This is a genomic window from Dankookia sp. GCM10030260 (assembly GCF_042666655.1).
Classification (GTDB): Bacteria; Pseudomonadota; Alphaproteobacteria; order Acetobacterales; family Acetobacteraceae; genus Paracraurococcus.
Genome location: NZ_JBHTDE010000007.1, coordinates 109620 through 219835, shown reverse-complemented (window position 1 = coordinate 219835; position 110216 = coordinate 109620). Strand labels below are relative to the sequence as shown.

The 110216-nt window shown below is 71.3% G+C and carries 103 protein-coding genes and 1 tRNA gene (1 of these 104 only partly in view); 29 read left to right on the top strand and 75 right to left on the bottom strand.

Going from position 1 to position 110216, the window contains the following annotated elements:
• The 11 genes in view from ACFQS7_RS21420 to ACFQS7_RS21370 are tightly spaced (at most 22 nt apart) and all read right to left on the bottom strand, a layout consistent with a single transcriptional unit that may run on beyond the window.
• Nucleotides 1–42 carry the beginning of an acetyl/propionyl/methylcrotonyl-CoA carboxylase subunit alpha gene (locus ACFQS7_RS21420; RefSeq protein ID WP_380069171.1) on the bottom strand. Its footprint begins 1920 nt before the window's first position, so 42 of the gene's 1962 nt are visible here — the first part of the coding sequence; the start codon lies at nt 40–42; its stop codon lies off the left edge, out of view.
• Between the two features lie 5 nt (nt 43–47).
• On the bottom strand, nt 48–1655 hold the full coding sequence (locus ACFQS7_RS21415; protein ID WP_380069170.1) for a carboxyl transferase domain-containing protein: 1608 nt from the start codon (nt 1653–1655) through the stop codon (nt 48–50).
• Nucleotides 1652–2827: an isovaleryl-CoA dehydrogenase gene (locus ACFQS7_RS21410; protein WP_380069169.1), complete on the bottom strand. Its 1176-nt coding sequence runs from the start codon at nt 2825–2827 to the stop codon at nt 1652–1654. Before ACFQS7_RS21410 ends, ACFQS7_RS21415 begins: the two co-directional genes overlap by 4 nt.
• Nucleotides 2827–4452, bottom strand: coding sequence for an acyl-CoA synthetase (locus tag ACFQS7_RS21405; protein WP_380069168.1), 1626 nt, complete (start codon nt 4450–4452; stop codon nt 2827–2829). Before ACFQS7_RS21405 ends, ACFQS7_RS21410 begins: the two co-directional genes overlap by 1 nt.
• A complete protein-coding gene (locus ACFQS7_RS21400; protein ID WP_380069186.1) occupies nt 4452–5675 on the bottom strand; it encodes a phenylacetate--CoA ligase family protein in 1224 nt (407 codons plus the stop codon). The genes ACFQS7_RS21405 and ACFQS7_RS21400 overlap by 1 nt, the downstream gene beginning before the upstream one ends.
• Nucleotides 5672–6490: an ABC transporter ATP-binding protein gene (locus ACFQS7_RS21395; protein ID WP_380069167.1), complete on the bottom strand. Its 819-nt coding sequence runs from the start codon at nt 6488–6490 to the stop codon at nt 5672–5674. The genes ACFQS7_RS21400 and ACFQS7_RS21395 overlap by 4 nt, the downstream gene beginning before the upstream one ends.
• 4 nt (nt 6491–6494) lie before the next feature.
• A complete protein-coding gene (locus ACFQS7_RS21390; RefSeq protein ID WP_380069166.1) occupies nt 6495–7787 on the bottom strand; it encodes an ABC transporter substrate-binding protein in 1293 nt (430 codons plus the stop codon).
• A 22-nt stretch (nt 7788–7809) separates the two neighbouring features.
• Entirely contained in the window at nt 7810–8877 is a 1068-nt protein-coding gene (locus ACFQS7_RS21385) for a branched-chain amino acid ABC transporter permease (RefSeq protein ID WP_380069165.1), read from the bottom strand.
• The gene (locus ACFQS7_RS21380) at nt 8877–9770 is read right to left on the bottom strand and encodes a branched-chain amino acid ABC transporter permease (RefSeq protein ID WP_380069164.1); all 894 of its coding nucleotides are present in this window, start codon (nt 9768–9770) and stop codon (nt 8877–8879) included. Before ACFQS7_RS21380 ends, ACFQS7_RS21385 begins: the two co-directional genes overlap by 1 nt.
• Before the next feature lie 5 nt (nt 9771–9775).
• Nucleotides 9776–11674: a long-chain fatty acid--CoA ligase gene (locus ACFQS7_RS21375; RefSeq protein WP_380069163.1), complete on the bottom strand. Its 1899-nt coding sequence runs from the start codon at nt 11672–11674 to the stop codon at nt 9776–9778.
• Nucleotides 11671–12501 carry an ABC transporter ATP-binding protein gene (locus ACFQS7_RS21370; RefSeq protein WP_380069162.1) on the bottom strand — a complete coding sequence of 277 codons (831 nt, stop codon included), beginning with the start codon at nt 12499–12501 and terminating at the stop codon, nt 11671–11673. Before ACFQS7_RS21370 ends, ACFQS7_RS21375 begins: the two co-directional genes overlap by 4 nt.
• 206 nt (nt 12502–12707) lie before the next feature.
• Here ACFQS7_RS21370 and ACFQS7_RS21365 point away from each other — a divergent pair, with 206 nt between their 5' ends.
• A complete protein-coding gene (locus tag ACFQS7_RS21365; RefSeq protein WP_380069161.1) occupies nt 12708–13304 on the top strand; it encodes a TetR/AcrR family transcriptional regulator in 597 nt (198 codons plus the stop codon).
• Here ACFQS7_RS21365 and ACFQS7_RS21360 read toward each other — a convergent pair.
• The 17 genes from ACFQS7_RS21360 to ltnD all read right to left on the bottom strand — a co-directional run bounded on the left by ACFQS7_RS21360 (nt 13301) and on the right by ltnD (nt 32747).
• Nucleotides 13301–14170: an NAD-dependent epimerase/dehydratase family protein gene (locus ACFQS7_RS21360; RefSeq protein WP_380069160.1), complete on the bottom strand. Its 870-nt coding sequence runs from the start codon at nt 14168–14170 to the stop codon at nt 13301–13303. The genes ACFQS7_RS21365 and ACFQS7_RS21360 overlap by 4 nt on opposite strands.
• Nucleotides 14163–14690 carry a dTDP-4-dehydrorhamnose 3,5-epimerase family protein gene (locus tag ACFQS7_RS21355; RefSeq protein WP_380069159.1) on the bottom strand — a complete coding sequence of 176 codons (528 nt, stop codon included), beginning with the start codon at nt 14688–14690 and terminating at the stop codon, nt 14163–14165. Before ACFQS7_RS21355 ends, ACFQS7_RS21360 begins: the two co-directional genes overlap by 8 nt.
• Complete coding sequence (locus ACFQS7_RS21350) at nt 14687–15955, bottom strand: methyltransferase domain-containing protein (protein WP_380069158.1); 1269 nt, start codon at nt 15953–15955, stop codon at nt 14687–14689. Before ACFQS7_RS21350 ends, ACFQS7_RS21355 begins: the two co-directional genes overlap by 4 nt.
• On the bottom strand, nt 15952–16989 hold the full coding sequence (gene rfbG, locus ACFQS7_RS21345) for a CDP-glucose 4,6-dehydratase (RefSeq protein ID WP_380069157.1): 1038 nt from the start codon (nt 16987–16989) through the stop codon (nt 15952–15954). The genes ACFQS7_RS21350 and rfbG overlap by 4 nt, the downstream gene beginning before the upstream one ends.
• The gene (gene rfbF / locus ACFQS7_RS21340; RefSeq protein WP_380069156.1) at nt 16986–17756 is read right to left on the bottom strand and encodes a glucose-1-phosphate cytidylyltransferase; all 771 of its coding nucleotides are present in this window, start codon (nt 17754–17756) and stop codon (nt 16986–16988) included. The genes rfbG and rfbF overlap by 4 nt, the downstream gene beginning before the upstream one ends.
• A complete protein-coding gene (locus tag ACFQS7_RS21335) occupies nt 17753–20110 on the bottom strand; it encodes a tetratricopeptide repeat protein (protein ID WP_380069155.1) in 2358 nt (785 codons plus the stop codon). Before ACFQS7_RS21335 ends, rfbF begins: the two co-directional genes overlap by 4 nt.
• A 351-nt stretch (nt 20111–20461) precedes the next feature.
• Complete coding sequence (locus ACFQS7_RS21330; protein ID WP_380069154.1) at nt 20462–21196, bottom strand: glycerophosphodiester phosphodiesterase; 735 nt, start codon at nt 21194–21196, stop codon at nt 20462–20464.
• Nucleotides 21197–21241: 45 nt separating this feature from the next.
• Nucleotides 21242–22198, bottom strand: coding sequence for an L-histidine N(alpha)-methyltransferase (gene egtD / locus ACFQS7_RS21325; RefSeq protein WP_380069153.1), 957 nt, complete (start codon nt 22196–22198; stop codon nt 21242–21244).
• A complete protein-coding gene (gene egtB, locus ACFQS7_RS21320) occupies nt 22195–23400 on the bottom strand; it encodes an ergothioneine biosynthesis protein EgtB (protein WP_380069152.1) in 1206 nt (401 codons plus the stop codon). The genes egtD and egtB overlap by 4 nt, the downstream gene beginning before the upstream one ends.
• A 167-nt stretch (nt 23401–23567) precedes the next feature.
• Nucleotides 23568–24713, bottom strand: coding sequence for a hypothetical protein (locus ACFQS7_RS21315; protein WP_380069151.1), 1146 nt, complete (start codon nt 24711–24713; stop codon nt 23568–23570).
• A gap of 62 nt (nt 24714–24775) precedes the next feature.
• Nucleotides 24776–27058, bottom strand: coding sequence for a tetratricopeptide repeat protein (locus ACFQS7_RS21310; protein WP_380069150.1), 2283 nt, complete (start codon nt 27056–27058; stop codon nt 24776–24778).
• Nucleotides 27042–28442 (bottom strand): tetratricopeptide repeat protein, encoded by a 1401-nt coding sequence (locus ACFQS7_RS21305; RefSeq protein WP_380069149.1) that lies wholly within the window; start codon nt 28440–28442, stop codon nt 27042–27044. The genes ACFQS7_RS21310 and ACFQS7_RS21305 overlap by 17 nt, the downstream gene beginning before the upstream one ends.
• The gene (locus ACFQS7_RS21300; RefSeq protein ID WP_380069148.1) at nt 28439–28807 is read right to left on the bottom strand and encodes a flagellar biosynthesis regulator FlaF; all 369 of its coding nucleotides are present in this window, start codon (nt 28805–28807) and stop codon (nt 28439–28441) included. Before ACFQS7_RS21300 ends, ACFQS7_RS21305 begins: the two co-directional genes overlap by 4 nt.
• Nucleotides 28808–28988: 181 nt before the next feature.
• Nucleotides 28989–29825: a flagellin gene (locus ACFQS7_RS21295; RefSeq protein WP_380069147.1), complete on the bottom strand. Its 837-nt coding sequence runs from the start codon at nt 29823–29825 to the stop codon at nt 28989–28991.
• A 143-nt stretch (nt 29826–29968) separates the two neighbouring features.
• Nucleotides 29969–31360 carry a hypothetical protein gene (locus ACFQS7_RS21290; RefSeq protein ID WP_380069146.1) on the bottom strand — a complete coding sequence of 464 codons (1392 nt, stop codon included), beginning with the start codon at nt 31358–31360 and terminating at the stop codon, nt 29969–29971.
• Nucleotides 31361–31514: 154 nt separating this feature from the next.
• Nucleotides 31515–31742 carry a hypothetical protein gene (locus tag ACFQS7_RS21285; protein WP_380069145.1) on the bottom strand — a complete coding sequence of 76 codons (228 nt, stop codon included), beginning with the start codon at nt 31740–31742 and terminating at the stop codon, nt 31515–31517.
• Nucleotides 31743–31850: 108 nt separating this feature from the next.
• On the bottom strand, nt 31851–32747 hold the full coding sequence (gene ltnD / locus ACFQS7_RS21280; RefSeq protein WP_380069144.1) for an L-threonate dehydrogenase: 897 nt from the start codon (nt 32745–32747) through the stop codon (nt 31851–31853).
• 146 nt (nt 32748–32893) lie between these two features.
• On the opposite strand from ltnD, the gene ACFQS7_RS21275 reads away from it, so the two are divergent.
• The gene (locus tag ACFQS7_RS21275; RefSeq protein ID WP_380069143.1) at nt 32894–34225 is read left to right on the top strand and encodes an NAD(P)H-dependent oxidoreductase; all 1332 of its coding nucleotides are present in this window, start codon (nt 32894–32896) and stop codon (nt 34223–34225) included.
• Between the two features lie 66 nt (nt 34226–34291).
• Here ACFQS7_RS21275 and ACFQS7_RS21270 read toward each other — a convergent pair whose 3' ends face one another.
• The 5 genes from ACFQS7_RS21270 to ACFQS7_RS21250 form a co-directional block, all read right to left on the bottom strand.
• A complete protein-coding gene (locus tag ACFQS7_RS21270) occupies nt 34292–35569 on the bottom strand; it encodes an MmgE/PrpD family protein (protein WP_380069142.1) in 1278 nt (425 codons plus the stop codon).
• Between the two features lie 85 nt (nt 35570–35654).
• A complete protein-coding gene (locus tag ACFQS7_RS21265; protein ID WP_380069141.1) occupies nt 35655–37514 on the bottom strand; it encodes a bifunctional sugar phosphate isomerase/epimerase/4-hydroxyphenylpyruvate dioxygenase family protein in 1860 nt (619 codons plus the stop codon).
• Between the two features lie 20 nt (nt 37515–37534).
• Entirely contained in the window at nt 37535–38056 is a 522-nt protein-coding gene (gene pcaG, locus ACFQS7_RS21260) for a protocatechuate 3,4-dioxygenase subunit alpha (RefSeq protein WP_380069140.1), read from the bottom strand.
• Nucleotides 38056–38787 (bottom strand): protocatechuate 3,4-dioxygenase subunit beta, encoded by a 732-nt coding sequence (gene pcaH, locus ACFQS7_RS21255; protein WP_380069139.1) that lies wholly within the window; start codon nt 38785–38787, stop codon nt 38056–38058. The genes pcaG and pcaH overlap by 1 nt, the downstream gene beginning before the upstream one ends.
• Before the next feature lie 82 nt (nt 38788–38869).
• Nucleotides 38870–39850 (bottom strand): Bug family tripartite tricarboxylate transporter substrate binding protein, encoded by a 981-nt coding sequence (locus ACFQS7_RS21250; RefSeq protein WP_380069138.1) that lies wholly within the window; start codon nt 39848–39850, stop codon nt 38870–38872.
• Between the two features lie 113 nt (nt 39851–39963).
• On the opposite strand from ACFQS7_RS21250, the gene ACFQS7_RS21245 reads away from it, so the two are divergent.
• Nucleotides 39964–40833 (top strand): shikimate dehydrogenase, encoded by an 870-nt coding sequence (locus tag ACFQS7_RS21245; protein ID WP_380069137.1) that lies wholly within the window; start codon nt 39964–39966, stop codon nt 40831–40833.
• Nucleotides 40834–40837: 4 nt separating this feature from the next.
• Here the strand turns inward: ACFQS7_RS21245 and ACFQS7_RS21240 are convergent, their stop codons facing one another.
• Nucleotides 40838–41482: a TetR family transcriptional regulator gene (locus ACFQS7_RS21240; protein WP_380069136.1), complete on the bottom strand. Its 645-nt coding sequence runs from the start codon at nt 41480–41482 to the stop codon at nt 40838–40840.
• 68 nt (nt 41483–41550) lie between these two features.
• Between ACFQS7_RS21240 and mdlC the strand changes: the two genes are divergently transcribed.
• Nucleotides 41551–43200 (top strand): benzoylformate decarboxylase, encoded by a 1650-nt coding sequence (gene mdlC, locus ACFQS7_RS21235; RefSeq protein WP_380069135.1) that lies wholly within the window; start codon nt 41551–41553, stop codon nt 43198–43200.
• Between the two features lie 13 nt (nt 43201–43213).
• A complete protein-coding gene (locus ACFQS7_RS21230; protein WP_380069134.1) occupies nt 43214–44197 on the top strand; it encodes a Bug family tripartite tricarboxylate transporter substrate binding protein in 984 nt (327 codons plus the stop codon).
• A 174-nt stretch (nt 44198–44371) separates the two neighbouring features.
• Here the strand turns inward: ACFQS7_RS21230 and ACFQS7_RS21225 are convergent, their stop codons facing one another.
• Complete coding sequence (locus ACFQS7_RS21225) at nt 44372–45403, bottom strand: L-idonate 5-dehydrogenase (RefSeq protein ID WP_380069133.1); 1032 nt, start codon at nt 45401–45403, stop codon at nt 44372–44374.
• Entirely contained in the window at nt 45403–46347 is a 945-nt protein-coding gene (locus ACFQS7_RS21220; protein ID WP_380069132.1) for a 2-hydroxyacid dehydrogenase, read from the bottom strand. The genes ACFQS7_RS21225 and ACFQS7_RS21220 overlap by 1 nt, the downstream gene beginning before the upstream one ends.
• 45 nt (nt 46348–46392) lie before the next feature.
• Between ACFQS7_RS21220 and ACFQS7_RS21215 the strand changes: the two genes are divergently transcribed.
• From ACFQS7_RS21215 to ACFQS7_RS21165, 11 genes are all read left to right on the top strand, one after another.
• Nucleotides 46393–47163 carry an SDR family oxidoreductase gene (locus tag ACFQS7_RS21215; RefSeq protein ID WP_380069131.1) on the top strand — a complete coding sequence of 257 codons (771 nt, stop codon included), beginning with the start codon at nt 46393–46395 and terminating at the stop codon, nt 47161–47163.
• A gap of 29 nt (nt 47164–47192) precedes the next feature.
• The gene (locus ACFQS7_RS21210; protein WP_380069130.1) at nt 47193–48002 is read left to right on the top strand and encodes a transporter substrate-binding domain-containing protein; all 810 of its coding nucleotides are present in this window, start codon (nt 47193–47195) and stop codon (nt 48000–48002) included.
• Complete coding sequence (locus ACFQS7_RS21205) at nt 48003–48701, top strand: amino acid ABC transporter permease (RefSeq protein WP_380069129.1); 699 nt, start codon at nt 48003–48005, stop codon at nt 48699–48701.
• Nucleotides 48698–49354 (top strand): amino acid ABC transporter permease, encoded by a 657-nt coding sequence (locus ACFQS7_RS21200; RefSeq protein WP_380069128.1) that lies wholly within the window; start codon nt 48698–48700, stop codon nt 49352–49354. The genes ACFQS7_RS21205 and ACFQS7_RS21200 overlap by 4 nt, the downstream gene beginning before the upstream one ends.
• Entirely contained in the window at nt 49335–50066 is a 732-nt protein-coding gene (locus ACFQS7_RS21195) for an amino acid ABC transporter ATP-binding protein (protein WP_380069127.1), read from the top strand. The genes ACFQS7_RS21200 and ACFQS7_RS21195 overlap by 20 nt, the downstream gene beginning before the upstream one ends.
• 91 nt (nt 50067–50157) lie before the next feature.
• Nucleotides 50158–51330, top strand: a complete 1173-nt coding sequence (locus ACFQS7_RS21190; RefSeq protein WP_380069126.1) for a thiolase domain-containing protein — start codon at nt 50158–50160, stop codon at nt 51328–51330.
• A 5-nt stretch (nt 51331–51335) separates the two neighbouring features.
• Nucleotides 51336–51734 (top strand): Zn-ribbon domain-containing OB-fold protein, encoded by a 399-nt coding sequence (locus tag ACFQS7_RS21185; protein WP_380069125.1) that lies wholly within the window; start codon nt 51336–51338, stop codon nt 51732–51734.
• A 109-nt stretch (nt 51735–51843) separates the two neighbouring features.
• The gene (locus ACFQS7_RS21180) at nt 51844–53031 is read left to right on the top strand and encodes a serine hydrolase domain-containing protein (RefSeq protein ID WP_380069124.1); all 1188 of its coding nucleotides are present in this window, start codon (nt 51844–51846) and stop codon (nt 53029–53031) included.
• Between the two features lie 67 nt (nt 53032–53098).
• Nucleotides 53099–53920: an enoyl-CoA hydratase gene (locus tag ACFQS7_RS21175; protein ID WP_380069123.1), complete on the top strand. Its 822-nt coding sequence runs from the start codon at nt 53099–53101 to the stop codon at nt 53918–53920.
• Nucleotides 53921–53930: 10 nt separating this feature from the next.
• A complete protein-coding gene (locus ACFQS7_RS21170; protein WP_380069122.1) occupies nt 53931–55565 on the top strand; it encodes an acyl-CoA synthetase in 1635 nt (544 codons plus the stop codon).
• A gap of 60 nt (nt 55566–55625) precedes the next feature.
• Nucleotides 55626–55702, top strand: a tRNA-Pro gene (locus tag ACFQS7_RS21165).
• A gap of 8 nt (nt 55703–55710) precedes the next feature.
• Here the strand turns inward: ACFQS7_RS21165 and ACFQS7_RS21160 are convergent.
• The 3 genes from ACFQS7_RS21160 to ACFQS7_RS21150 are packed head-to-tail and all read right to left on the bottom strand — an operon-like array spanning nt 55711 to nt 58203.
• Entirely contained in the window at nt 55711–56163 is a 453-nt protein-coding gene (locus ACFQS7_RS21160; protein ID WP_380069121.1) for a hypothetical protein, read from the bottom strand.
• Nucleotides 56160–57539: a sensor histidine kinase gene (locus ACFQS7_RS21155; protein WP_380069120.1), complete on the bottom strand. Its 1380-nt coding sequence runs from the start codon at nt 57537–57539 to the stop codon at nt 56160–56162. Before ACFQS7_RS21155 ends, ACFQS7_RS21160 begins: the two co-directional genes overlap by 4 nt.
• Nucleotides 57526–58203 carry a winged helix-turn-helix domain-containing protein gene (locus tag ACFQS7_RS21150; protein ID WP_380069119.1) on the bottom strand — a complete coding sequence of 226 codons (678 nt, stop codon included), beginning with the start codon at nt 58201–58203 and terminating at the stop codon, nt 57526–57528. The genes ACFQS7_RS21155 and ACFQS7_RS21150 overlap by 14 nt, the downstream gene beginning before the upstream one ends.
• 157 nt (nt 58204–58360) lie before the next feature.
• On the opposite strand from ACFQS7_RS21150, the gene ACFQS7_RS21145 reads away from it, so the two are divergent.
• Nucleotides 58361–59812, top strand: a complete 1452-nt coding sequence (locus ACFQS7_RS21145; protein ID WP_380069118.1) for a Do family serine endopeptidase — start codon at nt 58361–58363, stop codon at nt 59810–59812.
• A 73-nt stretch (nt 59813–59885) separates the two neighbouring features.
• Here the strand turns inward: ACFQS7_RS21145 and ACFQS7_RS21140 are convergent, their stop codons facing one another.
• Nucleotides 59886–60467, bottom strand: a complete 582-nt coding sequence (locus ACFQS7_RS21140) for a malonic semialdehyde reductase (RefSeq protein WP_380069117.1) — start codon at nt 60465–60467, stop codon at nt 59886–59888.
• 67 nt (nt 60468–60534) lie between these two features.
• On the bottom strand, nt 60535–62097 hold the full coding sequence (locus ACFQS7_RS21135; RefSeq protein WP_380069116.1) for a hypothetical protein: 1563 nt from the start codon (nt 62095–62097) through the stop codon (nt 60535–60537).
• A 918-nt stretch (nt 62098–63015) separates the two neighbouring features.
• On the opposite strand from ACFQS7_RS21135, the gene ACFQS7_RS21130 reads away from it, so the two are divergent.
• Both ACFQS7_RS21130 and ACFQS7_RS21125 read left to right on the top strand, forming a co-directional pair.
• Entirely contained in the window at nt 63016–64590 is a 1575-nt protein-coding gene (locus tag ACFQS7_RS21130; protein ID WP_380069115.1) for an acyl-CoA synthetase, read from the top strand.
• 44 nt (nt 64591–64634) lie between these two features.
• Nucleotides 64635–65807, top strand: coding sequence for a Bcr/CflA family multidrug efflux MFS transporter (locus ACFQS7_RS21125; protein ID WP_380069114.1), 1173 nt, complete (start codon nt 64635–64637; stop codon nt 65805–65807).
• A 58-nt stretch (nt 65808–65865) separates the two neighbouring features.
• On the opposite strand, the gene speE is transcribed toward ACFQS7_RS21125, so the two are convergent.
• From speE to ACFQS7_RS21080, 9 genes are all read right to left on the bottom strand, one after another.
• Nucleotides 65866–66729, bottom strand: a complete 864-nt coding sequence (speE, locus tag ACFQS7_RS21120; protein WP_380069113.1) for a polyamine aminopropyltransferase — start codon at nt 66727–66729, stop codon at nt 65866–65868.
• Between the two features lie 75 nt (nt 66730–66804).
• Complete coding sequence (gene speD / locus ACFQS7_RS21115; RefSeq protein ID WP_380069112.1) at nt 66805–67260, bottom strand: adenosylmethionine decarboxylase; 456 nt, start codon at nt 67258–67260, stop codon at nt 66805–66807.
• Between the two features lie 157 nt (nt 67261–67417).
• The gene (locus tag ACFQS7_RS21110) at nt 67418–70228 is read right to left on the bottom strand and encodes a hypothetical protein (RefSeq protein ID WP_380069111.1); all 2811 of its coding nucleotides are present in this window, start codon (nt 70226–70228) and stop codon (nt 67418–67420) included.
• A complete protein-coding gene (locus tag ACFQS7_RS21105; protein WP_380069110.1) occupies nt 70228–70839 on the bottom strand; it encodes a protein phosphatase CheZ in 612 nt (203 codons plus the stop codon). The genes ACFQS7_RS21110 and ACFQS7_RS21105 overlap by 1 nt, the downstream gene beginning before the upstream one ends.
• Nucleotides 70832–71212 (bottom strand): chemotaxis response regulator CheY, encoded by a 381-nt coding sequence (locus ACFQS7_RS21100; RefSeq protein WP_380069109.1) that lies wholly within the window; start codon nt 71210–71212, stop codon nt 70832–70834. Before ACFQS7_RS21100 ends, ACFQS7_RS21105 begins: the two co-directional genes overlap by 8 nt.
• A gap of 42 nt (nt 71213–71254) precedes the next feature.
• Nucleotides 71255–71887: a MotE family protein gene (locus ACFQS7_RS21095; RefSeq protein ID WP_380069108.1), complete on the bottom strand. Its 633-nt coding sequence runs from the start codon at nt 71885–71887 to the stop codon at nt 71255–71257.
• Nucleotides 71887–72306 carry a DUF6468 domain-containing protein gene (locus tag ACFQS7_RS21090; protein WP_380069107.1) on the bottom strand — a complete coding sequence of 140 codons (420 nt, stop codon included), beginning with the start codon at nt 72304–72306 and terminating at the stop codon, nt 71887–71889. The genes ACFQS7_RS21095 and ACFQS7_RS21090 overlap by 1 nt, the downstream gene beginning before the upstream one ends.
• Before the next feature lie 4 nt (nt 72307–72310).
• Nucleotides 72311–73369, bottom strand: coding sequence for a flagellar motor switch protein FliM (gene fliM / locus ACFQS7_RS21085; protein ID WP_380069106.1), 1059 nt, complete (start codon nt 73367–73369; stop codon nt 72311–72313).
• Nucleotides 73366–73863 carry a flagellar basal body-associated FliL family protein gene (locus ACFQS7_RS21080; RefSeq protein ID WP_380069105.1) on the bottom strand — a complete coding sequence of 166 codons (498 nt, stop codon included), beginning with the start codon at nt 73861–73863 and terminating at the stop codon, nt 73366–73368. Before ACFQS7_RS21080 ends, fliM begins: the two co-directional genes overlap by 4 nt.
• Before the next feature lie 207 nt (nt 73864–74070).
• Between ACFQS7_RS21080 and flgF the strand changes: the two genes are divergently transcribed.
• The 4 genes from flgF to flgH are packed head-to-tail and all read left to right on the top strand — an operon-like array spanning nt 74071 to nt 77277.
• Entirely contained in the window at nt 74071–74805 is a 735-nt protein-coding gene (gene flgF / locus ACFQS7_RS21075; RefSeq protein ID WP_380069104.1) for a flagellar basal-body rod protein FlgF, read from the top strand.
• Between the two features lie 17 nt (nt 74806–74822).
• Entirely contained in the window at nt 74823–75608 is a 786-nt protein-coding gene (gene flgG / locus ACFQS7_RS21070) for a flagellar basal-body rod protein FlgG (RefSeq protein WP_380069103.1), read from the top strand.
• Nucleotides 75609–75616: 8 nt separating this feature from the next.
• Entirely contained in the window at nt 75617–76555 is a 939-nt protein-coding gene (gene flgA / locus ACFQS7_RS21065; protein WP_380069102.1) for a flagellar basal body P-ring formation chaperone FlgA, read from the top strand.
• Nucleotides 76555–77277: a flagellar basal body L-ring protein FlgH gene (gene flgH, locus ACFQS7_RS21060; RefSeq protein WP_380069101.1), complete on the top strand. Its 723-nt coding sequence runs from the start codon at nt 76555–76557 to the stop codon at nt 77275–77277. The genes flgA and flgH overlap by 1 nt, the downstream gene beginning before the upstream one ends.
• Nucleotides 77278–77357: 80 nt before the next feature.
• Here the strand turns inward: flgH and ACFQS7_RS21055 are convergent, their stop codons facing one another.
• Nucleotides 77358–78272: a polysaccharide deacetylase gene (locus tag ACFQS7_RS21055; RefSeq protein ID WP_380069100.1), complete on the bottom strand. Its 915-nt coding sequence runs from the start codon at nt 78270–78272 to the stop codon at nt 77358–77360.
• Between the two features lie 91 nt (nt 78273–78363).
• On the opposite strand from ACFQS7_RS21055, the gene rutA reads away from it, so the two are divergent.
• A complete protein-coding gene (gene rutA / locus ACFQS7_RS21050) occupies nt 78364–79443 on the top strand; it encodes a pyrimidine utilization protein A (RefSeq protein WP_380069099.1) in 1080 nt (359 codons plus the stop codon).
• Between the two features lie 31 nt (nt 79444–79474).
• On the opposite strand, the gene ACFQS7_RS21045 is transcribed toward rutA, so the two are convergent.
• The 7 genes from ACFQS7_RS21045 to ACFQS7_RS21015 form a co-directional block, all read right to left on the bottom strand.
• Nucleotides 79475–80170, bottom strand: coding sequence for a Crp/Fnr family transcriptional regulator (locus ACFQS7_RS21045; protein ID WP_380069098.1), 696 nt, complete (start codon nt 80168–80170; stop codon nt 79475–79477).
• Nucleotides 80171–80272: 102 nt separating this feature from the next.
• Nucleotides 80273–81370 (bottom strand): LLM class flavin-dependent oxidoreductase, encoded by a 1098-nt coding sequence (locus ACFQS7_RS21040; RefSeq protein WP_380069097.1) that lies wholly within the window; start codon nt 81368–81370, stop codon nt 80273–80275.
• Nucleotides 81371–81616: 246 nt separating this feature from the next.
• The gene (locus ACFQS7_RS21035) at nt 81617–81829 is read right to left on the bottom strand and encodes a hypothetical protein (RefSeq protein WP_380069096.1); all 213 of its coding nucleotides are present in this window, start codon (nt 81827–81829) and stop codon (nt 81617–81619) included.
• A 103-nt stretch (nt 81830–81932) separates the two neighbouring features.
• Entirely contained in the window at nt 81933–83120 is a 1188-nt protein-coding gene (locus tag ACFQS7_RS21030; RefSeq protein WP_380069095.1) for a M20 family metallopeptidase, read from the bottom strand.
• A 59-nt stretch (nt 83121–83179) separates the two neighbouring features.
• A complete protein-coding gene (locus ACFQS7_RS21025) occupies nt 83180–84169 on the bottom strand; it encodes a Bug family tripartite tricarboxylate transporter substrate binding protein (protein ID WP_380069094.1) in 990 nt (329 codons plus the stop codon).
• Between the two features lie 40 nt (nt 84170–84209).
• Nucleotides 84210–85094: a fumarylacetoacetate hydrolase family protein gene (locus ACFQS7_RS21020; protein WP_380069093.1), complete on the bottom strand. Its 885-nt coding sequence runs from the start codon at nt 85092–85094 to the stop codon at nt 84210–84212.
• A gap of 40 nt (nt 85095–85134) precedes the next feature.
• Complete coding sequence (locus ACFQS7_RS21015; RefSeq protein ID WP_380069092.1) at nt 85135–86529, bottom strand: amidase; 1395 nt, start codon at nt 86527–86529, stop codon at nt 85135–85137.
• A 153-nt stretch (nt 86530–86682) separates the two neighbouring features.
• Here ACFQS7_RS21015 and ACFQS7_RS21010 point away from each other — a divergent pair, with 153 nt between their 5' ends.
• A complete protein-coding gene (locus ACFQS7_RS21010) occupies nt 86683–88848 on the top strand; it encodes a malate synthase G (RefSeq protein ID WP_380069091.1) in 2166 nt (721 codons plus the stop codon).
• 23 nt (nt 88849–88871) lie between these two features.
• On the opposite strand, the gene ACFQS7_RS21005 is transcribed toward ACFQS7_RS21010, so the two are convergent.
• The 5 genes from ACFQS7_RS21005 to ACFQS7_RS20985 are packed head-to-tail and all read right to left on the bottom strand — an operon-like array spanning nt 88872 to nt 93766.
• Nucleotides 88872–89315, bottom strand: a complete 444-nt coding sequence (locus ACFQS7_RS21005; protein WP_380069090.1) for a DUF3237 domain-containing protein — start codon at nt 89313–89315, stop codon at nt 88872–88874.
• Nucleotides 89312–90190 (bottom strand): DMT family transporter, encoded by an 879-nt coding sequence (locus ACFQS7_RS21000; protein WP_380069089.1) that lies wholly within the window; start codon nt 90188–90190, stop codon nt 89312–89314. The genes ACFQS7_RS21005 and ACFQS7_RS21000 overlap by 4 nt, the downstream gene beginning before the upstream one ends.
• Nucleotides 90187–91431 (bottom strand): M20/M25/M40 family metallo-hydrolase, encoded by a 1245-nt coding sequence (locus ACFQS7_RS20995; protein WP_380069088.1) that lies wholly within the window; start codon nt 91429–91431, stop codon nt 90187–90189. The genes ACFQS7_RS21000 and ACFQS7_RS20995 overlap by 4 nt, the downstream gene beginning before the upstream one ends.
• A 32-nt stretch (nt 91432–91463) precedes the next feature.
• The gene (locus ACFQS7_RS20990) at nt 91464–92735 is read right to left on the bottom strand and encodes a flavin monoamine oxidase family protein (protein WP_380069087.1); all 1272 of its coding nucleotides are present in this window, start codon (nt 92733–92735) and stop codon (nt 91464–91466) included.
• On the bottom strand, nt 92732–93766 hold the full coding sequence (locus tag ACFQS7_RS20985; protein WP_380069086.1) for an MBL fold metallo-hydrolase: 1035 nt from the start codon (nt 93764–93766) through the stop codon (nt 92732–92734). Before ACFQS7_RS20985 ends, ACFQS7_RS20990 begins: the two co-directional genes overlap by 4 nt.
• Before the next feature lie 356 nt (nt 93767–94122).
• Here ACFQS7_RS20985 and ACFQS7_RS20980 point away from each other — a divergent pair, with 356 nt between their 5' ends.
• Entirely contained in the window at nt 94123–95610 is a 1488-nt protein-coding gene (locus ACFQS7_RS20980) for an HWE histidine kinase domain-containing protein (RefSeq protein ID WP_380069085.1), read from the top strand.
• A gap of 135 nt (nt 95611–95745) precedes the next feature.
• Here the strand turns inward: ACFQS7_RS20980 and rfbA are convergent, their stop codons facing one another.
• The 4 genes from rfbA to rfbC are packed head-to-tail and all read right to left on the bottom strand — an operon-like array spanning nt 95746 to nt 99165.
• On the bottom strand, nt 95746–96618 hold the full coding sequence (rfbA, locus tag ACFQS7_RS20975; protein WP_380069084.1) for a glucose-1-phosphate thymidylyltransferase RfbA: 873 nt from the start codon (nt 96616–96618) through the stop codon (nt 95746–95748).
• A complete protein-coding gene (gene rfbD, locus ACFQS7_RS20970; RefSeq protein WP_380069083.1) occupies nt 96615–97508 on the bottom strand; it encodes a dTDP-4-dehydrorhamnose reductase in 894 nt (297 codons plus the stop codon). The genes rfbA and rfbD overlap by 4 nt, the downstream gene beginning before the upstream one ends.
• Entirely contained in the window at nt 97508–98569 is a 1062-nt protein-coding gene (gene rfbB, locus ACFQS7_RS20965) for a dTDP-glucose 4,6-dehydratase (RefSeq protein ID WP_380069082.1), read from the bottom strand. The genes rfbD and rfbB overlap by 1 nt, the downstream gene beginning before the upstream one ends.
• 11 nt (nt 98570–98580) lie before the next feature.
• Nucleotides 98581–99165 (bottom strand): dTDP-4-dehydrorhamnose 3,5-epimerase, encoded by a 585-nt coding sequence (gene rfbC, locus ACFQS7_RS20960; RefSeq protein ID WP_380069081.1) that lies wholly within the window; start codon nt 99163–99165, stop codon nt 98581–98583.
• Between the two features lie 276 nt (nt 99166–99441).
• Between rfbC and ACFQS7_RS20955 the strand changes: the two genes are divergently transcribed.
• Entirely contained in the window at nt 99442–100278 is an 837-nt protein-coding gene (locus ACFQS7_RS20955) for a flagellin (RefSeq protein ID WP_380069080.1), read from the top strand.
• A gap of 20 nt (nt 100279–100298) precedes the next feature.
• Here the strand turns inward: ACFQS7_RS20955 and ACFQS7_RS20950 are convergent, their stop codons facing one another.
• Nucleotides 100299–101045 carry a hypothetical protein gene (locus tag ACFQS7_RS20950; protein ID WP_380069079.1) on the bottom strand — a complete coding sequence of 249 codons (747 nt, stop codon included), beginning with the start codon at nt 101043–101045 and terminating at the stop codon, nt 100299–100301.
• Nucleotides 101046–101122: 77 nt separating this feature from the next.
• On the opposite strand from ACFQS7_RS20950, the gene ACFQS7_RS20945 reads away from it, so the two are divergent.
• Entirely contained in the window at nt 101123–102097 is a 975-nt protein-coding gene (locus ACFQS7_RS20945) for a Bug family tripartite tricarboxylate transporter substrate binding protein (protein ID WP_380069078.1), read from the top strand.
• Nucleotides 102098–102128: 31 nt separating this feature from the next.
• On the opposite strand, the gene tcuA is transcribed toward ACFQS7_RS20945, so the two are convergent.
• Nucleotides 102129–103649: an FAD-dependent tricarballylate dehydrogenase TcuA gene (gene tcuA, locus ACFQS7_RS20940; protein ID WP_380069077.1), complete on the bottom strand. Its 1521-nt coding sequence runs from the start codon at nt 103647–103649 to the stop codon at nt 102129–102131.
• Nucleotides 103650–103712: 63 nt separating this feature from the next.
• The gene (locus ACFQS7_RS20935) at nt 103713–104402 is read right to left on the bottom strand and encodes a GntR family transcriptional regulator (protein WP_380069076.1); all 690 of its coding nucleotides are present in this window, start codon (nt 104400–104402) and stop codon (nt 103713–103715) included.
• Between the two features lie 54 nt (nt 104403–104456).
• On the opposite strand from ACFQS7_RS20935, the gene ACFQS7_RS20930 reads away from it, so the two are divergent.
• Nucleotides 104457–105320: an HpcH/HpaI aldolase/citrate lyase family protein gene (locus ACFQS7_RS20930; RefSeq protein WP_380069075.1), complete on the top strand. Its 864-nt coding sequence runs from the start codon at nt 104457–104459 to the stop codon at nt 105318–105320.
• A gap of 43 nt (nt 105321–105363) precedes the next feature.
• Here ACFQS7_RS20930 and ACFQS7_RS20925 read toward each other — a convergent pair whose 3' ends face one another.
• From ACFQS7_RS20925 to ACFQS7_RS20905, 5 genes are all read right to left on the bottom strand, one after another.
• On the bottom strand, nt 105364–106470 hold the full coding sequence (locus tag ACFQS7_RS20925; protein WP_380069074.1) for a general stress protein: 1107 nt from the start codon (nt 106468–106470) through the stop codon (nt 105364–105366).
• A 26-nt stretch (nt 106471–106496) separates the two neighbouring features.
• Nucleotides 106497–106928, bottom strand: a complete 432-nt coding sequence (locus ACFQS7_RS20920) for a hypothetical protein (protein ID WP_380069073.1) — start codon at nt 106926–106928, stop codon at nt 106497–106499.
• An 81-nt stretch (nt 106929–107009) separates the two neighbouring features.
• Nucleotides 107010–107891: a neutral zinc metallopeptidase gene (locus tag ACFQS7_RS20915; RefSeq protein WP_380069072.1), complete on the bottom strand. Its 882-nt coding sequence runs from the start codon at nt 107889–107891 to the stop codon at nt 107010–107012.
• 75 nt (nt 107892–107966) lie between these two features.
• On the bottom strand, nt 107967–109202 hold the full coding sequence (locus ACFQS7_RS20910; protein ID WP_380069071.1) for a CaiB/BaiF CoA transferase family protein: 1236 nt from the start codon (nt 109200–109202) through the stop codon (nt 107967–107969).
• Nucleotides 109199–110161, bottom strand: coding sequence for a Bug family tripartite tricarboxylate transporter substrate binding protein (locus tag ACFQS7_RS20905; protein ID WP_380069070.1), 963 nt, complete (start codon nt 110159–110161; stop codon nt 109199–109201). The genes ACFQS7_RS20910 and ACFQS7_RS20905 overlap by 4 nt, the downstream gene beginning before the upstream one ends.
• Between the last annotated feature and the right edge of the window lie 55 nt (nt 110162–110216).

The following is a 110216-nucleotide window of genomic DNA, read 5'->3' as shown; positions in this document are numbered from 1 at the left end:
GGCGATCTCGCCGCGATTGGCGATGAGGATGGTGCGGAACATGGCCATCACATCCGGAAGACGCCGAAGCGCGTCGGCGCGATCGGCGCATTGGCCGCGGCGGCAAGGCCGAGGCCCAGCACGTCCCGCGTCAGCGCGGGGTCGATGATGCCGTCGTCCCAGAGCCGGGCGGTGGCATAGTAGGGGTCGCCCTGCACCTCGTACTGCGCGCGGATCGGCGCCTTGAAGGCTTCCTCCTCCTCGGCCGGCCAGGTCTTGCCGGCGGCTTCCAGGTTGTCGCGCCGGACGGTGGCCAGCACGCTGGCGGCCTGCTCGCCACCCATGACGGAGATGCGGCTGTTCGGCCAGGTGAAGAGCAGCCGCGGCGAATAGGCGCGGCCGCACATGCCGTAATTGCCCGCCCCGAAGCTGCCACCGATGATGACGGTGAACTTCGGCACGCTGGTGGTGGCGACCGCCGTCACCAGCTTGGCGCCGTCCTTGGCGATGCCGCCGGTCTCGTATTTCCGCCCGACCATGAAGCCGGAAATGTTCTGCAGGAAGACCAGCGGGATGTTGCGCTGGCTGCAGAGCTCGACGAAATGCGCGCCCTTCTGGGCGGATTCGCTGAACAGGATGCCGTTGTTGGCGAGGATGCCGACCGGCCGGCCCCAGATGCGGGCGAAGCCGCAGACCAGGGTCGCGCCGTAACGCGCCTTGAACTCGTCGAGCTCCGAGCCATCGACGATGCGGGCGATCACCTCCCGCACGTCGTAGGGCTGGCGGACATCCTGCGGGACGATGCCGTGCAGCTCGGCCGGGTCGTAGCGCGGCGGCACCGGCACCGTCAGGTCGCTGCCCGGCGGCCGGGTCGGTGCCAGATGACCGACGATGCGGCGCGCCAGGCTCAACGCATGCATGTCGTCCGCGGCGAAATGGTCGGCGACGCCGGACAGCCGAGTGTGCACGTCGGCGCCGCCGAGATCCTCGGCGCTGACGATCTCCCCCGTCGCCGCCTTCACCAGCGGCGGGCCGGCGAGGAAGATGGTGCCCTGGTTGCGGACGATGATCGCCTCGTCGCACATCGCCGGCACATAGGCGCCGCCGGCGGTGCAACTGCCCATGACCACCGCGACCTGCGGGATGCCGAGCGAGGACATGGTCGCCTGGTTGAAGAATATCCGGCCGAAATGGTCGCGGTCCGGGAAGAGCTCATCCTGGTTCGGCAGGTTGGCGCCGCCGCTATCGACCAGATAGAGGCAGGGCAGCCGGTTCTGCTGCGCGACCTCCTGCGCCCGCAGGTGCTTCTTGACGGTGATCGGGTAGTAGGTGCCGCCCTTCACCGTGGCGTCGTTGGCGACGATGACGCATTCGCGGCCGGCGACCCGGCCGATGCCGGTGATCATGCCGCCCGCCGGCACTTCCCCGCCATGCATCCCATGCGCCGCCAGCGGCGAGAGCTCGAGGAAGGGCGTGCCGGGATCGAGCAGCCGCTCCACCCGCTCCCGCGGCAGCAGCTTGCCCCGCGAGAGGTGCCGGGCACGCGAGGCTTCGGACCCACCCAGCGCGGCGGCCGCGGTGCGTTCGGCGAGCTGCGCCAACAGGCCACGCATATGCGCCGCATTGGCGCGGAATTCGGCGCCGCGGGTGTCGAGGGCGGAGGTGAGCGCGCTCATGCGGTTTCCCGGAACAGTTCGCGGCCGATCAGCATGCGGCGGATCTCGCTGGTGCCGGCGCCGATCTCGTACAGCTTGGCGTCGCGCAGCAGGCGGCCGGTCGGGCTGTCGTTGATGTAGCCCATGCCGCCGAGGATCTGGATGGCATCGAGCGCGATCTTCGTCGCCGCCTCGGCCGCGTAGAGGATGGCGCCGGCGGCATCCTTCCGCGTCGTCTGGCCACGGTCGCAGGACCGCGCGACGGCATAGACATAGGCGCGGCAGGCGTTCAGCGCCGTGTACATGTCGGCGACCTTGCCCTGGATGAGCTGGAACTCGCCGATCGCCTGGCCGAACTGGCGGCGTTCGTGGATGTAGGGCACCACCACGTCGAGCGCCGCCTGCATGATGCCGAGCGGCCCGGCCGCGAGCACCGCGCGTTCGTAGTCGAGCCCCGACATCAGCACGCGCACGCCGTCATTGACCTTGCCGAGGACATTCTCCGCCGGCACCTCGCAATCCTCGAAGACCAGCTCCGAGGTCGGGCTGCCGCGCATGCCGAGCTTGTCCAGCTTCTGCGCCGGACGGAAGCCCTTGAAATCCTTCTCGATCAGGAAGGCGGTGATGCCGCGCGGCCCGGCCTCCGGGTCGGTCTTCGCGTAGACCACCAGCGTCTCGGCGTAATGCGCGTTGGTGATCCAGAGCTTGGTGCCGTTCAGCACGTAGCGGTCGCCGCGCCTCTCCGCCCGCAGCTTCATCGAGACGACGTCTGACCCCGCCCCCGGCTCGCTCATCGCCAGGGCGCCGAGATGCTCGCCGGTGATCAGCTTCGGCAGGTAGCGGCGCTTCTGCTCCTCGGTGCCGTTGCGGCTGATCTGGTTGACGCAGAGATTGGAATGCGCACCGTAGGACAGACCGACCGAGGCCGATGCGCGGCTGACCTCCTCCATCGCCACGCAATGCGCGAGATAGCCCATGCTGGCGCCGCCCCATTCCTCGGCGACGGTGATGCCGTGCAGGCCGAGCGCGCCCATCTCCGGCCAAAGGTAGCGGGGGAATTCATCGGTGCGGTCGATCTCGGCGGCGATCGGCGCGACCCGGGCGTCGGCGAAGCCGCGCACGCTGTCGCGCAGCATATCGATCTCCTCGCCGAGGCCGAAATCGAGGCCGGGGATGGTGACGTTGCCGGGCATCAGTCGGTTTCCTGCGTCATGCGCCTGCGGAGTTCGCCCCGCATCACCTTGCCGGTGGCGGTCAGCGGCAGCGCGTCCTGGAAGATGACCTGCCGCGGATAGCTATGCGCGGCGAGGCGGGTTTTCACATGCGCCTGCAATTCGGCGGCCAGCGCAGCGTCGGCGACGACGCCCGGGGCGGCCACGACGATGGCGGTCACCGCTTCGGTCCGCAGCGCATCGGGCAGACCGATGACCGCGGCCATGGCGACGGCCGGGTGGCGCAGCAGGCAATCCTCGATCTCGCCGGGGCCGATGCGGTAGCCGGCTGAGGTGATGACATCGTCGTCACGGCCGACGAAGCGGAACCAGCCGGTCTCGTCCTGGATGCCCTGGTCGCCGGTCAGCATCCAGTCGCCGACGAATTTGGCGGCCGTAGCCTCCGGGCTATTCCAATAGCCGAGGAACATCACCGGATCGGGCCGGCGCACCGCGATGGTGCCGATGGCGCCGGGCGGCAGCGGAATGCCGGCGGCATCCACCACCGCGACGTCATGCCCCGGCACCGCGCGCCCCATCCAGCCGGGCCGCGCCGGCATGATCGTGCCGCAGGAGGAGACGACCAGGTTGCATTCGGTCTGGCCGTAGAATTCATTGATCGTCACGCCGAAGGTGGCGCGGCCCCAGTCCAGCAATTCAGCCCCCAGCGTCTCCCCGCCGCTGCCGATGCTGCGCGGGCGGGCGCCGAGCCCCGCGGCACCCGGCACCGCACGCATCATCTTCAGCGCGGTCGGCGGCAGGAAGGCGTTGCGCACGTCGTGCTTCGCCATCAGGCGCAGGGCGAATTCCGGATCGAATTTCGCCATGCGATGGGCAAGGACGGGCACGCCGTGGTGCAGGCTCGGCAGCAACACATCGAACAGCCCGCCGACCCAGGCCCAGTCCGCCGGCGTCCAGAACAGATCGCCCGGCTGCGGGAACAGGTCCTGCGGCATCTCCACGCCCGGCAGATGGCCAAGCAGCACGCGATGCGCATGCAAGGCGCCCTTCGGCGCACCAGTGGTGCCGGAGGTATAGATGATGATCGCCGGATCATCCGCGGCGGTATCCACCGGCGCGAAGGCGTCGGCAGCCCGCGCCATCTCGTGCCGCAGATCGAGCGCCGCGTCACCGGCACCATCCGTATCCAGCACCAGCCGCAGCGCGGGCAGTGCCGCACGGATGCCGTCGAGCTTCGCCAGCCCGACCGTGTCCGTCACCAGGGCCGCGGCACCGCTGTCCCGCAGCCGGAATTCCAGCGCCTGTTCCTGGAACAGCTGGAACAGCGGCACGGCAATGGCGCCGAGCTTGTAGATGGCGAGATGCGCGATCGCGGCTTCCGGCACCTGTGGCAGCAGCACGCCGACGCGGTCGCCCCGGGCGATGCCATGCGCCCGCAGCACATTCGCCAGCCGGTTGCTTTCCGCCTTCAACGCATCGAAGCTGATCCGGTCCAGCCGTCCGTCGGCATGCAGGTGCAGCAGCGCCGGGCGGCCACTGCCATCCGCCCAGCGGTCGCAGCAATCGACGCCCATGTTGTAGCGGTCCGGGATACGCCACCGGAAGGCGTCGCGGATCGCCTCGTAGCTTGTGCCGCGCGGCAGCATCAGGCCGGCGCCGGGCGGGTGTCGTCGATGATCTTGCCGTCGTTCGGCAGGGTGCCGGGCGGCACCAACTCCACCAGGCCGCGCAGCTTGGTCGCCGATTGCAGCGCGACGCCAAGCTGCGCCAAGAGCGCCTCATCCGCGGTCGCGGCTTCGGCGCGCAGCAGCATGACGTCGCGATCGCCATCGAGCGAGACGACCAGCCGCGCCTTCGCCACCGCCGTCACAGCGCGCAGCACTTCCGCCACCTGTTCCGGCCGGACGAACATGCCGCGCACCTTGGCCGCCTGGTCGGCGCGGCCCATCCAGCCCCTGATGCGGCGATTGGTCCGGCCGCAGGGCGACGGGCCCGGCATGATCGCCGAAAGGTCGCCGGTGGCGAAGCGGATCAGCGGATGGTGCGGGTTCAGCGTGGTGACGACCACCTCCCCCACCTCGCCATCTGGCAGCGGGTCGCCGGTGCCGGGGCGGACGATCTCGAGGATGACGCCCTCGTCGAGGATCATGCCCTCCCGCGCCTCGCTTTCATAGGCGACGAGGCCGAGATCGGCGGTGCCGTAGCTCTGCAGCACGGTCAGGCCGCGATCGGCATACCAGCCACGCAGCGATGGCAGGTAGGCACCACCCGTGACATGTCCGAGCCGCAATGACGAAAGATTCAGGCCGAGTTCGTCGGCCTTCTCCAGGATCGTCTTCAGGAAGTCCGGCGTACCGCTATAGCAGCGTGGGCGAAGCTGCGCCGCGGCGCGGACCTGCATCTCGGTATTGCCGATACCCGCCGGGAAAACTGGGCAGCCGAGGGCGCGGGCACCGCCTTCCAGCATGCTGCCGGCCGGGGTGAAGTGGTAGGAGAAGCAGTTGTGCAGCAACGCGCCGGCGCGCAGCCCGGTCGCGTGCAGGGCGCGGCCATAGCGCCAGTAATCGGCGGTCGCCGCCTCCGGCTCCGCGAGCGGACCGGGGGAGACGAAGACGCGGGCGAGCGCAGCGAAGGGCGTGGCGACCACGCCGCCGAAGGGCGGGTCTTCCGCCTGCTGCGCGATCAGCGCCGACTTGCGGGTGACGGGCAGCGCCGCGAGCGGGACGGCGGCGGGATCGACATCCGCCAGCAGCCGCGCATAGTGCGGCGCCTGCGCCTTGGCATGGGCGATCTGCCGCGGCAGCGCCCGCGCAAGCGCGGCTTCGCGCGCGTCGGCGCTGCGCGTCTCGAGATCGTCGTAATGGGTCAGAGCCACCGCTTCCTCCGCTTGTAGCTCTTCAGGTTGCGGAAGCTCTTCCGCTCGGCACCATGGCCACCGAGGTAGAACTCCTTGACGTCCTCGTTGTTTGCCAGCGCCTCGGCGGTGCCGTCCAGCACCACCTTGCCCTGTTCCATGACATAGCCGTAGGAGGCGACGGAGAGCGCCATGCGGGCATTCTGCTCCACCAGAAGAATGGTGATGCCCAGATCCTCGTTCAGCTTCTTGATGATGCCGAAGACCTCCTTCACCAGCAGCGGGCTGAGGCCCATGGACGGTTCGTCCATCAGGATCAGCTTCGGCCGCGCCATCAAGGCGCGGCCGATCGCCAGCATCTGCTGCTCCCCGCCCGAGAGATAGCCGGCCAGGCCGGTACGCTCCTTCAACCGCGGGAAGTAGTCGTAGACCATCTCGATGTCGCGCTTCACCTCGTTGTCCGAGCGGATGAAGGCGCCGAGGCGGAGATTCTCGAGGCAGGTCATGTCGGAGATGATCCGCCGCCCCTCCATCACCTGGAAGATGCCCCGCCGGACGATCATGTGCGGATCGATGCCGTCGATGCGGTCGCCGCCGAAACGGATCTCGCCGCGGGTGACCTCGCCCTCCTCGGTCTTGAGCAGGCCCGAGATCGCCTTCAGCGTCGTCGACTTGCCGGCCCCGTTGGCGCCGAGCAGGGCAACGATCTGGCCCTGCGGCACCGCAAGCGACAGGCCGCGCAGCACCAGGATGACGTCGTTGTAGACGACCTCGATGTTGTTCACCTCGAGGAGTGGCGCGGTCGCCGTCACCTGCAGTGCTGCGCTCATCGGCCTACCAGCCCAGCCATTCTGCCTTGCGGGGCAGCGTCACCGTCGTCACCGGCTCCAGCTTGATCGTACCGGCGGCGACAAGGTCCTGCACGCCGCCCTGGCTGGTGTCGCCGCTGACGCGCGAGCGGTAGAGCGCAACGCCGAGTTGCCCGCGATGGTCCTCAGCGGTGAAGGTCGAGGGCGAGCAGACACCCTCGAAGCCCTTCGGCACCCAGTCCTTGCGGGCATAGAAGCCCTCGCGGATTCGCTCGCCGGTGACCTGGCCGCCCTTCGCCGCGGCGGACTCCATGGCCTCGACCATCAACATCGCACTGCAGACCCCGGCGACGTAGTGCACCGGGCGATAGGCCGTGCCGGCGGCATCCGACATCCGGCTGATCGCCTGGACATTTGCCATGCCCGGCGCCTGGGCGCCCCAGACGGCCGCGGTGCGCACCGGGAAGACCACGCCGTTCGCCGCGGCGCCGGCCGCCTTCATCGCATTCTCGTCCATCCCCCAGACATTGCCGAGGAACTGCACGTCGACGCCCGCCGTCTGGCAGGCGCGCAGCACCGAGATGTTCGACCCCGCGGTGTTGCCGAGATAGGCGTAATTGGCGCCCTGGTTCTTCAGGGTCAGGCATTGCGCGGTATAGTCGCCCGGCGTCAGCGCGAAGGTGACCGCAGGCAATACCTCAAAGCCCAGTTCCTGCGCCAGCGCCTCACCCGCTGCCTTGGGCGAATTCGGGTAGGGGTGGTTGGCACCCATATGGACGTATTTCGGCTTGCCCGGCTTGCCCTTCGCCTTCCAGTCGTCGGCCGACCATTGCAGCATGGCGCGCAGCGCATCCGAATAGGACGGGCCGTAGAAGAAATTGTACGGCGTCGCCTCCACGCCCTGGCGGCCCGACTTGCCGCCGGCATCGGTCAGCGCGGCGGAGTAGGAGCCGGAGACATAGGGAATCTTGTCGCGGGTGACGAAGCGCACCAGCGCCTCGGTATCCGCGGTGCCCCAGCCCATGACGCCGACGACGCGATCGCGGCTCCAGGACTGGTACTGGCTTACGGCGCGGGGAGCCTGGTAGCCGTAGTCGTTGGCGAGGACGTTCACCGGGCGGCCGGCGACGCCGTTGCGGGTCTTGTTGACCCAGGCGAAGGTGTCGTTGACGCCTTGGGAGAAAGGCGTGCCGACATCGCTGGTGCCACCGGACAGGTCCATCAGGTGACCGAGCGGGATCGGCTGCGCGCCGGCCGCGATCGGCAGCGTGACCGTGGCGGCTGCCGCCCATCCCAGCATGTGCTTGCGCATCGTCATGTCTTGTTTCCTCCCGTGTAGGTCAGTGCGAATAGGGATAGAGCTTCCAGTACGCCTTGATCATCCGCCAGCGGTGGGCGATGCCGTTCGGCTCGAAGATCAGGAACAGGATGATGGCGGCGCCCACGGCCATCTCCCGCAGGAAGGAGATGGAACTGCCGATCCTGAGCGCGCGGTCGATCGCGCCGCCCGCCAGCGCGTCGGCGCCGGACTGCACGACCTCCGGCAGCAGCACCATGAAGGCCGCGCCCATCAGGCTGCCCATGATGGAGCCCAGCCCACCGATGATGACCATCCCGAGGAACTGGATGGAGAAGAGGATATTGAAGGCCTCGACGCTGACGAAGAGCAGGTAGTGGGCATAGAGCGCGCCGGCGACGCCGGCGTAGAAGGACGCGATGCCGAAGGAGAGCGTGCGGTAATAGGCCAGGTTGATGCCCATGACCTCGGCCGAGAGATAGTGGTCGCGTACCGCGACCAGCGCGCGGCCGTCGCGGGTCCGCATCAGGTTGGCGGCGAAGACATACATGATGATGACGGCGGCGAGGACGACGTAGAGGTAGCTCTCCTCCCGGTCGGCCCGCCAGCCGAACAGCTCGAAGGGCTCGGTGATGCGGCCGGCGACGCCGCCGGTGAACCACTGGGCGCGAGCGAAGAAGTCCTCCAGGATGAACTGCGCCGCGAGCGTGGCGATCGCCAGGTACAGCCCCTTCAATCGTGCCGCCGGGGCGCCGAAGACCAGGCCGACCAGTGCCGTCGCCACGCCGGCCAGCGGGATGCAGAGCACCACGGGGATATGCCAGCGCTCGTGCAGCCAGGCGCTCATGAAGGCGCCGAAGCCGAAGAAGGCGGCGTGGCCGATGCTGATCTGCCCGGTGAAGCCGACCAGGATGTTCAGCCCGAGCGCGGCGATGCCGAGGAAGCCGATGTTGATCAGCAGGCCGAGCTCGTAGCGGCCGAAGACCAGCGGCGCGCAGGCGACCAGGACGATGCCGACCCACAGCGCGATGCGGCTGTTGCGGGTCGGGAAGATGGTGGTGTCTTCCTGGTAGCTGCTGCGATAGTCGCCCGCCGGCGCCAGACCCGACATCAAACGCGCTCGATATTCTTGGTGCCGAACAGGCCGTAGGGCTTGATCAGCAGGATGAGGATGAGGGCGTAGAAGGGCGCGATGCTGTACATGTTGCCCCAGTTGAGCCAACCGGCATCGATGTACTGCGCCCAATTCTCCAGCACGCCGACGATCAGCCCGCCGAGCACCGCGCCGACGACGCTGTCGAGCCCGCCGAGGATCACCGCCGGGAAGACCTTGATGCCGTAGAAGGACAGCGAGGAGGAGACGCCGTTCACCACGCCGACGACGACGCCGGCGACCGCCGAGACCACCGCCGAGATCGCCCAGGACATGGCGAAGACCTTGGGGACGGAGACGCCGAGCGATTGCGCCACCTGCTGGTCGAAGGCCGTCGCCCGCATCGCCAGCCCGTGCTTGCTGGCGGTGAAGAACCAGGCGAAGCCGACCATGATGAGCACGGAGATGCCGAGGCTGAGCAGGTAGACCGTCTGCACCTCCAGCCCCAGCAGATTCACCCGTTCCGTCGTGAAGATCGGCGGGAAAGGCTTGGCGAAGACGCCGAAGATCCACTTCATCAGCGCCTGGAAGAAGATGCCGAGGCCGATCGTCGCCATGATGACGCTGATCACCGGCTCCCCGATCAGCGGCCGCAGCACCACCACCTGCAGGATGATGCCGAACAGCGTCATGAAGGCCAGGGTGAACAGGAAGCCGGCCCAGAAGGGCAGCTGCCATTCCGTCAGCATCCACCAGCAGACCCAGGCGCCGACCAGCAGGAACTCCCCTTGGGCGAAATTCACCACCTGGGAGGCCTTGTAGATCAGCACGAAGCTCATCGCCACGACACCGTACAAGGCGCCGACGATCAGGCCGTTCAGGGTAAGCTGCAGCAGCAGCGACCAGTCCATCCGTCCTACTCCGCTGCCATGGCGAGCTTCGGCCGCATCGAGATCACCGTGAGGGTGGTGCGGATGCGCTGCTTGGTGCCGTCCTGGAAGGCGATGGTGGTATCCACCGGAATCGCCGCGTCGCCGCGGTACATCGCCTCGATGATCGTGCCGTATTTCTCGTTGATCACGCCGCGGCGGACCTTGCGGGTGCGGGTCAGCTCGTCGTCGTCTGCGTCCAGTTCCTTGTACAGCAGCAGGAAATCCTGGATGCGCTGCGGCTCAGGCAAGGTGGCGTTGACCTTGGCCACCTCGGCCTGCAGCAGCGCCGTCACCTCCGGCCGCGACGACAGGTCGGTATAGGTGGTGAAGGCGATCCGGCTGCGCTCCGCCCATTTGGAGACGATGGGGAAGCGGATGCAGATCATCGCCGCCAGATGCGGCTTGCCGTCGCCCAGCACCACGGCCTCGGCCACGTAGGGGCTGAATTTCAGCTTGTTCTCGATATACTGGGGCGAGAAGCGGTCGCCGCGGCTGGTGGTAGCGATGTCCTTGATGCGGTCGATCACCACCAGGTGGCCGGCCTTGTCGAAATAGCCGGCATCGCCGGTATGCAGCCAGCCGTCGCGCAGGTCCGGATTCTCCGCCATGCCGAAATAGCCGGAGAACATATTGGGGTGGCGGGTCACGATCTCGCCGAGCCCGTTGTGGTCGGGATTGTCGATGCGGGTCTCGATGTCTCTGGTGAAGGCAACGCCGACGGTGTCCTGATTCACCTCGCCTGGGCGATGCACGGTATAGGCGCCCAGCGTCTCGGTCTGGCCGTAGATCTGCCGCAGCGGCACGCCCATGGCCTGGAAGAAGCGGAAGGTGTCGGGGCCGAGCGCGGCGCCGCCGGTCGCGGCCGAGGTCAGCCTGGTGAAGCCCAGCCGGTCGCGCAGCGCGCGGAACAGCAATTGGTCGGCGGCGAAGGAACGCGTCCCCTTGTCCAGCGCCTGCAGACCCAGCTTCGCGCCCATCTCATACATCCGGCGCTTGAAGGGCGAGGCGTCCATCACCTTGGCCCGCACCTCGGCGGCGATCGATTCCCAGACGCGGGGTGCGAAGAGCACGAAGGTCGGCCCGATCTCGCGGAAATCGGCCATCATGGTTTCCGGCTCCTCGACAAAGTTGACCTTCATCCGGGCCAGCAGGCCCCAGCCGACGCAATAGATCTGCTCCATGATCCAGGGCAGCGGCAGGACGGAGACATATTCGTCCTGCGGTCCCTTGGGGTCGGCCTGCAGATAGGCCGCGCAATGCCGCACCATCGCGCCGCTGGTCAGCATCGCCAGCTTCGGCCGCGCCGTGGTGCCCGAAGTGGTGCAGAGGATGGCGATGTCGTCGGCGCGGGTGCCGGCGACCATCGCCGTCCAGGCATCGGGCCGGTCCTGGTGCACCGCCTCGCCCGACGCGACCAAATCCGCCACCGGCAGCAGGCGCGGATCCGCGTGCTTCCGCATGCCGCGCGGGTCGCAATAGATGATGTGCCGCAGGCTCGGCACGCGGTCGCTGATGCCAAGCAGCTTGTCGACCTGCTCCTCGTCCTCGGCGATCACCGCCTTGGCACCGGCGAAGGCCAGCAGGTAGGCGACCTCGTCCTCCAGCGCATCGCGGTAGACGCCGAGCGATTGCGCCCCGATCGCATGCGCGGCGATCTCGCCCATGATCCAGTCGGGGCGGTTGTCGCCGATCAGCCCGATGACGTCACCGGCACCGAGCCCCAGCTTGCGCAGCCCGAGCGCGATGGCGCGGGTGCGCGACTCGTACTCCGCCCAGGTGATGCTGCGCCAGATGCCGAATTCCTTCTCGCGCAACGCCGTGTCGCGCGGGAAGCCGCGCGCATTCCGCAGCAGCAGCTTGGGCAGGGTATCCGCGTCGCTCATGCCGTCACCGGCTCGTCGATGTCGCGCACCACCTCGTCGGCCTCGCCCAGATAGGCGCGCCGCACATGCGGGTCGGCCAGCACGGCCTCGGGCGTGCCCTCGGCGATCTTGCGGCCGAAGTCGAGCACCATGACCCGGTGGGAGATATCCATCACCACGCCCATGTCGTGCTCGATCATCAGCACGGTCATGCCCCATTCCTCGTTGAGGTCGAGGATGAAGCGAGCCATGTCCTCCTTCTCCTCGAGGTTCATGCCCGCCATGGGTTCGTCCAGCAGGATCAGCTTCGGCTTGAGCGCCACCGCGCGGGCCAGTTCCACCCGCTTGCGCAGGCCGTAGGACAGCGTCCCCGCGGTCGCCTTCCGCACATGCTGGATCTCAAGGAAGTCGATGATCTCCTCGACCTCCCGCCGGTGGCGGATCTCCTCCTGCTGCGCGCCGCCGAGCCAGTAGGGCATGCCGGTCCAGAAGCCGTGCCTCAGCAGATGGTGGCGGCCGACCATGATGTTGTCGAGCACGGTCATGTGGCCGAACAGCGCGAGGTTCTGGAAGGTGCGGCCGATTCCCACCGCGGCGCGCTTCCGCGTCGGCACGCGGGTGATGTCGGCGCCGTCGAAGTGGATCCTCCCCTCGGTCGGGCGGTAGCGGCCGGAGATGCAATTCACCATCGAGGTCTTGCCGGCACCGTTCGGGCCGATGATGGAGAAAACCTCGCCGCGGCGCACCCCGAAGGAGACGTCGGTCAGCGCCCGCACGCCGCCGAAACGCAGCGAGACATGCTCGGCGGCGAGGATCGGCGGTTCGGTCGGGGTGGGGTCAGCCGCCATGCGCGGCACTCCGGATGGGCAGCCGGCGGTGCTGCGATGCAGCGCCGAAGCGGCGGACATGGCTGTCCTGCTGTCGCATCCTCCGTAACCTCCCGCCAGGGACTTGGCCGCCCCGCTGGAAACGAAGGTACGTTAGTTTCCGGATTGACCGCAAGCGTCTTTGTGGCGGACTCTGCGACGTCCGGAAGAACGGCGGGGGACTGGCAATGGCCCGCATCACGGGCTCCAACGGCGCGCGCACCGCGGCCACGATCCGGCGCGTGGCGCTGCGGCTGATCTATCGTCAGGGTTTCGCGGCTATGAACCTGCGTGACCTGGCGGCGGAGGTCGGCATCCAGCCGAGTTCGCTCTACAACCACATCGCCAGCAAGCAGGCGCTGCTCGCCGATCTGATGCAGGACCACATGGAAGCGCTGCTGGCCGCGACGGACGAGGCCGTCGCGGCCGCCGGGCCGGCGCTGATGGACCGGCTGCGTGCGTTCATCGGCCACCATGTTCTCTACCACACCGAGAAGCGGCACGAGGTCTACATCGCCAACTTCGAGTTGCGCGCGCTGGACCCCGCCAACCATGCCCGGATCGTGGCGATGCGCGCGGGCTACGAGGTGCGGCTGATGGCACTGCTGCGCGAAGGCGTCGAGGCCGGCGAGTTGGCCGTTGCCGACATCCCCGTCACCGCCTTCGCCATGCTGGCGATGCTGACCGGCATCTGTACCTGGTACCGGCCGAGCGGACGGCTCGGCAAGACGGAGCTCGTCGCGCTGCACACCGAGCTGGCGCTGAACGGCATCCGCCGGCGCTAAGCCAGCGCCGCCAGGTCACCCTCCAGGTCGGCGCATTCGGTGAAGCCGATTTCGCGTCGAAGCCGCATGGTGTCGGCGACGATCCAGGCGGGCTCGGCCCGGTCCGGCAGCGCGCCCAGCCGCAGCAGGTCGGCGCGGCCGGCGATGCGGCCGATCGCCTCCACCACCGCGCGGATCGCCACCGGCTGGCCGGAAGCGACGTTCACCGGCCCCACCACGTCGCTGCCGGCCAGCGCCGCCAGAGCGCGGCCAAGAAACCCGGTGGAGGCGAAGTCGCGGATCGGCCGGCCGGACCCGGTTGCCGCCTCCCGTCCCGCCCGCAAGGCGCGCAGCACCGCCGGCACCAGCCGGTCCGGGTGCTCGCCCGGGCCAAAAAGATGGAACAGCCGCGCCCAGGCGACGGCGATGCCGCGCCGCTCACCCAGCGCCATCCAGCGCCGGCACAGCTCGGCCTTGGCCACGCCATAGGGCGTCGCCGGCGCGATGCGGCGGGTCTCCGGCCAGGGTGCCGCGTCCTCCCCCGCCCAGTCGTATTCGGCGCAGCTGCCGAGCCCCACCAGCCGCCGCCCGGCGAAGGCGTCGGCCAGCGCGGTCGAGGCCTCGACCCAGGCGGCATTCTCCGGCGCGGTCCAGAACTTCCCGTGCGTCACATCCCAGGCGGCGTGCACCAGCACCGCTGGCCGCACGTCGCGCAACAGCGCGCGCATCGCGCCTTCGTCCAGCAGATCCGCCGCATGCCAGGTCGCCGCCCCCTCGCCCGGCCGCCGCGCCACCGCATGCAGCTCGAAGCCCCACGCCGCCAGCGGCGCCAGCATCGCCCGGCCGACGAAGCCGCTGGCGCCCGTCAGCAGAAGGCGTTCAGGCATGGTCGGGCCAGTTCGCGTCGCGGTCGGAGATCACCGCCGGCGCCGCCGGCCAGGCGATGCCGAAGGCCGGGTCATCCCAGCGCGCCCCGCGCCCCGCGCCGGCGACGTAGGGCGCGTCGATCATGTATTCCAGCCAGGCGTCGTCTGTCAGCGTCAGGAAGCCATGCGCGCAGCCGGCAGGGATCAGCAGGGCGTTGTGCTGCCCGGCCCACAGCTCGACGCCCACCCAATGCAGGTAGGCGGGAGAATCCGTCCGCAGATCCACCGCCACGTCGAAGACCCCACCGCGCAGGCAGCGCACCAGCTTGCGCTCCTCGGCCGGCGCCGCCTGCCAATGCATCCCGCGCAGCGTGTGCCGGACGCGGTTCTCCGAGATGCTGGTCTGGTGCGGCTTGAAGTCGAGCCCGGCGGCGGCGAATTCCTCGGCGCACCAGGTGCGCAGGAAACGGCCGCGGATATCGCCGAACGGCGCGGTCAGCACCTCGATCAACCCCGGCACCTTGGTCTCGTGGAACCTCATCCCGGCGCGTCCCGCAGGGCCGGCGCGTCCCGCAGGGTCAGCCGCGGCACCGCCACGGCCAGCCTGCCGCCGAAGCCGGCGGCGCGAAGCTGGCCGGCGACCTCGGCCTCGATGTTCCAGGGCAGGATGAGGACGTCGTCCGGCCGCAGGGCCAGCATCGCCTCGGGCGAGACCACGGGGATGTGGCTGCCCGGCAGCAGCCGGCCCTGCTTGGCGCTGCTGCGGTCGGCGACCGCGACGATCTCGGCCGCGGTCACCCCGGCGGCGTTGAGCAGCGTATTGCCCTTGGCCGCGGCGCCATAGGCGCAGATCCGGCGGCCTTCGGCGGCGGCTTCGTCCAGCCAGGCGCGCAGCCCGTCGAGCACGGCACGCACGCGCGCGCCGAAGCCGCTGTAGAAGGCATCGCCGGCCACGCCGCGCGCGGCTTCCTCCGCCCGCAGCGCCCGCAGGGTCGCGGAGGGCGCGCGATCCGCCGCGGCGGAGAGGACGCGCAGCGAGCCACCATGCGTCGCCAGCCGCTCCACCTCGAAGACCCGCAAGCCCTGCCGCGCCAGGGCCGCCTCCATCGAAAGCAGCGACCAATAGGCGTAGTGCTCGTGGTAGATGGTGTCGAACTGCACGCCATCGACCAGTGCGACCAGATGCGGCGCTTCGATCGAGACCACGCCCGCCGTCCCTGCCAGCAGCGCCAGACCGCCGATGAAATCGTCGAGGTCGGGGACATGCGCGAGGACGTTGTTGGCAACGACGAGGTCGGCCGGCTTGCCGCCGCGCGCCCCCACGATGTCGCGCGCCGCGTCGCGGCCGAAGAAGCGGGCCTCGGTCGGCACCCCGGCGGCGCGGGCGAGCTCGGCGACATTGGCCGCCGGCTCGATGCCCAGGCAGGGGATACCGGCGGCGACGAAATTGCGCAGCAGGTAGCCGTCGTTGCTGGCCACCTCGACCACGAAGCTGTCGGCGCCTAGCCCCAGCCGCTGCGTCATCGCCGCGCAGAACCGCGCCGCGTGGTCGAGCCAGGTCGAGGACATCGAGGAAAAGTAGGCGTAGTCGGTGAAGATGCCCCGCTCGTCCACCACGGTGTCGAGCTGGACCAGCCGGCAGTCGTCGCACACCACGGCGCGAAGCGGGAAGGCCGGCTCCGGGTCTGCGGCCCGTTCGGGCGGGACATAGGCATTGGCGACCGGCTGGCGGCCGAGATCGCAGAAGGTCAGGCCCAGCCGGCCGCCGCAAGCGCGGCAGGCATTGACGGGGCGGGCGCCGCTCATGCCGGCACCAGCCGGTCGATGGTCGCCAGGGCCAGGGCCTGGACATCCTCGCCCCGCCGCCAGGCGGCATACCAGCGCGACGTCTCGGCGATCGCCTCCGGCGTCGAGAGCAGCGGGCGCCAGCCCAGCACCTCACCCGCCAGGCTGGAATCGAGGCCCAGACGCGGTGCCTCCGCCATGACCGGGCCATTATCCTGTCGCCAGTCCACCGGCGCGCCCCAGCTGGCGATCAGGTCGCGCACCCGGATCTCGCCATCCGCCGGGCCGAAATTGAACGCCGGCGCCAGCGTGCCGGTCGCCAGCCGTTCGGCCAGCAAAAGGTAGCCGCGCAGCACGTCCAGCACATGCTGGAAGGGCCGCGTCGCATCCGGACGGCGCAACAGCAGCGGCGCCCCCGCCATGGCGGCGCGGACCAGGTCGGGGATCAGCCGCTGCGCGCCGAAATCGCCGCCGCCGATGACGTTGCCGGCCCGCGCCGTGGCGACGGGCGGCAGCGCGGTGGCGAAGGAGGCGCGCCACGACGCGACCGCGATCTCCGCCGCCGCCTTCGACGCGCTGTAGGGATCGGCGCCGCCCAGCGCATCGCCCTCGCGGAAGGCCCGGCCGGCGCCGTCGTTGCGGTAGACCTTGTCGGAGGTGACCATCACCGCGGCTAGCACGCCGGGCAGGCCGCGCAGCGCCTCCAGCAGATGGATCGTGCCGTCGACATTGGCGGCGAAGGTCGCCGCCGGCGCGGCATAGCCGCGGCCGACGAAGGCCTGCGCCGCGAGGTGCAGCACCACCTCGGGCCGCACCGTGCGCAGCCGCGCCGCCAGGGCCTCGCCGTCGCGGATATCGGCATGGTGGTCGGCCGTCAGCAGCGGCCGGACCCTCAGCAGGTCGAAGGCATTCGGCCCCGGCTCCGCCGGCAGCGCGATGCCGGTCACCTGCGCGCCCAGCCGGTGCAGCAGCAGCGCCAGCCAGGCGCCCTTGAAGCCGGTATGGCCGGTGACCAGCACCCGCCGGCCGGACCAGAAGCCGCGCGACGGGTTCACCACCGCCTCCAGGGCGCCTGGCCGCTCGCCCAGAGCCGCTCCAGCAGGTCGCGGTCGCGCAGCGTGTCCATCGCCTGCCAGAAGCCCTTGTGGTCATAGGCCATCAGCTCGCCGTCGCGGGCGAGCGATTGCAGCGGCTCAGCCTCCCAGGTCGTCGCATCGCCGGCTATGCGCCGCAGCACCTTGGGCGACAGCACGAAGAAGCCGCCGTTGATGGTGCCGCCGTCGCCGGCCGGCTTCTCGATGAAGGCATTCACCGCGGCGCCCTCGCGCGCCAGGGCGCCGAAGCGGCCGGGCGGCGTCACCGCGGTGACGGTCGCCTGCCGGCCATGCGCCCGGTGGAAGGCGATCAGCCCGCCGATATCGACGTCGCTCACCCCATCGCCATAGGTCATGCAGAATTCCGGCTCGTCCACCACATAGGGCGCGATCCGCTTCAGCCGGCCGCCGGTCATGCTGTCCTCCCCGGTATCGACCAGGGCGATGCGCCAGGGCTCGGCCGAGGGCCGCAGCACCTCCACCGTGCCCGATGCAAGGTCGATCGACAGGTCCGAGGCATGCAGCCGGTAGTTCAGGAAATACTCCTTGATCTGCCAGCCCTTGTAGCCGAGGCAGACGACGAAGTCGGTCACCCCATGCGCGGCATAGATCTTCATGATGTGCCAGAGGATCGGCCAGCCGCCGATCTCCACCATCGGCTTGGGCCGGACCGAGGTCTCCTCCGAGAGCCGCGTGCCGCGGCCGCCGGCCAGGATGACCGCCTTCATGCGCGCGCCACCTCCTCGGCCTTGGCGTAGAAGGCACGGACGAAGCGATCGGGCTGGCCCAGCGGGTGGCGGCGGATCATGTCGCGCAGCCCATGCCGCAGCAGGCGCCGCCGGCTGCGGTCGGCGGCCAGCGCCGCCGCCGTCCCGACGTAGTCCTCGACCGTGAACACCGCCAGGTCGCCGAGGCCGGCATTGGTCAGGTTGGAATAGCTCAGCCGCTCGGGGAAGCCGGGCCCGACCAGGGAGACGCAGGGCACGCCCATCCACAGCGTCTCGCAGGTCGTGGTGCCGCCCACATGCGGCAGGCTGTCGAGCGCGATGTCGATCGAATTGTAGTGCGGCATGTGCACGCCGCGCACCCCGACATAGTCGATCCGGTCGGGATCGACGTCGCGCGCGGCGAAGCCGGCGCGCACATTGGCGACGAAGGCCGGCGTCCGCGCCTCCGGCCGGACGAACAGGAAGCGTGAATCCGGCACCGCCCGCAGCACCGCGGCCCAGGCATCCAGGCAGGCGCGGGTGAATTTGTAGGGGTTGTTCATGGTGCCGAACGTCACCACGCCGCGGCGCTCCTCCGGCAGGTCCGGCTCGATCGGCACGTCGCGGAAACCCAGCGGGCCCATCGCCACCCAGCTTTCCGCCAGTTCGAAGGGCCGTTCGATCAACAGCCGCGGGTCGGACGGCATGACGTAGGGATCGACCAGGATGGTGTCGATCGCCTCCAGCCCGGCCGAATGCGGGTAACCGAGCCAGCTCGCGCCGATCCGCGCCGGGCGATGGGCCATCACGTCCAGCTTGTTCATCGCCGTGGTGCCGCCCAGCTCGAACAGCATGTCGAGCCCATCCTCGGCGATCCCGGCGGCGACCTCGGCCGAGGGCCTGCGCGGCCACCAGCGGAAGCCGGTGACCTGCCGCTCGATATGCGCCTGCACATTGTCTCGCTCGCGCTCGTAGAACGAATAGCAGAAGACCTCGACCCGGTCGCGGTCGTACTGCTCCAGCAGCGGCATGGCGAAATAGGTCACCGGATGGTCGCGCAGGTCGCTCGACATGAAGCCGATGCGCAGCTTGCGCCCGGTCGCCAGGGCCGGCGACGCCGGCATGATCGAGGACGCCGGCGACGCCGGCATGATCGAGGACGCCGGCGCCGCCGACATGATCGAGGACGCCGGCGCCGCCGACATGATCGAAGACGCCGGCGCCGCCGGCAAGCGCAGCGGGGTGACCGCCCGCGCCTCGCGCCGGCCCCAGGCGCGGTGCCACTCGACGATGTCCAGCCGGTCCTGCATGCTCCGGACATTGCCGAGCTCGTAGTGCAGGCCGGCAATCTCGCCATCGGCGATCCAGCGCGGCGCAAGGTCCGCCAGCCGGCCCGAGGCATCCAGCCGGTCATGGTCCAGGCAGCGCAGGAAGGCAGTGCGCAGCGGCTTGGCATGGGCCTGGACGCTGCCGGGGTGGGTCTGCAGCAGCCGGCAGGACAGCTCATAGGCTTCCTGCAGGTGCTGCGCCTCGTCGCCATAGCGGCTGCGCGTCAGGTTCTCGATCAACCGGGTCGCCAGGATGACGGAGCCGGGATTGGCGGCGAGCCCCTGGCGGAGCGCCATGTTGGCCGCTTCCAGATCGGCCTCGCCATGCAGCCGCGCCAGCAGGATGCTGCCCTCCGCATCGCCCGGTAGCGCGGCCAGGGCCTTCTCGACCAGTGCCTGCGCCGCCTCCCGCCGGCCGAGCCGGAAGGCCAGGCGGGCCTCCAGGATATCGAGCTGCGGATCGCCGTCGCGCAACCGGCGGCCGCGTTCGATCACGCCGAAGGCGCGGTCATCCTCGCCGAGATCGGCCAGGGTGCCGACCAGGTCGGTGAGCAGGTCCAGCCGCGGCTGGCCGAGCGACAGCGCCCGCTCGAAGGCCGCGACCGCCGCCTTCTGGTCGCCGCCCATGCGCAGGGCGCGGCCCAGCAGCCGGAGCAGATCGGCATTGCGTGGCTCGATCTTCAGCCCGGCCTGGTAGGCCGCCGCGGCCTCCTTGAAGCGGCCCAGCTGGTCATGCAGGTTGCCGAGGTTCTGGCAGGCCGACACGGCCCGGGGATCGAGCTTCCGCGCCGCCTCGAAGGCCGCCTGGGCCTCCGGCAGCCGGCCGGCGCGCTTCTGCATGACGCCGAGCAGGTTGGTCAGCACGAAATCCTTGGGCCGCCTGGCCTGTGCCGCGACCGCCACTGCCAGGGCCTCCTCCGCCCGGCCGGCGCCGCTCAGGGCCATGGCATGCGGCACGGCGAGGGCGAAAGCCGAGGCGCCGGCGGCGGTCGCCCGGGCGAAGGCCTCCGCCGCCTCGGCCAGCCGACCGCTTCCGGCACAGAGCAAACCAAGTTGGTGCCAGTCGCCGGCTGCCCCTGGCGCACCGGGCGGCGCCAAAGCCAGGCGCCGGCGCAACTCGGCCTCGGACGGCCCGGGCGCCGCGGGGGCAGGACGGCCGGGCGCGAGTCTTTGTGGCGGTCTCATCGAAGGATCTCACGGCGCGACGGGCGCGGGGACGAAGGTGCCGGTCCGACGGGTTCTCCGGCGCAGGGCCAGGAGGGTCTGGACCAGCGAGGTTGCCGGAGGTTTACGCGGTTCCCTGCGCGGGTGCATTCAACCGATGAACCAATAGGCTAAAATTTCCCGGATTCAAATCGCCCAGATCGTCGTGCCACACGAAATGCCGACCCCTCGGCCTCAGCCGCGCAGTCGCAGCGCCAGCAGTGGGTCGTCCGAGGTGATCGCGTCCAGCCCGAGCGACAGGCCATGGCGGATCGCCGGGGCATCGTTCGCTCCCCAGGCGCCGATGCCGAAGCCGGCGGCGCGGAACCCGGCGACCGCCGCCGCATCCAACTCCCCGATCGCCAGTCCGATCTCCGTTGCGCCGCTGCTGCGCGCCAGGGCGACGGCGCCGGCCGGGCCCATGCCGCGCCAGGGCCTGGCTTCCAGCAGCAGCACCGTCCGCAACAGGCCGCCGGCCGCGGCGAGTTCGGAGACCGTCAGCGGCTGGAAGCTCATCGCCACGCAGCGGCCGCGCATCCCGGCCGCTTCCAGCGCCGCGAGGCAGGCCGGGACGATGCCGGGATAGGGGCGGCCCGCGGCATCCGCCTTGACCTCCAGCCGCAGGATGCGGCCGGCGTCGCGGGTCATTGCGGCCGCCTCGGCCAAGGTGGGCGGCGGCTCCCCGCCGGTGCCGCGCACCCGGACTTGGCGCAGCGCAGCCAGGCTCAGGGCGCGGACCGGGCCGGTCGCGTCGGTGGTGCGGTCGAGCGTCGCATCGTGCATCACCACGACGGCGCCATCGGCCGAGAGGTGGACATCGAGCTCGAGCTGCTCGGCCGGTAAGGCAAGCGCCTGGCGGAATGCCAGGGTACTGTTCTCAGGCCAGAGGAAGGCGCCGCCGCGATGGCTGGCGATGTCGGGTCGGGGCATGCGGCGGAGCCTAGCAGGGCAGAGCCACCCCGCCACCGCCTGCGGTTAGCCCTGCAGCAGCCAGACCGAGAAAAGCCGCTGCGGGTCGCTCCACATCGCCGTGGCCCGCCAGCCGGCGGCGGCGGCCAGCGCGCCCAGCGCCTCGGGCCGGTATTTATGGCTGCTCTCGGTATGGATGGTCTCGCCCTCGGCGAAGCGGAAGACCCGCCCGGCCAAGTGCACCACCTGCGGCCGCAGCGCGGCCAAGTGCATCTCCACCCGCTCCAGCGCCGGGTTCCAGATGGCGCGGTGGGCGAAGCCGGCGACGTCGAAATCCGCCCCCGCCTCGCGGTTCAGCCGGTGGAGCAGGTTGAGGTCGAAGGCCGCGGTGACGCCGGCGGCGTCGTCATAGGCCGCCTCCAGCACTGGAACCGCCTTCACCAGGTCGGCACCCAGCAGCATGCGCGACCCGGCGCCGAGCGTCGCACGCGCCCGGCGCAGGAAGGCAGCCGCCTCGGCCGGTTCGAAATTGCCGATGGTCGAGCCGGGGAAGAAGCCCAGCCGGGGCGCTGCGCCGATCCGCTTCGGCAGGGCGAAGCCCTGGGTGAAGTCGGCCACCACCGGCAGCACCGGCAGGCCGGGCCGCGCCGAGGCGACGCGGGATGCCGCGGCCTCCAGCCATTCCGGGGCGATGTCGACCGGGACATAGGCGGCCGGGGATTGCAGCCCGGCGAGCAGCAATTCCCCCTTGGCGCCGTCGCCGGGGCCGAATTCCACCACCGCCGCGCCGGGGCCGATGGCGGCGGCGATGGCCGTGGCCTGCTCGGTCAGGATCTTGGTCTCGGTCCGCGTCGGGTAGTATTCGGGCAGCCGGGTGATGGCCTCGAACAGCCGGGCACCCTCGGCGTCGTACAGCCACTTGCAGGGCAAGGTCTTGCGGGGGGCGGACAGGCCGGCCAGCGCATCGGCGACCAGCGCGGCGCGCTGCGCCTCGGCCGCGTCGCGGGCGAGCGCGCCGCTCACGCCGCATCCTCCGCCAGCCGCAGGCCGCTGAACTGCCAGCGCGCCCCGGGGGGGAAGAAATTGCGGTAGCTCGGGCGGGTATGGCCGGGCGGGGTGGCGAGCGAGCCGCCGCGCAGGATCATCTGGTTGATCATGAACTTGCCGTTGTACTCGCCGACCGCGCCCTCCCAGGGGCGGAAGCCGGGATAGGGGAGATAGGCGCTGGCGGTCCACTGCCAGCCGACCCCGGCGGCATCGTGGAAGCCGGGCAGCGCCGCGGCCACCTCCCACTCCGCCTCGGTCGGCAACCGCTTGCCGGACCAGCGGGCGAAGGCCTCGGCCTCGTACCAGGAGACATGGCGGACCGGCGCGGCGGGATCGACCGGACGCAGCCCGGCGGGCGTGTACTGCGCCCAGTCGCCGTCGCGGCGCTGCCAGTACATCGGCGCCTCCCAGCCCTCCGCGGCGCAGGCGGCCCAGCCGTCGCTCATCCAGAGGGTCGGCGTGCGGTAGGCGGCATCGGCCATGAAGCCGAGCCAATCGGCATTGGTCACCAGCCGGTCGGCGATGCGGCAGGCGGGGATCCAGGTGTTGTGGCGCGGCGACTCGTTGTCGAAGCCAAAGCCGGTGCCGGCATGGCCGATCCGGGCGACACCCTCCGGCAGGTCCAGCCAGGCCGCCGCGCCGGTCGCGGCGCGCGGCTCCCGCCAATCCGCGTCGTAGGCCGGCAGCAGCGGGTTCTGCGACAAGGCGTGCAGGATGTCGGTCAGCAGCAATTCCTGGTGCTGCTCCTCGTGCTGCAGGCCGAGCTCGATCAGGACCAGCGCCTCCGGCGGCGGGTCGCGCAGCAACGCCGCCATGCCGGCATCGACATGCGCACGATAGGCCGTCACCTCATCAGCCGAGGGCCGGGTCAGCATGCCGCGCCGCGGCCGGGCATGCCGCGGGCCTGCGGCCTCGTAGTAGGAATTGAACAGGAAGCCGAAGCGCTCATCGAACCGGCGATAGCCGGAAAGATGCGGGATCAGCAGGAAGGTCTCGAAGAACCAGGTGGTATGCGCCCGATGCCACTTGGCCGGGCTGGCGTCGGGCATCGACTGGATGCACTGGTCCTCGGCCGAAAGCGGCGCCGCCAGCGCCTCGGTCCGCTCGCGGACGGCGGCGAAGCGCAGCTCGACCGGAATGGGGCTGCCCGCCGGGCCGCGGGTCTGGATCAGGTTCATGCGCGCTCCTGGTTTTTCCGGCCGCAGGTGGTGGACCCTGGAGGCCGGGCGCCTGGCGGGGTGCAAAAGCCGCCGGACGCTCTTGGTTCCGGTCCCGCCGTCGTGGCTTCGTCTCCTGAGGGTGGAACGTTACCGCGCGCTGTCCAGAAGGGCGCAGATGAAATCGTTCAGGCGATGCTGAGTCCGGGCAGCGGCAGGGCCAGCCGGCCCTGCCAGTGGCAATGCCGGGCCAGAGCCGCCCGCACCGCCGCCGCCGGGGTGCCGTCCAGCACCAGCAGCAGGTCGGGCGGCGCCTGGTCGAGCGCGGCCGGCGGCAGGATGGGCAGTTGGCTGCCCGGCAATTCCAGCCCGCTTTGCCCGACCTCCGGGTGCACGGTGAAGCCAAGCAGGCCGGGCCCGAGCCCCACCGCCGCGGCCAGGGTGGCTGCCGCCGTCCCGGCACCAAAGCCGGCCACGCGGCGCCCGTCCCGCCGGGCGCCGACCAGCAGGTCGAGCACCGCGAGCTTCGCCTCCGCCACCGCGACCGCGGCCCGCTGGTAGGCGGCGGGGCCTTCCAGCCCGGCCTCCCGCTCGGCCTCCCGCCGCGCCAGCACGGTCTCGGCGACCGGCTTGGTGCCGTCTTCCTCATGCCGCACCAGCAGGCGCAGCCAGGGGCCGGGGCCGGGGACGGCTTCGAGTTCGAAGGGCACGAGGCCGTGCTGCCAGAACAGCATCTCGGCCACCAGCAGGGAGGGCAGCGCCGGCACCGCATGGCTCAGCAGGTCGAAGCGGTTGCCGGCCAGCCGCGCCAGCAGGTCAGGCATGTCGAAGACCGCGACGCCGCCGGGCGCGAGCAGTGCCCGCACCCCGGCCAGGGCATCCGCCAGGCCAGAGGCAGTGGCCAGCAACGGGCCGGCCAGCAGCAGCACCGGGGGCGGCAAGGCCTCGCGCAGCCGCAGGGCGCTGAAGGCACCGGTGGGGACGGCCCGGGCAGGGATGTCGCGGTCGCGGAATGGCGCCAGCACCGCGGCATCGAAGGCGGCGACCGGGGTGCCGGGGCCGAGCCGCAGCCGCGCGGCGATGACGCCGGCAAAGCCATCGGCCGGACGCGGCGCCGGGTCCCGCGCCGTGATGCCGGCGCCGGCCACCTGCACCAGCCGGCAATCGCCGCAGACCAAGGCGCGGAGCGGCGCGCAGGCGATGGCCCGAACGCCGCCGCCGGCCCGCACGGGGTCGACGGAAAGCGGCACCAGGCCAAGATCGGCGACCTCCTCGGTCAGCGTCGCGCCGCAGGCCCGGCAGGCCAATCCCTGCCCAGGCTGGAACGGGTCCAAGCCGGCTGCCTCCCGATCGATGTCCCGCTGCAGTGAAGTCCCGGGGACCGGGCGGCGTTGCATCACAGCGGCGTCGCTGTGCCGCACCAGTCGCGCCAGGCATGTCGCAACGCAGCGGCGAGCGAGCGGCCGAAGCGCGGCGCATCGCAGAGCGGCGAGGCCGCGACCCGCGCGCGCAACCCGGTGCGCAGCGCGGCGAGCCGCGGCAAGTCGCGGGCGCGCGCGATCGCCAGGGTGACATAGTCCGCCTCGGACGCCGCGACCCAGTCGGCCAGGCCGATATTGGCCAGGTGGCTCAGCGCATGTCGGGCGCAGAAGCTGTCCCCGGCCAGGGCCACCACCGGCACGCCCATCCAGAGCGCCTCGCAGACCGTCAGCCCACCGGCATAGGGGAAGGGGTCGAGTGCGATGTCGATCCCGCCATAGGCTGCGAGCAGCGCCTGGTGCGGCACCCCGCCCTGCAGCACCACGCGGTCCGCCGGCAGGCCATGGTCCGGCAGGCGCGCGCGGAGCCGGTCGCGCGTCGCCGCCTCGCCCAGCGCATGGGTGCGGAGGACGAGGCGGGAGTGCGGCACCGCGGCGATGATGCGGCCCCAGGCGCGCAGCACCGCCGGCGTCACCTTGGCCAGGTTGTTGAAGCAGCCGAAGCTGACCTGGCCGCTGGCGAGCGCCGGCAGCGGCGCGACCGGCGGCGCGCCCGGCGGCGGCGCGTAGCAGACATAGCCGTCCGGCAGCCGCAGCAGGCGCTCGGCATAGTGGCGGTCGAAGCCGGCCGGCGTCTCCCAATGGTCGGTCAGCATCCAGTCGAGCCCGTCGAGACCCATGCTGCCGGTCTGCATCCCGACCCATTTGACCTGCACCGGCGCCGGCTTGCGCTGCAGCAGCCCGGGCCGGCCACCATCGCCGTAGCCGCCGAGGTCGAGCAGGATGTCGATGCCGTCCGCCGCCATCATCGCGGCGAGCGCCGCATCGTCCAGGTGCCCGGCGTCGCGCCAGGCCGCACAGCGGGCGCGGAAACGCCCGGCCATCGCGTCGCCGCGCGGCTTGAGGCTGTAGGCGACAAGCTCGAACTCCGCCTCCGGCAGGGCCTCCAGCCCCGCCAGCGTCAGCCAGCCGACCGGATGCTGGCCGAGCCCGCCCGAGAGCAGGCCGACCCGCAGCCGCCGGTCCGGGTCGCGCGGCCGGGCCGGCGGCGGCGCAGCGGGGCCAAGCCTGGCGGCGACGGCGCGACCGGCCGCCAGCAGCGCCGCGGCATGGCCCCGCTCCGGGTGGTAGGGCAGCACCGCCATGCGGTTCATCAGCGCCTGGGTGCCGCCGGCGGGATGCGCCACCGCCGCCTCGGCCGCCACAAGCGCCGCCTGCTGCTCGCCGAGCGCATTCAGCGCCAGGGCCTGGTTCATCAGCAGGATCGGCTGCGGGCCGAAGGCGCGGATCGCCTCCTCCAGCAATTCGAGCATCGCCGAGACCCGGTGCGACTTCCACAGCACCGTCGCCAGGCGGTTGCGCAGGTCGAGGTCGCCGGGGCAGGCGGCGACGGCGGCGCGCAGCAGTGGCTCGGCCTCCTGCCCCCGCCCGGCATCGGCCAAGGCGAGGCCCAGCGCCGCCTGGATCTCCGCCGCATCGGGCGCCAGCATGGCGGCGACGCGCAATTCGGCCAGCGCCGCGGCGTTGCGCCCGGCCGCGCCGTGCAGCTCGGCCGCGGCCACCGCCAGCCCGGCGGCGGAGGGATCGACCGCGGCCCGGGTGGCGACATCGAGCAGCGCCGCCTCCGGCCCATCGCGCCGCAGCAGCGCCCGGGCCAGCAGCCGCGCCGCCCCGGCATGCGCCGGGCGCTGCGCCAGGACCGCGCCGGCGCTCTCGATCGCCGCCGCAAGGTCGTCCCGCCGCAGCGCCAGGCGGGCCGCGGCGACCTCCAATTCCGGCTCGGCCGGGTCGAGCCGCCGGGCGCAGGCGATGCGGGCGGCGGCGGACTCGATCCGGCCCGATTCCTCTTCGATCGAGGCCAGCGCCGCCAGCGCCGGGACATGCCGCGGGTCGCGCGCCAGGGCGGCGTGGAAGCAGGCCTCGGCCCGCGTCGCGTCGCCGCGCAGGCCGGCGATGGTGCCAAGGCGGAAGGGCGGCTCGGCATGGCCGGGCAGGGCGTCCGCCGCCGCCTCCAGCGCCGGCACCGCCTCGGCCAGTCGGCCGAGCTGCATCAAGGCGAGGCCGAGATTGAGCGGGGCGAGCCCACCCCCCTCCCCGGCCGCTGCGGCTTCCTCGAGCAACGGCACCGCCGCCGCCGGCGCGCCGCCGGCCAAGGCGGCGAGGCCGGCAGGCCACAGGCTGCCGTCAGTGGGCGGCCGCATGCGCCGCCACCAGCAGGCCGGGAACGGTCGCCCCGCCATCGCGGCGAAGCGCCTCGTCCCGGCATTCGAGCGCCTGCAGGCCGGCCCCGGCGAGGCAGGCGGCGAGGTAGTCCGGCGCATGGGCGTAGCGGCCCGATGCCCCCAGCCGCCAGCCCGTCCCCGGCGCGCCGCGTTCCAGGCTGAAGACCAGCAGCCCGCCGGGCGCCAGGCGCTGCCGGCAGAGCGAGAACGTCTCCCGCAGGTCGCCGAGGTAGCAGAAGACATCCGCGGCGGTGATCAGCGCATAGGCCTCACCGGCCTCCCGCAGCACCGCCGCCAGATCGGCCTGGCGCAGCACGGCGTAGATTCCCTTGGCCGCGGCTTGGTCCAGCATCCGGCGCGAGAGGTCGATGCCGGTCATCGGCCCATGCAGCAGATCCGACAGCGCGACGCCGGCGAGGCCGGTGCCGCAGCCGAGATCGAGCACCGGGCCGAGCGGCGCCTGCCCCGCCGCGACGGCGGGCAGCAGCCGTTCCACCGCGCGGCGGATCAGCCCGGGGACGCGGTAGCCGAGGCCGAGCAGCGACGCCTCGAAATGCGGCGCGTAGCCATCGAAGAGGGCCGCGACATAGCCTTCCGGCGCACGGTCCTGCGCGGCACCGCCCGATGCGGCGGCCAGATGCGCGAGATAGGCGCTATCGGGTGCGAGCCGGGCCGCGGCGGCGAAATGCGGCCCGGCCTCGGCCAGCCGGTCCTGGCTGACCAGGGCATGCGCCAGCACGCTGTGCAGCGCGCCCTCGACCAGGCCGCGGGCGATTGCCGCGCGGGCCAGCCGCTCGGCCTCCGGCGCGTCATCCGCCAGCAGCGCCGCCTGGGCACGGAGCGCCGCGATCCCCGGGGTCCAGGGCGCCTGCTGCTCGCAATGCGCCAGCATCTCGGCCGCCGCTTCGTGCCGCCCGGCCCGCATGAAGGCCTGGCCGAGCCGCGCCTGCAGCAGCGGGTTGCCGGGATCGGCACGCCAGGCCTCGCCGAGGAACCAGATGGCCTCGTCGTGCCGGCCTTCCTCAAGCAAGGCGGCGGCCAGCAGAAGCCGGCCAGCGGTATCGCCGGGGGCGGCCATGACCGCGGCGGCGGCATCCTCGGCGGCGGCGGCGTGATGGCCGCGGGCAAGGCGGATGCGGGCGCGCAGGCGGCGCAGCGGCGCATCCTCGGTCGCTTCGGCCAGGGCAAGGTCGGCGGCCGCCTCCGCCTCCGGCAGGCGATGGAGCTGCAGCATGGCCTCGGCCCGCAGCGGGGCCTGCGCCGCGCCGAGCCGGTCGAGCATCGGCAGCGCTTCCTCCGCCCGGCCGTCGCGCAGCAGGGCGCGCGCCTGGGCGGCGAGGCGGTCGGCGAGCAGCGGGGTCACCGCCAGAGCCCGCCGGCGAACAGCTCGTTCATCTCGGCGACGAAGCCGAGATCGGGCGCGGGCCGGTCGCATTCGCGCAGCACCGCCAGGGCAACGCCGGCGATCTGCGCGCGCAACGGCGGCGGCAGGGCATTGGTCGGGTCCATCACGGACGCATGCACCGCATCCCAGAGCCGGCGGTTGTCGGCGACGGCGCGGGCCCGGGCGAGCGGCTCGGCCTGCTCGGCGGCGCGGATGGCGCGGGTCGCGCGGGCGAAGACCTCGGCTTCCATCTGCTTGGCGGTCAGGCGGCGGCGATAGGCCGCGGCACCGGCGGCGGAGGCGGGCTGCGGCATGGCCTCGGCCGCGGAAATCTGTTCGGACATGCGCAGCAATCCTTGCTGGGTCGCCGTCGGGCAGCTGGCTCGGCGCACCGCGCCGCGGCGGGACTGGCCTGTCGCTCGGGTGCTGGCGCGACGGGATCATGGAAGGCGTCGGCCGGCGTCCTGCCGGCGAGAGATCGGGCCCCGCGCGGTGCGAGGCGGGCGACGCGATGGGCGTGAGGGGTTAGCGGAACAGGCTCAGCAGGGTCTGCGGCGCTTGGTTGGCGATCGACAGCGCCTGGGTGCCGAGCTGCTGGCGGATCTGCAGCGACTGCAGCTTGGCGGATTCCTTGGCGAGGTCGGCATCGACCAGCGCGCCGAGGCCGCCTTCCTGGGCGTCCATCTTGGCCTTGTTGTAGGTGATCTGGCTGTCGATGTAGTTCGAGTAGGAGCCGAAATTGTTGAGCTGGGTGAGCGTGTTGCTGATCGCGGTGGTGAGCGCGCCGCCGCTGGTCAGCGCTGCCGCGGCGGAGCCCGCGGTCCAGGCATTCGCCGCCGAGACGCCGTTGAAGACGTTGGTCAGCGCCGAGTAGCCGTTGAAGCTGTAGGTCACGCCTGCGCCGTTGCGCACCACGGTGTTCGCCAGCGTGCTGACGCTCTCGTCCAGGATGTTCTTGCCGTTGTAGCCGGCGTCCTGGATGAAGGACTGGATGTTGTTGGTCAGCTCCTTGGCCTGGGCCTGGTACTGCGACTGCTGGTCGGCCGTGATGGTCTGGTCGGCCAGCTTGACGACGATGGTCTTCAGCTTCTTCAGCGTCTCGCCGACATTGGTGAGGCTGGCATTGGTGACGTCGAGCAGACCCTTGACGCCGCCAAGCTGTTCGTTGGCCGAGGCGGTGGCGGCGATCTCGCCGCGCACCCGTTCGGCCACCGCATAGGCGGCGCCGTCATCCTTGGCGTCGGCGACGCGGAAGCCGGTCGAGATCCGCTTCTGGGTCGAGGTCAGCTCGTCCGACGTCCTGTTCAGCGACTGCAGCGCCACCATGGCGCCGGCATTGGTGTTCACCGAGTTCAACGGCATGCGGGTTTTCCCTCCGGTTGCCGGGCCCCGGGTCGTCCGGGACCACGGCGACACAATCCCGCGGCGCGGGTGAAGGGCGGGTTAACGCCGGCGATCTAATTTCCGCCGGTCGTCAGCCTGGCGGCAGGTGCCCGGCGAAGGGCTCAGGCGATCAGGATATGGCTGTCGGGCAGCGCGGTGACGCCGGGCAGGATGACCTCCCCGCCATCGAGGTTCCAGGCGATGCCGAGCCCGGGCGTGGCGCTGGTCTGCCAGGTGATCAGGCTGGCGCGGTCGATGCCGCTGAAGGTCAGGGTATCCACCGCCGCGTCGAAGCCTTCGATCACCGCACGGCCGGAGCCGGGCTGGACCACCCAATTCTCCACTGCCGCGGTCGCGGCGAAGCTGCCACCCGCAGCCCCGACCGCGGTGCTGCCGCCAGCCGTCACCGACGCGGCGGCCACTGCGGCGGTGGCGCCGATGGCCAGGCCATGCGCGTCCACCCAAATCGGCAGGCTGGCATTGTCGTAGACCGCATGGCCCTGGCCCGTGCCGTCCCGCGCCTCCAGCCGGCCATTGCCCCAGCCGTAGAACAGCTTGCCGCCGGCGGGGATCAGCCCGTTGAAGGAGACGAACATGGTGTCCGGCACGCCGATGGCCAGCGCCGCGGCGCCGCCGTCGATCGCCTTGCCGTCCGGACCGAAGATGGTCCAGCCGACGCCCTGCGCCGCGGTGGGGTCGAGTGGCGCCAGGCTGCTGGCGGCATCGAACTGCACCTTGAGCATCAGCTGATTCGGCGCGGACACGCTGGCGGCGATCACCTGTGGGCCAAGGTTGTCGATATTGCCGCCAGCCAGCGCCACCGGGGAGCCGGGCTTGGCATAGGCCGCCCATTCCTCCGCCAGCGAGGCGGCGATGCGGATCGAGGCGACCCGTTGATCCTCGAAGGACATGTGGGAGCCACCCAGGATCGCCGGGTTGTCCCAGTTCATGTTGACGTCCTGAATGCGGGCGGCGATGCCGGCGTTGAAGGCCGGGTCGGCGGCCAGTTCCTCCATGCCCGTGCGGATGGCCTGATGGCCGGTGCCGGTCCCCCAGTTGAACGGGAGCGCGCTGACGAACAGGTAGGGTACCGTCGCGGCAGACTGGCCGAGGGCGGCACGCACCAGTGCGGCGTCGTAGCGCACCGCGCTTTCCCAGTAGGCCGGGGTCAGGTTGCCCTGGATGCTGTCGTATTCGCTGTGCAGCCAGACCACGGCGGTGGGCTGCGCCTTCTGCGCCGCCGGGATGCTGGCCACGTAGTTCAGCAGTCCCTGTTCCAGTTCCCCCACCTGCCAACCGCCCGTGGGCGCCGGGTTCACCCATTGGGTCAGGAAGGAGGTACCGCTGTAGACCGTGTTCCCGGTTGCGGAATCATGCGCGAATTCCAAGGTGACCGTGTCGTTGACCCCGTCGAAGCCCAGCAGGGACTCCACGCGGTTTGCCATGGCCTCGCCGTTGAATAGGCCGAGCAAGAAGGCATTCGACTGGCCGCGCAGCAGGACGTTCAGATTCACCGGGGACCTCAGGATTGGGAACAGGCGGAAAAGCCGACCTGTGGCCGCAATGCTGAGGTATCCTAAGGATCACGCCCAGACGCGAGCGTGTGATCTCCTGCTCGTTGCTTAAATCTGGAATTATTCGCGCATTTGGCTGTGATCAACGGCTGCATCAGAAGCCCTGCAGCGACAACACCAGTTCCGCCAGGACCCAGAAGACCAGCAGGCCGACGATGCCGACGAGGCTCGCCTCCTGCACCGGGCCGAGGCCGCGGATCCAGCGCCCGGTGGCCCGCGCATGCCGGCGGGCGGCAAGCCGCGCCTCGGCCGTGATGGAACCGGCCCGGGCGGGGCGCGGCGGGATGGCGAAGCCGGCATCGGCGAAGGCATGGGTCTGCATGACGAATATAGGAACAAAGAGAGAACTTAAGCGCAAGAGAAAAAGTTCACCCTCTGTTCACTCGATGCTGCCTGTGCCCCGGGAGGAACGCAAGCCGGACAGCTGGCCCTATCCCTCGGTCGGCAGCTTGATGCTGGTCAGCGCCTGGTAAGCGCGGATGACGAAGGCGTCGTCCTTGCCGCCATGCCCCTGGGCGCGGGCCGAGACGAAAAGCTGGTGCGCCATGGCCGCCAGCGGCGCCGGGAAGGCCACGTCCCGCGCCATGTCGCCGACCAGGCCAAGATCCTTGACGAAGATGTCCACCGCCGAGCGCGGCGTCTCGTCGCCGTCCAGCACATGCGGCATGCGGTTCTCGAACATCCAGGAGTTGCCGGCGGCGCCTGTCACCACCTCGAACAGGGTGCGCGGCTCGATGCCGGCCTTGATGCCGAGCGCCATGGCCTCGGCCGCCACGGCGATATGCACGCCGGCGAGGAGCTGGTGCACCACCTTCATGGTGGCGCCCATCCCCGACGCCTCGCCCAGGTACCAGACCTTCTTGGCGACCACGTCGAGCACCGGCCTGGCCTTGGCCATCGCCGCGGCGGAGCCCGAGGCCATCACCGTGAGCGCCCCGGCCCGGGCGCCGACCGCGCCGCCGGAGACCGGCGCGTCGACGTACAGGAAGCCCGCGGCTTCGGCCTGCGCCGCCAGCGCCCGTGCATCGGTCGGCGCCATGGTGGCGGAGACGATGATCGCGGCTCCCGGCGCCAGGCGCGGCGCGGCGCCCTCGGGCCCGAACAGCGCCGCTTCCGCCTGGGCGCGGTTGACCACGAGGACCACCACCGCCTCCGTCCCCGCCGGCAGGTCGGCGGCGCGCGCCACGGCGATGCCGCCGGCGGCGGCGAACTCGGCCCGCGCGCTCTCACGCGGGTCGCACCCCGCCGCTTCCAGCCCTGGTGCCTGCACCAGGTTGAGCGCCGCGCCCATGCCCATGCTGCCGAGCCCGATCACCGCGACGCGCATCCTCGCCTCCCCTGTCTGCCGGGGCAACCTCCGGCGGGGGGGCGGGGACGTCAAGCCGGCCGGCCGGGCCGGCGATTTCGAGCATCCGCCGGCTTCTTCCCGGCCGCGCATGCGGTAGTCTGGCGCGACGAGGGGAAGGAACGGACATGAACCTGCACAGGATGCTCCGGGCGCGCGCCGCTTCCGGCAAGCCGGTCACGGTCGGGCTGATCGGGGCGGGCAAATTCGGCTCGATGTTCCTCGCCGCCTCGCAGCGCACGGTGGGGATGCAGATCGCCGGCATCGCCGACCTGGCCCTGCCGCGCGCCCGGGCGGCGCTGGCCCGCATCGGCTGGCCCGAGGCGAAATATGCGGCACCCGATATCGACACGGCGCTGCGCAGCGGCGCGACGACGCTGACCGAGGACGCGATGGCGCTGATCGCCGATCCGCGCATCGAGGTCATCATCGAATGCACCGGCCACCCGGCCGCCGGCATCCGCCACGCGCTCGCCGCCATCGCGCATGGCAAGCATATCGTCATGGTGAACGTGGAGGCCGATGTCCTGGCCGGCCCGCTGCTGGCGGAGAAGGCGCGGGCGGCGGGCACCGTCTATTCCATGGCCTACGGCGACCAGCCGGCGCTGGTCTGCGAGATCGTCGATACCCTCCGCGCCGAGGGGTTCGATGTCGTCGCCGCCGGCAAGGGGACAAAATACCTGCCGGCCTACCATGCCAGCACGCCGGCCACGGTCTGGGGGCATTACGGGCTGAGTGAGGAGCAGGCGAAGCTCGGCGGGATGAACCCGCAGATGTTCAACTCCTTCCTCGACGGCACCAAGTCCGGCATCGAGATGGCGGCGATCGCCAATGCGACCGGGCTGCAGCCACCGGAGGACGGGCTCGCCTTCCCGCCCTGCGGCACGCACGACCTGCCGCAGGTCTTTGCCGGATCGACCGGGCGGGTGGAGGTGATCTCCTCGCTCGAACGCGACGGGCGGCAGGTGCAGGGCGACCTGCGCTGGGGCGTCTATGCGGTGTTCGAGGGCGAGACGGACTACATCCGCCGCTGCTTCTCCGAATACGGCGTGGCGACCGACCCGAGCGGGCGCTACGCGGCGCTGTGGCGGCCCTACCACTTCATCGGCCTGGAACTCGGCATCTCGGTGGCCAGCGCGGCACTGCGGCGGGAGCCGACCGGGTCGTCCGAGGCCTGGCGCGGCGACGTCGCCTCGACCGCCAAGCGCGACCTGGCCGCCGGCGAGGTGCTGGACGGCGAGGGCGGCGCCATGGTCTGGGGCAAATGCATCCCGGCGGAACGGTCCCTGGCGGTCGGCGCGTTGCCGATCGGCTTGGCGCATGGCGTGCCGCTGAAGCGCGCGGTGAAGGCAGGCGGGATCGTCACCTATGCCGATGTGGCACTGGACGAGACATCCGAGGCGGTGCGGATTCGGCGAGCGATGGAACAGGCGGCGCGGCCGGCCAAGGCGGCGGAATAGCAAAGGCGGCTTTGCCCCCTCCGCACGCCCCCACCAGGGCGCGGCGCGCCCTGGACCCGGCAGGGGTCAGGGGCGGAAGGCCTGGAACAGCGTGGCGGCGGAGGCCAGGCGATCGGGGTGGCGGGCCATGTCCCACAATTCCGTCCAACGGGCGCCGAAGCCGGGCTCGACGCAGCGGCGGAACTTCTCGCGCAGCGCGGCTTCAGGGTGCGGGCGGTCGGGGTCGCCGGGAGTGCCGATGACCTCGCACCGGCGGGTCGTGCCATCGGCGAGGCGCAGCGCCACGCGGCAGACGCGTTCGGCGGGCTGGCGGGCGGTCAGCGCCATGTTCTCGCGCACCGCCACCTTCGCGGCCAGGGCGCGGGTCGCGGGGTCGGCGATGGCGGCCGGCGAGAAGGCCTCGATCCAGGCGCCGCCCGAGACGATGCGCGTCGCCACGGTGAAGGGGATGGAGAAGCGGCCGGCGATCGGCGCCACGGCCGCGCGTTCCGACAGCAGCGAGGCGGAGGCGAAGGTCTCGACTTCGATGGCCGCGACCGCATCCGGCGCGACCGGCGCTTCGGCCAAGAGCCGCTCGATTGCCTCCAGCGCGCCCTGGGTCTCGCGGCAACAGGCATGCAGCTTGAGGAAGCTCTCCAGGATGAACCAGCGGCTGGCGGATGCCGCATAGGCGGCCTGGTCCCAGGCCTCGCCGATCACTTGGCCGAAGATCACGGGGATGCCGCCCGGCTCGCCGGTGATGCCGGCCTCCGCCAGGTCCACCGCCAGCAGTCCGTTCTGCGCCGCGGCGCCGGCATAGACGTTGCGGACGGAGCCGCCGCGGAGCGAGGCGGTGGCACTGGTGGCAAGGCCGAGGCTGGCGGCGAGGTCGAGGGCGCCCTGGGTCCGGGCGGCATCCTGGCCGCGCAGGCTGGCGACCGCGGCGGCGGCGCCGACCACGCCCCAGGTGCCGTGCGGATGCGCCGCGGCGCGGAGCCGCATGGCATGGCCGACGCGGGACCCCGCCTCGTAGCCGGCGATGCAGGCCGTCAGCAGCGCTTCGCCGGTGCAGCCGCGCGTGGCGGCCTCGGCCAGGGCCGGGGCGATGGCGTGGATCGCCGGGTGGCCGCCGGCGGGGTAGTTGCCCTCGTCCAGTTCGGCGGCGGTGCCGGCCAGCCCGGTGAGGAAGGCGGCCATGGGCGGTGGCGCGGCCGCGGCGGCGCCCAGCAGCGGCACGCCGCCGGTCGCCTGGCGCGCCACCATGGCGGCGACTTCGGCCTCGCGGTGTCCGGCGACGATGGCACCGATGGTATCGGCGAGGATGAGACCCGCATGGTCGCGGACGTGCGGAGGAATCGGCTTCATGGCCATGAGGCTCGCGGCTGGAACCCGCGCATGCAAGACTCGGAACGATAGAAGGGGGTTCGGGGGGATACTTCCCCCCAAATTCCTACTTCCTTTGCTGCCTGGCCTGCGCCGCCATCCGCACCGCGGCGTTCGGCGCGCCGTACTGCTCGTACCCGCCCCGCCGCTCGACCAGCTCGAAGAAGAAGCGGTCCTGGAAGGCGTGGGTATAGGCGTGCACGAAGCTGCCGCCCTGCGCGTCGCGGTCGTACAGCAGGTGACGCTGTTGCAGGCCCGCGAGCTCGGCGTCGCCGAGGTCGAAGCGCGCCGCCAGGTCGTCGTAGTAGTTCTCCGGGATGTCCAGCATCGGTGCGTCCCGCGTCGCCGCCGCGGCCACATCCGGCGCGGCGAAGGCGATGTGGTGCACGCCGGCGCCGGCATAGGCGGAGACGAAGCGTCCCGTGGTGGTCTGCCGGCTTTCCGAGACATTCAGCGGCAGCCGGAGGCTGCGGTTGGCCGAGGAGAGCGTGCGGCTGCGGACGATGCCGAAGGGGTCGGGCAGTTCCCAGACCGGGTCGGCCTGCAGGCCGAAGACCGCGCGCCAGAACAGCACGAAGCCATCGAGATGCCCGGGCGCGAGCGCCTGCACGACGTGGTCGATGCCGGCGAGCGGCGGCAGGCTGAGCACTGGCGGCGGGGCCAGGGTGAAGTCGTCCGGCCAGATGTCGGCCCCGCTCCGCACCAGGTAGATCAGCGTGCCGTCCGGCGCACGGATGGCGGGGATGCGGTGCTCGCCCGCACCGATCTGTTCCTGCCAGGCCGGGCTGAGCAGCGCCTGGGCCCGGGCCAGGGCGCGGGCGGGATCGTCCACCCGGAGCGCCATGGCGCAGACGGTCGGGCCGAACATCTCGAAGCGCTCGGCGGCGGCGCTGTCGGGTTCGCTGTTGAGCACCAGGTTGACGCCGCCCTGGCGGTGCAACTCGACCGCCTTCGAGCGATGCAGGCCGGCGCGGGCGAAGCCGAGGGTGCCGAGCAGGCCGGCAAGCTGCTCGCGCGATGGCTCGTCGACGGCGAATTCGAGGAATTCGAAGCCGGCGAGGGTCGGGGCCGGCGGCAGCGCCGCGGCCGGGACGGTGGCGGGCGGTGCCTCGGCGCGGACCTCGTCGTCCAGCAGGATCAGGCTGCGCAATGCGTCGCGGGCGATGCGGCGGACCGGGGCGGCGCGGAATTCGTCGTTGAAGACCTCCAGCGAAACCGGGCCGCGATAGCCGGCCCGCAGCACGTCGCGCAGGAAGGGCCCGACCGGCAGGTCGCCCTGGCCGGGGAAGAGCCGGAAGTGGCGGCTCCAGGAGAGCACGTCCATCGACAGCTTCGGCGCATCGGCAAGCTGCAGGAAGAAAAGCTTTTCGGCCGGCACCGCATCGAGGCCGGCGAGGTCGTCGCCGCGCGACAGGGTGTGGAAGCTGTCGAGGATCAGGCCGAGCGCGGGATGGTCGGCCTGCCGCACGATATCCCAAGCCTGGCGCCAGAGGCTGGTCCGCCGGCCCCAGGCCAGCGCCTCGAAGCCGACCCGCAGGCCACGGGCCGCGGCACGCTCCGCCATCTCGCACAGGTCGGCGCTGGCGCGTTCCGGCTCCGGCAAGGTCGCTGCTTGGGTATTGCTGCAGACCAGGATGAGGTCGGTGCCGAGCGCCTGCATGGTGTCGAACTTCCGCTCGGCGCGGTCGAGGTTGCGCCGGCGCTGCGGCTCCGGCATCGCCTCGAAGTCGCGGAAGGGCTGGTAGATGGTCACGGCCAGCCCGAGGTCGGCGCACATCCGGCCGACCGCCTCGGGCGAGCCGTCATAGGTCAGCAGGTCGTTCTCGAAGATCTCGACCCCCTGGAAGCCGGCCAAGGCCGCGGCTTCCAGCTTGTCCGGCAGGGTGCCGCTGAGGCAGACGGTGGCGATCGACTTCGGCAGGGTCATCGGTGGGTATCCCGTCCGGTTCAGACCTCGAGGAAGACCGTCTCGCCCTCGCCCTGCAGGCGGATGTCGAGGGTCCAGGTCCCGGCGCCGGCCGGCCGCGCGATCAAGGTCGCCCGCTCTGCCGGATCCTCGATCGCGGCGAGCAGCGGGTCGGTCTCGTTCGACGCCTCGCCCTGGAAGTAGATGCGGGTGCGCAGCGCGGTCATCAGGCCGCGGGCGAGCAGCACCACGGACAGATGCGGCGCCTGGGTCTGGTTGCCGTTGCCCGGCACCGCTTCGGGCTTCAGGGTGACGAAGCGGAAGCGGCCCTCGGCATCGGTCGCGCTGCGGCCGTAACCGGGGAAGCGCTCATCCGCCGGCGGGCTGGACTGCCAGATCTCGACCGCGGCATCGGCCACGGCATCGCCGGCGCCGTCGGTGATGCGGCCGGTGACCTCGATGCGCTCGCCCTCGGCGCCGAAGCGCGTGAGGTCGGCCCATTCCTTGTGCTCGATCAGGTGCCAATAGGGGCCGATCGTCTGGCTGGCGGTGGCGGCGGGCATCAGTGCGCCTCCTCGAAAGGGGTCGCGCCGCGATCCTCGAAGGGGGTCGCGCCGCGACCACGCAGCACGATGTCGAAGCGGTAGCCGAGCGCCCATTCCGGCTCGGTGACGTCGAGGTCGAACTTGCTCACCAGACGCTCGCGCGCGCCGGCATCGGCGACGCCGTGGTAGACCGGGTCGAGCGCCAGCAGCGGATCGCCGGGGAAGTACATCTGGGTGACCAGGCGCTGGGCGAAGCCGCTGCCGAACAGCGAGAAATGGATATGCACCGGCCGCCAGGCATTGTGGTGGTTGCGCCAGGGATAGGCGCCCGGCTTGATGGTGACGAAGCGGTAGTGCCCCTGGGCATCGGTGAAGATGCGGCCCTCGCCGGGGAAGTTGGGATCGGCCGGCGCGTCGTGGGTATCGCGCGGATGGGCGTAGCGGCCGGCGGCATTGGCCTGCCAGACCTCGACCATGGTGTTGGGGACGGGGCGGCCTTCCTCGTCCGTCACCCGGCCGGCGACGATGATGCGCTCGCCCAGCGGTTCGCCCTTCGCCTGCCTCGTCATGTCGCCGATCGCGGGGAAAAGCGCCGGGGTGAAATGCGGGCCGGTGGTCTCGGAGACGGTCTGCGCCAGGCTGCGCAGGGCGCGCTTCGGGTGGCGCAGATGCGTGCTGCCATAGGCGGCGTGGTCCAGCGGCGGCTGGGTGCCGGCCGCGAAGGGCCGGAAGGGCACGGTGTCCGACATGCCTGTGTCTCCTCCTGGGCGCGGTGCCCGGCGGGCACCGCGGGATGAAGTCTAGTGCCGGTCGGGGCCGGCGGCGATGCGCCTATTCCAGGGTGATGCCGCGGGACCTGATGACCTCGCCCCATTTGCTGCTCTCGGCGACGACCTGCTGTGGCCAGGCCTCCGGCATCCCGACATCCGGGAAGATCGAGCCGTTGCGCAGCTTCTCGACAATCTCCGGGCTTTGCAGCGCGGCGGCCTTGGCGGCGGCAAGCTTCTGGATGATCGCCGGCGGGGTACCGGCGGGGGCCAGCAGCGCGAAGTCGGAGGAGCATTCGTAGCCGGGATAGCCGCTCTCGGCGATGGTCGGGACCGTGGGCGCCAGCGGGTTGCGCTGCGGCGAGGAAACGCCGATGGCGGTGACCTGCTTGGCCGCGATCAGCGGCAGCGCGGTGACGGCATCGACGAAGGCCATCTCCACCTCGCCGCTGATCAGCGCCTGTACCGCCGGGGCGCCGCCCTTGTAGGTGACGTTCTGCACCTCGATCCCGGCCGAGCGCAGGAACAACTCGGTCGCCAGATGGGCCGAGGAGCCGGCGCCGGAGGAGGCGTAGGAAAGCTTGCCGGCCGCTGCCTTCGCCTTGGCCACGAAGCCCTTGATGTCGGTCACGCCAAGCTTGTTGCTGGCGCAGAGGAAGATCGGCGTGGTGGCGACGCGGCCGATGCCGGCGAAGGATTTCTCGTCGTCGTAGCCGCGCTGCGGGAACAAATGCCGCGCCATGGCATAGGTGGAGTTGACGCCGAGCAGCAGGGTATAGCCGTCCGGCCGGGCGCGGGCGACGGAGGCATGGCCGATGGTGCCGCTGGCGCCGGGGCGGTTGTCCACCACCACGTTGCCGCCAAGCGCCGCCGACATGCCCTGGGCCAGGACGCGGGCGACGAAGTCGGTGGACCCGCCCGGCGCCCAGGCGACGACGAGCGTCACGGGGCGGCTGCCGGAGTAGTCGCCCTGGGCGAATGCCGGGCGCGCGGCCAGGCCGAAGGCGGCGGCCAGGCCAAGCTGGCGGCGGGTGAGATGCGTCATGGCGGTTTCCTCTCCTCGTCTCTTCGCGGACCGCCGGCCTAGAGCGCGGCGTTGACATGTACGTACCGGATAGTACATAAACTTCGCAATAGAAAAAACCGGAGCCGAACGCCATGACCGCCCAAGCCCCCTCCCCAACGGCACGCCGCCCCTTGTTGCTCGGGCTGATCGGCACCGGCATCCAGCTGTCCCGCACCCCGGCGATGCATATGCGGGAAGCGGCGGCGCAGGGCGTCGGCTGCGTCTACCGGCTGATCGACCTGACCGAGCTGGGCCTCGGCGCCGAGGCGCTGCCGGAGCTGCTGGTGGCCGCCGAGCGGATGGGCTTCGACGGGCTGAACGTCACGCATCCCTGCAAGCAGGCGGTGGTGCCGCTGCTGTCCGAGTTGTCGCCGGAAGCCGCGGCGCTGGGCGCGGTGAATACCGTGGTGCTGCGCGGGGGCCGGCGGATCGGCCACAACACCGATTGCTCCGGCTTCGCCGAGGGGTTCCGCCGCCAGTTGCCGGATGTGGCGCTGGGTCGCGCCGTGCAGCTTGGTGCCGGCGGTGCCGGAACGGCGGTGGCGGAAGCGGCGCTGCGGCTCGGCATCGGCACGCTGACCCTGTTCGACATGGACCGGGCACGGGCGGAGGGCGCGGCGGCGGCGCTCTGCGCCCGGCACGGCGCGGGGCGGGCGGTCGCCGGCACCGACCTGGCCTCGGCGATGGCGGCGGCCGACGGCCTCATCCACGCGACGCCAACCGGCACCGCGGCGCATCCCGGCCTGCCGCTCGACCCGGGCCTGCTGCAGGCGCGGCACTGGGTCAGCGAGATCGTCTATTTCCCGCTGGAGACGGCGCTGCTGCGCACCGCCCGGGCCAAGGGCTGCCGCACCGCCCACGGCGGCGGCATGGCGGTGTTCCAGGCGGTGCATGCCTTCGGCCATTTCTCCGGCCTGATGCCGGATGCAGACCGCATGCTGGCGCATTTCGCCAGCCTGTAAGCGGTTACGGCCGCAGCCAGGCCAGCACCGCCTCGACGATCATCACCCGATGCGCCGCGACATGCTCCGGCGCGGTCAGGTCGCGGCGGAAGATCGCCTGCAGGGTGTGGCGGTTGGAGACGCGGTAGAAGCAGAAGCTGCTGATCAGCAGGTGCAGGTCCACCGCATCGACCCGGGCACGGAACACGCCCGCATGTTCCCCGCGGTCGAGCAGCGTCCGCAATGTGCGGATCACCGCGTCGTTGCGTTCGGCGACGGAAGGCGCCTGCTGCAGGTGCCGGGCGCTGTGGATGTTCTCCACCGCCACCATGCGGACGAATTCCGGATGCGCCGCGTGGTAGTCGAAGGTCACCTCGATCAGCCTGCGCATCGCCGCGACCGGGTCCAGGCGGTCCAGGGCCAGCGCCTGCTCGGCGTCGCGGATGCCGCCGTACATTTCCTCCAGCACCGCGGCGTAGAGGCCTTCCTTGCTGGCGAAGTAGTAGTAGATCATCCGCTTGGTGGTGGCCGTGCGCGCCGCGATCTCGTCCACCCGGGCGCCGGACAGACCCTTGTCGGCGAATTCCACCAGCGCCGCGTCCAGGATGTTGCGGCGGGTCTGGTCGGGATCGCGCAGGCGCGGACGCGGCGGCGCAGCGGTGTCGGGCATCGCCTATGAACCTACTGGTTAGTCCATAGATTAGCACGGAAGCGGCGCCACGCCGCCAGTGTCTTGCGGTGTCCCGCATTTTCCCGGAACACGAGGGCAAGACCAAAGGGGGCGACGGCATGGCGGAGACGGTGACGGTGCGGCAGGCCACCATGGCGCTGCTGCGGGACTGCGGCATGACCACCGTCTTCGGCAATCCCGGCTCGACCGAGCTCGGCTTCCTCGACCGCTGGCCGAACGACTTCCGCTACGTCCTGGGACTGCAGGAAGCCAGCGTGGTGGCGATGGCCGATGGCTATGCCCGGGCCAGCGGGCGCGCCGCCTTCTGCAACCTGCATTCGGCCGCCGGCCTCGGCCATGCGCTGGGCAATGTCTTCACCGCGCATCGCAACCAGGCGCCGCTGGTGATCACCGCGGGCCAGCAGGCGCGCAGCCTGCTGCCGCACAACCCCTTCCTCGGCGCCACCGACGCGGCAAGCTTCCCCAAGCCCTATGTCAAATGGTCCTGCGAGCCGGCCCGGGCCGCGGACGTGCCGGCCGCCATCGCCCACGCCTTCCATGTGGCGATGCAGCGGCCCTGCGGCCCGACCTTCGTCTCCATTCCCAGCGACGACTGGGCGGCGCCGACCCGCCTGCCGTCCCCGCGCCGGACCAGCCAGGACATGGCGCCCGACCCGGCGCTACTGGCGGACTGCACCGCGGCGCTGGCGGCGGCGCGCAGCCCGGTGCTGGTGATCGGGCCGGAGGTGGACGCCGAGGCCGCCGGACCCGCCGCCGTCGCGCTGGCGGAACGCCTGCGCGCACCCGTCTGGGCCAGCCCCTTCTGCAGCCGCATCGCCTTCCCCGAGGACCATCCGCTCTTCGCCGGTTTCCTCGCTGCGGCGCCGCCGGCCATCGCCGCCGCGCTGGCGCCGCATGACCTGGTGCTGGTGCTCGGCGCGCCGGTCTTCACCTTCCATGTCGCCGGCGACTGCGCCCTGTTCACGGCAGGCACGCCGCTGTTCCAGCTCAGCACGGATGGCGAGGCGATCGCCGCGGCCGGCACCGGCACCGGGATTCAGGGCAGCCTGCGGCTCGGCCTGCCGGCGCTGGCGGCGTTGGTCCCGCAGAGCGACCGCACCCCGCCGCCGCCCCGGCCGCGGCCGGCACCGCCGACGGCCAGCCGCCCGATCGGCGCGGAATACCTGTTCCACACCTTGTCCCGTCTGCTGCCGCGGGATGCGGTGGTGGTGGAGGAAGTGCCCTCGCACCGCCCGGCCCTGCAGGCGCATCTGCCGATCCGCGACTGGGGCGGCTTCTACACCATGGCAAGCGGCGGCCTCGGCTATTCGCTGCCCGCCGCGGTCGGCATCGCGCTGGCGCATCCCGGGCGGCGGATCGCCGCGATCATCGGCGACGGCTCGATGATGTATTCCATCCAGGCGCTCTGGACCGCGGCGCAACAGGCGCTGCCGCTGGCCGTCATCGTGGTCAACAACGGCGGTTATGGCGCCATGCGCAGCTTCAGCCGGGTGATGGGGACGGAAGGCGTGCCGGGCATCGACCTGCCCGGGCTGGATTTCGTCGCGCTGGCCCAGGGCATGGGCTGCCCCGGCCTGCGGGTGGACGACCCGGCGCTGCTAGCCGATGCCCTGGCCGCGGCGCTGCGCCACGCAGGCCCGATGCTGGTCGAGGTGGCGGTCGATGCCGCCATCCCAACGCTCTACCACAAGTCCTGAGGGGGAGACGCGCATGCCGCCGACCACCACCCCGCGGCGCCGCGCCCTGCTCGGTGCCGCCGCGCTGCTGCCTGCCGCGCAAGCCCGGGCACAGGCGCCCTGGCCGGCGCAGCCAATCCGCTTCGTCGTCCCCTTCCCGCCCGGCGGCCTGGCCGACCTGCTGGCCCGGCCGCTGGCGGCGCGGCTGCCGCAGTTGCTCGGCCAGCCGGTGATCGTCGAGAACCGGCCCGGCGCCGGCGGCAACATAGGCGCCGACCTGGTCGCCAAGGCGACACCCGACGGATACAGCTGGATGCTGGGCTCGATCGGCACGCTGGCGGTCAACCAGTTCCTCTATGCCCGGATGCCCTTCGAGACGCGCAGCGCCTTCGCGCCGACCAGCCTGCTGGTGAACACGCCGAAGGTGATCGCGGTCGGTGCCGGCAGGCCGTGGACGTCGCTGGCCGACCTGATCGCCGCGGCGAAGGCGGCGCCCGGCACGCTCAGCGCCGGCTCGGCCGGCAACGGCACCAGCCTGCATATCGCGCTGGAGCTGTTCAAGCGGCAGGCCGGCGTGGATATCGTGCATGTCCCCTATCGCGGCGCGGCGGCGGCGCTGACCGATCTGGTGGCCGGGCGCATCGACCTGATCATCGACAACGTCCCGAACATCCTGCCGCAGCTGCGCGACGGCGGCGCGCGGCCGCTGGCGGTGGCGACGCCCGGCCGGCTGCCGCAACTGCCCGCTGTGCCGACCACGGCGGAGGCCGGGCTGCCGGGCTTCCTGTTCGGCACCTGGTTCGGCCTGGCCGCGCCCGCCGGCACCCCGTCGCCGATCCTGGCCCGCATGGCGCAGGCGGTGGACACCGCGCTGCAGGACCCCTGGATCGGCGGCCGCTTCGCCGAGCAGGGCGCCATCGTGGGCGGCGGCACCCCGGCGCAGTTCGCCGCCTTCATCGCGCAGGAGACGGCGCGGCTGGAGCCAGTGATCCGCGAGGCCGGCATCCGCGCGGAGTAGGCGGGCCTGGAAAAGAAGAAAAGAAAGATCGGGGAGAAAAATGAATTTCCTTCCCAAATCCGTCCTTTGCTTTCTGTGGGTCGGGCTTTCACCGCGCGGCAGATGCCAGACCCACAGAAATAGAGGTTGGTCCAGGGAGGATACTTCCTCCCTGGCCTTGCTTCCTCGCCAGGCTCAGAAGGCCAGCTGCACCTTCATCGCCCGGCTGCGGTCGCCGGCCAGCTCGAACGCCGCGACGGCCTCCGCCGCCGGCAGGGTCGCGGTCAGCAGCGGCATCGGGTCGATCGCACCGCGGCCGAGCAGTTCGACCGCCAGCGGGAATTCCTCCTGGAAGCGGAAGGTGCCGCGCAGCGCGATCTCCTTCGCCACCAGCGCCGAGAGCGGCAGGGTCACGTCGCCGCCGAGGCCGAGTTGCACGATGGTGGCGCCGGGCCGCGCCACCTCGATCGCGGTCTTCAGCGCAGCGGCGCTGCCGCTCGCCTCGAAGACCACGTCGAAATGGCCCTTGTCCACGGCATAGCCGCGCAACGCATCGGGGTCCTCGGACACGGCCACGGTGCGGTCGGCGCCCATCCGCCGCGCGGTCAGCAACGGGGTGGAGAGCAGGTCGGTCACCACGATCTCCCGCGCCCCGGCATGCCGGGCGACGGCGACCGCCAGCGTGCCGATCGGCCCGGCGCCGGTGACCAGGACACGGGCGCCCATCAGCGGCCCGGCCTGCTTCGCCGCATGCAGGCAGACCGACAGCGGCTCGGCGAAGGCCGCCAGCGTGGTGTCCATGCCGTCCGGCAGCGCGACGGCGCGCGCCGCCTCGCAGACCAGGGTCTCGGCGAAGCCGCCCTGTACATGCGGCAGCCGCATCGCGCTGCCGTAGAACCGCATGTCGAGGCAGTGGTTGGGCTGGCCCCCGAGGCAGAAGCGGCACGCGCCGCAGGGCAGGCTGGGGTTTATTGCGACGCCCGCGCCGAGCGCGAGGTGGGAGACCCCCTCCCCCAGCGCGTCCACGGTGCCGGCGACCTCGTGCCCCAGCACCATCGGCTCGCGCAGCCGGACCGCGCCGAAGCCGCCATGCTGGTAGTAGTGCAGGTCGGAGCCGCAGATGCCACCCGCCCGGATGCGGATACGCACCTGGCCGGGGCCGGGCTCCGCCGGCGCATGATCCTCGACGCGAAGATCCTTCGGCGCATGAATGACGACGGCGCGCATCACTTGACCTCCGTGAGCAAGGGTTGTCCGGCGAAATGCGCCGCCACGTTGTCGCGCATCAACTGCCCCATGGCCTTGCGGGTCTCGACCGTGCCGCTCGCGGCATGCGGCGCGAGCAGCACATTCGGGAAGCCGGCGAAGGCCGGATCGATCGCCGGCTCGTTCCAGAAGACGTCGAGGCCGGCCATGCCGATCCGGCCGGCACGGATCGCGTCCAGCAGCGCCGCCTCGTCGCAGCAGGACCCGCGGGAGACGTTGATGAAGATGCTGCCGGGCCGCAGGGCCTCGAAGGCGGCGCGGTCGATCAGCCCCTGGGTGGTCGGGCCGCCCATGGCGCAGCAGATCAGGATGTCGACGGTCGGCGCCAGCGCCGCCGGGGTAGGGTGCCACGCGTAGGGCACATCGTCCTTTGGGGTCCGGCCGCTGTAGCTGATCCGCATCCCGAAGCCCTCCGCCCGGCGCGCCACCGCGCGGCCGATGCGGCCGAGGCCGACGATGCCGATGCGCTTGCCCCAGACCCGGGTGGTCAGCGGCATGGAGCCTTCCTGCGCCCAACGCCCGTCCCGCACCCAGGCGTCGGATCCGGGGATCTCCCGCGCGACGCCGAGCAGCAGGGCAAAGGCCATGTCGGCCACGTCCTCGGTCAGCACGTCCGGGGTATTGGTCACCGGGATGCCGTGCGCGGCGCACCAGCCCTTGTCGATGGCGTCGATGCCGACGCCGTAGCAGGCGACCAGGCCGAGCTTCGGCAATCGCTCCATCAGCGCGGCAGAGGCACCGATCTCGCCCTTGGTGACGATGGCGCGGATGCCGGGTGCGTGCTCGGCCAGGAAGGCGGCCTCGTCCGGTGCCTCGTACAGCAGCCGCAGCGTGTACCGCTCGGCCAGCGGCGCCAGGTCCCAATCGGGGAGGACGCCCATGACCAGAAGCTCCGGCTTGTCCAACTGCGCCTCCCCTGCTTGTCTCGCGCGCCTGTAGGGGATGGAAGCATGTCGCTCAAGCTGTTCGATCTGACGGGGCGGCGCGCCCTGGTCACCGGCTCCAGCCAGGGCATCGGCCTGGCCCTCGCCCGCGGGGTCGGCCTGGCCGGCGCCAGCGTGGTGCTGAACGGCCGGGACGTGGCGAAACTGGAGAAAGCCGCAGCCGGGCTCCGCGCCGATGGCGTCGCCGCGGTGGACATCGCCGCCTTCGACGTCACCGACAGCGCCGCGGTCGATGCCGGCGTCGCCCGGATCGAGGCCGAGCACGGCCCGATCGAGATCCTGTTCAACAATGCCGGGGTGAACCTGCGCGGCGCGCTGGACGCCATGCCGGACACGACGTGGCACGAGGTCATCGCCACCAACCTTCACAGCGCCTTCTACTGCGCCCGGGCGGTGGCCAAGGGGATGATCGGCCGCGGCCATGGCAAGATCATCAATACTTGCAGCGTGATGAGCATGCTGGGCCGGCCGACCACCGGCCCCTACACCGCGTCGAAAGGCGCGATCGGCATGCTGACCAAGGCGATGTGCGCCGACTGGGCGCAGCATGGGTTGCAATGCAACGGCATCGCGCCGGGCTATTTCAGCACCGAACTCACCGCCCCGCTGCGGGCCAATACCGAGTTCAACGACTGGCTCTGCAAGCGGACGCCGGCCGGCCGCTGGGGCGAGTTGCCCGAACTGGTCGGCGCGGCCGTCTTCCTGGCCTCGGACGCCGCGTCCTACGTCAACGGCCATTTGCTCTATGTTGACGGCGGGCTGACAAGCGTGGTTTGAGCAGCCCCAATCCCACCGGAGGAAATCCCATGCTTCTGCGCAAGCGCTTCTTCGCCGGCGCCGCCCTGGCGGCACCCGCGCTGTTCACCAGCGCCGCACAGGCCCAGCAGGCCGGGCCGATCACCACCGGCGACATCATCAAGCGCGGCAAGGCACGGATCGGCGTCGTCACCGGCGCCCCGCCCTTCGGCATGGTCGACCCCCAGGGCAACGCGATCGGCTACGACATCGACGTGTCGAACCTGCTGGCGAAGTATCTCGGCGTGCCGGCCGAGATCAGCTCGCTCACCCCGCCGTCCCGCATCCCGGCGCTGGAGTCCGGCAAGGTCGATTTCCTGTGTGCCACGCTCGGCGCGACGCCGGAACGCGCGCGGACAGTCATGTTCACCATGCCCTACAGCGCCTTCCGCATGATGATCATGGCGAAGAAGGGCAGCCCCATCGCCAAGCTGGAGGACCTGGTCGGCAAGAAGGTCGGCGTCCCGCGCGGTACCCCGCAGGAACAGGCGCTGGTCCGCAAGGCGCCGAAGGGCACCCAGATCGTCCGCTTCGAGGACGACGCCACCAGCGCCCAGGCGCTGATCGTCGGCCAGATCGACGCCTGCGGCATCCCCGACACCATCGGCGGCGAGATCGCCAAGACCCGCCCCGAGGCCGGGCTCGAGAACAAGTTCCTGCTGTTCAACCAGCCGAACTGCATGACCGTCCGCAAGGACCAGTTCGAGATGCGGCAATGGCTGCAGAACACCATCTACTTCATGAAGGGCAACGGCGAGCTCGACGAGCTCTCCACCAAGTGGACCGGAAGCCCGCTGCCGGCCGATCTCGCCGTCTTCTAGATGGGGTTCCAGTTCCAGTTCGGCGCGGTCTTCGCCCGCAGCGACCTGCTGCTGGAAGGGCTGCTGCAGACGCTGCAGCTCGCCGGCATCGCCATCGTCTTCGGCGGGCTGCTCGGCACGCTGCTGGCGGCGCTGCGCGGCCTGGCGCCGCGCGTGATGGGCGTGCTGATCGACATCTATGTCGAGCTGATCCGCAACACGCCCTTCCTGGTCCAGCTGCTGATCATCTATTTCGGCCTGCCCTCGATCGGCGTGATGCTGAGCGCCGAGCAGGCGGCGCTGATCGGCCTCGTCGTCTATCTCGGCGCCTATGTGACCGAGATCGTCCGCGCCGGCATCGAGAGCGTGCACAGAAGCCAGATCGAGGCCGGGCTCTCGCTGGCGCTGACCCGCTGGCAGGTGTTCCGCCACATCGTGCTGGCGCCGGCGATCGCCCGGGTCTGGCCGGCGCTGGCCAGCCAGTTCGTGCTGGTGACGCTGGCGACCTCGGTCTGCTCCTTCATCTCGGTGCAGGAGCTCTCGGCCCAGGCGTCCAACATCGAATCCGATACGTTTCGGAGTTTCGAGACCTACATCACGGTTGCACTGATCTACCTCGCCGTCGCGCTGACCTTGCGGATGCTGCTGGCAGGCCTTGGCGCGCTCGCCTTCCCGGCCGGCTCGGGGCTCGGCCGTCTGCGCGGGCAGTCGGGCGCATGATCCGCGAGTTCACCCAGTCCGAGTTCATCTTCATCCTGACCTCGGCGCGCTGGACGCTGCTGCTGACGGTGCTGGCGCTGGCGCTGGGCGGGGTGTTCGGCTTCGTGGTGGCGATCGCCCGCACCGCGCGGCTGGCGCCGCTGCGCTGGCTGGCCACCGGCTGGATCGGCCTGGTGCAGGGCATCCCGGTGCTGATCCTGTTGTTCCTGTCCTATTACGGCCTGTCGATGCTGGGTTTCGACCTGCCGCCGATCGTCGCCGCGTCGATCTCCATGGCGCTCTATGCCAGCGCCTATCTCGGCGAGATCTGGCGCGGCTGCATCCAGGCGGTGCCCTGGCAGCAATGGGAGGCCTCGACCGCCCTGGCCTTCTCCCGGCCGCAGCAATACCGCTACGTCATCCTGCCGCAGGCGATGCGCATCGCGGTCGCGCCGACCGTGGGGTTCATCGTCCAGTTGGTGAAGAACACCTCGATCGTCTCCATCATCGGCGTGGTCGAGCTGGCCCGCGCCGGCAACCTGGTCAACAACGCCACCTTCTCGCCCTTCAAGGTGTTCGGGACGGTGGCGCTCATCTACTTCGTCATCTGCTGGCCGATCTCGCTGCTGGCCCGGCGCCTGGAAGGGAAGCTCAATGCCAGTCGTGCGGGTTGAGGGCGTCCACAAGAGCTTCGGCGCGGTGGAGGTGCTGAAGGGCATCGACCTGAGCGTCGAGCCGGGCGAGGTCGTTGCCATCATCGGCCGCAGCGGCTCGGGCAAGTCCACCCTGCTGCGCTGCATCAACGGGCTGGAGCAGATCCAGGCCGGGCGGATCGAGGTGGCCGGGCATTCGCTGGACGCCAGCGCCCGCGGCCTGCGCGACCTGCGCAAGGATGTCGGCATCGTCTTCCAGAGCTACAACCTGTTCCCGCATCTGCGGGTCGGCGAGAACATCATGCTGGCGCCGCGCGTGGTGCTCGGCGTCTCGAAGGCCGAGGCGCGGTCGCGGGCGGAGGAGGTGCTGGCCGAGGTCGGCCTGGCCGAGCGCTTCGAGGCCTGGCCGGACAACCTCTCGGGCGGCCAGCAGCAGCGCGTCGCCATCGCCCGGTCGCTGGCGATGCGGCCGAAGGTGATGCTGTTCGACGAGGTGACCAGCGCGCTCGACCCCGAGCTGACCGGGGAGGTGCTGGCGACCATGGAGCGCCTGGCCGCGCATGGCATGACCATGCTGCTGGTGACGCACGAGATGGCCTTCGCCCAACGCGTGGCGACCACCACGGTCTTCATGCACCAGGGCAAAGTGTGGGAGATGGGACCGTCTGCAAGGATCTTCGGCGCGCCGGAGACGGCGGAGCTGAAGCAATTCCTGGGCGGCGGGCTCAAATAGCCTGCCTGCCGCGGCTTGACGCCGCGGCGTGACCGGGGAAAGTTGCGCCCGGATAGATAGCCAGCGAACCAAAGGGAGGGCCACGACGCCCATGAGCATCAATGGCAAGGCCTATATCGTCGGGGCCTATGAGCACCCGACGCGCAAGGCCGACAATACGTCGGTGGCGCAGCTGCATGCCGAGGTCGCCTATGGCGCGCTGCAGGACGCCGGGCTGAGCAAGGACGACATCGACGGCTATTTCTGCACCGGCGCCGCCCCCGGCCTCGGCCCGCTGAACATGGCCGACTATCTGGGGCTGACCAAGCTCAAGCACCTCGACAGTACCGATGTCGGCGGCAGCAGCTATGTCCTGCATGTCGGCCACGCGGCCGAGGCGATCGCGCTGGGCAAGTGCAGCATCGCGCTGGTGACCCTGGCCGGCCGGCCGCGGGCCGAGGCGATGGCGACCGGCACCGCGCCGCGCACCTGGGGCGCCAACGTGCCGGACGACCCCTTCGAGATGGTCTATGGCCGTACCGTGGCCAATGTCTATGCGATGTGCGCCATGCGCCACATGCATGAATTTGGCACCACGAGCGAACAGCTCGCCTGGATCAAGGTGGCCGCCAGCCACCATGCCCAGTGGAACGAGCATGCCATGCTACGCAAGGTCGTCACGGTCGAGGACGTGGTGAACTCGCCGATGGTGTCGGACCCGCTGCACCGCCTCGATTGCTGCGTGATCTCGGATGGCGGCGGCGCGCTGATCGTCACCACGCCGGAGATCGCCAGGTCGCTCAAGCGTCCGCTGGTCAAGGTGAAGGGCGCCGGCGAGGCGACCAAGAACCAGAATGCCGGCTATACCGACGTCACCTTCTCCGGCGCCCGCTGGTCCGGCGCCCGCGCCTTCGAGGAAGCCGGCGTCCGGCCTGCGGACATCCAGTACGCCTCGATCTACGACAGCTTCACCATCACCGTGCTGATGCAGCTGGAAGACCTCGGCTTCTGCGAGAAGGGCCAGGGCGGCAGGTTCGTCTCGGACGGCAACCTGATCAGCGGCGTCGGCAAGCTGCCCTTCAACACCGATGGCGGCGGGCTCTGCAACAACCATCCCGCCAACCGCGGCGGCATGACCAAGGTGATCGAGGCGGTGCGGCAGCTCCGCGGCGAGGCGCATCCGAAGGTCCAGGTGCCGGGCTGCACGCTCGCCCTGGCGCATGGCACCGGCGGCCTGCTCGGCACGCGGCATGGCAGCGCAACCGTCGTCCTGGAAAGGGTGTGACACCGATGGCAACGCCAGCTTCGAACCGGGCGCTCCCGGCGATCAACGTCGATCCGACCAACAAGCCGTATTTCGACGCGGCCCGCGAAGGCCGGCTGCTGATCGGCCTCTGCAAGGATACCGGCAAGTTCTTCTGGTACCCGCGCGGCTGCTCGCCCTTCACCCTCTCGAACAATGTCGAGCTGGTCGAGGCCAAGGGCACCGGCACGATCTACACCTACACGGTGATGCGGACGAAGGAGCCGTACAGCGTCGCCTATGTCGAGTTGGACGAAGGTGTCCGCATCTTCACCAACATCGTCGATTGCGACCTGGATAGCCTGAGGATCGGCCAGAAGGTGAAGGTCGTGTTCAAGCCGACGCAGGGCGATTCCCCGCCGGCGACGATGTTCACGCCGGCCTGACAACCAGTGGTGGACGGTGCGGCCGCAAGCGGCGCCGCACCGTTCGTCGCGCTGGCATTCCGCATAGGATTCCGTCCAGCATCGGCGTGTTCGAAGCGGAAGGGTCGCCATGCGTCGCAGGATGTTGCTGGGCCAGGCCATCACGATCTGCCTCGCCGCCCGCACCGCACGGGCTGCCCCTCCCGATGCCGCGTCCCTCGCCCCGCTGCTGCACCCCATGCTCGGGCAACATGGCCTGCCGGCGCTGGCCGCGGCGGCGGTCCAGAATGGCCGCATTATCGCCGCCGGCGCGGTCGGCACCCGCCGTTGGGGCACCGATGCGCCGGTCACCCTCGACGACGCCTTCCATATCGGCTCGGGTACCAAGGCGATGACCTCGCTCCTGGTGGGGATGCTAATCGAGCAGGGCAGGCTGCGCTGGGACACCACCGTCGCCGAGGCCTTCCCCGACCTCGCCGCCGGCATGGATGCCGGGCTGCGCGGCGTGACGCTGACGCAGCTTCTGTCGCATACCGGCGGCCTCCCCTCGGACAACGAGGTCTTCGACCGGCTGCTCGGCCAGTCCTTCCTGCAGCCGGGCAACCTCGACGCGCTGCGCACCTGGCTGGTCGGGCAATGGAGCACCCAGCCGCTGGCCTCGCCGCCCGGCAGCCGCTTCGCCTATTCGAACTTGGGCTACATCATGGCCGGCGCCGCGGCGGAACGGGCCGCCGGAAGTACCTGGGAGGAGTTGGTCGCCGCCCGGATCTTCGGCCCGCTCGGCCTGGCCACCGCCGGCTTCGGCCCGGCGGCACGGCTCGGCCGGGTGGACGCGCCGCTTGGCCACCAGATCAAGCCGGATGGCACGCCGGAGCCGGTGCTGGCCGGCCCGAACGGCGACAACCCGGTGATCATCGGCCCGGCCGGCACGGTGCATCTCTCGGTGCTCGACTTCGCCGCCTGGGCCGGCTGGCATGCGGGCGAAGGCAGGCGCAGCCCGGCCCTGGTGCGGCCGGAGACGCTGCGCCGGCTGCATGCCCAGGTCGTCGCCATGCCGCCGCGGCCGGATGCGGCGCCGGGCACGCCGGGCCGCGGCGGCTACGCGCTCGGCTGGGGCCTGCTCGACCATCCCTGGTCGACCGAGCCCTTCCTGCAGCATGCCGGCTCGAACACGCTGAACCTGGCGCTGGTGGTGGTGCAGCCGACCCGCGACTTCGCCATGGTGATGCAGACCAATATCGGCGGCGCACGGGCGGAGACGGCGCTGAACGCGCTGGCCGAAGCGATCTACCGGCAATACGGCCCCGCCCGCGCCTGAGGCCGCCCCCATTGCACGCCCGCCCCGGCCTGCCCTACCTGTCTGGCCGAGGACGGGAGACAGATGCATGACGGCAAGCCAGGCTCCGGCGGGCGCGAACGAAGCCATGGTGCTGCGGCACGACGAGGGCCCGGTCGCCGTCCTGACCCTGAACCGCCCCGCCGCGCGCAACAGCCTCTCCCGCGCCATGCTCGCCGCGCTGCAGGCGGCGCTTGACGGCGTGGCGGGCGACGACGCCATCCGCTGCGTCGTCATCGCCGCCGAGGGTCCCGCCTTCTCCGCCGGCCACGACATGAAGGAGATCACCGCGCACCGCAGCGACGCGGATGGCGGCCGCGCCTTCTTCGAGGCGACCATGGCGGACTGCGCCAAGGCGATGCAGGCCGTGGTCAGCCTGCCACAGCCGGTGATCGCCGCGGTCGAGGGCATCGCCACCGCCGCCGGCTGCCAGCTTGCCGCGAGCTGCGACCTGGTGGTCGCCGCCGAGGCCGCGAAATTCTGTACACCCGGCGTGGATATCGGCCTGTTCTGCACCACCCCGGGCGTCGCCCTCGCCCGTGCCGTGCCACGCAAGGCGGCCATGGAGATGCTGCTGCTGGGCGAGATGATCCCGGCCGCAGAGGCGCAGCGCATGGGATTGGTCAACCGCGTGGTGCCGCACGGTACCGCGCTGACCGAAGCCCTCGCCCTGGCGCAGCGGGTTGCCGCGCGGTCCGCCGTGGCGCTGCGCCTCGGCAAGCGCGGCTTCAACGCCCAGGCGGCGCTGCCGCTGGCCGAGGCCTATGCCGCAGCCGGTACGGTCATGGTAGAGAACCTGCTGGCCGAGGATGCCGCCGAGGGGATCGGCGCCTTCCTGGCCAAGCGCACGCCGGAGTGGCGGCATCGGTAGGAACGACGACATGGCCGCGCAGGACTACGACACGGGGCTCGCCCGCAACCCCGCCAACCACCAGCCGCTGACGCCGCTGCTGTTTCTGGAACGCGCGGCGACGGTCTTCCCGGACCATATCGCGGTCGTCCACGGCGCGCTGCGCCGGCCCTACAAGACGCTGCGGGACCGCTGCGTGCGGCTGGCCTCGGCGCTCGCAGCGCGGAGCATCGGCCGCGGCGACACGGTGGCGGCGCTGCTGCCGAACACGCCCGAAATGCTGGAATGCCACTACGGCGTGCCGATGGCCGGCGCCGTGCTGAACACGCTGAACACAAGGCTCGATGCCGCGACCATTGCCTATATCCTCGACCATGGGGAGGCGAAGGCAATCCTGGTGGACCGGGAATTCGTCCCCCTGCTCCGCCTGGCGCTGACGCAATGCCAGGCGCAGCCGCTGGTGATCGAGGTCGCCGACCCGGAAGCCGGCGAGGCGGCCAACGCCAATACCGTGGGCGGCCTCGACTACGAGGCGCTGCTGGCGGCGGGCGACCCCGGCTTCGCCTGGCTGCTACCCAACGACGAATGGGACGCCATCGCGCTCAACTACACCTCGGGCACCACCGGCAAGCCGAAGGGCGTGGTCTACCACCATCGCGGGGCGCAGCTGCTGGCCACCGGCAACGTGCTGTCCGCCAGCATGGCGCGGCATCCGGTCTATCTCTGGACCCTGCCGATGTTCCATTGCAACGGCTGGTGCTTCCCCTGGACCGTCACCGCCGTCGCCGGCACCCATGTCTGCCTGCGCGCGGTGCGCGGCGCCGCCATGTGGGCGCTGATGGCCGAGCACGGCGTGACCCATATGTGCGGCGCGCCGATCGTCATGTCGGCGCTGCTGGACACGCCCGCGGCGCAGAAGCGGGACCTGCCGCACCAAGTGCAGTTCGTCGTCGCCGGCGCGCCGCCGCCGGAAGCGGTGCTAGCTGCGATGCGCGCCGCCGGCTTCGCGGTGCTGCATGTGTATGGCCTGACCGAATGCTACGGCCCCGCGGTGGTCAACGAGTGGAACGGCGCCTGGGACGCCCTGCCGCCGCCGGACCAGGCGAAGCTGATGGCCCGCCAAGGCGTCCGCTACCAGGCGCTGGAAGCGCTCGACGTCCGCGACCCCGACACCATGCAGCCCGTCCCGGCGGACGGCACGACCATGGGCGAAGTCATGATGCGCGGCAACGTGGTCATGAAGGGCTACCTGAAGGACGAAAAGGCGACCGAATCCGCCTTCGCCGGCGGCTGGTTCCATACTGGCGACCTCGCGGTGAAGTATCCGGACGGCTACATCCAGCTCAAGGACCGCTCCAAGGACATCATCATCTCGGGCGGCGAGAACATTTCCTCGATCGAGGTGGAGGACGCGCTGTACAAGCACCCGGCGGTGATGCTGGCTGCCGTGGTCGCCAAGCCAGACGAGAAATGGGGCGAGGTACCCTGCGCCTTTGTCGAGCTGAAACCTGATGCCGCCGCCACCGAGGCCGAGCTGATCGCCCATTGCCGGCAGCACATGGCGCCCTTCAAGGCGCCGAAGGCGATCATCTTCGCCGAATTGCCGCGGACCTCCACCGGCAAGATCCAGAAGCACATGCTGCGCAGCCAGGTCCGCGCCGTCTGAGCGGGGAAATCCGGTTCGGGGGCTGGCGGCCTACACGCCGCGATGCTATCCCGCCCGCGTCGGAGCGTGGCGCAGTCTGGTAGCGCACTTGTCTGGGGGACAAGGGGTCGTGGGTTCGAATCCCGCCGCTCCGACCATCCGGCGCTCAGCGGGCCGTCCGCTGCCCCCCGCGCCATTCATCCACCAGCTTCCGTTCTTCCACCAAATCGCGCTGCAGGTCGCGTAGCGTCCGCTCGCGCTCGGCCAAGCGTCGTTCGACCGCCTCGAAATCCGGTTGCCGCTTGGCTGGCTCGGCCGTCGGGGCAGGTGCAGGCGCCGCTGCGACGGCAGGTTCCTGCCGGGGTGCGGTCGTGCGGCGGACGGGTCGCTGCCGCGGCATCGGCGGCGGGGTCCAGGCCGGGGCAGAGACGGCGGCCCGCCCGGGCAGGAAGCTGGTATCCGGCGGAAGCGCCGGCGTCGCGCGGCGCAATCGGTCGAAATCCGCCGTGGTCTGGTTGATGATGTCGCCGCTCGGCCCGGTCTGCAGCGGCCAGGATTGCGCCCGCGCCTCGCCCGCCGCCAGCAGCCCTATGGCGAGCAGCACCCCGCGGCGGATCATGCTGCTACCCCAGGGGTCTCAAGCGTCACGCGGAGGCCCGGCGCGGCGTCCTCGAGCGTCAGCACCATGCCATGCAGGTCGGCCACCGCCTTGACCAGGGCCAGGCCGAGCCCGGTTCCCGGGGTCGCCCGCGCCGCATCCAGCCGATGGAACCGCCGCAGCACCGCATCGTGCGCCTCCGCCGGAATGCCCGGCCCGTCATCCACCACGGTCAGCACCGCTCCACCTGCCGGTTGCGCCGTGAGCCGGATCTCGATCCGACCACCGGAACGTCCGTGCTTCACCGCGTTGTCCAGGATATTGGACACCATCTGCGTTACCAAATCCCTGTCGCCGAGGATGAATACATCAGGTGTGATTTTCACTTCGAATGCCTGGCCCCGCGCCTCGGCCGCCGGCGCATGCACCTCGGCCACCGCCTCCGCCACCACGGCCAGGTCGAAGCGGGCGAAGGCGGCGCGGCGGGCGCCGCTTTCCGCCTGGGCAATGCGTAGCAGCGCGGCGAAGACGTCCAGCAATTGATCCGCGTCCTGGATCGCGCCCTCGGCCATGCCGCGCCAGGCGGCATCGCCCTCCGCAGTCCGCAGCGCCGCCTCAAGCCGCTGCCGCAGCCGGCTCAGCGGCGTGCGCAGGTCGTGCGCGATGTCGTCGGTCACCTGCCGCAGCGCCTGCATCAGCGCCTGCACCCGATCCAGCGTGGCGTTGATCCGCCGCGCCAATTGGTCGAACTCGTCGCCGCCCCGCCGCACCGGCAGGCGATGGCCGATCTCCCCCGCCTCCACCCGCGCCAGCGCGGCCGCCATCGCGGTGGCCCGCCGCGTCACCCCGCGGCCGATCAGCAGGCCGCCGCCGAGGCCGAGCAGCAGCGCCGTGCCGCCGACCCAGCCGGCGGCCGAGAGCAGGAAGCCCTCCAGCTGCCGCACCGGCGCCAGGTCCCGCCCCACGACGATGAAGCCGCCCCCCGGCAGCGCCGTGCCGAGCGCCAGCAACGCCGCCTCCACCCCGGCGCCGGAGACCTGCAGCCTTTCCCAGCCCGGCGCCCGCGGCGCGGCGGCGAGGTTGCCGGCCAGCCGCCGCCCGTCCGGCGCGGCCAGCAGGAAATACTGCGTGCCGCTGCGGTCGGCCGCCATGCGTGCCTCGATCGACAACGCGACCGAGGCCGGCCCACCAAGCCGCACGGCCTGCAGCAGCACCGCCGAGTCGCGTTCCACCTCCTGCGCCAGCTGGCGCAGGGCGAAGCCGGTGGTCGCCCACCAGGCGACGCCCGAGAGCGCGAGCGTGCCGAACAAGGTCAGCACCAGATGCAGGAAGGTGATCCGCCAGGCGGTGCTGCCCCACCAGCGCGGCCGATCCGCGCCCGCGTCAGTCCGGGGCACGAAGGCAGTAGCCGGCGCCGCGCATGGTATGGATCAGCGGCGGCGCGCCGTCCCGGTCCAGCTTGCCGCGCAGGCGGCTGATATGCGTCTCGACCACACTGGTCTTCGGATCGAAATGGAAGTCCCAGACGCCCTCCAGCAGCATGGTCCGCGTTACCACCTGGCCGGCGCGGCGCAGCAGGTACTCCAGCAGGCGGAATTCACGCGGCTGCAGCTCGATCCGCTGGCCGCCGCGGGTGACGCTGCGCCGCAGCAGGTCCATCTCCAGGTCGGCCACCCGCAGCACCGTCGCCTCGGCGCTCAGCGGCGGCCGGCGGGCGAGCGCATTCAGCCGCGCCAGCAATTCGGCGAAGGCGAAGGGTTTGCCGAGGTAGTCGTCGGCGCCGGCCTCGAGCCCCTCGACCCGGTCGCCGATCCCGGCCCGCGCCGTCAGGAACAGCGCCGGGGTGCGGATGCCGGCCGCCCGCAGCGCCCGCACCAGGCCGAGCCCATCCAGCTTCGGCAGCATCCGGTCCACCACCAGCACGTCGTAGCCGCCGTCGCTGGCCAGAAAGAGCCCGTCCCGCCCATCCGCCGCGCGGTCCACCACATGCCCGGCCTCGGTCAGGCCGCGCGCGACATAGTCGGCGGTTTCCGCATCATCCTCGACGACCAGTATCTTCAACGCGGCCTCCGGGCTGCAGCCCTGTTGCCGGTGTAGCGCGAAGCGGCGGCCTGGGTCCCATACGGATCGGTATGGTTCGGGCGAGGCTGCCGGCAAGCGCCGGGCGCTTTGATGGCCCCATGCCGCCCGAACGGGTGGCGCTCCCATGGAGGACCGCATGCCCATTCCGAATCGCCGCATCCGCACGCTCGCCGCCGGTGCCCTGGCGCTTGCCCTCGGCACCACCGCCCTGACCCCCTTCGTCTTCCAGGCCGAGGCCCAGCCGGCCGCGCCGGCGACCGGCACCGCGATCGCCCTGCCCCGCCCGGCCGGCCCCGACTTCGCCGACCTCGCCGCCCGCGTCGGCCCGGCCGTGGTCCGCGTCACCGTCACCGGCCATGCAGAGGCGCAGCAGGTCGCCGACCTGCCGCCCGAGCTCCGCGGCACCCCCTTCGAGCGCTTCTTCCAGCAGCAGCAGCGCCAGGGCGCCAAGCCGCGCCGGACCATGGGCCAGGGCAGCGGCTTCATCATCGACGCCAGCGGCTATGTGGTGACCAACAACCACGTGGTCGGCGAGGCCGACACCGTGCGCGTCGAGCTGGCCGATGGCCGCGAGCTGCCGGCCAAGGTGGTCGGCACCGACCCGAAGACCGACATCGCCCTGCTGAAGGTCGAGGCCGGCGCCGACCTGCCCACCGTGAAGTTCGGCGACAGCGACCATCTGCGCGTGGGCGAATGGGTGCTCGCGATGGGCAACCCCTTCGGCCTCGGCGGCACCGCGACCTCGGGCATCGTCTCGGCGCGCGGCCGGCAGATCGGCGCGGGGCCCTATGACGACTTCATCCAGACCGATGCCTCGATCAACCCGGGCAATTCAGGCGGCCCGCTGTTCAACACCGCGGGCGACGTGGTCGGCGTGAACACCGCGATCTTCTCGCCCTCCGGCGGCAATATCGGCATCGGCTTCGCCGTCCCGGCGGCGCTGGTGCAGAACGTGATCACCCAGCTCCAGGCGAACGGCAAGGTCGAGCGCGGCTGGCTCGGCGTGTCGATGCAGAAGCTGGACGCCGAACTCGCCGGCGCGCTGTCCATCAAGGACGCCAAGGGCACGCTGATCGGCGGCGTCGAGCGCGACGGGCCAGCGGCCAAGGCAGGCCTGCAGCCGGGCGACGTGGTCACCGCCGTCGGCGAGCGGGCGGTCACCCAGCCGCGCGACCTGGCCGAGGCGGTGGCGGCAGTGAAGCCGGGCGGCAGCATCACCCTGCACGTGCTGCGCGACGGCAAGGCGATGGAGCAGAAGGTCACCCTCGGCCAGACGCCGGATGCGCGGGAAGCCCGCGCGAATGCCGAGGAGCGCCAGTCCCAGGGCAATCTCGGCCTGGCCCTGGCGCCGAGCCGCGGCGGCGAAGGCGCGGTCATCGCCGAGGTGCGGCCGGACAGCGTGGCTGCCAACCAGGGGCTGCGGCAGGGGGACGTGATCCTGCGGGCCGGCGACCGGGCAGTGAAGGTGCCGCGCGACGTGGCCGAGGCGGTCGGCGCGGCGCGGAAGGACGGCAAGGCGGCGATCGCCCTGCAGGTCGAGCGCGAGGGGGGGCGGGCCTTCCTGGCACTGCCGTTGAAGGCTTCCTGACCATCATCCGGGGAGGGCGCTGCCCTCCCTGGACCCACCCGCCAAAGGCCGAAGGGCCTTTGGCAACCTCAAGTCAGGCGATGCTGCAGGCTTCGGCGAAATCCAGCCGGGGGAGCTTGCCGAAGACGCCGGCGGGGTCGCCGTGGCCCAGGTTGCAGAGGAAATTCGATTTCACCGTGGTGCCGGCGAAGAAGGCCTCGTCCACCTTCGCCTTGTCGAAGCCGGACATGGCGCCGACATCGAGCCCGACCGCCCGCGCCGCCAGCATCAGGTAGGCGCCCTGCAGCGTGCCGTTGCGGAAGGCGGTCTCCTCCGCCAGGGCCGGGCTGCTGGTGAACCAGGACCGCGCATCCGCATGCGGGAACAGGGCCGGCAGCTTCTCGTAGAACATCGTGTCGATGCCGACGATGACCGTCACCGGGGCCGACATGGTCTTGTCCAGGTTGCCGGAGGAGAGCGCCGGCTTCAGCTTCTCCTTGCCCTCCGGCGTGGTGACGAAGACGAAGCGGGCGGGCGAGCAATTCGCCGAGGTCGGGCCCATCTTCAGGATGTCATAGAGCCGGTGGAGCTCCGCCTCGCTCACCGGCTCCGGCTTCCACTTGTTGTGGGTGCGGGCAGTCAGGAACAGCGCGTCGATGGCGGCCTGGTCGATCATTCTCGTCTCCATGGGGCGATGCAGCATATGACCGTCACCGCCTCGCTTTGGCGAGAGGGAGCGGCGCTCAGCGCAGGTCCAGCCGCACCCCCGCCGGCAGGGTCGGGGCAAAATTCGCCAGGTCCCGCCGCAATTCCGCCTCGGCGCCAGGCTCGGTCGCATAGAAGGTGACCGTGTCGCCCGCCGGGACGATGCGGCTGCCGGAAAGGCGCAGCTCGGCCACGCGGATCCAGGACTCAGGGACGCTCTCGAACCACCAGGGATAGATCATCGCCAGGCGGATGTCGTGGCGGCGGACCATCGCCTCCAGCCAGGCGCCGTCCTTGCGCTTCTGCCGCAGCGCCTCGTTCGAGGCGAGGCCGTAGAGGTCGAGCACGTGGAGCTCCGGATTGGCCCGGTAGCTGACCCAGCCGAGGTCGTTCACCGCGATGCCCTGCCGCCAATGATCGGCGACGAAACGATGCATCTGATATTGCTGGTCCTGGATGTTCTGCGCTGCCCGCGGCGATTGCAGCACCGCCGGCGCCTGCGCCACGGCCGCGGCCAGCAGCACCGCGGCGCCAGCCATGCGCCAGCCCCGCGAGGCATGGGCCAGCGCCACCACCAGCACCAGGACACCGAAGAACATGGCGTAGATCTCATACCGATAGAACCAGCCGAAGCGGCCCACCAGCGCATGGAGGCCGAGCGCCGCGACCAGCCCGGCCAGCGGCCAGCGCTGCACCGGCGGCGCCCGCAGCGCCAGCGCAGCCAGCAGGACCAGCAGCGCCAGATAGGGCCAACGCCGCGGATGCCGCAGCAATTCCAGCACCGCATTGGACACCAGGGCGAAGGCCGGGCCGAACACGCCCACGGCCCCGGCATAGACATCCGACTTGGCCAGCACCGAATTCGGCAGCGGCGGCAGCCCCTGGCCGACCAGCCAGGCACCGAAGCCCAGCGGCAGCACCAGCGCCGTCAGGAGCAGCCCGCCTGCCGCCGCCCAGCGTCGCTGCCCGGCCAGCGCGATCATCAGCGCCCCGACCAGGGCGAACATCTCGTAGCGCACCGCAGGGCCAAACGCGGCGGCGGCCAGGCACCAGAGCGGGAGAGGCCGGCCGCGCATCGCCTCCGCCACCCCCCAGGCGCAGGCCGTGGCGAGCAGGACCTGCAGGCTGTGCTCCATGCCGGTGAAGGGCAACCCGGCCAGGTTGCCAGCCAGCACCAGCAGCAGGATCAGCGCGATGCGGCCCCAACCGGCATTCCCCGCCCAGGGCAGCCGGTCCACCATCCTTCCGAGCAGCATCGCCGTCGCCGCGCCGCAGGCCAGCCCGATGCCAAGGGGCAGCCAGGCATGCCAAGCGGTCCCGACTCCAGGCAGCAACAAGAAGGGCCAGAGGATCGAGGAAGAAGGTGCCGTCACCTCGCCGAGGTTGATTCCGTAATGGCCGAGCGCGATCCGTTCGGCGAGTGCCAAGTGGATGTAGGGGTCGTCAAGTGTGTAACCGAGCCTACCATGCGGCAGGGCCAGCATGCCGAGGCCGATGCCGAGCACCAGCAGCACCCAGCAGCCGAGTGCGAGGACCGTGGCGGGGGTGGTGGTCAAGGCCAGCCCGCCCGAGGGCGCGGCCGCAGCGCGCGACATGGACATGGGCAGCATTCCTTTGGGGATCGGCCAAGTTAGGCGCGCCATGCTGCACCTGCGAAGGCCGCACGACCCGAACACTTCGTGAGACTAAGTTATGGGGATTGGACGGCAGGCCTATGCACGTAGCCGGAGAGGCCGACCCGTCCGGCATCCTGGCGAACCACAACGCGGTCATCCGCCACCCAACCGGCGTGCCTTCGGGTGTTCCGTGCGGCCGACGGATCGCACTGCCGGGGCTTGCCGGCTGCGCCAGCCTTGGCGATCGCCATGCGCCGGGGCTTTAATTCAACTTTAGATTGAATCAGCCGTGGGTGCTGGGCCGCAGCGAGATTTTGGGATGTCGCTTCAGGAATCCGTCAGTTCCGTACTTGGATCGAACGGTCTGTTGCGCCATGGGCGCCGGATTCGCCTGATTGTCGCAGTCCTCCGGGCGCTGCTCGGCCCGCCCGGGCTGATCGCCTGGCTGGACCGGGCTGGCTGGTGCCGCTGCCGCTGCTCTGCGCCGGCGTCATGGTCGCGTTCCGCCGTATCCAGAGGCTGCGGCGCCCCACCGGCCCTTACGCGACGAGCGTGGCGACACAGGACCCGACGCGGGCTGGAACATGCCGGACGCGGCCAAGCAGGTGGCCGAGGCCGGGCCCGAACACGCGTCGGAATTCCAGCCGGAGCATGTCTGCCGCCGCAGCTCGGCGCAGGAGGTCCACGGAGTCTCCGACCTGTACGGGCGCCTGCCCACCGGCGCGCGGCTGCGGCGCAACCACGACCCGCGCCTCGGCCCCCGACTGGACCCTGGCGGACACACATAGATTCCGGCCGCGCCAGCTTTCATTGGTCCGACCCCCGAGAAATGGACGGGGACCCCAGGGGACAGCTTCCCCCGGCCCTGCTTTCTTGCTTTCTGGGGCCAGGAGGAATCGCCGAATGGGTCCCGCCACCGCCATGAATCTCGGCCGTCTGCTCACCCAGACGGCGCGCCGCGTGCCCGATGCGACGGCGCTCGTCTGGGGCGAGCAGTGCTGGAGCTTCGCCGAACTCGACGCCCGGGTCGACCGGTTGTGCGCGGCGCTGCGGGCGCACGGCATCGGCCAGGGCGACCGCATCCTGACGCATTGCCGCAACGGCAATGCGATGTTCGAGATGATGTGGGCTGCCTTCAAGCTGGGCGCCGTCTGGGTGCCGACCAATTTCCGCCTGACGCCGGCCGAGGTCGGCTACCTCGCCGAAACCTCGCGCGCCCGCGCCCTGCTGCGCGACCGGGGATTTTCCGCCCATGCCGATGCCATCCGCGCCGCCGGGCACTGCACGCTGGTCCTGGCCGTCGGCGACGCGCAGGGCGAGGAACTGGACTACGAGGCGGCGCTGGCCGCGGCCGTGCCCCCGGCGCCGGACCACGAAGCGGAAGTCGCCTACGCCGACCCTCTCTGGTTCTTCTATACGTCCGGCACCACCGGGCGGCCCAAGGCGGCGGTGCTCACGCATGGCCAGATGGCCTTCGTCGTCACCAATCACTTGGCGGACCTGTTCCCGGGCGTGACCGAGCGCGATGCCTCGCTGGTGCTCGCGCCGCTGTCGCATGGCGCCGGCATCCACCAGCTGGGCCAGGTGGCGCGCGGGGCGCGGACCGTGCTGCTGCCGACCGAACGCTTCGACGTCGAGGAAGCCTGGCGGCTGGTCGAGGTGCACCGGGTGACCAACATGTTCACCGTGCCGACCATCCTGACCGCGCTGGTCGAGCACGATGCGGTCGACCGCTACGATCATTCCTCCCTGAAGCACGTGATCTATGCCGGGGCCCCGATGTACCGCGCCGACCAGAAGCGGGCGCTGCAGAAGCTGGGGCCCTGCCTGGTGCAGTATTTCGGCCTGGGCGAGGTCACCGGCAACATCAGCGTGCTGCGGCCCGACCAGCACAGCATCGAGGACGACGACAGCTTCCCGCTGGGCTCTTGCGGCAGCGCCCGCACGGGGATGGACATCGCCATCCTGGACGAGGCCGGCGCCCGCATGAGGCCCGGCGAGACCGGCGAGATCTGCGTCCGCGGCCCGGCGGTCTTCGCCGGCTACTTCGAGAATCCGGAGGCGAACGAGAAGGCCTTCCGGGGCGGCTGGTTCCACACCGGGGACCTCGGCCACCTGGATGCGCGGGGGTTCCTGTACATCACCGGCCGGGCCTCGGACATGTACATCTCGGGTGGCAGCAACGTGTACCCGCGGGAGGTGGAGGAGGCGATCCTCACCCATCCGGCGGTGCTGGAATGCGCCGTGGTCGGCCTGCCGCATCCGCGCTGGGGCGAAAGCGGCGTCGCTGCCGTGGTTGCCCGGGCCGGCCAAGCGGTGACCGAGGGCGAGGTGCTGGCGCATCTGAACGACCGCCTGTCGCGCTACAAGCAGCCGCTGCGCGTGGTCGTCTGGGACGCGCTGCCCAAATCGGGCTACGGCAAGATCCCCAAGCGGCTGGTCCAGGACCGGCTGCGGGAGGAAGGGATCGGCTTCTGATCCCGGCCATGGTGCGCCGCAGCATCGGGTGGTAAGCCCGCTTCATGCTTCCGCGCCCCTGGCTGCTGCCTGTCATCCTCGGCCTGATGTCCGCCTTCGGGCCGCTGGCGACCGACATGTACCTGCCGGCCTTCCCGGCCATCGCCGCCGGGCTGCCGGCCGACCCGGCCGCGGTGCAGGGCACGCTGGCCGCCTTCTTCGCCGGCATGGCGGCAGCACAGCTGTTCTATGGGCCGCTGGCCGACCGGTTGGGCCGCAAGCCGCCGCTGCTGCTGGGACTGGCGATCTTCACCCTGGCCTCGCTCGGCTGCGCCCTCACCCGCGACATCGGGACGCTGACCTGGCTGCGCTTCGGCCAGGGGCTCGGCGGCTGCGCCGGCATGGTCATGGCCCGGGCCATCGTCCGCGACCTGGCGGAGGGGCCGGCGGCGATCCGGCTGATGGCGCAACTCGGCCTGGTGCAGGGGCTGGCGCCGATCCTGGCACCCTCGATCGGCGGCGCGCTGCTGAGCTTCGGCAGCTGGCGGATGATCTTCTGGGTGCTGGCAGCCTATGCCGCCTTGCTGGCGGTGGTGGTGGTGGTGGCGCTGCCGGAAAGCCTGGCGCCGGAGCGCCGCCGGCAGGACGGACCGGCCGCCATCCTGCGCACCTATCTTCGCCTGTTGCGGGATCGCCATTTCCTCGGCCACACGCTGGCGGCGGTGCTGCCGCTGGCCGGGATGTTCGCCTATATCGGCAGCTCGCCCTTCGTCTACATGGAGCTGTTCGGCATCTCGCCGCAGCGCTACGGCCTGTTCTTCGGGGCCAACGCCCTGGGCATCATGGTCGCGGCGCAGACCGTCGCGCGCACCGCAAAGCGGATCGCACCGGGGGTGCTGCTGCGCGCCGCGTTGGCCTGGATGGCGGCATCGGGCCTGGTGCTGCTGGGCGTGGCGACGACCGGCATAGGCGGCTTTCCAGCGCTTGCGGCGCTGATCTTCGCCTTCGTGGCCGGGATCGGCGCGGTGATGCCACTGGCCACCACCCTGGCGATGGGACCGCAGGGGCGGCACGCCGGCAGCGCCTCCGCCCTGATCGGCACCCTGCAATTCGGCGGCGGCGCAGTGGCCGGGGCGCTGGTCGGGCTGCTGCACACCGGCACCGCGGTGCCGATGGCGGCAGTGATCGCCGCCTGCGGAGTCGGCGGGCTGGTCGCGCTGCGGGTCCTGGTCCGATGAGCCGGGCTGCGATCGTCGCGGGTGGGAACCACCTGCGACGTGAGCCGCGGGACCAAGCCTATGCCGGCAGGTGCTTGGCGATATAGGGCGGCAGGTTGAAAGAGCCGCAATGGATCTCCGGCGTCCAGTACCGCGTCGCGCCGAGGATGCCGGCAGCCGCGGCCCGCGCCCGGATCTCATCGACCGGCACCGCGCGCAGCGCCGCATCCTTCGCAGCCCAGCCCAGCGTCATGAAGCCGCCGACATAGGTCGGCACCGCCGCCACATAGGCCGAGACATCGGCGAAGGCCTTGCCGCGGCGGAGCGAGGTCTCACGCAACTCGTCGGCCTGCATGAAGGGCACGCCGCACTGGTTCACCACCAGGCCGCGCGGCGTCAGCAGGCGGGCGCAACCAGCGTAGAATTCGTCGGTGAACAAGACCTCGCCGACGCCGATCGGGTCGGTGCTGTCGACGATCACGACGTCGAAGGACGCATCCGGCGCCTGCTTCACGTAGTCGATGCCGTCGCCGACGATGACCTCGGCGCGCGGGTCGCCCCAGGCATCGCCGGCGATCATCGGCAGGTGCTGCTTGGCCAGGCGGATCACCTCGCCGTCGATCTCGACCATCACGGCATGCTCGACGCCCTTGTGCTGCAGCACCCGCCGCAGCACGCCGCCGTCGCCGGCGCCGATGATCAGGACGCGCTTCGCGTCGCCATGCGCCAGCAGCGGCACATGGGTCAGCATCTCCTGGTAGACGAACTCGTCCGCCTCGGTGATCTGCACCACGCCGTCGAGCAGCATGACACGGCCGTGCGTCACGCTCTCGAAGACCATGATGTCCTGGAAGGCGCTGCGCACCCGCGCCAGCTCGCGCTGCACCAGGAAGCGCTGGCCCCAGGCGCTGTAGAGCGTCTCGTTCACCCAAGAATCGGTCACGGCAACCGCACCCTCAAACAGGAAAGGGCGGGACCTTGCGGTCCCGCCCCAGGAACCCGCACGCTCGGATCGATGTCAGGCGACCAGGCCGCGCTTATGCTCGGCAAGCTGGACGCGGCCGGGCTGGAAGCCCCGCTTCAGCACCGGGATGGCGAGATAGGGATTGCAGTCGCCACAGACGAAGATGTCGAGCGCCGCATAGTCCCGCTCCGGCCAGGTGTGGATGGAGACATGGCTTTCCGCCAGCACCAGCACGCCGGAGACGCCGCTGTTCGGGCCGAAATGGTGGAAGTGGCCGTGCAGGATGGTCGCACCGGTCGCCACCGCCGCTTCGCGCAGCACGTCGTCGATATGCTCGGGATCCGCCAGGTTGGTGGCGTCCCACAAGTCGATGATCAGGTGCGTGCCGGCGAATTTGACGCCATCACGACTGACAAAGTAATCCTTGGCCTCGCTCGCCGAGGTTGCAGAGTTCTGGGCTTCGCTCGGGAGCTGCTCCGAGACCATCCCCAGTTGGATAAGAGCGTCCATCGCGGGCTCCTGTTCCCACCAGTAGATGACCGGGGTGATCGGGGATCGATCAGGTCAATGGGCGCCGCATATGGAGCAAGGGCGGATGCGACGCAAGCCATTTTCTGCGCAGCACCGCCGAAAATATTGCCGCCAGCCCCCCGGGGGGACGCGGGACTCAGCGCGTGAGCGGCGCTCCTGCCCGCAATGCCTCCAGCCTTGCAGGCAGGCTGCGGAAAAGTTGCAGCTCGCGCTGCAGTCGCGGCAGATCGGCGAGGCCGCGCAGCGGATCCCCGCTGAACAGCGCGAAGGCCTCCGCCAGCGGCCCCTCGCCCATCCGCGACGCGTGTTGCACACGCAGTGCCCCGAGCGTCGCTTCGTCACCGGCGAGCGCCAGCAGCGTTGCCTGGCGCAGCAGCAGCCGACGCTGCGTATCGTCGAGCGCTGCCGGCGCCGCCGGCAATGCCACCGCGAGATGCTGCCCGAGCGCCGCCGCCGCGCCGGCCCAGTCGGCCTGCTCGACCAGCAGATCCGACAAGGTCTCCCCGCCGGCAGCGCCAAGGTCGCGCAGCATCGCGATCGCTTCCGGCTGGTGGCCGCGCCGGGCCTCGGCGCGTGCCGCGACCAGGGTACGGCGCAGCACCTGCTCCGCCGGCTGCTCCGCCACAGCGCTGTCTCCGAGCGCCGCGAGCGCACTCACCGCATCGCCCTCCTCGAGCCGCAGCGTGGCGAGGCGCAGGCCGAGCGCGCCGCGGGTGGCGCCGCCCGCCTGCTCCATTGCCTGCCGGAGCAACGCGGCCGCACGATCGCCGAGATCCAGGCTCACGAGCCGCTCGACCAGCATCTGCACCGCCGCCTCGCCGCGCGCATCCGGCGGCAGCAGCGCGGGATAGGCGTCGAACAGCGCGACCGCGGCGAGTGGCGGTGCCTCCGCCACAGCGGCGAGGAAACTGTCGCGCAATGCCGGCTGCAGCGCCGCTGCCTGATCGGGCGCCATCGCCGCCGTCTCGCGCAGCAGGGCCAGCGCGCCGCGGCCATCGCCGGCATCCCGGCGCAACGCGGCCAGGCGCAGCCGCGTCTCGATCTCGGCCGCGTCGCCGCGCCAAGCGAACAACGCCGACTCCAGCGCCTTGGCGGCCTGGGTGGCATCGATGCGGCCGGTGGCCAGGCGCAATTCCACCGCCCGGCGGATCGCCCGGGCCCGTGCCTGACGGTCGCGGCCGGCGGCAACCCGGTCGTAGCCGGCCAGCGCCGCCTCGGCCTCGCCAGACGCCTCGGCCATGATGGCGCGCGGCAGGACCAGTTCCTCCGCCTCCGCCCCGGCGGCGGCCAACAGGCGGTCGAGTGCCGCCGCCTCCCCCGCCTCGGCCAGCGCCAGCGCCGCCGGCGGCAGCAAGCGCGCCCGCAATCCCTCCGGATAGGCCAGCAGCAGCGGCAGGGCCGCGGCGAAGCCCGGCGCTGCCAGCCGCGCTTCGCCCTCCGCCGCAGCCAGTGCGGCGCGCCAGAGCACCGCCTCGTCGCTCTCGGCCCAGGCCGGCGCGCGCAGCGCCTCGGCCTCCCCCAGCCGGCCGGCCAGCAGGGCGGCGGCGGCGGCCAGGGCGGCATAGCGTGGATCAGCCCCGGCGCGCGGGTCTTCGGCGAAGCCGAGCCGCAGCATCGCCTGCGCCTCCTGCGGCAGGCCGAGCGCCAGCAAGGTCTCCCCCGCCGCCCGGCGCTGCGGCATCCGGCCGAGCGGCGGCGCGCCGGCGATCCCGGCCTGCAGCCCTTGCAACCGGGCCAGCAGTTCGGCCGTCGGCTGCCCGGGCAGGTCGAAGCTGCGGGTCATGCCCGACGCGGCGGGCGGCTGCGCGACCCCGGCATCCAGGGCCAGCCGGGTGCCGCCCGAGGCGGTCAGCATGAAACGGCCATTGCCCGGCTGCAGGGCGATGCCGTCCGACCGGGCCAGCACCGCGGCGCCCAGCAGGGTCGGCGGCAGGTCGAGTTCCGGCATGCGGCGACCGACCGGCATCGCCTCCTGGCCCGCCTGCAGGGTGCCGAGCAGCAGGGGCAGCCCGGTCTCGGGGTCGGTGACCGGCACCACGCGCCCTGGCGCGGCCACCCCCAGCAGCAGCCGCGGCGGCGGGCCGACCTCGGCCTCGATCCGCAGAGCGCTGCCGGAGGGCCCGGCTTCGGCGGCAGTGCGGACGGCTTCCAGCACCCAGCCGGCGGCCTCGCGCCGGGCGCGCAACCGGGCGGGAGGCGCCAGCGGCAGGCGGTAGAGCGTCGTCCCCGGCAGGGCCTCGGCCCGCAGGCCGCCAAAGACAGGATCGCCGCGCAGCGGGCCGAGATCGGGCGCGGCGGCGCTGTCGAAGGCGACAAGGATGTCCTCTCCGCGTCGCAGCACCGCCGCACCGGTCCCGGCGGGGAATGGCAACAGCAGGGCGGGCGGTCGATTCGGCACGACCAGCAGCCGGGCCGGCGGCGCGGTGGAAGGCAACAGCGCGGCCGGTGGTACCGCAACGGGGATCGGGGCGGCGCGCGGCGGGTCGGCCACCGCCTGCGGTGCGGCTGCGGCCGGCGCGGCCAGGGGTGGTGCCGCCGCCACGATCTGCGGTGCGACGGGCCGGGCCTTCGCCACTTCGGGCTTCGGGCGCGGCTCCGATGCGGATGCCGGAACGGCAGGCGGGTCGCGCAGGTCGACCACCACCCGGCCACCCAGCCGGTAGTGCCGCGCCCGGGTCCCCGGCCGCAGCGTCAGCCGGAGCCCCTCGGCCTCCGCCACCGCGCCGAGCAGGTTGCGCGGCAGCTTCCGCGGCAGTTGCAGCGTGCTGCCCGCCGGAAAGCGCAGCAGCGCGCGGTCGCCCTGCTGGTCCAGCGCATAGACGGGTGGAGCAGGCCAGTCGAAGACCAGCCGCCCAAACCCGGGATGGTCGCCGGCGCGCACCGCCACCTGCTCCGCCACGGCCAGGCCGGGCAGGAGCGCAAGCAGCAGGGCCAGCGCCAGGCGCATCAGTCGAAGCTCGCCAGCAGCCGGTCGACTTCCGCCTGGGACGCGGCCGCGGTCGGCAATTGCGGACCATTGGCCAGCCGCTCGCCCTCGGTCCGCCCCTCATCCGCCGGCGCGGCCGCGGGCGCCGCCCCCTGGTCCGCCGGCCGGACGAAGGAGGCGGTGACCGCGGCGACACGGGTCTCGATCGCCTTCAGCGCCGAAACCACCTTGCCGATGCGCTGGCCGGTGATGTCCTGGAAGCTGCAGGCCTCGTAGATCCGGGTGACGGCAGACGCGACCGTCTCCGCCGCCTCGCCGGACAACGTCGCCTGCAGCGCCTCCAGCTTCTCGCAGCTGTCGAGGATCTCGTTGGTCGCCTCGGCGGTATGCTCGACCACCGCGTCCAGCTCATCCGTCGCCGCCGGGATATGGCTGTGGTTGATGTCGTCGACGCGCAGGGCGGCGATCTCCGACTTGGCGCGCTTCACCTCGCGGCCCAGCGCCTCGAGCTCGGAGAGCAGCGTCGCCTCGGTCACCGTCATGGCACCCGAGAGGGTCCCGAGCACGGCGCGGACCGCCTCCTCGATGCGGTCCTGGCCGGGCCCGGCCTGCGGGGAGTTGCCGTCAGGCATGGGTCATCACCTTCTCGATCTTCTCGCGCAGCGTCTCGGCGTTGAACGGCTTGACGATGTAGTTCGAGACCCCGGCCTGCTTGGCGGCGACCACGTTCTCGGTCTTGCTCTCGGCGGTGATCATGATGAAGGGCGTGTCCTTCAGCCGCGCATCGGCACGGACCTCCTTCAGCAGGTCGAGCCCGGTCATCGGCTGCATGTTCCAGTCGGAGATCACCAGGCCGAAGCTCCCGGCCCGCAGCTTGGCCAGCGCCTCCTGCCCGTCGGTGGCTTCCTCGACGTTGTCGAAATCGAGCTGCTTGAGCAGGTTGCGGATGATGCGCAGCATGGTCTTGTAGTCGTCGACGATCAGGACGTTGGTGGATTTGTGCATGGCCGGGTCTTGCCTTCACGTGCCGGGTTGCGGGGGTTGATGTCAGTCGACCGGGCGGGCGCGATGCCGTGCCAGCTCGGCGGTGATGCTGCGGGCGCGATCGGGCTTCATCGCGCCCAGCACGGGGGCCGCCTTGCGCTCTCCCATGCGGTCGAGGATCTGCAGGAGCACGGGCGGATCCAGATCGTCGAAGATCACCGCCGCATCGCGCGGCCGCATGCCTTCATAGAGCTTGACCATCTGCCGCCAGCCCGCCTCCTCGCGCTCGCCGAGCGTCCGGTCGAAGGATTGCAGCCGCTGCTGCAGCGCGCCCAATTCATCGATACGCTGGGCGAGCCGCTTCTCGGCTGCGGCCAGCATCATCTCACGCGCCGCCATCGCCTGCTCGCGCGCCTCGAGCTCGCCTCGCCGGGCCCGCAAGCCTTCCAGCACCGCGCGCTCCGCGGCCTGCTCGGGTGAGGGCGGCTCAGGCGGCACCGGCTGCAGCGGCCGGGCGGGCGCCACTGCCGGCGCGGCGGCGCGCGCCGCGGCCGAGGGCTCGCTGCTCGCCCGCGCCGGCGCGACCAGGCCGAGCGCCGGCAGCGGACCGGATGGCTGCGTCACCAAGGCCTGCAGCTTCGCCGCCAGCAGCAGGGCCATCGCGGCAAGCGCCGCAGGGAGGAGCCGCGGCCGCATCAGCGCCCCATCCGGAGCGCGCGCAGCAGCGCCTGCTCCGCCTGGCTCCGGCCCGCCGCCGGCACGTCCTCCGTCGCTGGCTCATGCGCCAGCGGCCGGGCATTGCGCACCGCCACCTCCAGCCGATCGGCGATGGTCTCGGCGCGCTCCACGAGATAGCGCAGGTCGTCGCGCAGCGGCTCAGCCGCCGCCAGCTTCTCGGCAAGTTGCCGCCCGCCGCCTTCCGCCGCGGCCCGCAACCGGATCGAGGCCGCCTCGGCAAGCCGCGTCGCCTCGGTCAGGTTGCCGGCGCTGCCGTCCAGCACCGCGCGGTCGCGCCGCACCGCGGCCAAGGTACGTTCCAGTCGCAGCACCAGCGGCAAGGCCGCCACCAGCAACAGGATGACGAGGCACTGCAGGGCCCATTCGATCCAGCCCATCGGCTCAGGTCCCCTCGGGCTGCTTGCGCAGCTCCCGGGCGATGCGCACGGCAAGGCGATTCTCCCGCCGGCCCAATTCGGCCTCGAACAGCGGGACCTCGCCGCAGCGGAGCATCACCGGCGCGCCGGGCGCGACGTTGAGCGTGATGCGGTCGCCGCGCTGCAGCGACATGACCGAGGCCAGCGGCATGGCCTGCTCGTCCAGCACCACGTCGAGCGCGAGCTCGGTGTGCCGCAGCTCCTCAGCCAGATGAGTTTCCCAGATGCTGTCGCGGCCGAATTTCTCGCCCATGAATTGCTGCAGCAGCAGCTCGCGCACCGGCTCGAGCGTCGCATGGGGGAGCAGCAGCTCGACCTTGCCGCCGCGGTCCTCCATGTCGACGCGCAGCCGGGACAGGATGCAGGCGTTGGACAGGCGGGAGACGGCGGCGAAGCGGGGGTTCACCTCCAGCCGCTCGAAGCGGAAATTCGCCGGCGACAGCGGGCTGAAGGCATCCGAGAGGTCCTGCAGCACCACGGTGATCAGGCGCTCGACCAATGTACGTTCGATCGTGGTGTAGGGCCGGCCCTCGATCCGCATGGCGGCGGTGCCGCGGCGGCCGCCGAGCAGCACGTCCACCACCGAATAGATCAGCGCGGAATCGACCACCAGCAGGCCGTAGTTGTCCCACTCATCCACCTTGAATACCGCCAGCATGGCGGGCAACGGCACGCTGTTCAGGTAGTCGCCGAAGCGCAGCGAGACGATGCTGTCGATCGAGACCTCGACGTTGTCGGAGGTGAAGTTACGCAGCGAGGTGGAAAGGATGCGCACCAGCCGGTCGAAGACGATCTCCAGCATCGGCAGGCGTTCGTAGGAGACCAGGCCGGCGCTGACGATGCGCTCGATTCCCGACTGGCTCTCCTGCTTGGCGTCGCCACCACCGAAGCCGAGCAGGCTGTCGATCTCGGCCTGGTTCAGCACGCGCGCGGCATCGGGTGCCGCCGCGGCGTCCGCCCCGTCCTCCTGTTCCAGCGCCTCGCCCCAGGCGGCGGCGAGATCGTCGTCGCTCCCAGTGCTCATTGCAGCAGGATCTCGGTGAACAGGACGTCGGTGATGCGGGCCGGCGCGGCGGCCAGGCTGGCGCGGGCGATCAGTTCCTCCCGCAGCCGCTGGGTCCCGGCGCTGCCGCGCAGTTCCTCCGGCCGCATCTCCCGCAGATAGGTGGCATAGAGGTCCATCAGCCGCGGCATGGCGGCCTGGACCGCTGCCACATCCTCGGGCTTCGACAACTCCAGCTTGCTGCGCAGCCGGATATAGGCGGCGCGCCGGCTGGTGGTGTTCATGTTGGCGACGATCTCCGGCATGTCGAAGAAGACCGGAACGTGCGGAGCAGCCGGCGCACTGTCCACGGCGGCGTGGCTTTCCACCCCCTGCCCCAGCATCTTCGGCAAGATGCCACTGAACCAGAGCCCGGCGCCGATGGCGGCCAGCACGACCGGCACGGCAAGCAGCAGCAGCTTGCGCTTGCCGCCCTTCGCCGCCCCGCCTTCCGCCCCCACCGACTTCGACGACATCGATTGCCCCGATCCCTTGGCAGCGCATCCTGCCCAGACCGGGCTTAAGGAAGCCTTGCGGCGGCAGGCCTGGCCGGGCCGGGTCGGCATTTCCTGCCGCGGCCGGCAGTCCCGGCCGGGCGATGGCCGCTCCGGGGCTGGCACGGCGGTTGCGGTGGGGCGGCGTGACCAGGCGCCAGGACGGCGCCGCCTGCATGGGGACCCCGCATGGACACGCCCGGCTATGTCATCCTCTCGCGCCTCGGCGCGCAACAGCGCGCGACCCAGGTGCTGGCGAACAACCTGGCCAATGCCGACACGCCCGGCTTCCAGGCGCATCGCCCGGTCTTCGCCCGCTTCCTGCAGCCCCCGGCAGCCGCCGCGCGCGGCCAGGACATCGCCTACAGCATCGACCGCGCTACCTGGCGGGAGACCAAGCCCGGCCCGCTGACCACCACCGGCAACCCGCTGGACGTGGCGCTGCGGGGCGATGGCTTCTTCGCGGTGCAGAATGCGGCGGGCGAGGAGCGCTTCACCCGCGCCGGCCGCTTCACCCTCTCGCCGGATGGCCGGGTGGTGGATGCCGAGGGTCATGCGGTGCTCGACACCCGCGGCGCCCCCATGACGGTCGGCCCCGGCGATGCCCGCATCGAGATCCAGGGCGACGGCACCATCCGGTCAGAGAGCGGTGTGCTCGGCCAGTTGCGCGTGGTGCGCTTCGAGGCACCGCAGAAGCTGCAGGCGGAGGGCGACCGGCTCTACGCCACCGACGAGACGCCGCTGCCGATGGACCGCCCCGGCGTGGTGCAGGGCGCGGTCGAAGGCAGCAATGTCAGCCCCGTCCTGGAGATGGTCCGCATGACCGAGGAGGTCCGCGAATTCCAGAACGCGGTGAACTTCGCCGACCGCGAGGGCGAACGCCTGCAGGGCGCGGTCGAGCGCATCCTGCGCAAGCGCGGCTGAGACGGAGGCGACGAGTAATGCGCTCCCTGCAGATCGCCGGTACCGGCATGCTGGCCCAGCAGACCAATGTCGAGGTCATCTCGAACAACATCGCCAACATGAGCACCACCGGCTACAAGCGCCGGCGGGCCGAGTTCGAGGACCTGCTCTACCAGAACATGCGCCGCGTCGGCTCGCAGAGCTCGGAGAGCGGCAGCCTGCTGCCGGCCGGTGCGCAGGTCGGGCTCGGCGTCAAGACCTCCGCCATCTACCGGATCGGCGAGCAGGGCAGCCTGCAGCAGACCGAGAACCGCTTCGACCTGGCGGTGAAGGGCAACGGGCTGTTCCAGGTGCAGCTGCCCTCGGGCGAGATCGCCTATACCCGCGACGGTACCTTCGGGCTGTCGGCCGAGGGACAGATCGTGACGGGCGAGGGCTTCCTGGTGTTGCCCGGCATCACCATCCCGGCGGCGGCACGCGACGTCACCATCAACGCGGCAGGCGAGGTGCTGGCGAAGATCGACGGCCAGGTGGCACCGCAGAATGTCGGGCAGATCCAGACCGCGATCTTCGCCAACGAAGGCGGGCTGGAGGCGATGGGCGACAACATGCTGCTGGCCACCCCGGCCTCCGGCCAGGCGCAGCTCGCGGCGCCAGGGCAGCCGGGCCATGGCCAGGTGCTGCAGGGCTTCGTCGAGGCCTCGAACGTCAACGTGGTGCAGGAGATCACCAACCTGATCACCGCGCAGCGCGCCTATGAGATGAACAGCAAGGTCATCACCGCGAGCGACGAGATGCTCTCGACGCTGTCGCGGATGCGGTGAGGCGGGCGATGCGCGCATTGGCCCTGCTGCTGCTGGTCGCCCTGCCCGCCGCGGCGCAGGAGTTCGCCGGGCCGCGGCCGCTGGCGGTGGTGGAGGACGCAACTTTGCGCCTCGGCGACATCTTCGAAGGTGCCGGGCCGCGCGCGGCGCAGGCGATCGGCGCATCGCCGGCGCCGGGCCGCCGGCTGGTGATCGAGGCGGCGCAGCTTGCCGCCCTGGCACGGGCGCATGGCCTGGCCTGGCGGCCGCTCTCGGCGCAGGAGCGGGTGGTGGTGGAACGGCCAGGCCAGGCCCTGCCGCGGGAAGAGATCGCGGCGGCGCTGCGGGCGGAGCTGCTGCGGCTTGGCCTCGACCAGGATGCGGAACTGCAGCTCGGCCCGCTTGCCCCGCCGATGGTGCCGCCCGGCACGGCGCCGCGGCTGGCGGCGGAGGGCATGACGCTCGACCTGTCCGGGCGCTTTGGCGGCACGTTGGTGGTGATGGCGGAGGGCATGCCGGTGTTGCGGCTGCGTGTCGCCGGGCGGGCGGTGGCGACCCTGCCGGTGGTGGTGGCGACGCGGCGGCTTTCGCTCGGCGAGGTCGTCGGCCCCGGCGATGCGCGGCTGGTGCGGCTGCGTGCCGAACAAGTGCGGCCGGGCACGGCGGAACGGCTGGACCATGTGGTGGGCCAGCAGGTGCAGCGCCCCCTGGGCCAGGAGACGCCGTTCCACCGCGGCGACCTCGCCTCCCCCACGCTGGTCGGCAAGAACGTGCTGGTGACCATGGTGGTGGAGGCGCCGGGGATCTCGCTCACCGCCCAGGGCCGCGCGCTGGAGGCGGCACCGCGCGGCGGGCTGGTGCCGGTGATGAACCTGGCCAGCCGGACGGTGGTGGAGGGCGAGGTGACCGGCCCCGGCCGGGTGCGGGTGGCGATGGGCGCCACCCCGTTGCGGCGGGGAGCGGAGTGATGCGCGCGCTGGCATTGGGGCTGGTCCTGCTGCTTGGCGGCTGCGGCCAGCTCGAACGGCTGTCCCGGGTCGGCCGGGCGCCGGAGCTCTCGGCGGTGGCGGACCCGACGGCCGAGCCGAGCTACCGCCCGGTGGCTATGCCGATGCCCGCTGCGCTCGACCCGCCGACGCCGGCGAACAGCCTTTGGCGGCCGGGCAGCCGGACCTTCCTGCGCGACCAGCGGGCGGCGCAGGTCGGCGACCTGATCACCGTGCTGGTCAGCATCGACGACCAGGCGCAGTTGCAGAACCGCACCCAGCGGGCGCGGACCGGCGCCGACGCGATGGGGATGCCGCAGATGTTCGGCATGCAGACTCGCTGGCTGCCCAAGGCGGCCAGCCCGGACACGCTGGTCAGCGCCTCCGGCAGCCAGACCACGGACGGCAACGGCACCGCCCGGCGGTCGGAGACGGTGACGCTTCGGCTGGCGGCCACCGTCACCCAGGTGCTGCCGAACGGCAATCTGGTAGTGAACGGCAAGCAGGAGGTGAAGGTCAGCGCCGAGATGCGGGAGCTGTCGGTGCAGGGGGTGATCCGGCCGCAGGACATCGCCAGCGACAACACCATCCGCCACGACCGGCTGGCGGAGGCCCGCATCGCCTATGGCGGGCGCGGCACCCTGTCCGATATCCAGCAGCCGCGGCTGGGCTCGCAATTGCTGGACATCATCCTGCCGTTCTAGGGCGGATCGCCGACGGACGTGAGCGCCCGGCGGCGTGCATCCGTTCTACAGACGAAGGGCTACGGCGGAGCAGCGTTCATTCATGAATGCGATTCGCTGTCGCCGGCCGCGGCCTTCACGTGGCGCGCGACCTCCTCATGCGTGGCGAACCAGACATCGCCCTTCGCCTTCATGTGCCCAATCAGGCGATCCAGCAGGGCGATGCGGCTGCGGTGGCCGATGACGTGGGGGTGCATGGTCAGCAGGAACATCCCGCCCTCGGCATGGGCCCCGTCAAATTCGGCGCGGAAGATTTCCTCCACCGCCGAGGGCGCGGTGTAGGGCCGCAGCGCACTGAAGCGGACGAAGTTGAAATAAGGCGCGTCGTCGCGGATCCACTCCGGCGGCAGCTCGACGATCCCGGTCGGCTCGCCATGGTCCAGCAATTCGTAGGGGTCGTCGTCGGCCATCAGGCTGCTGTCGTATAGCAGGCCAAGTTCGCGGATGATCGCCATGGTGTCGATCGAGAAGTCCCAACTCGCGGTGCGGATGCCGACCGGGCGGCGGCCGGAGAGCTTTTCCAGCACGTCGGCCGCGCGGAAGGTCAGGTCGCGCTCGACCCCGGGCGGCAGGGCGGTATTGGCCTCATGGATCCAGGAATGGATGCCGATCTCGTGGCCCTCATCGGCCACGGCGCGGATCTCCTCCGGGTGCAGCAGGGCGGCGACGGCGGGGTAGTAGAAGCTGGCGCGCAGCCCGTGCCTCGCCAGCAGGGCGCGGATGCGTGGCACGCCCCGGCGGTTGCCGTACTGGCCCTGGCTGATGCGCATCGGGCTGGAATCCGCATCGCGCAGCGGGATGGTCTCATGGTCCGCGTCGAAGGACAGGGTGACGCAGCAGCGTGCCCCGCCGGGCCAGGATTTCGGCGCCAGGCTGCGGCCGGCGCGGGCATTGCCGACGATGCGGCGCCATTCCGCTTCCGGCCATTCCCAGGGCTTCGCCGATTCGTTGCTCATGCCTGCGCTCCCATCCCGCCGCATCCTGGCATGCCGATTGCTGCCCCGCATGAGGTCATCCCACTTGGGTCATCGCAGCAGGGGTCGTGCCATGGATATCGGCGTCTTCATTCCGATCAACAACAACGGCTGGATCATCTCCGCCACCTCCCCCCAGTACATGCCGAGCTTCGAGCTGAACAAGCAGGTGGTGCAGAAGGCCGAGGGCTACGGCTTCGACTTCGCGCTGTCGATGATCAAGCTGCACGGCTTCGGCGGGAAGACCGAATTCTGGGACCACGGGCTGGAAAGCTTCACCCTGATGGCGGGCCTGGCCGCGGTCACCAGCAAGATCAAGCTTTATGCATCGACCGCCGTGCTGACCATTCCGCCGGCGATCGTCGCCCGCATGGCGGTGACGGTCGACAGCATCTCGGGCGGCCGGTTCGGGGTGAACATCGTCTCCGGCTGGCACAAGGTGGAATACAGCCAGATGGGGCTCTGGCCCGGTGACGCGCATTTCAGCAAGCGCTACGACTACAGCACGGAATACGTGCGGATCATGAAGGACCTCTGGGAGACCGGGACCTCGGACCTGAAGGGCGAGTTCTTCCAGATGGACCAGTGCAAGCTGTCGCCGCCGCCGCAGGTGCCGATGAAGCTGGTCGCCGCCGGGCAATCCGACCGCGGCATGGAATTCGCCGCCACTTATTGCGACTTCAACTTCGCGCTCGGCGAAGGCGTCAACGAGCCGACCAAATGCGCCGAGGTGCCGCGGCGGATGATGGAACACGCGGCGAGGACCGGCCGCGATGTCGGATCCTACATCCTCTACACCGTCATCGCCGAGGAGAGCGACGAGGCGGCGTTGGCCAAGTGGGACCTCTACAACCGCGGCGCGGATCGGGAAGCGCTGGCGCATCTGCTGGGCCATGCCGCGGCCGACACCACGGCGCATGACACCTCGATGGCGGCGGCGATCAAGCGGGCACCGTCGCCCATCAACTTCAACATGGGCACGCTGGTCGGGTCCTACGCCAATGTCGCGCGCATGCTGGACGAGGCGGCGTCGATGCCGGGGACCAAGGGTCTGATGCTGGTCTTCGACGATTTCATCGCGGGGCTCGACAAATTCGGCCAGCACGTCCAGCCGCTGATGCAGTGCCGCAGCCACCTGAAGCTCGCGGCCTGAGGCCAAGGGGGCGGGCGGCACCGCCCCGTCCTCATTCCCTGGCGAAGGCGAAGGCGGCGAGCGACTCCGGGTCGAGGATCGCCAGCCGGTTGTAGCCGAGCCTCACCCAGCCCGCCGTTTCGAATTCGGCCAAGGTTCGGTTGACCATGTTGCGCGACACGTTCGCCATGCAGCCGAGTTGCTCCTGGGTCAGGCGGACCTCGCCGGTCGGCCGCAACTCCGCCCCCTCCATCGCGCCGGTCACCCGCAGCAGCACCGCGCCCACCCGGCGGTCCACCCGCTGGATCAGCAGGTCGGACACATTGGCGATGGCAACCCCCATCGCGATCTGCCCCAGCATCCCGATGCTGCGCGCCGCCTCGGGGTCCGACTGCACGAGCCGCCGCCCCGGCTCGAACGGTATATGCAAGGTGATCGAGGGTTCCATCGCCACGGCGGTGAGGATGCGTCGCCGTCCGCCAAGGATCGGCCCTTCGCCGCACCACCAGCCCGGATGCAGGATGTGCGATAGGCTGGGGCCCCGGAACGGCGTGCTGAGATAGATGCCGAAGGAGCCGGCAGCGATGCCATGCATGCCCCCCGGCGGGTCCCCGGCGCGGAAGGCGTAGTCCCCCTTGGCGAAGTGGACCAGCTTGGCACCGTCGAGCAGGGCGCGCCGGATGCGGAGCGACTGCCCGGCGAGCCAACCTTTGGCGGCAAGGATGGCTTCGGCCTCGGCCAGCGTCATGGCATCTCCCGGTCGCCGCGCATGCCTTGGCGACCGGCCGGAATGTAACGCAATGCCGGTCGTCACGGGATGGGCAAAGACGTGGCGGCCCGGCAGCCGCAACTAGGCGGCCAGGGCCTCGGCCTGCACCGCGGCGGTGCGCAGCAGCGGCAGCACCTCCTGCCCGAAGCGCGTCAGGGACCGCTCGACCGCAACGCCGGGCAGGCCGGTGAAACCCATGTACAGGCTGTAATGAGTTGGCCGCAGCAGGCGCATGTCCCCGGCCAGTTGTTCGGCGATCTTGGCCGGGGCGCCGATCAGCCCGTGTTCCAGCAGCCACTCCACCGTCGGCTCCCCCGCGAAGGGGACGGGGCGCAGATGCACGCCGTCCCGCGCCGGCACCGCGGCGCGGAGCGCCAGGGTGTTGCGGGCCAGCGCTAGCAGCCCCCCGGCCGCCTGCCGCGCCTCGGCCGCGTCCTCGGTCACGAACAGGTAGCGCTGGATGCCCAGCGGCATCGGCTCCACCCCGCCGGCGCCGCGCCAGGCATCGAGCAGCCCTTGCCGCATGGGCAACGCCTGCGCGCCGGTCCGGTAGCCCTGGCTGATCATCGGCGTGGCGCCGGCCTTCACGCCGCGGGCCAGGATGGACGGTGTCCCGGTGGCCACGAACATCGGCGGCATGCCGCCCGACAGGGTACGGGCGGCGACCGGGGTGTCCTCGATCCGGTAGTGCTCGCCGAGATGGTGGACGCGGCCGGTGGTCAGCGCCTGCTCGACGATGTCCCAGCCCTCCAGCAGGCGGGCGTAGCGGCTTTCCAGCGGCACCTGCAGGCTGCGGAATTCATGCGGTTGGTGGCCCGGGCCGAAGCCGAGCAGCACCCGGCCGCCGCTGATCTGGTCCAGCATCGCCACTTCCTGCGCCACCCGCAGCGGATGGTGCAGCGGCAGCACGACCACGGCGGGGCCGAGCAGGATGCGCGTCGTCACCGCGGCGCAATGCATCGCCATCATCAGCGGCGAGGCGCAGACCGAGGCATTGGAGAAATGGTGCTCGGCGAACCAGGTGGCGTCGAAGCCGAGTTCCTCCGCCAGGCGGACCTGGCGGACGGTATTGGCCAGCACCTGGGCGGGGGTTTCGCCTGGGTGATTCATCGACATCAGGTTGAAATAGGCGAATTGCATCTCGGGCCCGGCCTGCTGCGCTGCGGCAAAGGCTGGCATCGCGGATGGCAGGGCGCAAGCGCCCCGCCGCCGCGGCTCAGCGCCCGAGCACCGCCCGGTCGTTCTTCGCGAGCAGCGTGCGGACATGCGGCTCCAGCGTGGCCTGGGAGACGCCCCAGGTCTCGGCGAACTGCATGACGGGCTTCTGCTCCGCCGGCTCGGCCTCGCCGTCGCTCCTGGCGTTGTCGATCCTGTCGAGGACGATGCACAGTCTCTGGCCGGGCCGCAGCCGGGCATTGCTGTCCGTCAGGAATTGCCGCGGCGGGGTGGCGCGGACATGGCGAGCGCGCTGTCGAGCTGCTCGCGCGTCGCGTCGCGGCCGAGCACGGAAACGAGGTGGCCGATCTCGTCCTCGTCCATCCCGCCGTCCGCGCCCATGCAACAGATCAGCGAAACGACGAGGGAGGTCCGAGGGTTGCGGTCGCGCGAGGCGGACTGCGACTTAAGCATCCCGAACATGGTTGGGGCGTGTTGGCCGGCCAAACCGGCCCATCCGGTACAGCTCGCGCCCGCGCCACGTGCAGATTACAAAACCTTCACGTAAGTCCTGGCGGGGTGGGGCTCACAGGCCCGCCCGGTCCAGCCGCAGGATCGCCCGCGCCACCGCCTGTGCCCGCGGCACCATCGAGGCGACCTCGAGATACTCCTCCGGGCTGTGCGCCTTGCCGCCGACCGGCCCGACCGAGCAGATGGTCGGCGCGCCGACTGCTGCGGTGAAGCCGCTGTCGGCGCAGCCGCCGGAGAATTCGCCGGTGACCGACAGGCCGCTTTCCTTCGCCGCCGCCACGTACATGTCGAACAGCTTCGCCGCCGCCGGGGTCTGGGTCAGCGGCAGGAATTCGCCGCGGATGGTCAGCCTGGCACGGGTGCCGGGGATGAAGCTGCGGGCGATGATCGCGTGGATCTTCGCCATCGCCTCGTCCCGGTCGGCGGGCTCCACGTAGCGCAGGTCGATCTGGCCCTGCGCCGAGGGGGCGACGGTGTTGACGCTCTGCCCGCCGGAGACCAGGCCGACATTCAGGGTGATGCCGCGCTTCAGGTCGGTCAGCGCGTGCAGGGCGGTGATCTTCGCCGCCAGCTCGCCGATGGCGCTGATCCCGGCCTCGAAATTGCCGCCTGAATGGGCCGCCTTGCCCTCGATGTCGAACACCGAGAAGACGCCGCCCTTGCGGCCGGTGACGACGCCGCCGTTGGGCCGGCCGGGTTCGGAGTTGAACACCACCCGGGCTTCGCGCGCCGTCGCCTCGATCACCTCGCGCCCCTCCGGGCTGCCGATTTCCTCGTCGCCGGTGAAGAGGCCGAGCAGCGGGCCGGGCGCGCCGCCGAACCGCTTGAAGGCGGCCAGGACGAACATGTTCATTACCAGCCCGGCCTTCATGTCGGCGACGCCTGGGCCGGTGGCGATGCCGTTCTCGACCCGGAAGGGTCGCCGCGTCGGCTCGCCCTTGGGGAAGACCGTGTCGCGGTGGCCCATCATGACGATCGACTGCTTGCGGTTGCCGGAGGCAAGCGCCTCGCCGCCCTCGACCCGGGCCTTCAGGCAGTCACCATGCTTCTCCCGCGGCACGACCTCGACCGGGATGCCATGCTCCGCCATGAAGCGCTGGACGATGCCGCCGACCGCATCGACCCCCGGTTTGTCGTAGCTGCCGCCATCGGTGTTCACCATGGCTTCCAGCACGCCGAGCATGGCGTCCTGCTGGGTGGCGAGCCAGGCGGTGATGGCGGCTTCGGGACTGTCGGCGGTCATGCGGATCTCCGGCGGCGGCGGGCGAAAACCCTGGAACCGCAGGCCGGGCGTGGCAACCCCTACTCGATCCGGCCGATCCGCTGCACCGCCTTGACCAGTCGCGCGGTGTCGATGCGGAAGAACTCCTCGAAGTCGGCGCCGTCGCGATAATCCAATGCATTGCCACCGGCGGCCAGCGCCCGCTGCACATCGGGGTCACGCGCCGCGGCGGCCATGGCCTGGCGCAGCGCCTCCCGCAGCGGTGCCGGCGTGCTGGCCGGGGCGAAGACGCCGGCCCAGATGTAGTATTCAATCCCGGCGAAGCCGCGTTCCTGCAGGGTCGGCACCGTCTCGAAGCCGGCGATGCGCTTCGCCCCCCAGCTGGCCAGCACCCGCAGCGTGCCGGATTTCAGGTGCGGCGTGATCGGCCCCGGCCCGCTGGTCATCGCCCCCACCTGGCCCGAGAGCAGGGCGGTCAGCGCCGGCCCGCCGCCCTGGAAGGGCACGTGCAGCAGGTCCAGCTTGGCGGCCGTGGTCAGCATCGCCATCGGCAGATGCAGCGCACCGTAATTGCCCGAGGAGGAATAGGCGATCGCCCCCGGCCGGGCGCGGGCATCGGCGATGAACTCCTCCAGCGTCCGCCAGGGCGCGGCCGCCGGCACCGCCAGGAAGGTCGGGTCGGCGGTGAACAGCGCGATCGGCGCCAGCTGGTCGATCTCGTAGGCGGGGATGCGGCCGAACAGCCGCGCCGCCTCCGGGATCACCGCGAGCGACGACAGGCCCATCAGCAGCGTTGAGCCGTCGCCCGGCGCCCGGGCGACCGAGGCATAGCCGATCTCGCCCGAGGCGCCGGCGCGGCTGACCACCGGGACCGGCTGCTTCCAGATCCGCTCAAGCCCGGCGGCGACCGGGCGTGCCACCACGTCGCCCTGCCCGCCGGGCGGGAAGGCGACCACCATGGTCACGGCACGGGTCGGGAAGTCGGCGGCGACTGAGGGTGCCTGGGCACGCGTGGCGCGCGGCGCGGCCGCCGCGGCGATGGCGGCGGCCAGCAGGGGGCGGCGAAGCAAGGGGCGTCTCCCGGGGTTTCTTCTCCCCGGGAGGATAGAATCAGCCGACCGGGTTCTCCAGCACCCCGATCCCCGGCACCTCGATCCGCACCACGTCGCCCTTTGCCAGGAATTTCGGCGGGGTGAAGCCGATGCCCACCCCCACCGGCGTCCCGGTGGCGATGACGTCGCCTGGCTCCAGCGTGATGCCGGCGGAGATCGTCTCGATCAGGGTCGGGATGTCGAAGATCAGGTCGGCAAGGCTCGCATCCTGCCGCTTCTCGCCATTCACATGGGTGATGACGCGCAACGCCTTGGGGTCGGGGACCTCGTCGGCGGTCAGGATCGCCGGGCCCATCGGGCAGAAGCCGTCGATCCCCTTGCCGATCACCCATTGCCGGTGCTTGTGCTGCAGCGTGCGGGCGGTGACGTCGTTGACGATGGTGTAGCCGAAGACATGCCGCAGCGCGTCGGCCGCCTTGATGCCGCGCCCGCCATGGCCGATCACCACCGCCAGCTCGCCCTCGTAATCGGTCGAGTTGCTGGCATCGAGATGGGCCGGAATGGTCTCCCCGGTCGGGATGATGCTGGTGGCCGGTTTGGAGAAGACCACCGGCGCCTCCGGCACCACGTCCTTGGTGCTGGCGTCGAAGCCGGAGCCGGCGAATTCCTTGGCGTGCTCGTAGTAGTTCTTGCCGACGCAAAAGACGTTCTTCGGCGGCCGGGGGATCGGTGCGCAAAGCGTGGCGCCTTCGGCCACCGGCGCGCGGGCCACGGCATCCTGCGCATGCCGCAGCGCCGCCGCGCCGCCGGCGATGAAGGAGGGCATATGGCCGCCGGCCAGCGCCGGGTCGGCCGCCGCCAAATCGAGCACCGCGCCGTCCGCGCGGAGCGCACCGATATGGGTGCCGAGCTTCGACGGATACCTGAACGTCACCAGCCGCATGGGCCTCAGCCTCCCTTGGTCGTCGTGGTGGAAAGCAGGTTCAGCCGGGATTGGCCAGCGGCAGTTCGGCGGCCCGCTCCAGCGCCCGCGCCCCACGGAACACCAGGTCGTCGCGGTAGAGCGCCGCGGCCAGTTGCACCGCCCGCGGCATGCCGTGCTCGTCGATGCCGACGGGGACGCTGATCGCCGGCTGGCGGGTCAGGTTGAAGGCGAAGGTCCAGGGCGCCCAGTCGCGCCACAGCGCCTCGGTCGGGCGGAGCGTCGGCTGGTCGGCGGCGAAGGCTGCGGTGGGCGTGCAGGCGGTCAGCACCAGGTCGTAGCGCTGGTGGAAGCGGGCCATGGCATGCGCCGCCTCGATCCTGAGCGCCTCGGCCCCGAGGAAATCGGTGGCCAGCATCGCCCCCTCGCGCTCGGCCACCTCGGCCAGCCCGGCATCCAGCAGCGGGCGCTTGGCTTCCGGGGTGGTGGCGACCAGGCGGGCAAGCGCCACGCCCCAGACCCGGCCGAAGATGGCGCGGGTGTCGGGCAGGTCCGGGTCTGCCTCCTCGACGATGGCGCCTTGTTCCTCCAGCAGCTTGGCGGCCCCGACCAGCGCGGCCTCGCCATCGGCATCGAGCGGGGGTTCGAAGCCCAGCCGCCGGACCAGCGCCACCCGCATCCCGGCGACGCCGTCCTCGATCCCCCGGCGCCAGTCCCGCGCCTCGTCGGCCAGGCTGAAGGGGTCGCGCAGGTCGTGCTGCGCCATGGCCGAGAACATCAGCGCATTGTCCCTGACCGTCCGGGTCATCGGCCCGGCGCAGGCGACATTGGCGAAGGCGCCGAGCGGCCATTGCGGCACCCGCCCGAAGCTGGGCTTGAGGCCCACCAGCCCGCAGAAGGCCGCCGGGATGCGCACCGACCCGCCGGCATCGGTGCCGATATGCAGGGGCCCGAAGCAGGCCGCCCCCGCCGCCCCGGCGCCGCTGCTGCTGCCGCCGACGGTGCGCTCGCGGTTCCAGGGGTTGCGGGTGATGCCGTGCAGCGGGCAGTCGCCGGGCGACTTCCAGCCGAATTCGGTGGTGGTGGTCTTGCCGAGGATCACCGCCCCGGCCTGCTTCAGCCCCATGACGGAGGGCGCGTCCTCGCCCGCCGGCGTCGCATCCGTGGTCTTGCTGCCGCGCCGGGTCGGGAAACCGGCCAGGTTCAGCAGGTCCTTCACCGTCGCCGGCACGCCGTCCAGCAGCCCGATCGGCCGTCCGGCCATCCAGCGCGCCTCGCTCTCGCCCGCCTGACGCAATGCATGCGGGTTCATGGCGGCGAAGGCATTGACCCAGGGGTTGTACAGCGCGACCCGTTCCAGCACCGCCTGCAGCACCTCGACCGGCGACAGCGCCCGGCGCGCATAGAGGCCGAGCAGCGTCTCGGCGGACATCAGGGCGGGGTCGGTCGGGGTCATCGCGTGTCCTGGGCCAGTCGGCGGCAATCTGCGCCCGGGACGGGGCCGGCGGAAGCCCTGGGATGCCCACCCCTTTGCGCCGACCAGGGTTTCCGCCTAGGTACGCCCCAGCTTCCCCGGCCCGGCCGGGGCATCCAGCAGCGGAGACGGTCAGTGGCGGATACGGTCGAGATTGCGGGTCTGACGGTCGCAAGCAGCCTGAGCACGTTCCTCGAGACCGAGGCCCTGCCGGGCACCGGGGTCACGCCGGAACGCTTCTGGACCTCCTACGCCACGATCCTCAAGGACCTCGCCCCGCGCAATGCCGCGCTGCTGGCCAGGCGCGACGAATTGCAGGCGAAGATCGATGCCTGGCACAAGGCGCATCCGGCCAAGCCGGTCGACCTCGGCGCCTACACGGCCTTCCTCAGGGAGATCGGCTACCTGGTGCCGCCCGGCCCCGACTTCGCCGTCGGCACCACCGGGATCGACCCGGAATTCGGCCAGATCGCCGGCCCGCAGTTGGTCGTTCCCGTCTCCAACGCCCGCTACGCGCTGAATGCGGCGAATGCCCGCTGGGGCAGCCTGTACGACGCGCTGTATGGCACCGATGCGATCCCCGACAGCGACGGCGCGGCGCGCGGCAAGGGATTCAACCCGGCGCGCGGCAAGAAGGTCATCGACTTCGCCCGCGGCGTGCTGGATCGCATGGCGCCGCTGGCAGGCGGCGCGTCGCACCGCGACGCCAAGTCCTATGCGATCGCCGCCGGCACCCTGGCGGTGACCCTGCAGGATGGCCGCAGCACCGGCCTCGCCCAGCCCGGCCAGTGCGTCGGCTACCAGGGCGAGCCGGCGGCGCCGGACGCCATCCTGTTCGTCCATAACGGCCTGCATGCCGAATTGCGGATCGACCGCGACCACCCGATCGGCCGCGACGACCCCGCCGGCATCGCCGACCTGGTGCTGGAGAGCGCCGTCACCACCATCGTCGACTTCGAGGACAGCGTCGCCGCGGTGGACGCCGCCGACAAGGTGGAGGTCTACCGCAACTGGCTCGGCCTGATGAACGGCACGCTGCAGGCGAGCTTCGAGAAGGGCGGCAAGACGCTGGTCCGCGCGTTGAACAAGGACCGCACCTGGCTGAAGCCCTCGGGCGGCGCGGTGACCCTGCCGGGCCGGTCGCTGATGCTGGTGCGCAATGTCGGCCACCACATGATGACCGACGTGGTGACGCAGGGCGGCGCCGAGACGCCGGAGACCATCCTCGATGCCATGTGCAGCGTGGCGATCGCCCTGCACGACCTGCGCAGCAAGAAGCTGAACAGCCGCGCCGGCAGCGTCTACATCGTCAAGCCGAAGATGCACGGGCCGGACGAGGTGGCCTGGGCCAACGACCTCTTCGCCCGGGTCGAGGACGCCTTCGGCCTGCCGCGCGACACGCTGAAGATGGGGATCATGGACGAGGAGCGCCGCACCACGGTGAACCTGCGCGAATGCATCCGCGCCGCGCGCGACCGCGTGGTGTTCATCAACACCGGCTTCCTCGACCGCACCGGCGACGAGATCCATACCTCGATGGAAGCCGGCCCGGTCATCCGCAAGAACGACATGCGCGGCGCCGCCTGGATCAAGGCGTATGAAGACTGGAACGTCGATACCGGCCTCGCCTGCGGCCTGCGCGGCCGGGCGCAGATCGGCAAGGGCATGTGGGCCGCCCCGGACGAGATGGCGAAGATGCTGGAGCAGAAGGTCGGCCACCCCAAGGCCGGCGCGAACACCGCCTGGGTGCCTTCGCCGACCGCCGCCACGCTGCATGCGCTGCACTACCATGAGGTCGACGTGGCGGCGCGGCAGGACGAGCTGGTCGCCGGCGGCCCGCGGGCGAAGCTGGACGACATCCTGACCATCCCGCTGGCCACCGACACCAACTGGCCGGCCGATGCGGTGAAGGCCGAGCTCGACAACAATGCCCAGGGCATCCTCGGCTACGTGGTGCGCTGGGTGGACCAGGGCGTCGGCTGTTCCAAGGTGCCGAACCTGCACGACGTGGGGCTGATGGAGGACCGCGCGACGCTGCGCATCTCCGCCCAGCACATCGCCAACTGGCTGCGCCACGGCGTCGCCACCAAGGATCAGGTGGTCGAGACCATGCGCCGCATGGCGGTGGTGGTGGACAAGCAGAATGCCGGCGACGCCGCCTACACCCCGATGGCCCCGGGCTTCGACGGACCGGCCTTCAAGGCCGCCTGCGACCTGGTCTTCGAAGGCGCGGCCCAGGCGAACGGCTATACCGAGTTCGTCCTGCACAAGCGCCGCCGCGAAGCCAAGGCACGCGGCTGAAACCAAGGCGGCGCGCCGCCCGGTCAGGCCACCAGGCTGAACACCCGCACCAGCACGGCGGGGCGCGGCGCCAGCGGGTGCAGCGTGCCGACGAAGGCGAGGCGGTTCAGCCAGGCATACGGCCCCGCAGGCGCGGTGATCTCGAGCGTCGAGGCGCGGTAGTCCGGCGCGCCCTCCCTTGGCGCGATGACGACGCGGTTCAGCACGGTGATGACCGCGCCGTCCTCGGCTTCGATCTCATACAGCGCCTCCAGCCGCTTCACCCCGTCGCGGCGAAGCAGTTGGCGATCGGCGCCGCCCGGCAGCACCCGGCCGCGGATCCGCGGCCCGGCGAAATGCCCGCCGGTGATGGGGACGATGCGCCGCTCGCCCAGCGGCCCCTCCCCCAGCAACCGGGTCGGCGCGATCTCGACCAGCGCCTCCCAGACGAATTCCGCGCCGGGCGCGACAAGGGGGATCTCGGTCATGCGGTGGCCTCCCTCCGCAGGCGCGCCTCGCGCCGGGCGATCCAGCTGGTGCTGGCGAAGATGATGGCGCCGCCCAGCAGCGTCGCCGTTCCGGGCACGTCGCTCCAGATGGCGAAGCCGACCAGGGACGCCCAGAGCAATTCCAGGAATTTCACCGGCTGGGTCGCCGAAAGGTCGGCCAGCGACATCGCCCGGGTCAGGCAGAAATGCCCGGCCGAGCCGATCACGCCGCTCAGCAGGAACAGCGCCCATTGGGTGGGCGTCGGCCAGGTCCAGGCCAGCAGCGCCAGCGGCATGCTGAACAGCGTCACGGTGAGCGCCTGCCAGACCACGATCACCTGCGGGCTGTCGCGCCGGGTCAGCGCCTTGGTGATGAGGAAGGAGGCGGCGAACAGCGGCGAGGCGGCCAGCATCACGAACCCATAGGGCCCTCCACCACCGCTGAGGCCCGGCGCGACCACCACCAGCACCCCGGCGAAGCCGACCAAGGCGGCGATCCAGCGCGCCGCCACCATGCGTTCGCCGAGGAACAGGATGGCGCCCAGCATGATGAAGAGCGGCGTGGTGAAGCCGAGCGCGGTCATCTCCGCCAGCGGCACCCTCGGCACCGCGACGAACCACAGCATCAGCCCGGCGGTATGCACCGCGCCGCGCCAGAGCTGGCCCGACAGCCCCTTCGGCCGGTAGGCGGCGAGGCCGGCGCGCCAGATGAAGGGCAGCATCACCAGTGCGCCCGCGGCGTAGCGCAGGAATTGCGTGACGAAGGGGTCGAGCTGCTGCGCCAGGGTCCGCAGCAGCGCGTTCAGCCCGGTGAACAGCAGGCCGGAGGCGAGCATCCACAGCATCGCCCGCGGGACATTGGCCGCGGGGGTCACGCCGCGAGGAAATCCAGCGCCGCCAGCGCATGCACCTGCGCCACCTGGCGCAGCTCCTCGACCAGCACGTATTCGTCGGCCCCGCCCATGTTATGCGGCGTCGGGCCGTAGACCACGGTCGGCAGCCCGGCCATGCGGAACCAGCGGGCATCCGAGCCGCCGACGCGCATGTTCACCGCGCAGGGGCCAACCAGCACCTCGGCCGCGGCGGCGGCGGTTCGGCCAACGATCTCATGCGCCGGGTCGGTATGGTTCGGCTCGAAGCGGCGCAGCACCTGCCAGGTGATGCCCTCGCGCCCGTCGAGTGCCGCGGCCAGCGCCGCCTCGGCCATGGCGCAGGAGACGCCGACCGGCAGGCGGATGTCGATCCCGGCCAGCGCGCCGGCGGGCACCAGGTTGGTGGACGTGCCGCCCTCGACCCGGCCGACATTGACCGTGACGCTGCCGAGCACCTCGGCCTCGCCCGCGCCGGCCAGCGCCTCGCTGACCGGCTTCGCCGCGGCGATGGCCGCGGTCACGCCCGGCGGTGCCGCCGGCACCAGGCCGCGCAGCCCGCGCACCGCATCCAGCGCGGCGCAGAGCCGGTCGAGCGCATTGACGCCAAGATGCACATGCGCGCCATGGCTGGCCCGGCCGGCTGCCTCGACCTCGATCCAAAGGAAGCCCTTCTCGCCGAAGCGCAGCACCCGCGGGCTGCCGGCATCGCCGATGATCACCGCATCGCCCACCGCATGCGGGACGTTGTCCATCAGCCACCTGGTGCCGAGGACGCCCATGCTCTCCTCGTCGCCGGCGAGCGTCAGCACCGCCTCGCCGCGCCACAGCGCGGGGTGCTCGGCCAGCAGCGCCAGCGCCAGGATCGAGGCGGCGATGCCGCCCTTCATGTCCGCCGTGCCGCGGCCGTAGAGCCTGCCGTCGCACAGCAGGCCGCCAAGCGGCGGCACGGTCCAAGGCAGCGCCTCGTTCACCGGGTAGGTGTCGAGATGGCCGTTGAAGATCAGCCGCCGCCCCGGCGCATGGCCGCGCACCCGCGCCACGACATTGGTCACGAGGTTCGAGGTCGCATGCAGCGCCACCTCCACCCCCGGCACCGCCGCGCGGATCAAGGCGGCGGCGGCCTCGGCGCAGGCGCGGGTGTCGCCGGGCGGGTTCGGCGAGGGGACGGCGACGAGCGCCTGGGTCAGGGCGACGACGCGGTCGGCGGCGGCCGCGGCGCAGGCGGCGAATGCGGTGCGGGTCATGCGCGGCACCATGCCCTGCCGCGGCGCCGGCGTCAGCCGAGCGCGGCGTCGATCGCACGCGCGGCGCGCTCGCCACTCTCCCAGGCGCCGCCGACGGTGCCGGCGATGCGGGTGTGGCAGGCCTCGCCGGCGAAGCGCAACCGGCCATCCGCCAGGGTCGCGTCGCGCAGCACGGCGCGGGCGCCGTACTGCCCGACCCGCGCATGGCTGTAGGCGCCCAGGAAGAGCGGGTCCTCCGCCCAGCCGGTCGCCACCGCGCCCGGGGCGAAGGCGCGCGCCACCTCGGCCGCGCCGAAATAGCGGGCGAGCTCGGCCCGGGCGAAGGCCTCGGCCGCCGCCGGGCCTTCCCGCGCCAGGGCCCAGGCCGCCGCCCCGCCGATGAAGCCCACCGCGTAGTCGCGGCCCCAGGGCCAGAGCATCCAGGACATTGGCGTGTCGTCCGGTCCCTCCGCCTGGCGCCCGAGCCGGGCGAAGGCGCCGAGTCCCAGCCGCCCCTCCCCCGCCGCCCGCAGCGCGACCTTGCTCAGCAGCCCCTGCGGCAGGCCGGCGATCGCCGTCTGGACCGCGTCCGGCAGCGCCGGGTCGAAGCGGATGCCGTTCGCCGCCAGCACGCCGGTCGAGACGGTGACGATCGCCGCCCCGGCGCGCAGCACGCCCCAGGCGCCTTCCGCCGCCATGCCCGCGCCGTCCCGGCGCAGCCGCGCGACTGGAGTGCGCAGCCTCACCGGCAGCCCCTCGCCGAGCCGCGCGACGAGCGTGCCGAACCCCTCGGCGACCTGCAGGTTGGCGCCGTCGAGGCCGGTCGCCACGTAGTCGCGCAGGCTGAAGCGCTCGGCCTCGACGCCCGAGATGATGCTGCTGAACCAGTGCGAGACGGTGGCGTCCCAGGGCCCGTCGCGCGGCACCGCCGCGGCCAGCGGGATGTCGGCGCCCCCGGCCGCATCGCGCGCCTCGGCCGCCGCCTCCCAGGCCTCGCAGGCGGCGTCATGCGCGGCGCGTTCGGCCTCGGTGGCCGGGCGGCCCTCGAACAGCAAGATGTCGCGCACCCGCCGCCGCTCGTCACGCAGGGTGAAGCCGAGGTCGCGGGCGATCGGCGTCAACGGGTTGCGCTCGGCGACATGGATCCAGGAGGCGCCGTGATCGAAGGGCGCGCCGAGCGAGGCGCTTTCGGTGAAGGCCCGGCCGCCGATCCGCCCGCCCGCCTCCAGCAGCCGCACCGTCCGGCCCCGCGCCAGCAGCAGCCGCGCCGCGGCGATCCCCGCGGCGCCGGCGCCGACCACCAGCACATCGACGTCCGGCCTCATGCCCGGGTGCGGAACCTCACGGCCTCGCCGCGGCCGGGCTCGACCGAAAGCCGCCCCTGGCGCTCCAGCCGGCGCAGATGCGCCAGGGTCTCGCCCACGGTGAAGCCCATCTGCGGCAGCTCCCCGGTCGCCCGGGGGAACAGCACCTGCGCCGCCTCGAAGGCGGTCAGCGGCTCGCGGCAGGCCTCGGCCAGCGTGTCCAGCCGCTCGGCATGGTGGCCGGCCAACTGGTCGAGCCGGCGGTGCAGGGTCGAGAACGGCTCGCCATGCGAGGGCAGCACGAAGGTGTCCTCCGGCAGCGGGCGGAAGCGCTCGTTGCTGGCCAGGAAGTCGCCCAGCGGGTCGGCCTCCGGCTCGCCCGGATGCAGGCCGATATAGGGCGAGATGCGCGGCAGGATCTGGTCGGCCGAGATCAGCACGCCGCGTTCGGCGCAGTAGAGCGTCGCCATGTCCGGCGCATGCCCGGCCCCGGTCATCACGCGCCATTCCGACCCGCCGATGGTCACGCTGCGGCCATCCTTCAGCGCATGGAAGCTGCGCGGCAATTCGCCCACCGCCCGCTGGTACAGCGCGCCGCGGCCCTCGACGAAGGAGAGGTATTCGGGCGGGCAGCCGGCCCTGGTGTAGTGCGCGACCTGCTGCGCCATCATGTCCGGCCCGCTGTCGTACCAGAGCGCACGGGCCATCAGCCACTCGATCCGGGTCATCATCGGCAGGATGCCGAAGCGCTCGCAGAGCCAGCCGGTCAAGCCGATGTGATCCGGGTGGAAATGCGTCACCAGCAGAGCGGTCAGCGGACGGCCGCCCAGTTCCGGCCGGGCCAGCAACTGCTCCCACAGCTCCCGGCTGGCCCGCCCGGAGACCGAGGTATCGACCGCCAACCAGCCGCCCGCGTGCTCGAGAAACCAGATGTTCACGTGGCCGGGGGGAAAAGGCAGCGGCATGCGGGCCCGTAGCAGGCCAGGTTGCAGCAGCCGCACCTCGCCCGGCGCGGGCACATCGGGGGCGAGGTCGCGGGGGGCTTCGGGCATCCGGTGGGTCTCCGCCGCTGGCGAACGGGCCAAATGGGGCTGCTGGGCAGGGCTTCGGGGCACGGGCCGCTTCTGCGGAGCGCACCGAAGGATAGGGGCCGCCCGCCGCCCTTGTCGATCCGCCGCCCGGCCGGGAGGCGAGGACACAAATTCGCCTCTCACGAGATTTCGAAGAGCGATTATTCGTCGAAAGGCCCAAGTTGTTGCGCGGGAGCATCCGGCGCGGGGCCGGGCGCGGCAACCACAGGCGCCCCCATTTGGGCTATACCGGGACCATCCAACCATCGCCGATGTCGTTGCCGGCCACACCGCCGCCGCAACCCGCCATGCGCCGCATCGCGTTGCGCGGATCGGCCATGCTCATCCTGGCGGCCGTCCTGCTGCCGCTCGCCCTGCTGCCGCTCGGCCGGATGGTCCCGACCCTGGGGACGGAGGCCGGGGCGCTGGCCCGCGAGGCCGCCGTCGCGGCAGCGGAGGTCGCCGCCAGCCTGGCCCGACAGGGCGACGCCTCGCGCAGTGCCGCGACCGACCCCGCCATCCTGGTGGCCGCCCTGGCCGGTGCGCCGCCGCCGGGCGGTACCCGTCTGGCGATCCTGGGGCCCGATGGGCAATTGCTCGCCAGTGCCTTCGGCGAGGCCACCGCCGGCGGCGGCCCCTTCCTCACGGCGGAACATGCGGTGGCCGGCTGGCCGCTCCGCGTGCTGGCGATCCGGCCTGCGCCGCCGCCGCGCAACGGATTGCTGCCGCTTGGCGCCGCCATGGCGGCGATGCTCTCGCTTGCCTTCATCATGCATCGTCGCGAACGGCGCGCCCGCCTGGCCGCGGCGAGCAACGAGCGGCGGGAGGCGTTGCGCGCCGCCGCCCTGGCCGAGAGCGAGGCGCAGCTCCGCCTTGCCCTCGCCGCCGCCGAGCTCGGCTGCTGGTCCTGGGATGAGGCCGCCGATCGTGTCGCCTGGGATGCCCAGGCGGCGAAGATCCTCGGCTGGTGCCCGGCCGACCCGGTCGGGCTGACGGCCCTGCGCGATTGCATCGATCCGGCCGACCGGGCACTGCTCGACGCCACCACCGCGCGGGCCCGCCGCAGCGGCGACCCCGAGCAATGCGCCGTGCGGCTGCGCACCGCCTCCGGCACCGCGCCGCGCTGGATCGAGCTGCGTACGCAGGCAACGGCAGGCCTCGGCTGCCCGACCTGGCACGGTGTGATCGCCGACATCACCGAACGCCGCCAAGCGGAGGAGCAGCAGCGGCTGCTGCTGCGCGAGGTCGACCACCGGGCCAAGAATACCCTGGCCGTGGTGCAGGCCCTGCTGCGGCTGACCCGCACCGAGGACCCCGTCAGTTTCCTGCCCCGGGTCGAGGCACGCATCGCCGCCCTGGCCCGGGCCCATACGCTGCTGGCCCAGGCGCGCTGGCAGGGCGTCGGGCTTCGCCGCCTGGTGGAGGCCGAGCTGGGCCGGCATGCCGCGGCGAACACCGTCCTCAGCCTCGCGGGCCCCGGTGTCATGCTGGCCGCGGTCGCCACCCAGCCGGTGGCCATGGTGCTGCACGAACTCGCTAGCAACGCGGTCCGGTTCGGCGCCCTGACCCAGCCCGGCGGGACGCTATCGGTCAGCTGGAGCGTGGCGCCGGCCGGTTGGCTGGAACTGGTCTGGGAGGAACGTCTGAGCCTGCCGGCGACGGAGGTACCGCCGCTGCGCGGCATCGGTGGCCGCATCCTGGAGGCGACGGTGCAGGACCAGCTGGGCGGCCGGATCGCCCGGGAGTGGACGCCGGAGGGGATGCGCTGCGCGATCCGCCTGCCGCCGAGCAGCCTGCGCCCGGCGCCGGCCGAAGCAGTGGTCTGACCGGGCCAGCCCTGCCGGTCCCGGATCGTGACGGGCTCCTGAACAGCCACCGCGGCGGGATCGCCCTCCATCACCGCGCCCCGCACCCATGCCGTGCGACGGCCCCCGTCGTGCCGTGCTGCGGGGACGGCGTGATCAACCGTGGGCGTGGTGCAGCAGCGATTCCAGGTAGCGGCCATAGCCGCTGTTGCGCAGCGGGCGGGCCACTTCCAGCAACTGCGCATCGGTGATGAAGCCCTTGCGCCAGGCCACTTCCTCGGGCGAGGCGACCTTCTGGCCGGTGCGCTTTTCGATCGCCCGGACGAATTCGCCGGCTTCCAGCATGCTGTCATGGGTGCCGGTGTCGAGCCAGGCATAGCCGCGGCCGAGCCGGGCGACACGGAGCGTGCCTTCCTCGAGATAGACCTTGTTGAGGTCGGTGATCTCGTATTCGCCGCGGGCCGAGGGTGCCAGGGCGCGGGCGATGGCCGGGGCGCGGCCGTCGTAGAAATACAGGCCGGTCACCGCCCAATCCGACTTCGGCTTGGCCGGCTTCTCCTCCAACGACAGCGCCTTGCCCTCGGCGTCGAATTCGGCGACTCCGTAGCGTTCCGGATCGGCGACGCGGTAGGCGAAGACCGCGGCGCCCTTGTCGGCCACCGCATCGGCCATGCGGGTGTCGAGTTCATGGCCGTGGAAGATGTTGTCGCCCAGCACCAGGGCCGAGGGGCCGCCGGCGAGGAATTCCTCGGCCAGCACCAGCGCCATGGCGATGCCGTTCGGCTTGTCCTGGATCTGGTAGACCAGCCGGATGCCCCATTGGCTGCCATCGCCCAGCAGGCGCTGGAACAGCGGCATGTCGTGCGGGGTGGAGATGATCATGATCTCGCGGATTCCGGCCAGCATCAGGACCGAGAGCGGATAGTAGACCATCGGCTTGTCGTAGATCGGCAGCAGCTGCTTGGAGACGGCAAGCGTCGCCGGATAGAGCCGGGTGCCGCTGCCACCGGCCAGGACGATACCCTTCATGCCGCGGGATCCTTCATCAGTTGGTCGAGGCAGCGTTCCAGCCCGACGCGCCAGTCGGCCGGCGGGATGCCGAGCACCGTGGCGGCGCGCGTGCAGTCGAGCCGGGAATTGGCCGGCCGGCGGGCCGGGGTCGGATAGTCCGCCGTGCCGATGGCGGTGAGCGTCGGCGCGGCCTGGCCACGCCGGGCGGCGGCTGCGAAGATCGCGGCGGCGAAGCCGTGCCAGGTGGTATAGGGCGCGCCGGTCAGGTGGGTGACGCCGAAGACCGCATCGCCCGCCGGCGCCGCGGCGAGGCGCGGCAGCAGCGCGACGGCGGCGGCGGCGAGGTCGGCGGCAAAGGTCGGCGCCCCATGCTGGTCGGCGACGACGCGCATCTCCGGCCGTTCCTTGCCGAAGCGCAGCATGGTCTTGACGAAATTGGCCCCATGCGGCGAGCAGACCCAGGCGGTGCGCAGCGTGACCGTCCGCGGCTGGGCGAGATGGAGCAGCAATTCACCGGCCAGCTTGGAAGCGCCGTAAGCGCCGACCGGGTCGGGCGCGTCGGTCTCGGCATAGGGCGAGTCCTTGGTGCCGTCGAAGACGTAGTCGGTCGAGTAGTGCACCACGGGAATGCCGGCGCGGGCCGCCGCCTCGCCCAGCAGGCGCGGGCCGGTGGCATTGACCGCGAAGGCCAGGGCGCGCTGCTCCTCCGCCTTGTCGACCGCGGTGTAGGCGGCGCAGTTGACCACGGCGTCCGGCCGGAACCGGTCGAAGGCGCCGGCAACCTGGGCCGCGTCGGTCATGTCGAATTCCGGCGGCTCCAGCGCCAGGGACTCATGGCCGGCGACGGGGAGCTGCGCCAGCAATTCGGTGGCGATCTGCCCGGTGCGGCCGATGACCAGGATCCGCATCAACCGGCCTTCGCCGGTAACAGGCCCAGGCGCTCGCCGGTATACTTGCCCTCGCGCAGCGGCCGCCACCACCAGTCGTTGGCAAGGTACCAGTCGATGGTGCCGGCGATGCCGCTCTCGAAGCTCTCCTGCTGGCGCCAGCCGAGCTCGCTTTCGATCTTCGAACAATCGATGGCGTAGCGCTGGTCGTGGCCGGGCCGGTCGGTGACGAAGCGGATCAGCTCCCGCCGCGGCCGCGCCGCCGGCCGGCGCTGATCGAGCACGTCGCAGATGGTCTCGACCACCGCCAGGTTGCGGCGCTCCGCCCGGCCGCCGATGCAATAGGTCTCGCCGACCCGGCCGCGCTCGACCACCGTGACCAGGGCGCGGGCGTGGTCCTCCACATGCAGCCAGTCGCGGATGTTGCTGCCGTCGCCATAGACCGGCAGGTCGCGGCCCTCGAGCGCATTGAGGATGACCAGCGGGATCAGCTTCTCGGGGAAATGGTAGGGGCCGTAGTTGTTCGAGCAGTTGGTCACCAGCACCGGCAGCCCATAGGTCTCGTGCCAGGCGCGCACGAGATGGTCAGACGACGCCTTGCTGGCCGAATAGGGCGAGCGCGGGTCATAGGCCGTGGTCTCCGAGAAGGCGCCGGTCGGTCCGAGCGAGCCGAAGACCTCGTCGGTCGAGATGTGGTGGAAGCGGAAGGCGGCCTTCGCCGCGCCGTCGAGCGAGGCGTGGTAGCCGCGCGCCGCTTCCAGCATGCAGAAGGTGCCGTGGATGTTGGTCTGGATGAAGTCGGCCGCGCCGGTGATCGAGCGGTCGACATGGCTTTCGGCCGCCAGGTGCATCACCGCGTCGGGGCGGAATTCCGCCATCGCGGCGCGCATCCGCGGCAGGTCGCAGATGTCGGCTTCGAGGAACTGGAAGCCGTGCCGCCCCTCGCAGTCGCGGATCGAGCGGCGGTCACCGGCATAGGTCAACTTGTCGACCACCAGCACGGTGGCGCCGCGCTGCTGGACGAGAAGCCGGGTGACGGCCGAGCCGATGAAGCCGGCGCCGCCGGTGACCAGGATACGCATTGTGTTGGGCCTCAGGCGAAGACGGTGGGCAGGTCGCGCAGCCGCGGGGCGCGGCGGTCCTTGTCGGACAACTGCACGGCGGCGGCCTCGAAGGGCCAGGGCAGCGCCAGGTCGGGATCGTCCCAGGCGATGCCTCGATCGCAGTCCGGGGCATAGAGATCGGTCACCTTGTAGGCGACCTCGGTATCCGGGGTCAGGGTGCAGAAGCCATGCGCGAAACCGGCGGGAATGAAGAGCTGCAGCGCATTCTCGGCGGTCAGTTCGACCGCGACATGCCGGCCGTAGCTGGGCGAGGAGCGTCGGATATCGACCGCGATATCGAGGATGGCGCCGCGCAGCACGCGGACCAGCTTGGCCTGGGCATGCGGCGGCAGCTGGAAATGCAGGCCGCGGACGGTGCCGGGCTGCGCCGAGAGCGAATGGTTGTCCTGCACGAAGACGTCGGGGATGCCGAGGCCGGCGAAGTCGCGCGCGCTGTAGGTTTCCAGGAAGAAGCCGCGATGGTCGCCGAAGCGCCGCGGCGTCACCAGCAACGGTCCCGGCACCGGAAGACTCGTCGCCGTGAAATTGCCGGATCGGCGCAGACCATCGTTCATAGGCGTCTCAGTCGTCTGTTGCGCGCGCACCCGTCAACCCCCGTGAACCTGGTTCCGACCGCAATCAGGCTTGATGTATGGAGCAACAGAGACGGTTTGCCCGCCTTTGCCCCGATCTGTAATTGAACCCTGAGTGAAGTCAAATTTCGGGGAGTTCAACGCAAACGCGTCCCCGCGGACCCGTGCTTGCAGGGGTTTGTTTAACTGCGTCTTAACCGGAACGCGCGATCCTGCCGCATCTGGCCCAGGACGGGCCGCCGCCCGGGGAAAATCTCCATGCCGCTGAACTCCGTGAACACCAATGTCGGCGCCATGGTCGCGCTGCAGTCCCTCAACCGGACAGCGGACGAACTTTCGGCGACCCAGAAGCGCATCTCCACCGGGTTCCGCGTGGCAGATGCCCGGGACGACGGCGCGGCCTATGCGGTTGCCGAACGCATCCGCGGCGACATGGCCGCGACCAACTCGGCCAACCAGCAACTCGGCGGTGTGAAGGGCCTGCTGGAAGTCACCAATTCGGCGCTGCAGAACGTGTCCACCACCTTGCAGAAGCTGAAGGAGATCACCGTCAAGCTGGCCGACGGCACAATCACCGCCGAACAGCGCACCCAGTACCAGTCGCAGGCGAAGCAACTCACCAACAACGTCCAGGCCTTCATCCAGGATGCCAGCTACAACGGGCTGAATATCCTGGACGATGCGACGGCCGCATCGGTGAAGGTCATCACCAGTGGCAGCGGCACCTATTACAGCTTCAGCAGCTACTCGGCCCAGGCGCAGGTCTTCGACGCCATCTCGGGTGCCAATGGCTGGACCGCGGGCGATGCGGCGGCGGCGCTGACGGCGACCGGAGCGATCGGCGCGGCGATCACCAACACCCTCACGCAGCTCAACAATTTCGGCTCCTACGCCAACTACATCGACAACCAGATCACCTACAACAAGGCGATCCTGGATGCGCAGGAAAGCGGCCTCGGCGCGCTGGTCGATACCGACATGGCGAAGGAAAGCGCCCGGCTGCAAGCCTTGCAGATCCGCCAGCAACTCGGCACCCAGGCGCTGGGCATCGCCAATCAGGCGCCGCAATCCTTGCTCAGCCTGTTCAAGGGCTGATCCCGACGGCGACGGCGTGGTCAGTCGCGCCGCAGGCCGACCGGCCCGAACAATGGCGGCAGGACCGACGCGCCGGATTGCGCGGGCGGGCTCGGAGCCGGTGGCGGCAGCGCCAGCAGCCGGCTCGGCGGCACCGAAAGCGACAGCGTGGGCGCGACCGGCGGCGGCGGGGCGGCAATCGGCGGCAGCACCGCTGCGACCGGTGGCAAGGCGGTCGGCCCCCCGAGCGGCGGCAATGTGGCGCGTACCGGCGGCCGGACCGCCGGCGCCGGCGGTTCGAGGCGGCGGGCAAGACCCGCGTCGCTCAGGATCGGCGCTGTCGCCGGCGGCAGCAGGATGATGGCCGTCGCGCCGGGGACCAGGGGTGGCAGGGCAGTCGGCTGAGATGGCGGCGGGGCGACAGGCCGGCGGGCGGATCCGTCGCCGTGCAGCACCGGCGCCACCGCCGGTTGCAGCAGCACCATCGAGGGGGCCGTTGAGGGCGGCGCAGCCGCCGGCCCGGCGATGGCGGCCCGACCAATGCAACGGAAAGCCAGCCGGTAGTCGTCCCGCCCCATCCGGGTGCCGAGGATCTGGGTCTGCCGGCCTTGCTCGGAACAATGTGCCGTGGCGTCGTGCAGCCCACGTTCGGTCGCCGCCGCCAGGTCGGGGCCGCTGACCGTCAGGTTGAGCATGCCGTCCGCCGCCTCCACCACCCCGGTCGAGCGTGGGCCGCAGCCGCCCAGCGCCAGGACGCCGCAGATGGTCACCGCCAGCAGGCCCCGCATCCCCGGTGTCACCCTTTCCGCGCCAGGTCGTGCGGCTCTATAGCGCGGGCCGCGATAGAATGTCGGAGGATCACCGCATGCACCGCCTCAGCCGCCGCGTCGCCCTGGCGGCGCCTGCCTTGCTTCTGGCCACCGGCGCCGGGGCGCAGGAGGCCTGGCCGTCCCGTCCCGTCACCCTGATCGTCCCCTGGGCGCCGGGCGGGTCGAACGACGTTGCCGCGCGGCTGCTGGCCCCGGCCCTGGAGGCCCGCTTCGGCCAGCCCTTCGTGGTGGAGAACCGGCCGGGCGGAGGGGGAAGCCTCGGCATGGGCCAGGCGGTGCGGGCCAGGCCGGATGGCCAGACGCTGCTGGTCTCCTCCGCCTCCAACCATGTCTTCCACCCGCTGATGGCCCACACCCTGGGCTACGAGGTGCAGGAGGCGTTGCTGCCGGTCTGCATGCTGGTCGACGTGCCAAACGTCATCGCCGTCTCCAACGCCCTCGGCGCCACCACCATGCAGGAACTGATCGCCAAGGCGCGCGGCACGAAGGGCGGGCTCAGCTTCGGCTCCTCCGGCGTCGGGTCGTCCAACCACCTGGCGGGCGAGTTGCTGCGGCTGCGGACCGGGATCGACCTGATCCACGTGCCCTATCGCGGCGGCGGCCAGGCGATCGCCGACCTGATCTCGGGCACCGTGCCCATGGTGGTGCTGAACCTGCCGACCGTTTCCGGACCGGCCTCGGCCGGCCAAGTGCGGATCGTCGCGGTGGGGTCTGCCGAGCGCGTCCGCAGCCGACCGGAAATCCCGACGGTGCAGGAACAGGGGGTGCCGGACTATGCGGTGCGGTCCTGGACCGGGCTGTTCGCGCCGAAGGGGACGCCTGTCGCGGTGATGGAGAAGCTGGCGTCGGCGCTGCGGGACATCATGGACACGCCCGCCACGAAGCAGCGCCTGATCGACATGGGCAGCGAGCCGATCTGGATGGACCCGGCGGAGACGCGCCGCTTCGTGCGGGCGGAATACGATCGCTGGGGCCCGGTGGTGAAGGCCGCCGGCATCAAGGCGGATTAGGCGGCACCCGGCACAGGGTGCCGCCCAAGCCTCAGGCCGGGATGGGCGCCGCCATCCCGCCGGCATTGGCCTTCAGGTCGGCCACCGCGGTCGCGCCGGCCAGCTTGCCGAAGACCGCGCCGTTGATCAGGCCCGACCCGCCCGGGTAGTTGAAGTAGAATATGCCGCCCACCAGCTCACCGGCGGCATAGAGGCCCGTGATCGGCTGCTGGTCGGCATCCAGCACCCGCGCCTCGGTGTCGATCCGCAGGCCGCCGAAGGTGAAGGTGATGCCGCAGCCGACCTGGTAGGCCTCGAAGGGGCCGTCCTCGATGGTATTGGCCCAGTTGGACTTGTTGACCGCCAGGCCCTCGGTGCAGCGGCCGTCCTTGATGTTCGGGTTGAACGGGACGTCGCGCTTCACCGCGGCGTTGTAGGCGCGGATTTCCTCCAGGAAGGCCGCCCCGTCGACGCCTTCCAGCTTGCCGGCCAGCTCCTCCAGCGTGTCGGCGCGCACCTTCGTCACCTGCTTGATGCGGTATTCGTCGCGCAGCTGCTTGGCGACCTTCTGGTCGAAGACCTGCCAGGCGAAATTGCCGGGCTGCTCCAGCACCACCCGGCCGTACTTGGCATAGGTGTAGTTGCGGAAATCGGCGCCCTCATCCAGGAACCGGCGGCCGTCGGCGTTGATCAGCACGGACCAGGGATAGCTGTGCTTCTGGAAGGCGTCGCCGACCGCCAGGTCGCCATATTCCGGCGCATTGAAGTCCCACTGCACCGCATGGCAGCCGGAGTAGTTGCCGAAGGGGGAGGCGCCGATGTCGAGCGCCATCTTGATGCCGTCGCCGGTGTTGAAGCGCGTGCCGCGCACCTTGGCCAGCTCCCAGCCCGGGCCGAGGTAGCGGGTGCGCATCTCGGCATCGCCCTGGAAGCCGCCGGCGGCCAGGATCACGGACGGCGCCTTGATGTCGTAGATGCGCCCGGGCGACTTCACCTGCACGCCCTCGACCTTGAAGCCGTCATAGAGGATCTTCTGCGCCCGGGTCGCATAGCGGATCTCGATGCCGCGCTTCCTCGCCGATTCGGTCTCCGCCTGCACCAGGCCGGGGCCGCCGCCCCAGGCGCAGACGGTCAGGCCACCCCAGAACTTGAAGCGGCCGTCGATCTTGAAGGCCTGCTGACCCCAGATCGGCGCGAATTTCACCCCCTTGCCGTGCAGCCACTTCATCGTCTCGAAGCTGCGGCGCACCATGATCTCGCACAGGTCGGGATCGGTGCGGTTGCGGGTGACGCGGAACATGTCGTCGAAGAACTGGTCTTCGGTATAGGTGCCGAAATCGGTGATGGCGATCTCGGCCTCGGTCAGGTCCGGCATGATCGCCTTGAGGTCCTCGACGCCGCGATAGGCGAAGCGGATGTTGCCGGCGGTGAAGCGCGTATTGCCGCCGGCCTCCTCCTCGGGCGCACGCTCCAGCACCACCACCCGGGCGCCCTGCTCCTGCGCCGAGAGCGCGGCGCAGAAGGCGGCATTGCCGCCGCCGACAACGATGACGTCGAATTCCTCGGTGGCCATGTGCTTGGGTCCCCTCCTGGCGCCGCGCTGTGCACCCATGTATACATTGGTTGACGGCGGAGTCTAGGCCGGCTCCGCCGCCGCCATCGACAACCTGGCCTCGTAGGCCGCGGCGATGTGGGCGCGCGCCGCCGCTTCCGCGGCCGGCGCGTCGCGGCCGGCGATGGCGGCGACGATCCTGGCATGTTCCGCGTGCGCCGTGGCGGCCCGGCCGGGCGCCTCCAGCGTCGTCGGGCCCAGCAGCAGCAGCGCGTCGGAGATGGCCGAGAGCGAGCGCAGCAGATACCGGTTGTGCGCCGCCTGGTGCAGCGCGCGGTGGAAGCGGCGGTTGTGCTCGGCCGCGGCCTCCCCGGCCAGCGCCGCCTCCTGTTCCAGCATGCGCTGCAGCAGGGCGATCTCCGGCCGCCCGGCATGCTGGGCGGCCAGCCGCGCCGCTGTGCCCTCCAGCGCTTCCCGCATCACGTAGAGCTCGTCCACCTGGGCGGCGTCGTAGGCGGCGACGCAGAGGCCGCGGGCCGGCAGATGGGCGATCAGCCCTTCCGACTGCAGCCGGCGGATCGCCTCCCGCACCGGGGTACGGCTCATGCCCAGATGCTCGGCCAACTCGGTTTCCAGCAGGCGCTGGCCGGGACGGAAACTGCCGGTCCGCAGCCCCTCGCGGAACAGGTCGTAGGCGCGGTCGGCGAGGCTGCCGCCGGGTTCGGGAAGGCCGGGTTTCCGGGCAAGGGACATGCCGGCTGCATACGCCTGCATGCGAAGCCGCTGCAAGCGCTTCGCAGCGGCCGCCGACCGGGCTAGCGTCGTTCCATGCGCAAGCTCCCGACCTGGCGGTCTCTCCTCTACGTCCCGGCCACCCGCGAGGCTTTCGTGGCCAAGGCCCATACCCGCGGCGCCGATGCCATCATCCTGGACCTCGAGGACGCCGTCGCGCCGTCCGAGAAGCCGGCCGCCCGCGCCGCCCTGGCCCGCGCGGTGCCGATGGTCCGGCAATCCGGCGCCGAGGTCTGCGTCCGCATCAACCGGCCCGTCCGGATGGCGGTGCTCGACATCGACGCCGCGGTCGCCGCCGGGGCCGAGGTGCTGGTGCTGACCAAGCTGATGGGTCCCGACCATGTCCGGCTGCTGGCCGAACTGACCGCCGAGTCGGAGGCGGCGCATGGCGTGCCGCCCGGCCGCACCCGCTTCATCGGGCTGGTCGAGACGGCCGCAGCCTTGAGCGGGATGGAGGCGATCGCCCGGGCCCACGAACGGCTGGTGGCGCTGGGAGCCGGGGGCGAGGATCTGGCGACCGATCTCGGCATGGAGCCGACGCCGGACGCGCTCTATGTCCCGAAGATGCTCGCGGTGGTCGCGGCGCGCGCCGCGGGCGTGCTGCCGCTTGGCTTCGTCGGCACGGTGGCCGGCATCTCCGACCTGGACGGCTACCGGGCGATGCTGCGGCGATCGCGCAGCCTGGGCTTTGCCTGTGCCAGTTGCGTGCACCCCTCGCAGGTGGCGATCATCAACGAGGAATACGGCGCCCGGCCGGAAGACCTTGCCCGGGCCCGCCGCATGGTCGCGGCCTTCGAACAGTCGCTTGCCCAGGGCGTGGGCGCGGTCAACTTCGAGGGCGACATGATCGACGAGCCGGTCGTGGAACGGGCGCGGCGATTGCTCGCACGCGCCCGGTAGTCATGGCATCGGCGCGGGGGACGCGGTCCCCCTGCCGGCCAGCCTAGATCCCCGGCGTCCGGCGCGGATCGCCCGTCACGCCGCCCGTCGCGGTGCCCGGCTTGGTGCTGCCAGTCGCGCCCTTCACCTCGTTCTCGGGATGCGCGCCGCTGATGTTGGTGCCGGCGACCTCGTCCACTCCGCGCGAGAGCTTGGTACCCGGCGGGTTGCCCGGCGTGCCGTCCGGTGCGCTGGTGCCGAAGCTGCCGGCGCCGCGCGTCTCGTTCTGCGGCCGTGCACCGCTCACGTTGGTGCCGAGCGCATCGTCCGTGGCGCGCGAGAGCTTGGTCCCCGGCGGATTGCCGGGAGTGCCGTCGGGCGCGCTGGTGCCGGTGCCGCGCGTCTCGTTTTCCGGATGCGCGCCGCTGACATTGGTGCCGGCGACTTCGTCCAGGCCACGCGACAGCATGGTGCCGGGTGGGTTGCCCGGCGTGCCATCCGGCGCGCCGCCGACCAGCGAGGCATCGGTCCGCGTGCCCATCCCGGTGCGGGTGCCCATCTGGCCCGCTGCCGTCGTGGTGCCGACACCGGCGGCGGTGCCGAGGCCGCTGCTCGGGTCGGCCGCCGTGCCGGAGCTGGTCCAGCCGCCGGCACGATAGTCGGCGCCGCGGGTCTCGGCGCTGGCGGCGTTGTGCCGCTGCATGATCGACTCGATCTCGGCCGAACGGCTGTCGTCGCTGCGCACGGTCACCAGGTTGCCGCCACGGCGGACACCCTCGGCGTACACGCTGCTCTCCTCCTCGGAGAGGCCGGAGCCAGTGAGGGCGCCGAGCAGGCCACCGGCCGCCGCGCCAACGCCGGCGCCGGTGATGGCCGCCACCAGCCAGCCAGCGGCGACGATCGGGCCGACGCCCGGGATGGCCAACGCGCCCAGCCCGGCGAGCAGGCCGGCACCGCCGCCGACCAGGGTGCCCAGCGTGGCGCCGGTGCCGGCGCCCGTGCTGGTTTCCTCGGTGGTGTCGCCGGTCGTGGTCGTGGTCGTGCCGTCCTCGCCGCGATTGGCGATCAGGCTGATGTCGTCACGCTGGAAGCCGGCGGCTTCGAGGTCGCGCACGGCCGCCGTGGCGTCCGAGTAGCTGTCGAAAAGGCGCGCAATGGTACGGGTCGCCATAAGGAGCTCTCCTTGATCTGTTAAGTTCAGCGACCGCCGGGCACGACGTTGCCCTGGAAGTCGAGGGCCACGCTCACCTGCTGCGAGCCCTGCTGCGCCCGGCCGCGCCAGATGCCCTTGTCGTCCTTCTGCAGGTCCGAGACATTGGTGAAGCCGGCGGCTTCGATGCGGGACTTGGCCTGGCCTTCGGTGAAGCTGTTGGCACCGGCTGCCGGCGTGGTGGCGGTGCGCGTGCCGTCATCGACCCTTGCCGCGGCATTGCTGTCGCTGGCGCGGTTCGGCGTCGTGACGCCGCTGCGGGTGTCGGGCGTCGCCGGAACCGTCATCCCCGGCCGGGTGCTGCCTTCGGTGGCCGCGCCGGGCGCGGCACGGTCGGGGGCGGCGGGCGAGGTCTGCGCGTAGGCAGGAACGGCCATGACCGTGCCCAGCAGCGCCAGGCGGAAGAACGTCTTGCGCATTTTCATGTTTCCCGTGTGGTGGCCTTGCGGGCCTGACGCCCGCCTGCCGCCTCCTAACGGGCTTTCAGCGCATACGTTCCGTCAAAGACGATCGGTGCCGAAGGTGTCACACCGCTGGATGTCGCCGCTCTGCAGCCCGATCTGAAACCAGCGCACGCGCTGCGCCGAGCTGCCATGGGTGAAGTTTTCCGGCACCACATAGCCCTGCGACCTTCGCTGCAGGCGGTCATCGCCGACGGCGGCGGCCGCGCCGATGCCGGATTCGATATCGCCCGGCTCGATGATGCGGCGCATCTGCTCCGTGCGGTTGGCCCAGAGGCCGGCGAAGCAATCGGCCTGCAACTCGACGCGCACCTGCAGCGCGTTCGACTCCGCCTCGCCCATGCCGCGCCGCTCGCGGTCCACCTTGCCGAGGATACCGAGCTGGTTCTGCACGTGGTGGCCGACCTCATGCGCGATGACATAGGCGCGGGCGAATTCGCCGGGCGCGCCCAGCTTGCGCTCCATGTCGCTGAAGAAAGCGGTGTCGAGATACACCTTGCTGTCGCCCGGGCAGTAGAACGGGCCGACCGCGGTCTGGGCGAAGCCGCAGGCACTCTGCGTGCCGCCGCTGAACAGCACCAGGTTGGGTGGCGAATACTGCCGGTTGGCGCGGCGGAAGATGTCGGACCAGGCGTCCTCGGTCGTCGCCAGCACCTGGGCGACGAAGCGGCGGGCGCCGTCGTCCTGGCCCGCCTCGGGCGCGCCGCGGCGCTCGGTCACCTGGGATTGCTGCGGCGGTGCCTCCCCCCCGCCGCCGAGGATCACGCGGGGATCGACGCCGAAGAACAGCGCGATGAGGATCAGCGCGACGGTGCCGAGCCCGCCACCGGCGACGCCAAGCCGCGCACCGCCGCCGAGGCCGCCGCCACTCCCGCGCCGGTCTTCCACATTCCCGCTTTCGCGCTCGCCATCCAGGCGCATGACAGGTCTCCTTCCGGCGCGAAGGCGCCCGCGACGACAACCCGGGACGTGGAATTTGGTTCCGCAGGCGGGTGTTTAGGGGTCCCGCACCACGCCGGCCGCGCGCAGCCGGGCCAGCTCGGCCTCGCCCAATGCCGGCGCCAGGATCTCGGCGTTGTGCTCGCCGATCTTCGGCGCGGGCCGGGCCAGGATGCCGGGGGTGGCCGACAGCCGCGGCACCATGCCGTGCATCGGCAGCCAGCCGCCCGGCATCTCCTCGTCCGGCACCTCGATCACCGCTTCGCGCTCCGCGACATAGCGGTCGTTCTCCAGCATCCCGGCATCCATGATCGGGCCGATGGTCACCCCCGCCCGGTCGAAATGCGCCAGGGTCTCTTCGAGGGTCAGCGCGGCGATGTAGGCTGCGATGATGGCGTCCAATTCCTCGCCGTGGCGGACGCGGTCGGCATTGGTGCGGAAGCGCGGGTCGGTGATCAGCTCCTCCCGCCCGATGGAGCGCAGCAGCTTCTCCGTCATGCCCTGCGTGCTGGCCGAGAGGCAGACCCAGCCGCCGTCGCTGGTGCGGTAGGCATTGCGCGGCACGGCATTGGTGCTGCGGCTGCCGGTGCGCGGCTTGAGCTGGCGGTTGAGCCGCCAATTGGCGTGCTGCGGCTCCATCATCACGTGGATCGGGTCGAAGAGCGTCAGGTCGATCACCTGCCCCTGCCCCGTGGCTTCGGCGTGGCGCAGCGCGATCATCGCGGTCGTGGCGCCATAGAGGCCGGCATAACCATCGGCCATGTACATCGGCGGCAGCACCGGCTCGCGGTCGGCGAAGCCGTTCACCGCGGCGAAGCCGGAATAGCCCTCGACCAGCGTGCCGAAGCCGGGCTTGTGGCTGAACGGCCCGTCCTGGCCCCAGCCGCTGACGCGGACGATGACCAGCGCCGGGTTGATCGCCAGCAGCGCCTCGGGCGACAGGCCCATGACCTCGAGGATGCCGGGGCGGAAGCTCTCGACGAACATCGCCGCACCGGCGACCAGCCGCTTCACGACCGCGATCGCCTCGGGGTTGCGCAATTCCAGGCAGACCGAGAGCTTGTTGCGGCTGAGCGTCTTCCAGGTGGTGGAGATGCCCTGGATGCGCCAGGCGCGCAGGGTGTCGCCCTCCGGCGGCTCCACCTTCACCACCTCGGCGCCGTGATCCGCCAGCACCTTGGTCAGCAGGTTGCCCGCGACCAGGCGGGAGAGGTCGACGACGCGGACGCCCTGCAGGGCGCCGGTAGCGGCGGGGTCGAATTGGCGGCGGTGCGGCATGGTGGTCCCGTTCATTCGATCCGGATATTCGCCGCCTCTGCCACCTTGCGCCAGCGGTCCATGTCGGCGCGCAGCACCGCGGCGAATTCGTCGTAGGGTCCGGGGGACGGCACCGCCCCCTCGGCCTCGTAGATGCGCCGCAGCGCCGGGTCGGCCAGCGCCTCGGTGACCGCGGCGTGGATGGCGCGGCGCACCGGGGCTGGCAGGTTCTTCGGCGCCAGCAGCCCCCACCAGATATCCGCCTCGTAGTCCACGCCCTGCTCGCGCACGGTGCGCGGCGCGGGCACGCCGGGCGGCAGGGTGCCGCCCGGGGCTGCGGCGGCGATGATCCGCACGCGGCCCTCGCGGATCGGCGAATTGGCGCTGGCGACGGTGGTGATGACCAGCTGGATGGTGCCGGCCATCAGGTCGGTCACCGCCTGCGCGGTGCCCTTGTAGGGCACATGGGTCATGCGGATGCCGGCGGCCTGGCAGAAATACTCGCTGACCACATGGTTCAGCCCGCCGGTGCCGGAGGAGCCGTAATCCACCGCGCCCGGCCGCGCCCTGGCCCAGGCGACCAGCGACTCGACGTCGCGCGGCGGGAAGTCGGGGTTGGTCAGCAGGTAGTAGGGCGCGCGGGCCAGGATGCCGATGGCGTCGAAGCTGCGCTCCGCATCCCAGGTTGTCTTCTGCAGCACCGCCGAGGTGGCGAAGGAGGAGGAGGTGACCATCAGCGTATGGCCATCCGCCGGCGCCTGGGCCACCGCCGTCGCGCCGATGGACCCGCTGGCGCCGCCGCGGTTCTCGACCACGAAGGGCTGGCCGAAGCGGGCCTGCAGGCGTTCGGCCAGCGGCCGGGCCATGACGTCGTTCGACCCGCCCGGCGGGAAGGGCACCACGACGCGCACCGGGCGGGTGGGCCAAATCCCTTGGGCGCGGGCGACGGCAGGTGCGGAGAGGGTGGCGCCGAGCAGCAGGCGGCGTGCGATCATGGGAGATTCCTGTCCGGTCGGCCGGGGTCTCCGGCTTGGCGCATGGCCCAACGCC

What these genes read in the sequence shown, in the direction of transcription:
- ACFQS7_RS20985 (WP_380069086.1), bottom strand. Translation starts at nt 93,766, where the DNA reads ATGCCCGAAGCCCCCCGCGACCTCGCCCCCGATGTGCCCGCGCCGGGC.
- ACFQS7_RS21195 (WP_380069127.1), top strand. Translation starts at nt 49,335, where the DNA reads ATGCCAGTCGTGCGGGTTGAGGGCGTCCACAAGAGCTTCGGCGCGGTG.
- ACFQS7_RS21250 (WP_380069138.1), bottom strand. Translation starts at nt 39,850, where the DNA reads ATGACGCATCTCACCCGCCGCCAGCTTGGCCTGGCCGCCGCCTTCGGC.
- ACFQS7_RS21215 (WP_380069131.1), top strand. Translation starts at nt 46,393, where the DNA reads ATGTCGCTCAAGCTGTTCGATCTGACGGGGCGGCGCGCCCTGGTCACC.
- flgH (WP_380069101.1), top strand. Translation starts at nt 76,555, where the DNA reads ATGCGCGCGCTGGCATTGGGGCTGGTCCTGCTGCTTGGCGGCTGCGGC.
- ACFQS7_RS21005 (WP_380069090.1), bottom strand. Translation starts at nt 89,315, where the DNA reads ATGACCGAGATCCCCCTTGTCGCGCCCGGCGCGGAATTCGTCTGGGAG.
- ACFQS7_RS21190 (WP_380069126.1), top strand. Translation starts at nt 50,158, where the DNA reads ATGAGCATCAATGGCAAGGCCTATATCGTCGGGGCCTATGAGCACCCG.
- ACFQS7_RS20945 (WP_380069078.1), top strand. Translation starts at nt 101,123, where the DNA reads ATGCACCGCCTCAGCCGCCGCGTCGCCCTGGCGGCGCCTGCCTTGCTT.
- ACFQS7_RS21175 (WP_380069123.1), top strand. Translation starts at nt 53,099, where the DNA reads ATGACGGCAAGCCAGGCTCCGGCGGGCGCGAACGAAGCCATGGTGCTG.
- ACFQS7_RS20935 (WP_380069076.1), bottom strand. Translation starts at nt 104,402, where the DNA reads ATGCAGGCGTATGCAGCCGGCATGTCCCTTGCCCGGAAACCCGGCCTT.
- ACFQS7_RS21360 (WP_380069160.1), bottom strand. Translation starts at nt 14,170, where the DNA reads ATGCCTGAACGCCTTCTGCTGACGGGCGCCAGCGGCTTCGTCGGCCGG.
- ACFQS7_RS20955 (WP_380069080.1), top strand. Translation starts at nt 99,442, where the DNA reads ATGCCGCTGAACTCCGTGAACACCAATGTCGGCGCCATGGTCGCGCTG.
- ACFQS7_RS21410 (WP_380069169.1), bottom strand. Translation starts at nt 2,827, where the DNA reads ATGCCCGGCAACGTCACCATCCCCGGCCTCGATTTCGGCCTCGGCGAG.
- ACFQS7_RS21080 (WP_380069105.1), bottom strand. Translation starts at nt 73,863, where the DNA reads ATGTCGTCGAAGTCGGTGGGGGCGGAAGGCGGGGCGGCGAAGGGCGGC.
- ACFQS7_RS21275 (WP_380069143.1), top strand. Translation starts at nt 32,894, where the DNA reads ATGAACCTGCACAGGATGCTCCGGGCGCGCGCCGCTTCCGGCAAGCCG.
- ACFQS7_RS20915 (WP_380069072.1), bottom strand. Translation starts at nt 107,891, where the DNA reads ATGCGCCTGGATGGCGAGCGCGAAAGCGGGAATGTGGAAGACCGGCGC.
- ACFQS7_RS21090 (WP_380069107.1), bottom strand. Translation starts at nt 72,306, where the DNA reads ATGGGCTGGATCGAATGGGCCCTGCAGTGCCTCGTCATCCTGTTGCTG.
- ACFQS7_RS21385 (WP_380069165.1), bottom strand. Translation starts at nt 8,877, where the DNA reads ATGTCGGGTCTGGCGCCGGCGGGCGACTATCGCAGCAGCTACCAGGAA.
- ACFQS7_RS20950 (WP_380069079.1), bottom strand. Translation starts at nt 101,045, where the DNA reads ATGCGGGGCCTGCTGGCGGTGACCATCTGCGGCGTCCTGGCGCTGGGC.
- flgF (WP_380069104.1), top strand. Translation starts at nt 74,071, where the DNA reads ATGGACACGCCCGGCTATGTCATCCTCTCGCGCCTCGGCGCGCAACAG.
- speD (WP_380069112.1), bottom strand. Translation starts at nt 67,260, where the DNA reads ATGGACGCTCTTATCCAACTGGGGATGGTCTCGGAGCAGCTCCCGAGC.
- rfbD (WP_380069083.1), bottom strand. Translation starts at nt 97,508, where the DNA reads ATGCGGATCCTGGTCATCGGCCGCACCGGGCAGATCGCCACCGAATTG.
- rfbC (WP_380069081.1), bottom strand. Translation starts at nt 99,165, where the DNA reads ATGAACGATGGTCTGCGCCGATCCGGCAATTTCACGGCGACGAGTCTT.
- ACFQS7_RS21200 (WP_380069128.1), top strand. Translation starts at nt 48,698, where the DNA reads ATGATCCGCGAGTTCACCCAGTCCGAGTTCATCTTCATCCTGACCTCG.
- rutA (WP_380069099.1), top strand. Translation starts at nt 78,364, where the DNA reads ATGGATATCGGCGTCTTCATTCCGATCAACAACAACGGCTGGATCATC.
- ACFQS7_RS21140 (WP_380069117.1), bottom strand. Translation starts at nt 60,467, where the DNA reads ATGATCGACCAGGCCGCCATCGACGCGCTGTTCCTGACTGCCCGCACC.
- fliM (WP_380069106.1), bottom strand. Translation starts at nt 73,369, where the DNA reads ATGAGCACTGGGAGCGACGACGATCTCGCCGCCGCCTGGGGCGAGGCG.
- ACFQS7_RS21295 (WP_380069147.1), bottom strand. Translation starts at nt 29,825, where the DNA reads ATGCCGTTGAACTCGGTGAACACCAATGCCGGCGCCATGGTGGCGCTG.
- ACFQS7_RS21355 (WP_380069159.1), bottom strand. Translation starts at nt 14,690, where the DNA reads ATGAGGTTCCACGAGACCAAGGTGCCGGGGTTGATCGAGGTGCTGACC.
- ACFQS7_RS21205 (WP_380069129.1), top strand. Translation starts at nt 48,003, where the DNA reads ATGGGGTTCCAGTTCCAGTTCGGCGCGGTCTTCGCCCGCAGCGACCTG.
- ACFQS7_RS21415 (WP_380069170.1), bottom strand. Translation starts at nt 1,655, where the DNA reads ATGAGCGCGCTCACCTCCGCCCTCGACACCCGCGGCGCCGAATTCCGC.
- ACFQS7_RS20930 (WP_380069075.1), top strand. Translation starts at nt 104,457, where the DNA reads ATGCGCAAGCTCCCGACCTGGCGGTCTCTCCTCTACGTCCCGGCCACC.
- ACFQS7_RS21180 (WP_380069124.1), top strand. Translation starts at nt 51,844, where the DNA reads ATGCGTCGCAGGATGTTGCTGGGCCAGGCCATCACGATCTGCCTCGCC.
- ACFQS7_RS21240 (WP_380069136.1), bottom strand. Translation starts at nt 41,482, where the DNA reads ATGCCCGACACCGCTGCGCCGCCGCGTCCGCGCCTGCGCGATCCCGAC.
- pcaH (WP_380069139.1), bottom strand. Translation starts at nt 38,787, where the DNA reads ATGTCGGACACCGTGCCCTTCCGGCCCTTCGCGGCCGGCACCCAGCCG.
- ACFQS7_RS21210 (WP_380069130.1), top strand. Translation starts at nt 47,193, where the DNA reads ATGCTTCTGCGCAAGCGCTTCTTCGCCGGCGCCGCCCTGGCGGCACCC.
- ACFQS7_RS21110 (WP_380069111.1), bottom strand. Translation starts at nt 70,228, where the DNA reads ATGCGCCTGGCGCTGGCCCTGCTGCTTGCGCTCCTGCCCGGCCTGGCC.
- ACFQS7_RS21270 (WP_380069142.1), bottom strand. Translation starts at nt 35,569, where the DNA reads ATGAAGCCGATTCCTCCGCACGTCCGCGACCATGCGGGTCTCATCCTC.
- rfbA (WP_380069084.1), bottom strand. Translation starts at nt 96,618, where the DNA reads ATGAAGGGTATCGTCCTGGCCGGTGGCAGCGGCACCCGGCTCTATCCG.
- egtB (WP_380069152.1), bottom strand. Translation starts at nt 23,400, where the DNA reads ATGAACCTGATCCAGACCCGCGGCCCGGCGGGCAGCCCCATTCCGGTC.
- ACFQS7_RS21095 (WP_380069108.1), bottom strand. Translation starts at nt 71,887, where the DNA reads ATGCGGCCGCGGCTCCTCCCTGCGGCGCTTGCCGCGATGGCCCTGCTG.
- pcaG (WP_380069140.1), bottom strand. Translation starts at nt 38,056, where the DNA reads ATGCCCGCCGCCACCGCCAGCCAGACGATCGGCCCCTATTGGCACCTG.
- ltnD (WP_380069144.1), bottom strand. Translation starts at nt 32,747, where the DNA reads ATGCGCGTCGCGGTGATCGGGCTCGGCAGCATGGGCATGGGCGCGGCG.
- ACFQS7_RS21145 (WP_380069118.1), top strand. Translation starts at nt 58,361, where the DNA reads ATGCCCATTCCGAATCGCCGCATCCGCACGCTCGCCGCCGGTGCCCTG.
- ACFQS7_RS21055 (WP_380069100.1), bottom strand. Translation starts at nt 78,272, where the DNA reads ATGAGCAACGAATCGGCGAAGCCCTGGGAATGGCCGGAAGCGGAATGG.
- ACFQS7_RS21350 (WP_380069158.1), bottom strand. Translation starts at nt 15,955, where the DNA reads ATGAGCGGCGCCCGCCCCGTCAATGCCTGCCGCGCTTGCGGCGGCCGG.
- ACFQS7_RS21380 (WP_380069164.1), bottom strand. Translation starts at nt 9,770, where the DNA reads ATGGACTGGTCGCTGCTGCTGCAGCTTACCCTGAACGGCCTGATCGTC.
- ACFQS7_RS21020 (WP_380069093.1), bottom strand. Translation starts at nt 85,094, where the DNA reads ATGCGGCTGGTGACGTTCAGGTATCCGTCGAAGCTCGGCACCCATATC.
- ACFQS7_RS21160 (WP_380069121.1), bottom strand. Translation starts at nt 56,163, where the DNA reads ATGATCCGCCGCGGGGTGCTGCTCGCCATAGGGCTGCTGGCGGCGGGC.
- ACFQS7_RS20910 (WP_380069071.1), bottom strand. Translation starts at nt 109,202, where the DNA reads ATGAACGGGACCACCATGCCGCACCGCCGCCAATTCGACCCCGCCGCT.
- ACFQS7_RS21310 (WP_380069150.1), bottom strand. Translation starts at nt 27,058, where the DNA reads ATGCGGCCGCCCACTGACGGCAGCCTGTGGCCTGCCGGCCTCGCCGCC.
- ACFQS7_RS20995 (WP_380069088.1), bottom strand. Translation starts at nt 91,431, where the DNA reads ATGACCCGCACCGCATTCGCCGCCTGCGCCGCGGCCGCCGCCGACCGC.
- ACFQS7_RS21330 (WP_380069154.1), bottom strand. Translation starts at nt 21,196, where the DNA reads ATGCCCCGACCCGACATCGCCAGCCATCGCGGCGGCGCCTTCCTCTGG.
- ACFQS7_RS21125 (WP_380069114.1), top strand. Translation starts at nt 64,635, where the DNA reads ATGCTTCCGCGCCCCTGGCTGCTGCCTGTCATCCTCGGCCTGATGTCC.
- ACFQS7_RS21130 (WP_380069115.1), top strand. Translation starts at nt 63,016, where the DNA reads ATGGGTCCCGCCACCGCCATGAATCTCGGCCGTCTGCTCACCCAGACG.
- ACFQS7_RS21300 (WP_380069148.1), bottom strand. Translation starts at nt 28,807, where the DNA reads ATGTCCGAACAGATTTCCGCGGCCGAGGCCATGCCGCAGCCCGCCTCC.
- ACFQS7_RS21170 (WP_380069122.1), top strand. Translation starts at nt 53,931, where the DNA reads ATGGCCGCGCAGGACTACGACACGGGGCTCGCCCGCAACCCCGCCAAC.
- ACFQS7_RS21265 (WP_380069141.1), bottom strand. Translation starts at nt 37,514, where the DNA reads ATGACCCTGCCGAAGTCGATCGCCACCGTCTGCCTCAGCGGCACCCTG.
- ACFQS7_RS21405 (WP_380069168.1), bottom strand. Translation starts at nt 4,452, where the DNA reads ATGCTGCCGCGCGGCACAAGCTACGAGGCGATCCGCGACGCCTTCCGG.
- rfbB (WP_380069082.1), bottom strand. Translation starts at nt 98,569, where the DNA reads ATGCGTATCCTGGTCACCGGCGGCGCCGGCTTCATCGGCTCGGCCGTC.
- ACFQS7_RS21135 (WP_380069116.1), bottom strand. Translation starts at nt 62,097, where the DNA reads ATGTCCATGTCGCGCGCTGCGGCCGCGCCCTCGGGCGGGCTGGCCTTG.
- ACFQS7_RS21045 (WP_380069098.1), bottom strand. Translation starts at nt 80,170, where the DNA reads ATGACGCTGGCCGAGGCCGAAGCCATCCTTGCCGCCAAAGGTTGGCTC.
- ACFQS7_RS21040 (WP_380069097.1), bottom strand. Translation starts at nt 81,370, where the DNA reads ATGCCAGCCTTTGCCGCAGCGCAGCAGGCCGGGCCCGAGATGCAATTC.
- ACFQS7_RS21285 (WP_380069145.1), bottom strand. Translation starts at nt 31,742, where the DNA reads ATGCAGACCCATGCCTTCGCCGATGCCGGCTTCGCCATCCCGCCGCGC.
- ACFQS7_RS21015 (WP_380069092.1), bottom strand. Translation starts at nt 86,529, where the DNA reads ATGACCCCGACCGACCCCGCCCTGATGTCCGCCGAGACGCTGCTCGGC.
- ACFQS7_RS21035 (WP_380069096.1), bottom strand. Translation starts at nt 81,829, where the DNA reads ATGTTCGGGATGCTTAAGTCGCAGTCCGCCTCGCGCGACCGCAACCCT.
- ACFQS7_RS21370 (WP_380069162.1), bottom strand. Translation starts at nt 12,501, where the DNA reads ATGGCGGCTGACCCCACCCCGACCGAACCGCCGATCCTCGCCGCCGAG.
- ACFQS7_RS21100 (WP_380069109.1), bottom strand. Translation starts at nt 71,212, where the DNA reads ATGCACAAATCCACCAACGTCCTGATCGTCGACGACTACAAGACCATG.
- ACFQS7_RS21395 (WP_380069167.1), bottom strand. Translation starts at nt 6,490, where the DNA reads ATGAGCGCAGCACTGCAGGTGACGGCGACCGCGCCACTCCTCGAGGTG.
- ACFQS7_RS20920 (WP_380069073.1), bottom strand. Translation starts at nt 106,928, where the DNA reads ATGCGCAAGACGTTCTTCCGCCTGGCGCTGCTGGGCACGGTCATGGCC.
- flgG (WP_380069103.1), top strand. Translation starts at nt 74,823, where the DNA reads ATGCGCTCCCTGCAGATCGCCGGTACCGGCATGCTGGCCCAGCAGACC.
- ACFQS7_RS21230 (WP_380069134.1), top strand. Translation starts at nt 43,214, where the DNA reads ATGCCGCCGACCACCACCCCGCGGCGCCGCGCCCTGCTCGGTGCCGCC.
- ACFQS7_RS21105 (WP_380069110.1), bottom strand. Translation starts at nt 70,839, where the DNA reads ATGCCTGACGGCAACTCCCCGCAGGCCGGGCCCGGCCAGGACCGCATC.
- rfbF (WP_380069156.1), bottom strand. Translation starts at nt 17,756, where the DNA reads ATGAAGGCGGTCATCCTGGCCGGCGGCCGCGGCACGCGGCTCTCGGAG.
- ACFQS7_RS21375 (WP_380069163.1), bottom strand. Translation starts at nt 11,674, where the DNA reads ATGAGCGACGCGGATACCCTGCCCAAGCTGCTGCTGCGGAATGCGCGC.
- ACFQS7_RS21030 (WP_380069095.1), bottom strand. Translation starts at nt 83,120, where the DNA reads ATGACCGCCGACAGTCCCGAAGCCGCCATCACCGCCTGGCTCGCCACC.
- tcuA (WP_380069077.1), bottom strand. Translation starts at nt 103,649, where the DNA reads ATGGCCACCGAGGAATTCGACGTCATCGTTGTCGGCGGCGGCAATGCC.
- flgA (WP_380069102.1), top strand. Translation starts at nt 75,617, where the DNA reads ATGCGCGCATTGGCCCTGCTGCTGCTGGTCGCCCTGCCCGCCGCGGCG.
- ACFQS7_RS21245 (WP_380069137.1), top strand. Translation starts at nt 39,964, where the DNA reads ATGACCGCCCAAGCCCCCTCCCCAACGGCACGCCGCCCCTTGTTGCTC.
- ACFQS7_RS20990 (WP_380069087.1), bottom strand. Translation starts at nt 92,735, where the DNA reads ATGAGGCCGGACGTCGATGTGCTGGTGGTCGGCGCCGGCGCCGCGGGG.
- ACFQS7_RS21185 (WP_380069125.1), top strand. Translation starts at nt 51,336, where the DNA reads ATGGCAACGCCAGCTTCGAACCGGGCGCTCCCGGCGATCAACGTCGAT.
- ACFQS7_RS21225 (WP_380069133.1), bottom strand. Translation starts at nt 45,403, where the DNA reads ATGCGCGCCGTCGTCATTCATGCGCCGAAGGATCTTCGCGTCGAGGAT.
- ACFQS7_RS20905 (WP_380069070.1), bottom strand. Translation starts at nt 110,161, where the DNA reads ATGATCGCACGCCGCCTGCTGCTCGGCGCCACCCTCTCCGCACCTGCC.
- ACFQS7_RS20925 (WP_380069074.1), bottom strand. Translation starts at nt 106,470, where the DNA reads ATGGCGACCCGTACCATTGCGCGCCTTTTCGACAGCTACTCGGACGCC.
- ACFQS7_RS20980 (WP_380069085.1), top strand. Translation starts at nt 94,123, where the DNA reads ATGCTCATCCTGGCGGCCGTCCTGCTGCCGCTCGCCCTGCTGCCGCTC.
- ACFQS7_RS21365 (WP_380069161.1), top strand. Translation starts at nt 12,708, where the DNA reads ATGGCCCGCATCACGGGCTCCAACGGCGCGCGCACCGCGGCCACGATC.
- ACFQS7_RS21390 (WP_380069166.1), bottom strand. Translation starts at nt 7,787, where the DNA reads ATGACGATGCGCAAGCACATGCTGGGATGGGCGGCAGCCGCCACGGTC.